Annotated in this window: 100 protein-coding genes, 5 tRNA genes and 1 other RNA gene (2 of these 106 running past the window's edge); 23 read left to right on the forward strand and 83 right to left on the reverse strand. The window is 51.1% G+C overall.

Annotated features, from left to right (window positions below; translation table 11 throughout):
• From ribBA to Q0X64_RS09145, 17 genes are all read right to left on the reverse strand, one after another.
• Positions 1-327, reverse strand: partial view of a bifunctional 3,4-dihydroxy-2-butanone-4-phosphate synthase/GTP cyclohydrolase II gene (gene ribBA / locus Q0X64_RS09065; RefSeq protein ID WP_297811653.1) — the beginning only. Its footprint begins 804 nt before the window's first position; the window shows 327 of its 1,131 coding nt (coding positions 1-327); its start codon is at positions 325-327; its stop codon lies off the left edge, out of view.
• A gap of 10 nt (positions 328-337) precedes the next feature.
• The gene (gene folE2, locus Q0X64_RS09070; protein ID WP_297811656.1) at positions 338-1,126 is read right to left on the reverse strand and encodes a GTP cyclohydrolase FolE2; all 789 of its coding nucleotides are present in this window, start codon (positions 1,124-1,126) and stop codon (positions 338-340) included.
• 528 nt (positions 1,127-1,654) lie between these two features.
• Entirely contained in the window at positions 1,655-2,353 is a 699-nt protein-coding gene (locus tag Q0X64_RS09075) for a TorF family putative porin (RefSeq protein ID WP_297811659.1), read from the reverse strand.
• Between the two features lie 72 nt (positions 2,354-2,425).
• Positions 2,426-3,889 (reverse strand): APC family permease, encoded by a 1,464-nt coding sequence (locus tag Q0X64_RS09080; RefSeq protein WP_297811662.1) that lies wholly within the window; start codon positions 3,887-3,889, stop codon positions 2,426-2,428.
• Positions 3,890-4,185: 296 nt separating this feature from the next.
• Positions 4,186-4,428 carry a hypothetical protein gene (locus Q0X64_RS09085; protein ID WP_297811665.1) on the reverse strand — a complete coding sequence of 81 codons (243 nt, stop codon included), beginning with the start codon at positions 4,426-4,428 and terminating at the stop codon, positions 4,186-4,188.
• A gap of 17 nt (positions 4,429-4,445) precedes the next feature.
• Complete coding sequence (locus Q0X64_RS09090) at positions 4,446-5,861, reverse strand: ammonium transporter (RefSeq protein ID WP_297811668.1); 1,416 nt, start codon at positions 5,859-5,861, stop codon at positions 4,446-4,448.
• A 224-nt stretch (positions 5,862-6,085) separates the two neighbouring features.
• Entirely contained in the window at positions 6,086-6,514 is a 429-nt protein-coding gene (locus Q0X64_RS09095) for a universal stress protein (protein ID WP_297811670.1), read from the reverse strand.
• Positions 6,511-6,738 carry a hypothetical protein gene (locus tag Q0X64_RS09100; protein ID WP_297811673.1) on the reverse strand — a complete coding sequence of 76 codons (228 nt, stop codon included), beginning with the start codon at positions 6,736-6,738 and terminating at the stop codon, positions 6,511-6,513. The genes Q0X64_RS09095 and Q0X64_RS09100 overlap by 4 nt, the downstream gene beginning before the upstream one ends.
• Before the next feature lie 165 nt (positions 6,739-6,903).
• Entirely contained in the window at positions 6,904-7,047 is a 144-nt protein-coding gene (locus tag Q0X64_RS09105; RefSeq protein WP_297811675.1) for a hypothetical protein, read from the reverse strand.
• A 176-nt stretch (positions 7,048-7,223) separates the two neighbouring features.
• Positions 7,224-8,555, reverse strand: a complete 1,332-nt coding sequence (locus Q0X64_RS09110) for an FMN-binding glutamate synthase family protein (RefSeq protein ID WP_297811678.1) — start codon at positions 8,553-8,555, stop codon at positions 7,224-7,226.
• A gap of 25 nt (positions 8,556-8,580) precedes the next feature.
• Positions 8,581-9,318, reverse strand: coding sequence for a protein glxC (locus tag Q0X64_RS09115; protein ID WP_297811681.1), 738 nt, complete (start codon positions 9,316-9,318; stop codon positions 8,581-8,583).
• A 22-nt stretch (positions 9,319-9,340) separates the two neighbouring features.
• Entirely contained in the window at positions 9,341-10,243 is a 903-nt protein-coding gene (locus tag Q0X64_RS09120) for a glutamine amidotransferase family protein (protein WP_297811684.1), read from the reverse strand.
• 36 nt (positions 10,244-10,279) lie between these two features.
• Positions 10,280-11,650 carry a type III glutamate--ammonia ligase gene (gene glnT, locus Q0X64_RS09125; RefSeq protein WP_297811687.1) on the reverse strand — a complete coding sequence of 457 codons (1,371 nt, stop codon included), beginning with the start codon at positions 11,648-11,650 and terminating at the stop codon, positions 10,280-10,282.
• 41 nt (positions 11,651-11,691) lie between these two features.
• Positions 11,692-12,360 carry a sarcosine oxidase subunit gamma gene (locus Q0X64_RS09130; RefSeq protein ID WP_297811690.1) on the reverse strand — a complete coding sequence of 223 codons (669 nt, stop codon included), beginning with the start codon at positions 12,358-12,360 and terminating at the stop codon, positions 11,692-11,694.
• 2 nt (positions 12,361-12,362) lie between these two features.
• Positions 12,363-15,275 (reverse strand): FAD-dependent oxidoreductase, encoded by a 2,913-nt coding sequence (locus Q0X64_RS09135; RefSeq protein ID WP_297811693.1) that lies wholly within the window; start codon positions 15,273-15,275, stop codon positions 12,363-12,365.
• A complete protein-coding gene (locus Q0X64_RS09140) occupies positions 15,272-15,535 on the reverse strand; it encodes a sarcosine oxidase subunit delta (RefSeq protein ID WP_297811696.1) in 264 nt (87 codons plus the stop codon). Before Q0X64_RS09140 ends, Q0X64_RS09135 begins: the two co-directional genes overlap by 4 nt.
• Positions 15,536-15,547: 12 nt before the next feature.
• A complete protein-coding gene (locus Q0X64_RS09145; RefSeq protein ID WP_297811700.1) occupies positions 15,548-16,789 on the reverse strand; it encodes an FAD-dependent oxidoreductase in 1,242 nt (413 codons plus the stop codon).
• A gap of 243 nt (positions 16,790-17,032) precedes the next feature.
• Here Q0X64_RS09145 and Q0X64_RS09150 point away from each other — a divergent pair, with 243 nt between their 5' ends.
• Positions 17,033-17,662, forward strand: a complete 630-nt coding sequence (locus Q0X64_RS09150; protein WP_297811703.1) for an XRE family transcriptional regulator — start codon at positions 17,033-17,035, stop codon at positions 17,660-17,662.
• Between the two features lie 5 nt (positions 17,663-17,667).
• On the opposite strand, the gene Q0X64_RS09155 is transcribed toward Q0X64_RS09150, so the two are convergent.
• The 10 genes from Q0X64_RS09155 to Q0X64_RS09200 all read right to left on the reverse strand — a co-directional run bounded on the left by Q0X64_RS09155 (position 17,668) and on the right by Q0X64_RS09200 (position 34,186).
• Positions 17,668-18,084, reverse strand: a complete 417-nt coding sequence (locus Q0X64_RS09155) for a group II truncated hemoglobin (RefSeq protein WP_297811705.1) — start codon at positions 18,082-18,084, stop codon at positions 17,668-17,670.
• Between the two features lie 163 nt (positions 18,085-18,247).
• Complete coding sequence (locus Q0X64_RS09160) at positions 18,248-19,804, reverse strand: alkaline phosphatase (RefSeq protein ID WP_297811708.1); 1,557 nt, start codon at positions 19,802-19,804, stop codon at positions 18,248-18,250.
• Between the two features lie 63 nt (positions 19,805-19,867).
• Positions 19,868-20,395, reverse strand: a complete 528-nt coding sequence (locus Q0X64_RS09165; RefSeq protein ID WP_297811711.1) for a hypothetical protein — start codon at positions 20,393-20,395, stop codon at positions 19,868-19,870.
• A 12-nt stretch (positions 20,396-20,407) separates the two neighbouring features.
• Positions 20,408-21,379 (reverse strand): calcium/sodium antiporter, encoded by a 972-nt coding sequence (locus Q0X64_RS09170; RefSeq protein ID WP_297811714.1) that lies wholly within the window; start codon positions 21,377-21,379, stop codon positions 20,408-20,410.
• Positions 21,380-21,488: 109 nt separating this feature from the next.
• A complete protein-coding gene (locus tag Q0X64_RS09175) occupies positions 21,489-25,193 on the reverse strand; it encodes an EAL domain-containing protein (protein WP_297812174.1) in 3,705 nt (1,234 codons plus the stop codon).
• A 629-nt stretch (positions 25,194-25,822) separates the two neighbouring features.
• Positions 25,823-28,996, reverse strand: a complete 3,174-nt coding sequence (locus Q0X64_RS09180) for a type I restriction endonuclease subunit R (RefSeq protein WP_297811717.1) — start codon at positions 28,994-28,996, stop codon at positions 25,823-25,825.
• Positions 28,989-30,278, reverse strand: a complete 1,290-nt coding sequence (locus tag Q0X64_RS09185; protein ID WP_297811721.1) for an FRG domain-containing protein — start codon at positions 30,276-30,278, stop codon at positions 28,989-28,991. Before Q0X64_RS09185 ends, Q0X64_RS09180 begins: the two co-directional genes overlap by 8 nt.
• Before the next feature lie 4 nt (positions 30,279-30,282).
• Entirely contained in the window at positions 30,283-31,602 is a 1,320-nt protein-coding gene (locus Q0X64_RS09190) for a restriction endonuclease subunit S (RefSeq protein ID WP_297811724.1), read from the reverse strand.
• A complete protein-coding gene (locus Q0X64_RS09195; protein WP_297811727.1) occupies positions 31,592-33,232 on the reverse strand; it encodes a class I SAM-dependent DNA methyltransferase in 1,641 nt (546 codons plus the stop codon). Before Q0X64_RS09195 ends, Q0X64_RS09190 begins: the two co-directional genes overlap by 11 nt.
• 18 nt (positions 33,233-33,250) lie before the next feature.
• Entirely contained in the window at positions 33,251-34,186 is a 936-nt protein-coding gene (locus Q0X64_RS09200) for an endonuclease NucS domain-containing protein (RefSeq protein ID WP_297811730.1), read from the reverse strand.
• Positions 34,187-34,421: 235 nt separating this feature from the next.
• Here Q0X64_RS09200 and Q0X64_RS09205 point away from each other — a divergent pair, with 235 nt between their 5' ends.
• The 3 genes from Q0X64_RS09205 (at position 34,422) to Q0X64_RS09215 (ending at position 36,327) form a co-directional block, all read left to right on the forward strand.
• On the forward strand, positions 34,422-35,213 hold the full coding sequence (locus Q0X64_RS09205) for an HNH endonuclease signature motif containing protein (protein WP_297811733.1): 792 nt from the start codon (positions 34,422-34,424) through the stop codon (positions 35,211-35,213).
• Between the two features lie 69 nt (positions 35,214-35,282).
• Positions 35,283-35,825 carry a hypothetical protein gene (locus Q0X64_RS09210; protein WP_297811736.1) on the forward strand — a complete coding sequence of 181 codons (543 nt, stop codon included), beginning with the start codon at positions 35,283-35,285 and terminating at the stop codon, positions 35,823-35,825.
• 40 nt (positions 35,826-35,865) lie between these two features.
• Entirely contained in the window at positions 35,866-36,327 is a 462-nt protein-coding gene (locus Q0X64_RS09215; protein WP_297811739.1) for a hypothetical protein, read from the forward strand.
• Positions 36,328-36,668: 341 nt separating this feature from the next.
• Here Q0X64_RS09215 and ssrA read toward each other — a convergent pair.
• Together ssrA and smpB are read right to left on the reverse strand one after the other, a co-directional pair.
• Positions 36,669-37,033: a transfer-messenger RNA gene (ssrA, locus tag Q0X64_RS09220) on the reverse strand.
• 371 nt (positions 37,034-37,404) lie between these two features.
• Positions 37,405-37,884: an SsrA-binding protein SmpB gene (gene smpB, locus Q0X64_RS09225; protein ID WP_297811741.1), complete on the reverse strand. Its 480-nt coding sequence runs from the start codon at positions 37,882-37,884 to the stop codon at positions 37,405-37,407.
• Between the two features lie 131 nt (positions 37,885-38,015).
• Here smpB and Q0X64_RS09230 point away from each other — a divergent pair, with 131 nt between their 5' ends.
• Genes Q0X64_RS09230 through Q0X64_RS09240 form a run of 3 tightly spaced genes read left to right on the forward strand, consistent with a single transcriptional unit; the run spans position 38,016 to position 40,161 of the window.
• Complete coding sequence (locus tag Q0X64_RS09230) at positions 38,016-39,395, forward strand: sodium-dependent transporter (RefSeq protein ID WP_297811744.1); 1,380 nt, start codon at positions 38,016-38,018, stop codon at positions 39,393-39,395.
• A 9-nt stretch (positions 39,396-39,404) separates the two neighbouring features.
• Complete coding sequence (locus Q0X64_RS09235) at positions 39,405-39,845, forward strand: type II toxin-antitoxin system RatA family toxin (protein ID WP_297811747.1); 441 nt, start codon at positions 39,405-39,407, stop codon at positions 39,843-39,845.
• A complete protein-coding gene (locus Q0X64_RS09240; RefSeq protein ID WP_297811749.1) occupies positions 39,832-40,161 on the forward strand; it encodes an RnfH family protein in 330 nt (109 codons plus the stop codon). Before Q0X64_RS09235 ends, Q0X64_RS09240 begins: the two co-directional genes overlap by 14 nt.
• An 88-nt stretch (positions 40,162-40,249) precedes the next feature.
• On the opposite strand, the gene Q0X64_RS09245 is transcribed toward Q0X64_RS09240, so the two are convergent.
• Both Q0X64_RS09245 and Q0X64_RS09250 read right to left on the reverse strand, forming a co-directional pair.
• The gene (locus Q0X64_RS09245; RefSeq protein ID WP_297811752.1) at positions 40,250-41,071 is read right to left on the reverse strand and encodes a ferritin-like domain-containing protein; all 822 of its coding nucleotides are present in this window, start codon (positions 41,069-41,071) and stop codon (positions 40,250-40,252) included.
• Positions 41,064-42,044 carry an ABC transporter permease gene (locus Q0X64_RS09250; protein WP_297811755.1) on the reverse strand — a complete coding sequence of 327 codons (981 nt, stop codon included), beginning with the start codon at positions 42,042-42,044 and terminating at the stop codon, positions 41,064-41,066. The genes Q0X64_RS09245 and Q0X64_RS09250 overlap by 8 nt, the downstream gene beginning before the upstream one ends.
• A gap of 192 nt (positions 42,045-42,236) precedes the next feature.
• On the opposite strand from Q0X64_RS09250, the gene Q0X64_RS09255 reads away from it, so the two are divergent.
• From Q0X64_RS09255 to Q0X64_RS09265, 3 genes are all read left to right on the forward strand, one after another.
• Positions 42,237-42,992: a hypothetical protein gene (locus Q0X64_RS09255; protein WP_297811757.1), complete on the forward strand. Its 756-nt coding sequence runs from the start codon at positions 42,237-42,239 to the stop codon at positions 42,990-42,992.
• Between the two features lie 70 nt (positions 42,993-43,062).
• Positions 43,063-43,911, forward strand: a complete 849-nt coding sequence (locus Q0X64_RS09260; RefSeq protein WP_297811760.1) for a DUF692 domain-containing protein — start codon at positions 43,063-43,065, stop codon at positions 43,909-43,911.
• Positions 43,904-44,650 carry a putative DNA-binding domain-containing protein gene (locus tag Q0X64_RS09265; RefSeq protein ID WP_297811764.1) on the forward strand — a complete coding sequence of 249 codons (747 nt, stop codon included), beginning with the start codon at positions 43,904-43,906 and terminating at the stop codon, positions 44,648-44,650. The genes Q0X64_RS09260 and Q0X64_RS09265 overlap by 8 nt, the downstream gene beginning before the upstream one ends.
• 404 nt (positions 44,651-45,054) lie before the next feature.
• Here the strand turns inward: Q0X64_RS09265 and Q0X64_RS09270 are convergent, their stop codons facing one another.
• Together Q0X64_RS09270 and edd are read right to left on the reverse strand one after the other, a co-directional pair.
• Positions 45,055-45,687, reverse strand: coding sequence for a bifunctional 4-hydroxy-2-oxoglutarate aldolase/2-dehydro-3-deoxy-phosphogluconate aldolase (locus Q0X64_RS09270; RefSeq protein ID WP_297811767.1), 633 nt, complete (start codon positions 45,685-45,687; stop codon positions 45,055-45,057).
• Positions 45,688-45,715: 28 nt separating this feature from the next.
• Positions 45,716-47,539: a phosphogluconate dehydratase gene (gene edd / locus Q0X64_RS09275; protein WP_297811769.1), complete on the reverse strand. Its 1,824-nt coding sequence runs from the start codon at positions 47,537-47,539 to the stop codon at positions 45,716-45,718.
• A 427-nt stretch (positions 47,540-47,966) separates the two neighbouring features.
• Here edd and trmB point away from each other — a divergent pair, with 427 nt between their 5' ends.
• The 3 genes from trmB (at position 47,967) to Q0X64_RS09290 (ending at position 51,824) form a co-directional block, all read left to right on the forward strand.
• Positions 47,967-48,641: a tRNA (guanosine(46)-N7)-methyltransferase TrmB gene (gene trmB / locus Q0X64_RS09280; RefSeq protein WP_297811771.1), complete on the forward strand. Its 675-nt coding sequence runs from the start codon at positions 47,967-47,969 to the stop codon at positions 48,639-48,641.
• A gap of 86 nt (positions 48,642-48,727) precedes the next feature.
• Positions 48,728-50,020, forward strand: a complete 1,293-nt coding sequence (locus Q0X64_RS09285; RefSeq protein ID WP_297811774.1) for an outer membrane protein transport protein — start codon at positions 48,728-48,730, stop codon at positions 50,018-50,020.
• A 4-nt stretch (positions 50,021-50,024) separates the two neighbouring features.
• The gene (locus Q0X64_RS09290; RefSeq protein WP_297811777.1) at positions 50,025-51,824 is read left to right on the forward strand and encodes an AMP-dependent synthetase/ligase; all 1,800 of its coding nucleotides are present in this window, start codon (positions 50,025-50,027) and stop codon (positions 51,822-51,824) included.
• Between the two features lie 7 nt (positions 51,825-51,831).
• Here Q0X64_RS09290 and folC read toward each other — a convergent pair whose 3' ends face one another.
• From folC to Q0X64_RS09360, 14 genes are all read right to left on the reverse strand, one after another.
• Positions 51,832-53,133: a bifunctional tetrahydrofolate synthase/dihydrofolate synthase gene (gene folC, locus Q0X64_RS09295; RefSeq protein WP_297811781.1), complete on the reverse strand. Its 1,302-nt coding sequence runs from the start codon at positions 53,131-53,133 to the stop codon at positions 51,832-51,834.
• 10 nt (positions 53,134-53,143) lie between these two features.
• Positions 53,144-54,001, reverse strand: a complete 858-nt coding sequence (accD, locus tag Q0X64_RS09300) for an acetyl-CoA carboxylase, carboxyltransferase subunit beta (protein ID WP_297811784.1) — start codon at positions 53,999-54,001, stop codon at positions 53,144-53,146.
• A gap of 20 nt (positions 54,002-54,021) precedes the next feature.
• Positions 54,022-54,843, reverse strand: coding sequence for a tryptophan synthase subunit alpha (gene trpA / locus Q0X64_RS09305; protein WP_297811787.1), 822 nt, complete (start codon positions 54,841-54,843; stop codon positions 54,022-54,024).
• A gap of 10 nt (positions 54,844-54,853) precedes the next feature.
• Entirely contained in the window at positions 54,854-56,074 is a 1,221-nt protein-coding gene (gene trpB, locus Q0X64_RS09310) for a tryptophan synthase subunit beta (protein WP_297811790.1), read from the reverse strand.
• Positions 56,067-56,681 carry a phosphoribosylanthranilate isomerase gene (locus tag Q0X64_RS09315; protein ID WP_297811794.1) on the reverse strand — a complete coding sequence of 205 codons (615 nt, stop codon included), beginning with the start codon at positions 56,679-56,681 and terminating at the stop codon, positions 56,067-56,069. The genes trpB and Q0X64_RS09315 overlap by 8 nt, the downstream gene beginning before the upstream one ends.
• A gap of 36 nt (positions 56,682-56,717) precedes the next feature.
• Positions 56,718-57,497 (reverse strand): tRNA pseudouridine(38-40) synthase TruA, encoded by a 780-nt coding sequence (truA, locus tag Q0X64_RS09320; RefSeq protein WP_297811797.1) that lies wholly within the window; start codon positions 57,495-57,497, stop codon positions 56,718-56,720.
• Positions 57,498-57,508: 11 nt separating this feature from the next.
• Entirely contained in the window at positions 57,509-60,247 is a 2,739-nt protein-coding gene (locus tag Q0X64_RS09325) for a FimV/HubP family polar landmark protein (protein ID WP_297811800.1), read from the reverse strand.
• 30 nt (positions 60,248-60,277) lie between these two features.
• Positions 60,278-61,300, reverse strand: a complete 1,023-nt coding sequence (locus tag Q0X64_RS09330) for an aspartate-semialdehyde dehydrogenase (RefSeq protein WP_297811803.1) — start codon at positions 61,298-61,300, stop codon at positions 60,278-60,280.
• Positions 61,301-61,320: 20 nt separating this feature from the next.
• Positions 61,321-62,391, reverse strand: coding sequence for a 3-isopropylmalate dehydrogenase (leuB, locus tag Q0X64_RS09335; protein WP_297811806.1), 1,071 nt, complete (start codon positions 62,389-62,391; stop codon positions 61,321-61,323).
• A gap of 34 nt (positions 62,392-62,425) precedes the next feature.
• The gene (gene leuD, locus Q0X64_RS09340; protein WP_297811808.1) at positions 62,426-63,064 is read right to left on the reverse strand and encodes a 3-isopropylmalate dehydratase small subunit; all 639 of its coding nucleotides are present in this window, start codon (positions 63,062-63,064) and stop codon (positions 62,426-62,428) included.
• A gap of 17 nt (positions 63,065-63,081) precedes the next feature.
• Positions 63,082-63,669: a YceI family protein gene (locus tag Q0X64_RS09345; RefSeq protein WP_297811810.1), complete on the reverse strand. Its 588-nt coding sequence runs from the start codon at positions 63,667-63,669 to the stop codon at positions 63,082-63,084.
• Positions 63,670-63,681: 12 nt separating this feature from the next.
• Complete coding sequence (locus tag Q0X64_RS09350) at positions 63,682-64,575, reverse strand: flagellar motor protein MotB (RefSeq protein ID WP_297811813.1); 894 nt, start codon at positions 64,573-64,575, stop codon at positions 63,682-63,684.
• Positions 64,576-64,598: 23 nt separating this feature from the next.
• A complete protein-coding gene (gene pomA, locus Q0X64_RS09355; protein WP_297811816.1) occupies positions 64,599-65,369 on the reverse strand; it encodes a flagellar motor protein PomA in 771 nt (256 codons plus the stop codon).
• Positions 65,370-65,459: 90 nt separating this feature from the next.
• Entirely contained in the window at positions 65,460-67,607 is a 2,148-nt protein-coding gene (locus Q0X64_RS09360) for an ABC transporter substrate-binding protein (RefSeq protein ID WP_297811819.1), read from the reverse strand.
• A gap of 130 nt (positions 67,608-67,737) precedes the next feature.
• Here Q0X64_RS09360 and Q0X64_RS09365 point away from each other — a divergent pair, with 130 nt between their 5' ends.
• Both Q0X64_RS09365 and Q0X64_RS09370 read left to right on the forward strand, forming a co-directional pair.
• Entirely contained in the window at positions 67,738-68,526 is a 789-nt protein-coding gene (locus Q0X64_RS09365; protein ID WP_297811822.1) for an enoyl-ACP reductase, read from the forward strand.
• Between the two features lie 112 nt (positions 68,527-68,638).
• A complete protein-coding gene (locus tag Q0X64_RS09370) occupies positions 68,639-69,841 on the forward strand; it encodes a dicarboxylate/amino acid:cation symporter (RefSeq protein ID WP_297811825.1) in 1,203 nt (400 codons plus the stop codon).
• 45 nt (positions 69,842-69,886) lie between these two features.
• On the opposite strand, the gene Q0X64_RS09375 is transcribed toward Q0X64_RS09370, so the two are convergent.
• The 8 genes from Q0X64_RS09375 to lptD form a co-directional block, all read right to left on the reverse strand.
• Complete coding sequence (locus Q0X64_RS09375) at positions 69,887-71,770, reverse strand: SurA N-terminal domain-containing protein (protein WP_297811828.1); 1,884 nt, start codon at positions 71,768-71,770, stop codon at positions 69,887-69,889.
• Between the two features lie 96 nt (positions 71,771-71,866).
• A tRNA-Asp gene (locus Q0X64_RS09380) sits at positions 71,867-71,943 on the reverse strand.
• A gap of 9 nt (positions 71,944-71,952) precedes the next feature.
• Positions 71,953-72,028: transfer RNA gene (locus Q0X64_RS09385), tRNA-Val, on the reverse strand.
• Between the two features lie 11 nt (positions 72,029-72,039).
• Complete coding sequence (locus Q0X64_RS09390; protein ID WP_297811831.1) at positions 72,040-72,312, reverse strand: HU family DNA-binding protein; 273 nt, start codon at positions 72,310-72,312, stop codon at positions 72,040-72,042.
• Positions 72,313-72,523: 211 nt separating this feature from the next.
• A complete protein-coding gene (gene rsmA / locus Q0X64_RS09395; protein ID WP_297811835.1) occupies positions 72,524-73,330 on the reverse strand; it encodes a 16S rRNA (adenine(1518)-N(6)/adenine(1519)-N(6))-dimethyltransferase RsmA in 807 nt (268 codons plus the stop codon).
• On the reverse strand, positions 73,330-74,322 hold the full coding sequence (gene pdxA / locus Q0X64_RS09400) for a 4-hydroxythreonine-4-phosphate dehydrogenase PdxA (protein WP_297811838.1): 993 nt from the start codon (positions 74,320-74,322) through the stop codon (positions 73,330-73,332). Before pdxA ends, rsmA begins: the two co-directional genes overlap by 1 nt.
• Positions 74,319-75,584, reverse strand: coding sequence for a peptidylprolyl isomerase (locus tag Q0X64_RS09405; protein WP_366517504.1), 1,266 nt, complete (start codon positions 75,582-75,584; stop codon positions 74,319-74,321). Before Q0X64_RS09405 ends, pdxA begins: the two co-directional genes overlap by 4 nt.
• Positions 75,585-75,674: 90 nt before the next feature.
• Positions 75,675-77,954: an LPS assembly protein LptD gene (lptD, locus tag Q0X64_RS09410; protein WP_297811841.1), complete on the reverse strand. Its 2,280-nt coding sequence runs from the start codon at positions 77,952-77,954 to the stop codon at positions 75,675-75,677.
• Between the two features lie 287 nt (positions 77,955-78,241).
• Here lptD and Q0X64_RS09415 point away from each other — a divergent pair.
• The 3 genes from Q0X64_RS09415 to Q0X64_RS09425 all read left to right on the forward strand — a co-directional run bounded on the left by Q0X64_RS09415 (position 78,242) and on the right by Q0X64_RS09425 (position 78,557).
• Positions 78,242-78,317 (forward strand) — tRNA-Ala (locus Q0X64_RS09415).
• A gap of 24 nt (positions 78,318-78,341) precedes the next feature.
• A tRNA-Glu gene (locus Q0X64_RS09420) sits at positions 78,342-78,417 on the forward strand.
• A 64-nt stretch (positions 78,418-78,481) separates the two neighbouring features.
• Positions 78,482-78,557, forward strand: a tRNA-Glu gene (locus Q0X64_RS09425).
• 46 nt (positions 78,558-78,603) lie between these two features.
• Here Q0X64_RS09425 and lptG read toward each other — a convergent pair.
• Both lptG and lptF read right to left on the reverse strand, forming a co-directional pair.
• Positions 78,604-79,668, reverse strand: coding sequence for an LPS export ABC transporter permease LptG (gene lptG / locus Q0X64_RS09430; protein ID WP_297811844.1), 1,065 nt, complete (start codon positions 79,666-79,668; stop codon positions 78,604-78,606).
• The gene (gene lptF / locus Q0X64_RS09435; protein WP_297811847.1) at positions 79,669-80,799 is read right to left on the reverse strand and encodes an LPS export ABC transporter permease LptF; all 1,131 of its coding nucleotides are present in this window, start codon (positions 80,797-80,799) and stop codon (positions 79,669-79,671) included. It abuts the gene before it with no gap.
• Between the two features lie 98 nt (positions 80,800-80,897).
• Here lptF and Q0X64_RS09440 point away from each other — a divergent pair, with 98 nt between their 5' ends.
• The 3 genes from Q0X64_RS09440 (at position 80,898) to Q0X64_RS09450 (ending at position 85,749) form a co-directional block, all read left to right on the forward strand.
• A complete protein-coding gene (locus tag Q0X64_RS09440) occupies positions 80,898-82,391 on the forward strand; it encodes a leucyl aminopeptidase (protein ID WP_297811850.1) in 1,494 nt (497 codons plus the stop codon).
• A gap of 2 nt (positions 82,392-82,393) precedes the next feature.
• On the forward strand, positions 82,394-82,822 hold the full coding sequence (locus tag Q0X64_RS09445) for a DNA polymerase III subunit chi (protein ID WP_297811853.1): 429 nt from the start codon (positions 82,394-82,396) through the stop codon (positions 82,820-82,822).
• 101 nt (positions 82,823-82,923) lie between these two features.
• Positions 82,924-85,749, forward strand: coding sequence for a valine--tRNA ligase (locus tag Q0X64_RS09450; protein ID WP_297811856.1), 2,826 nt, complete (start codon positions 82,924-82,926; stop codon positions 85,747-85,749).
• A gap of 342 nt (positions 85,750-86,091) precedes the next feature.
• Here Q0X64_RS09450 and Q0X64_RS09455 read toward each other — a convergent pair whose 3' ends face one another.
• The 23 genes from Q0X64_RS09455 to Q0X64_RS09565 all read right to left on the reverse strand — a co-directional run bounded on the left by Q0X64_RS09455 (position 86,092) and on the right by Q0X64_RS09565 (position 111,919).
• Positions 86,092-86,646: a PepSY domain-containing protein gene (locus Q0X64_RS09455; RefSeq protein WP_297811858.1), complete on the reverse strand. Its 555-nt coding sequence runs from the start codon at positions 86,644-86,646 to the stop codon at positions 86,092-86,094.
• Positions 86,647-86,807: 161 nt separating this feature from the next.
• Positions 86,808-88,499 carry an NAD-dependent malic enzyme gene (locus Q0X64_RS09460; RefSeq protein WP_297811860.1) on the reverse strand — a complete coding sequence of 564 codons (1,692 nt, stop codon included), beginning with the start codon at positions 88,497-88,499 and terminating at the stop codon, positions 86,808-86,810.
• A gap of 420 nt (positions 88,500-88,919) precedes the next feature.
• Positions 88,920-89,354, reverse strand: coding sequence for an Hsp20/alpha crystallin family protein (locus tag Q0X64_RS09465; RefSeq protein WP_297811863.1), 435 nt, complete (start codon positions 89,352-89,354; stop codon positions 88,920-88,922).
• 158 nt (positions 89,355-89,512) lie between these two features.
• On the reverse strand, positions 89,513-90,166 hold the full coding sequence (locus Q0X64_RS09470) for a response regulator transcription factor (RefSeq protein WP_297811866.1): 654 nt from the start codon (positions 90,164-90,166) through the stop codon (positions 89,513-89,515).
• Positions 90,156-91,490: a sensor histidine kinase gene (locus tag Q0X64_RS09475; RefSeq protein WP_297811869.1), complete on the reverse strand. Its 1,335-nt coding sequence runs from the start codon at positions 91,488-91,490 to the stop codon at positions 90,156-90,158. The genes Q0X64_RS09470 and Q0X64_RS09475 overlap by 11 nt, the downstream gene beginning before the upstream one ends.
• A gap of 6 nt (positions 91,491-91,496) precedes the next feature.
• Positions 91,497-93,611 (reverse strand): DUF3438 family protein, encoded by a 2,115-nt coding sequence (locus tag Q0X64_RS09480; protein WP_297811872.1) that lies wholly within the window; start codon positions 93,609-93,611, stop codon positions 91,497-91,499.
• A gap of 133 nt (positions 93,612-93,744) precedes the next feature.
• The gene (locus tag Q0X64_RS09485) at positions 93,745-94,182 is read right to left on the reverse strand and encodes a hypothetical protein (RefSeq protein ID WP_297812182.1); all 438 of its coding nucleotides are present in this window, start codon (positions 94,180-94,182) and stop codon (positions 93,745-93,747) included.
• A gap of 11 nt (positions 94,183-94,193) precedes the next feature.
• Positions 94,194-95,405: a type II secretion system F family protein gene (locus Q0X64_RS09490; RefSeq protein ID WP_297811875.1), complete on the reverse strand. Its 1,212-nt coding sequence runs from the start codon at positions 95,403-95,405 to the stop codon at positions 94,194-94,196.
• A 1-nt stretch (position 95,406) separates the two neighbouring features.
• Positions 95,407-97,053 (reverse strand): GspE/PulE family protein, encoded by a 1,647-nt coding sequence (locus tag Q0X64_RS09495; RefSeq protein WP_297811879.1) that lies wholly within the window; start codon positions 97,051-97,053, stop codon positions 95,407-95,409.
• A gap of 15 nt (positions 97,054-97,068) precedes the next feature.
• Positions 97,069-97,719 (reverse strand): hypothetical protein, encoded by a 651-nt coding sequence (locus Q0X64_RS09500; RefSeq protein ID WP_297811881.1) that lies wholly within the window; start codon positions 97,717-97,719, stop codon positions 97,069-97,071.
• Positions 97,716-99,473, reverse strand: coding sequence for a hypothetical protein (locus tag Q0X64_RS09505; RefSeq protein ID WP_297811883.1), 1,758 nt, complete (start codon positions 99,471-99,473; stop codon positions 97,716-97,718). Before Q0X64_RS09505 ends, Q0X64_RS09500 begins: the two co-directional genes overlap by 4 nt.
• Entirely contained in the window at positions 99,470-100,531 is a 1,062-nt protein-coding gene (locus Q0X64_RS09510) for a prepilin-type N-terminal cleavage/methylation domain-containing protein (protein ID WP_297811886.1), read from the reverse strand. The genes Q0X64_RS09505 and Q0X64_RS09510 overlap by 4 nt, the downstream gene beginning before the upstream one ends.
• Positions 100,532-100,548: 17 nt before the next feature.
• A complete protein-coding gene (locus tag Q0X64_RS09515) occupies positions 100,549-101,433 on the reverse strand; it encodes a type II secretion system protein GspG (protein ID WP_297811889.1) in 885 nt (294 codons plus the stop codon).
• Between the two features lie 180 nt (positions 101,434-101,613).
• A complete protein-coding gene (locus Q0X64_RS09520) occupies positions 101,614-102,639 on the reverse strand; it encodes a type II secretion system protein (protein WP_297811891.1) in 1,026 nt (341 codons plus the stop codon).
• Between the two features lie 99 nt (positions 102,640-102,738).
• The gene (locus Q0X64_RS09525; RefSeq protein WP_297811894.1) at positions 102,739-102,969 is read right to left on the reverse strand and encodes a hypothetical protein; all 231 of its coding nucleotides are present in this window, start codon (positions 102,967-102,969) and stop codon (positions 102,739-102,741) included.
• Between the two features lie 189 nt (positions 102,970-103,158).
• Complete coding sequence (locus Q0X64_RS09530) at positions 103,159-104,922, reverse strand: Wzy polymerase domain-containing protein (protein ID WP_297811897.1); 1,764 nt, start codon at positions 104,920-104,922, stop codon at positions 103,159-103,161.
• A 907-nt stretch (positions 104,923-105,829) separates the two neighbouring features.
• Positions 105,830-106,159, reverse strand: coding sequence for an SUF system Fe-S cluster assembly protein (locus Q0X64_RS09535; RefSeq protein ID WP_297811899.1), 330 nt, complete (start codon positions 106,157-106,159; stop codon positions 105,830-105,832).
• A 13-nt stretch (positions 106,160-106,172) separates the two neighbouring features.
• Positions 106,173-106,619 carry a Fe-S cluster assembly sulfur transfer protein SufU gene (sufU, locus tag Q0X64_RS09540; RefSeq protein ID WP_297811903.1) on the reverse strand — a complete coding sequence of 149 codons (447 nt, stop codon included), beginning with the start codon at positions 106,617-106,619 and terminating at the stop codon, positions 106,173-106,175.
• Complete coding sequence (locus tag Q0X64_RS09545) at positions 106,619-107,878, reverse strand: cysteine desulfurase (RefSeq protein ID WP_297811906.1); 1,260 nt, start codon at positions 107,876-107,878, stop codon at positions 106,619-106,621. Before Q0X64_RS09545 ends, sufU begins: the two co-directional genes overlap by 1 nt.
• Positions 107,879-107,882: 4 nt before the next feature.
• A complete protein-coding gene (sufD, locus tag Q0X64_RS09550) occupies positions 107,883-109,184 on the reverse strand; it encodes a Fe-S cluster assembly protein SufD (protein ID WP_297811909.1) in 1,302 nt (433 codons plus the stop codon).
• Positions 109,181-109,942 carry a Fe-S cluster assembly ATPase SufC gene (sufC, locus tag Q0X64_RS09555; protein ID WP_297811912.1) on the reverse strand — a complete coding sequence of 254 codons (762 nt, stop codon included), beginning with the start codon at positions 109,940-109,942 and terminating at the stop codon, positions 109,181-109,183. Before sufC ends, sufD begins: the two co-directional genes overlap by 4 nt.
• A gap of 44 nt (positions 109,943-109,986) precedes the next feature.
• Positions 109,987-111,435: a Fe-S cluster assembly protein SufB gene (gene sufB / locus Q0X64_RS09560; RefSeq protein ID WP_297811915.1), complete on the reverse strand. Its 1,449-nt coding sequence runs from the start codon at positions 111,433-111,435 to the stop codon at positions 109,987-109,989.
• A complete protein-coding gene (locus tag Q0X64_RS09565; RefSeq protein WP_297811918.1) occupies positions 111,428-111,919 on the reverse strand; it encodes an SUF system Fe-S cluster assembly regulator in 492 nt (163 codons plus the stop codon). The genes sufB and Q0X64_RS09565 overlap by 8 nt, the downstream gene beginning before the upstream one ends.
• 254 nt (positions 111,920-112,173) lie before the next feature.
• Between Q0X64_RS09565 and Q0X64_RS09570 the strand changes: the two genes are divergently transcribed.
• On the forward strand, positions 112,174-112,803 hold the full coding sequence (locus Q0X64_RS09570; protein WP_297811920.1) for an FKBP-type peptidyl-prolyl cis-trans isomerase: 630 nt from the start codon (positions 112,174-112,176) through the stop codon (positions 112,801-112,803).
• 51 nt (positions 112,804-112,854) lie between these two features.
• Here the strand turns inward: Q0X64_RS09570 and ampD are convergent, their stop codons facing one another.
• Positions 112,855-113,403: a 1,6-anhydro-N-acetylmuramyl-L-alanine amidase AmpD gene (gene ampD, locus Q0X64_RS09575; protein ID WP_297811923.1), complete on the reverse strand. Its 549-nt coding sequence runs from the start codon at positions 113,401-113,403 to the stop codon at positions 112,855-112,857.
• A 72-nt stretch (positions 113,404-113,475) separates the two neighbouring features.
• On the opposite strand from ampD, the gene nadC reads away from it, so the two are divergent.
• On the forward strand, positions 113,476-114,318 hold the full coding sequence (nadC, locus tag Q0X64_RS09580; protein WP_297811926.1) for a carboxylating nicotinate-nucleotide diphosphorylase: 843 nt from the start codon (positions 113,476-113,478) through the stop codon (positions 114,316-114,318).
• A 16-nt stretch (positions 114,319-114,334) separates the two neighbouring features.
• Here nadC and Q0X64_RS09585 read toward each other — a convergent pair whose 3' ends face one another.
• Positions 114,335-114,832, reverse strand: coding sequence for a PepSY domain-containing protein (locus tag Q0X64_RS09585; protein ID WP_297811928.1), 498 nt, complete (start codon positions 114,830-114,832; stop codon positions 114,335-114,337).
• A gap of 63 nt (positions 114,833-114,895) precedes the next feature.
• On the reverse strand, positions 114,896-115,343 hold the final stretch of the coding sequence (locus Q0X64_RS09590) for a TonB-dependent receptor (RefSeq protein ID WP_297811931.1). It continues 1,889 nt past the right edge of the window; only the last 448 of its 2,337 coding nucleotides appear in the window; its start codon lies beyond the right edge, outside the window; its stop codon occupies positions 114,896-114,898.

Consider the following 115,343-nt stretch of genomic DNA (forward strand, 5'->3'; position numbering starts at 1 on the left):
GACACCATCCGCCGCCTCGATCGACACGGTAAAGTTGGTACCCAGGCTGGTACCGTTATGACCCACCATTAATGGCAGTTCGAGCTGGCGGCAGCGCGCTTCGGTCAGGGTCAGACAAATCAGGCCGCGACCATGCATGGCCATAAAGTTAATGGCATCGGCATCCACCGCATCGGCGGCCATGATTAAGTCGCCCTCATTTTCCCGGTCTTCATCATCCATCAATACCACCATCTTGCCCTGGCGGATAGCGTCAATAATGTCTTCGATCGGTGAAATCGAAGTTTTTGTGGACCTGGATGCCAATGGAATCGCTGAATGACTCATCACAGCCTCCTTACAAGCGGTCGATCAGGGCGTAGGCAGAGTGATTGTGGATCGACTCAAAGTTCTCACACTCCACTCTGAAGCCGCCGATTGCTTCGGCCTTGTCCAGAGCACCAGCAATATCGCGCACCAGGTCTTCGACAAACTTGGGGTTGTCATAGGCATATTCGGTGACGAACTTTTCATCAGGCCGTTTAAGCAAACCGTAAAGCTCGCTTGAAGCCTGCTTTTCCACCAGTTGAATTAACTGATCCAGGGTCAGGCTGTCATCGACTTCGACTTCCACCGTGACCAGGGAGCGCTGATTGTGGGCGCCATAATCAGAGATCTTTTTGGAACAGGGACACAGGCTGGTGACCGGGATCTCGACTTTAACGGTGAGGGCAAACTGCTCGCCCAGTTCTGCCCTGAGGCTGACGTCATAGTCCATCATGCTGCTGACGCCGGACACCGGCGCGGCTTTTTCCAGGAAAAACGGAAAGCGCATGGTGACATGGCCGCTTTCGGCCTCCAGCCGTTCCAGCATGGCCTGCATAAAATCTTTCATATCGGCAACGGAAAACACCTGTTCGGGGCGTTCCAGCAGCTCCACAAAGCGTGACATATGGGTGCCTTTAACATGATGCGGCAGGTGCACGTACATATTAAAATCAGCCACTACGCGGATGGGGCTACTGTCATTGCTTTGGAAAAATATCGGGTAACGTAAGGATTTGATGCCCACCTGATCGATCGCCAGACGGCGCTGGTCAGGGGTGTTCTGAACATCTTCGAGACTGGCGGTAAGCGGCAGGTTCATAGCGCTAATCCTTATCTTATGGACTTTGCAGTCAAAATTCGCCGGTTATCAAAAAAGGAAGGTGAACTGCACACTGCCTGTGCCACATGCCATGCAAAACAAAGGCTACTGTGGCAGTTCACCCTCAACGTTCCAACAAGAGAACGGTTACAGGATAACCATGAAGAAGCTGAACATCTGTTCATCAAAATCAGCTTCGGATTCATTATCTAAGGGGGCCGGCACGGCAACAATTCCAAAGAAGGCTTACTACCTAGGGGTTAGTTGCCAATAAAATAAAAGGGTGAGCCTGCCACGATTCATGGTGATGCCAAAAAAGAAGGGGGTGCTGTCGCAGACAGTCACCCCCTTAAAGTCCCAACGAGAGAACAGGTTAGAGGATAACCATGAAGAAGCTGAATCTGTTAACAATAACCAGCAGCTTCAGTGTCATTATCCGAGACGCTAACCCTGGCAACAATTCCGAAGAAGTATTACTACCTAGGTTATAGTCTGGCTGCTTATCCTCATGCGTCTCAGTGCGGCGCTTTACAGAGACTTAGAGATACTGAAAATAAAGCGGCCGTCTGACAGATCATCGCCGAAGATATCTTCAGCATCACCGTCGGTATCTGTGTAGGTAATATCAAAACCGAAGCCGGCAAATTCTTTGGAGACGCCAACATAATAATTGTTGTAGCCGTCTTCAGCGAAGGCATCATCATCCAGGTCGTAATAACCCACACCACCAGCCAACGAGAAGCCCATAGGCAAGTCGTAACCGGCATCGAGTGAATAATAGGTACCGTCTTCACCGCTACCTAATGCATCGCTGGAATGGGCTACGCCGACAGAGAAGATGCTGTAGCTTAAGGAGCCATAGACTTCATTGAAGTTGTAGTCTTCGCCGGGGAACATATAACGCAGTACGCCGACGTCATAGCCAATGCCTGAATCACCAAACTCACTGGCAAAACCGGCATAGATATCAATTTCGCTGCTGGCATCGTCACCGTAATCGACATTAGACGCCCAGGCGCCGGCATAAAAGCCGCTGCTGTGGCCGTAGTCGAAGCTGCCCGAGATAGCCGGATCTTCATCAGATTGTGAAATACCCCGCCATACATATTCAGAGGACAAAGCCACACTGGCACTGGTGCTATGCTGGCCGTCCTGGCTTTCCCAGGCCATTGCCGAGGCTGACATCATCAGACCGCCGGCCATCATTAAAGTTAAGCTTGTTTTCATGATTTTTCCTTCTTCGTGGTGATAAATATAAACTGGGGGCGGAGAATACCGCCCCCTGGGGTTATGTCGTTATCATTTACTGGCAACAGCGCTTACAGAAGTCGCTTTCTGCCGGGTTTCAAACTGGGTATAGAGCCAGATTGGCAGGTACATACCCAGCACGATGAAGCCCACCCAGGTTGAGAACCAACCCACTTCCAGGCTGTTCAGATAAATCACACCGATCAGGCACAGTGGGATATTGAACAGGCCGAACAGCATGGCCACATTCTTCCAGCCCACAGGCGCTTTAAACGGTCTGTCGAGGTTGGCAAAGCGGGCATCTTTCTTGGCTTTTACGTAGGCGAACAGGCTGATGCCGTTAGCACAGGTGTAGCCAATCGCTGACGCCGCCAGAATCGCCGCCGGGGTGCCCATGGAGATCAGTACCAGGTTGAACAGACCGATCACGACCATGGCCAGTACCGGTGTGCCCTGGTTGTTCACTTTGCTCAAAACGTGAGGCAGGTTGCCTTCAGTCGCCATCGAGTGCATGGCACGGGCAGAACCCAGATAAGCCGTCTGGATAATCAGGATCATCGCAGCGATCAGCATGATGATAGTCATCACCGAACCGGCTTCACCAAAGGCGGCCTGCGCCACTGGAATCATTGGAGACAGGGGTTCAGCGAGAACGCCTTCCACGCCCAGCACACCGATAACTGCAGCCTGAACCAGTACAAAAGTCAGCAGACAGATAGCACCGCAGACAAACAGTGCCTTAGGCACGTCTTTACCTGGTTTTTTGTACTCGGGACCATAGATCGCTGCGGTTTCCCAGGCACAGGCACTCCACTGCGCTATCGCAAACAGCCCGAACAGGATCAATATATGATGTAAATCCCATGACCAGTCGCTTGGCAGCCAGTTGGAGGTGATATTGCTCAGATCCACTGAGCCGCTGGCGAATGGGGCTGCGGTCATCACCACCAGTGGAACTATTGATACCGCCGCCAGGATGTAACCCAGCACCGCACCGTCTTTGAGACCGAAGTAGTTGATCACAATCAGGCCGGTGAAAATCACCACACCTGACAGCAATGACAATTGATACTCGGTAAAGATCTCACCCAAGCCGGGGAACAGGCCCTGCAGGTAGCTGCCCACCAGTATGGCAAAGATAGCTAAGACCGGATTCCAGGCAAACCAGTAACTCCAGGCACTGAAACCACCAATCAACTTACCTTTGTCATACTTTCCCTGGTAGTTGTCACTTGTAAATACATGCTGGGCAAACCCGGGCAAACCCGATGCCTTGGGAAAAGTTGTCGCCATTTCCGCATAGGCCAGGTTTTGCATAAAGCCCTGCAGAACGGATAAACCCCAGATGATAATGGCTGCCGCCGCGACCCACATCGGGAAGTAACCCAGCGAGGGCAGAATCAATAATGGCACCCCGGACGCGATCGCCAACCCCTGCTTCCAGTCAATGGAACGCTCAAGGGATTCATGATCATGCGCTGAGCTGCCCGAACTATTCAGGTTGTTATCACTCATTGTCACTCTCCACCTTTAAATCCAGCAGCAACTGCCGGAACTGATTGCTTGATTTCAAGGTCTGAAAATCATGTACGATCTCCAGCTCAACGACTTCAGATAAAGTCTGAATTCGAACTTAGTCCTTTGTGACAGCGTTGGTAATTCTCTTGAGTGAGTACTCCAAAGGGGGTAAATGCGCTGTTCTGTGTGAGTGGCAAGTATTTCCCTGCCCGAGACAGAAAAATGCAACAGACATAAAAAAAGCCCGGCCAGTGGCCGGGCTTTTTAGTGCGATCATACCGCGTTGATTGAAATCAGGTCTTATCTGTCACTAACACCGGCGTTACCCGCTGGCTTTCCATGACTTTCTTGACCCCTGCCGTCTGATGGGCAGCCGCAGCCTCGGCCAGTTCGCGGTTTTCATCCTGGATCTGTTTTATATGCCACCAGATCCAGAAAGCGACACCCGCAACGGTCAGTAATACCTCACTGCCGACAAAGGGATAGATCGCGGTAATCGCGTCCGGGTTGGACCATGAACTAATACCTGTAGACATAGCATTCTCTCCTCAGATTATTTATCGACATACTGTCTTTCAACAGCTTCAAACTCGGACTCGGCACGCGCGAAATAGGGATACATATCGACACCGCGATAAGTGTCCGCGCCCACCAGTTCGACTTCACGTGGCTCACGCAGGATACCGAAAGCCTGGAACAGTTTTGCCAGCAGGTAGGTCGGCAAAAAGCCCAGCAAACCAAACATGATGAAAGCACCGATCAGGTTGCCCAGCGGGTTAATCGCCGGATAGCCATCTTCGGTCACACCAAACCAGCCCAGGCTGTCGACCCACCAGCCACTCAGATCGATAGGTGCGGCTGCCGGGTAGCCCCACAACATGAAGCCTGCCACGATCACGCCGAAAGTACCGGCATAACCATGTACGGCGACGGCACCGACAGGATCGTCGAGTTTGAAACGGCGTTCGACCCAGAAATGCATTTTGTAGGCAATAACAGCTGCGACGGCACCAATAAACAGTGCCTGCATCGGGTGATAGAGATCATTACCGGCTGAGGCGGCAATAATACCGGCCAGACCCAGTGAAATAGTCCAGTACGGATCGCCCTTGCTCACCATGTAACCGGCCATCAGACCACCAGTGAGGGACATGATGAAGTTAAAGGTAATCGCCGACAGCGTGGTTGGCATCAGGTAAATATTGGTGGTCCCCATGCGCACGGCACCCTCAGTGCCGATATCGATAATCGGGATATTGCAGGCCGCGTAGAAGCCCCAGAAACCGGCGTAAATGATCAGCAGGCCAAAACAGGACAACCAGGGACTGTGACCGACGATATCCCGTACTTCGCCATTAGGACCGAATTTACCGATGCGCGGGCCCAGTACCATCGCCAGTGCCAGACAGGCACCACCGGCCACACCGTGAATCACGCCCGAGGCATAAGCATCGTGGTAGCCCATTAACTGCACCATCCAGCCCTCGGCATGCCAGCCCCAGGAAGCATCGATCACCCAGGTCACCGACCCTACCAGCACCGCAATCACCAAAAAGGCACCTGTACGCACCCTTTCAATCGCCACACCGGAGACAATGGCTGCTGCCGTCCAGGAAAACAGCAAAAACGCCGCCCAGAACACGCCACTGATATTGTCAGCCAGATTCGGCCCCATGGCATCTGCCCAGGGCAGCGCCGCAGCAGCGAAATCGTTACTGATGATAGGCCCGAAGATACCGGGACCGGCATTAAAGGCCCAGTACATCCACCATGAGAACAAGTACCAGGTTATGGTGACTACAGCGAGTGTCATCACGTGCCTCGATATCGTCTGGTTTATATTCTTACGACGGGTCGCACCGACCTCATAAGCGCATAAACCAACATGTATCAGGAACATCATCACCACCGTTACCCAGTAGTAAAACTCGGTAAAAATCGTGGTCAAACCACCTAATTCTGTACCCATAAAATTTCTCCTCTTGTCCCATCGCCAGTTGTTTTTTTGCACATCGACGATGGTTATCTTGTTGTTGAATTTAAATCCGCCTTAACCCGCTCAAAGCGAATCAGTGACGGACCGGACACGGCCACGTGTCCGTGTTAAAAAAGTATTGATAGATTCACTGCTCCTCCTCTTTTCAAGGCGATCTGTTCGGTGGATCAAATCAGGGTTAACTCATTGCTGAGCGCTTAACGCACCACTGTCACCGGACAATGGGCACTTTGGATAATCTGGCTGGCGATCGACCCCAGCATGGTTCTGCTGTCATCGTTGCCAGCCGCCGCCCCTGTCACCAGCAGATCGTGGGCATTACGCCTTGCATAGCCGAGAATCGCCTGGGAAATGTTGTCTCCGGGTACGGTGGTACAGAACACCGGGTGCAGTTCACGCTGGTGGGCACGCATCATTGCCTCCTGCAGCTCAAGCTGGAGGGTCTGTTCAGCCTTTTTCAGCACACTGGAATCCCAGAAGTAGGTATGGCAGATCTCATCCGGGCCCGGCCTGACAACGTGAATAAATGTCAGCTCGGATTGGAGCTGACGAGCCAGGTCAATGGCGTAATCCACTGCTTTTTTTGCCAGGGGTGAGTCATCGATGGCACATAAGATTCGTTTCATCTGCGCCACCTCCGGATTAATAAATCCTGGTATGGCCAGCTCAGGGGCGCAGAAATGACATCAAAAGAATCAGACAGGGCGGCTATCCACAGCACGGATAGCCTGTTCAGCCGATGACGCATTGAAGCGATAATGGCAAGCCGGTGCTGAACAGCCTTTACCGGGCATAGCTGGTGACCACTCCAGGCCTTATCACCAGGGATCTCGGGTGTCGACAGGATCATGGCACTTCCTCATTAGTTGACTCGTTAACCGCTGTCAGGCGCCAGTTTGTTGTTGGGGATGGATTATTCGGGGCCGGACAGTAAGACAGGGATCGCTATCGCGTCCTCAGGGAGAGGGCGTTTTCGATAGCAAGCTCCGCCAGCAGGGGGCGGTGGTCAGGCCACTTAGGGAAACGGCTCGTCGGCCAGGTTTGAGATACCAGTGAGGACAACACCACGGTTTTGCCAGATCTGAAACAGCTTCGGGCAAACCGTCGATAAGTCCTTCAGTTTGGGGGTGTGGGTGATATTTTTATAATTAGATGACATGGTTATTCCTCTCTCTCGGGCTTAATGGGGCTACACGGGTTTCTCCTGAGAAAATAAAATGAAAAAGATAAGGGCTGATACCACGCTGAATAAGGCACTTGATGACGGGGTAAGAATCTTCAAGTTGCTTAATCGTTGCAGTACCAGCCCTTATTTCGATCGCTCGTTAAAGCTGTTTAAAAATTATGCTGACCCGGAACCCAGCTGGTACCGGCCAGCGGTACGCGGGCCATGGCAGCAGATTCCACTGTCAGGGCCACCAGATCTTCCGGTTCCAGGTTGCGCAGGTCGTTCTTGCCACAGGCACGGGCCAGGGTTTGCGCTTCCAGCGTCAGCACCCGCAGATAGTTGGCCAGACGACGGCCCCCTTCCACCGGATCAAAACGTTTCATCAGCTCCGGATCCTGGGTTGAAATACCGGCAGGGTCACGACCCTCATGCCAGTCATCATAGGAACCGGCGGTAGAGCCCAGCTTCTGATACTCTTCTTCCCATTTCGGGTCGTTATCACCGAGGGCAATCATCGCCGCGGTACCGATAGCCACAGCATCTGCGCCCAGCGCCATGCACTTGGCGACATCGGCACCGTTACGGATACCACCGGAAACAATCAGCTGAACCTTGCGGTGCATGCCCATTTCCTGCAGCGCCTGAACCGCTTGTGGGATCGCTGCCATGGTGGGAATACCCACGTGTTCGATAAACACATCCTGGGTGGCCGCGGTACCGCCCTGCATGCCGTCAACAACAATCACGTCGGCACCGGCTTTGACCGCCAGTTTCACATCGTAGTAAGTGCGGGTCGCGCCGACTTTGATGTAGATAGGCACCTGCCAGTCAGTGATTTCACGCAGTTCACGCAGTTTCACTTCCAGATCGTCAGGACCGGTCCAGTCCGGATGACGACAGGCAGAGCGTTGGTCAACGCCTTTAGGCAGTGTCCGCATTTTGGCAACACGGTCAGTGATTTTCTGACCCAGCAGCATACCGCCGCCGCCCGGTTTGGCGCCCTGCCCCAGTACCACTTCGATGGCATCGGCTTTACGCAAATCATCAGGGTTCATGCCGTAGCGTGAAGGCAGGTATTGATAGACCAGCTTGGTCGACTGTCCGCGTTCTTCCTCGGTCATACCGCCGTCACCCGTGGTGGTGGAGGTTCCGACTGCCGAGGCGCCACGGCCCAGGGCTTCTTTGGCATAGGCAGACAAAGCGCCGAAACTCATACCAGCGATAGTGATCGGGATATCCAGCTCGATCGGTTTTTTGGCAAAACGATCACCCAGGGTGACCGAGGTATTGCATTTTTCACGGTAGCCTTCCAGCGGGTAACGAGACACACTCGCGCCCAGAAACAGCAGGTCGTCAAAATGCGGCAGTTTGCGTTTGGCACCGGCGCCGCGGATATCGTAAATACCGGTGTCAGCGGCACGACGGATTTCCGACATGGTCGAGCGGTCAAATGTCGCTGACTCGCGCGGTACAGTCATGTATTTTCTCTTTTCACTCATTTCTATTTCCTCGGAAAATCAGCGTTTAATAAGCACCAGCGTTATCAACTTTGAAGTTGTAAAGCTGTCTGGCAGAGCCGTAACGTTTGAAGTCTCTCGGATCCTGGTCGTCCATACCGGCGCGTTCAAACAGTTCGGTCAGCTCTTCGATGTGTTCCGGACGCATTTCTTTTTCGATGCAGTCCGCACCCAGTGATTTCACCGAGCCTTTAACGTAGATATGCACTTCATACAGCGAGTCGCCCAAAGCTTCACCGGCATCGCCACACACCACCAGGGTGCCGGCCTGTGCCATAAAACAGCTCATATGGCCGACATTGCCTCTGACGACGATGTCAGCGCCCTTCATTGAAATACCGCAACGTGAGCCAGCATCGCCTTCGATGACCAGCAGGCCACCATGTGCCGTGGCACCGGCCGCTGAAGAGGCACTGCCCTTGATGCGAACGACACCGGACATCATGTTTTCCGCCACGCCCTGACCGGTGTTACCGTGAACGGTGACTTCCGCTTCTTTGTTCATACCGGCACAGTAGTAACCGGCATGACCACGGATATCGACCTTGAGCTTGGCATCAAGGCCCACTGCCAGGTTGTGCTGGCCTTTCGGGTTCAGCACTTCCCACTGGGTAATAGCCATCTGGTCGTGTTGATCGTGCAGGGCCTGGTTGAGGCTGCGCACCGAGCTTTTAGCCAGATCCACTGTTCCCACGCCGGCAACAGTCTCAACGGCTGTGTTTTCTGCTAAGTTGTTCGTAGTCATTGTGTTCTCCTAATACACCGTTTTAGTTACTGTTACGTTCCCAGACGTAGATCTTGGAAGGTTCAGGTTCCCAAACTTTGGCGTCTTCAATACCCGGCAGGGTGGTCAGAGCCTGATATTCCGAAGCCATGGCGACATAGTCGTCAGTTTCGGCAATCACGGCCGGTTTACAGGCGATCGGATCACGCACTACCGCGAAGCCGTCTTTGGTACCGATAGTGAAGGTGTAAAAACCGTCCAGCTTCTCCAGCGCATGTTCCAGGGCTTCATTGAGTGAATCGCCCTGCTGCAGGCGGTAGGTCAGAAAACCGGCTGCCACTTCCGAATCGTTCTGGGTATCGAACTCAATACCTTCATGTTGCAATTCCTGACGCAGACGGTTGTGGTTGGACAGTGAACCGTTATGGACCAGACACAAATCCAGACCGGTTGAGAACGGATGGCTGCCTGCCATGGTGACAGCAGACTCTGTCGCCATACGGGTATGGCCGATGATGTGACTGCCTTTCATTTCACCCAGCTTGAACATCTCGACGATGCGTTCCGGCAGACCGACTTCCTTGAGGATTTCGATCGACTTGCCTGAGCTCATGATCAGCACGTCTTCATGGTTCTGTTCCAGAAAGTCTTCAACGGTTTCGGCATCGGTTGCGACTTTGAATACCGCGACTTTGCTGTTCTGGAACCAGTCCACTTGCGTACCAAGATTAGACTCGATGTCTTTAGCCAGCGCAGCCCAGTCATAGTTTTCATCTTCATGACGCAGGGTCAGCTTGTTGCCGTCCTCAACCGCGTCACCGTAAACGGCAAAACCGGCACTGTCGGGACCCCGTTCGGTCATTGCGATCAGCATGGGCGAAAACAGTTTGCCCAACTGGTTCTCGTACTTGTCGTTCTTTAAATAAAGGCCAACGATTCCACACATAAGATTTCTCCTAAAAAACGCCTAACAGGCGGAGTATTAATAAAACTCAACGTAACGGTTGATTTCCCAATCGGAGACATGACGCATGTACTCCACCCATTCCATGTGTTTCAATTCCAGAAACTCTTTGGCAAGTCCTTCACCCAGTGCCCCTTTGATCACTTCATCTTTTTCCAGCTCCAACAGGGCTTCATGCAGGTTCTGCGGCAGAATGCCGATGCCATTTTGTTTCAGCTCTTCATCAGTCATGTCATAGAGGTTTTCATCATGACCTTTGCCCGGTTCCAGCTCACGCTCGACACCGTCGAGACCGGCAGCAATCGCAGCAGCGGCAGTCAGATAAGGGTTACACGTGCCATCCGGCAGGCGCAGTTCAATACGGCCGTAAGGAATTCGCACCATGGTTGAACGGTTGTTATCACCGTAGGAAATATAAGCCGGTGCCCAGGTCGCGCCGGACAGAGAGCGACCTACCACCAGACGTTTGTATGAGTTGACGGTCGGTGCCGCGATTGCCGTTAATGCAGGAGCGTGCTCCAGGTTGCCGGCCATGAAGTGTCGTGCCAGCTTGGACAGACCCAGGCCTGACGGATCACTGTCATCTTGGAACAGGCTCTTTTCACCATCGCCAATCGACATATGCATGTGCATGCCGTTACCCGGACGATTACTGAACGGTTTCGACATGAACGAGCAGATCATGCCCATTTCATTGGCGATCTCGCTGGCGCCCATCTTGAACATGATGTAGTCATCGGCGCTCTTGAGGCAGTCAGCGTAGGTGTAATTGATTTCGAACTGACCGTTGGCGTCTTCGTGGTCGATTTGGTAAATATCGAGACCGACTTCAATCAAGGCCTCGGTCATTTTTTCCAGGTACTCGCCCTGACGCTTGATACCTTTGTAGTCGTAACAGGGTTTTTGCAGCGTATCGGTCACGTCGCAGGGCGACAGCTGACCGGTGACTTCGTCTTTTTTCAGCAGCGAGAACTCAGGTTCCAGACCGGTGTAGAGGATCCAGCCTTTTTCTTCCAGGCGCTTGATTTGCTTTTTCAGCACCACGCGGCTGTCGTGGCCGTAGGGTTCACCATTTACATGGCCATCGCAGATAATGCGGGCGTAACCGGGCTGCCAGGGCAGCAGGCTGAGAGTGCTCAAATCACCCACCGCCATGTAATCAGGACCGTTAGGCGCAATACCCATACCCCAGATAGCGCCACCGGCAAAACCGGCACCGTTGGAGGTAATGTCTTCCAGGTGAGAAGCCGGTACCGACTTCACCTTGGCCACGCCGTGAATATCCACGAACTGGGCCAGGACATATTTTACGTCGTTGTCTTTGAGAAACTTCTTGGCCTGTTCCAGCTGAGCCGATTCAACGAGCGAGTCATTGTGTTCGTATTTCATGAGCTTTTCCTTCTGTTTTAAGTGAACAGCACTTGGTAGGGTTAATTAATCTCGTAATAGAAGTTGAAACCCACTGGGCCGCCGCCCTGCTCTTCGATAATGCCGAGCAGGGTTTTCCACAAATACGGTCCGAAGGTCCCGTCACACCAGATGCGGTAAACAGGTTGATTATTCAGAGATTGTTTCAGCATCGTTGCCGACACACCGGCGATAACGGTCATTACAAGGCGATTATCTTCAAGTGCACCACCCTCAAGGTCGATTTCACACACTTCAGAAAATAATGCGGAAGTCAGCTTGCCGCTGACGATAAAAGCCGCGTCATTGCGTATAACTTTATGCACACCAGCCGTTTCCACGGCGGTGTCATTCAGGGTCTGGCACAGGCTGTTTTCGGGCTGGTCTTCAACCAGAAACTCGCTGTTACCCAGACGCATGACCAGACTGCCGTTATCCTGCGGCGTCCAGCTATTGGTGCCTTCAGGCAATGTGACACCCGCGGCCTGCAGCCAGGCGGCGGATTGCGGCCCTTTCACACCAAAACGGTTGAGATTGCTGACATCGCAAATACTCAAAGTCTCATTACGTGTCGCTTCCACATCGGCGGCAGCGAAACTCAACGCGGTTTCCATGCCATTGACTTCACCACTGACCGGTTTGCGTAATGCATGAGCAAAGGCGACCGGACTCATTAATACAGCGTCTTGCATGTTCATTCTCCTTTACTCTCAAGCAGATGGAAGAACGGAGCTTCACAGGCGGTGGCGGCAACCATGGCACCGGAATCGGTACGGATCTGGAAACCACTGCCGGCACTGCTCTGCTCCGGCGGCACAAAGGCAAAGCCAATGTGGCGGTTGAGGTGACGACTGAAGGAAATACTGGTCACCCGACCGGTGATGTTGTTACCGGCATCAATCACCAGGTTGCATTCCTGCGGCAGTTCACCGTTGAAACCAGGCTCAAGCACAAAGGTAGTGAGCTTTTTGCCCAGTGGTTTTTTCGCCAGGATCTGCAGACTGCGTTTACCGATAAAGAAGGGTTTATCCATTTTCACCAGCGAGTCGGAATGCGCTTCAAACGGGTTGGTCAGACCGTCAGTGTCATGACTGACCAGGTGATGGCCCATTTCCAGCCGCAGCAGACGCTGAGCGTCAGTACCAAACGGACGGATACCCGCAGACTGGCCGGCTTCGATTAAGGATTTCCAGACATGCAGACCCGCTTTGTAAGGCACATGGATTTCAAAGGCCAAATCAGCCACAAAGCTGACGCGCATCACGCGGGCATCGACACCGGCGACTTGGCCTGAACGGAAAGCGCCATCGGGCATTGCCTCGGCAGAGACATCAATATCGGTCAGTGTTGCGACTACCGAACGGGATTCCGGACCGGCCACCGTCATCGCCGCCATAGCACCGGTGAGGTTGACCAGGGTCACCTGCATACCCCACAACTGCACATTGCGTTGCATTTCGCGGTAAACGGTCGCAGCATTGGAGGAGTTGGTCGAAACATAGAACTGCTCGTCGGCCATTCTCACTGCGACGCCGTCATCGACCATGACACCGGCTTCATCCAGCAACATCGCAATACGGCTGCCACCGACTTTCTGATCGACAAACTTGCCGGTGTAGAAACGTTCCAGGAAAGCAGCGGCATCAGGACCGAATACTTCGATCTTGCCCAGCGTACTACCGTCAATCATGCCCACGGCATTGCGTACAGCCAGCGTTTCCTGCTGTACCGCTTCGCTGGCTGTGAGACCACTACCCTGCGGCGCATAGAAAGCAGGACGCAGCCAGATACCAGCATCCATCATTTCACCGCCGTTATCGACATGCCACTGGTGCATGGCGGTATAACGATGCGGATGGAAGCCACGTCCACCCAGATGACCGATCGGGGTCGGGTGGAAGAAGGGCCGTGCCGTGGTGGTGCCGATTTTTTCAACCGGCAGCTGACGAATCCGCGCCAGAATACGAATCGCATTCATATTGGAATGCTTGCCCTGGCTGGGACCCATGCCCACCGTGGTGAAGCGTTTCATCAACTCGATATTGTCGAAACCTTCTTTGGCAGCATTGATAAAGTCCTTGACCTGGATATCCTCGTCAAAATCAACAAAGTTCTTGCCTTTGGGATGATTAACGATGGGATAAGGGTGGCTGGGCCGTGCCATCGATACTGGCTTGACGGTGTCAACGCTGACCGCCTTACCCAGGTAATTCATCGCTTCGCCAGCGGCTCGGCGACCGTCCTGCAGACGGGCTTTCAAATCAAAGACGCCGTTAACTTTACCGGCAGCAAACACGCCTTCAGGCAGTTCACCGGGGACAAACTGTTCCAGATCATTGTCGTAACGCATTTTGGTGCCGGCCTGATACAACAAGGCACCAGCCGGTGCCCAGCCTGCGCTCATGGCCACACCATCACAGACAAGTCGCACGCTACGGCTGGTGTCGGCTTCTGCGGTGGTCTCGTTATAGGGGCAGACCACGACTTCTTTCACACCCAGCTTGCCTTTGGTCGGTACTGCCTCGTATATGCAGCTACCTTTATGAACAGCAATGCCTTTATCTTTGACTTTCTGGGTCAGCTCCTGACTGGCCCCGTCGGCACGCATATCAATCACGGCGACCACCTCAGTGCCGACCGAGGCCAGATCCAGGGCTGTGCGATAGCCGTGATCATTGGCAGTCACAACGACGCCTTTATCAAACGGTTTAACTGCGTAACGGTGAACCAGACGCTGGGTCGCACTACCAAGCATGACGCCGGGCAGATCGTTATAACGGAAAACCGGGGGTTGTTCGAAGACACCGGCCGCTACGATGACAGTCTGCGCCCGCACCTTGGTGATACCGCTTTTTTCCACGATAGGCACCAGGTGATCGCCGTAGTAGCCACCGGCATAGGCGTCTGTGATCAGGCGAATATTTTTCTCCGCTTCCACCGCCTCAAGCAGTGTATTCAGGGTATCGGCAGCGGCCTGTTCGCCGGCATGATCATAACTGAGGCTGCCACCGGCCTGACGGTTTTCATCAACCAGAATAACGTTGAAGCCTTCGGCGGCCGCATTAATCGCCGCTGACAACCCCGCAGCACCGGCACCGATAATCAGCACATCGCAGTGGGCATAGCGCTTGGGCTTGATAATGCGTGGGTAATTGAAATTAACCTTACCCAGACCCGCGGCTTTACGGATTTTGTCCTCCCAGAACGGAAATAGCCGTTTGGGTTTATAAAAGGTTTTGTAATAGAAGCCGACCGGCAGGAACGGCGACAAGTGATCGATATACTTGTTCTTGTCCTTGAGCACACCGCCTTCGGTGTTGACCGCAGCCAGCTGCATGCCATTGCTGACCGGCCAGACGTCAGCGCGGATATTGGTATCCTCGCCATCGGTCATCAGCGCATTCACGTCGTGGTTGGCAAAACTGAGCAGACCCCGGGCACGGTGATATTTAAAGCTGCGGCCCAGGACTCTGATACCGTTCGCCCACAGGGCACTGCTGATAGTATCGCCTTCGTAGCCTTGAACCTGCTGACCTTCGTATTCAAACGTCAGGGGCTTGTCGCGGTTGATCCACTCGCCTCTTTTCTTTGCAATTCGACTGGTCATTTTGATTCCTCCTGACCGGCAATGTAGGTCCGGCTGACTTTATCAGTGAGCGTGTTGCGTTCGGCAATAAACCAGGTGCCGCTAGGGCCGTGGTACCACCATTCTTTTTTCAGTCCGGGCGCGCCGGCACGGTAGTGCACATAAGCCGCCCACTCTTTGTCACTGCAGGTATCGGGATCCGGCATGTCGCGGTATTCACCGCCATAGGTGAATTCGCTCAGGGGCCGGACGCCGTTAACGGGACATTCAAGTAATTTCATAGCCTTACTCTCTTAGTGACCGACCGAGGCTGCGCCTTTTTCGCCGGTCAGCTCATAGTCTTCAAAACGGGATAAACGGAATGGCTGGATCATGTCCGGGGCAACATCTCTGGCAATGGTTTCCGCCATGGTCTTGCCACTGATAGGCGTCGCCTTGAAGCCCCAGGTGCCCCAACCGGCGTCCAGATAGAAACCGTCGACCGGGGTTTTACCCATAACCGGCGCAAAATCAGGCGTCAGATCGGCCATACCGGCCCACTGCCGCACGACTTTGACGTTGGACAGGAACGGGAACATATCGACAATGTGCGAGGTGAGGCCTTCGACAAAGTCCAGCGAACTGCGGGTCGAGTGCATTTCATACGGATCCAGCGAGGAGCCCATCACCAGCTCGCCGCGCGAGGACTGGCTGACATAGACGTGCAGGCTGCCAGACACCAGGATGGTATCGAGCCAGGGTTTCATCGGTTCACTGACACAGGCCTGTAACGGGTGGATGACGATCGGTGTTTCGACGTCGACCATCTCGGTAATCCGTGGGGTGAAACCGGCCACGGCTGACAACACGCGGTTGGTCTCGATATAACCTTTACTGGTGTTAACACCGACCACCTTGCCGCTTTTCACATCGATACCGGTGACTTCGGTCATCTGGAAGATCTCGACGCCCATGCGGTCGGCTTCCTTGGCATAGCCCCAGGCCACAGCATCGTGACGGGCTACTGAACCCGGTGCGTGATACAGGGCGCCCATGATCGGGGCCTGACCACTGCATTGAATATCGAGTTGCGGACAGGCCTGGGAAATTTCATCGGGTGCCACCACACGGCTTTCCACGCCAACATGCTTGTTGACCTCGGCACGCCAGCGCATGGTGCGCATTGCTGACTCGGTGTGGGCCAGTGTGTAGTGACCGCGGGTGGAATAGAACAGGTTGAGATCCAGCTCTTCCGAGAGGTCTTCGTACATTTTGACGCTGGCGTCGTAGAAGTTGACCCCTTCCGGCGTCAGGTAGTTGGAGCGAACGATGGTCGTATTACGGCCGGTGTTACCGCCGCCGATATAGCCTTTTTCCAATACCGCGACATTGGTGATGCCGTAATCTTTAGCCAGGTAATAAGCTGCAGCGAGGCCATGACCACCACCGCCGATAATGACGGCATCGTAGCTTTTCTTGGGCTGCGTACAGTCCCTGAAAAACCGGGGTGCCGGATGTTCTTTGCTCAGACCGTATTTCAAAAGTCCTAATGGCATTCTAAACCTCCACTGCCGTGGCGCTGGCCTGTACTACTTAAGTCGTAGCAGGCGTCTACCACCTTTTTAGTAAACATTGTTTCACCTAATGAAACTTGGTTTTCATTTACGCATGACTGCTTTTCAGTGTCAATACTTTGAAGAAACTTTTTTTCATTAAATGAATCATGGTGCCGAACGGCTGGGGAAAACTGATGTATAATCAAAGCCCTGAACAATGCAGATGACGGAGTAATTGCAGGCGTGAATACAAACGAACCACTGACAGCCACTGGCAAATCTGGCCACTCGCTTGATAAGCACCTGGGCAATACGCTGCGCCACCTACGGATGGAAAATGGCCTGACCATCGCCGAAGTCAGCAAACGGGCCAACGTCAGTCGTGGTATGTTGAGTAAAATAGAAAACGGCCTCACGTCACCCAGCCTCGAAAAACTGGAACAGCTGGCCAATGCGCTGGGGGTCACCCTGTCCCGCCTGTTTCATGACTACGACACGCCTAAAGCCGGTGCCCAGTACGTCCCTCATGGTGAAGGCATGGAAGTGGTCCGTCGTGGCACTAAAAGCGGCCACACCTATCATTTGCTGGCCTACGACACGGGCCCGAAAAAACTGTTTGAGCCGTTCCTGATATCGCTGGATGAAGACAGCGAGGTGTTTGATCCCTTTGAACATGCCGGAACGGAATTTATCTACATGCTGGAAGGCCGTCTGGAATACACGGTGGGCGATGAGTTTTATATTCTCGAACCCGGTGATTCGCTGACCTTTGATGCCGAGCAACCTCACCGGCCGCTGGCTAAACTGACAATGCCGATCCGTTATCTGGCCATCATCTATTACGACAGTCTGGACGATATTCAAGCCGAGTAACATCCTCAACAGGCCTGCGACTGACGCACGAGCACTGACGCCATGTCAGTAAAGCTCTGCATCAGAATTTGCTTGAGCTGAGCCGGATAAGAGAGTTTCTCCAGCGTCATATCCATGCAACTCAGCCAGGCCTGACTCTCGACCTCACCAATTTGCACATGCTCGTGAATCTGGCGCACATTGGAATGCCCCCATTTTTCTGCATAAAGCTTGGGGCCGCCAAACATGCCGGAGAAAAAGTTGAACTGCTCCATCCGGGCATGGGCCATGCCATGACCGCGAAGATGTAATAGATAAACCGGTTTGCCGGTTTCGGTGGTTTCCAGAATATCGCAGAAGGTATTGACCAGTTGCTCAACGCCGTCGGCGCCACCGACCTGATCATAAATAGTCTGTCTGTTGGCTGTTGCTGCTTGCTGCATGTCTACCCCCAAACCATTCAGCGAAATGTAATGGTTTGATTTTAGGCAGGGTCAATACAGCAAATAAATACTGATCAGAAAGTACTTCTTAGGGAGTAGAAGAAAGCTTTAAAACACGATAAATTATTGTTTTATATTTAGTTTTGTTTGGGGTCAGGCTTTATCAATCCAGTCCGGCGGCACGGGTAATGACGTGAAATAACAAGTTCTGCTCATTCACACCTGACACCGCTGCCGATCCCGGGCCGATCGCATACACCGCGACATCTTCACCACCGTGGGTTTCCGCAGACAGCGGCACCAGGGCTTCCTGATGATAGCCGGGCTTCTCGGTATCAATATGGCTCAGGTCTTTGCGGCCACTGTGAATGTCAGAGTGATAACGCTCATCAGCATCCATCTCATTGCCGCGCTGCTGATAACCACGGCCATTGGCATAGCCCAGCGTGGTGTAGGGCTGCCCATCCTCGGCATGGGCCGGATGATCCTCACCGACATTGACCACTTTACCGAGAATGGGGTTACCGCGTTTGGGATAGCCGGCCATGGTAAAAACATGACTGTGATCGGCAGTAACCATAATCAGTGTTTCATCGGTATTCACCTTATTCAGCGCCGTTTCCACAGCGCGTGACAATTCAATGGTATCGTTCAAAGCATTAAAGGCATTGCCAGCATGGTGGGCATGGTCAATGCGCCCGCCTTCCACCAGCAGAAAATAGCCTTCAGCGTTGTTGTCCAGCATTTCAATCGCCTTCGCCGTCATCTCGCTAAGCGAGGGCTCGCCCTGCTTGCCATTGACGCGGTCAGCTTCATACTGCATATGGGATGGGTTAAACAAAGCCAGTACCTGTGAGGTTCTGGCGGGATCAAGCGCATCAAATCCCGTCTGATCTTCAATATAGCGACCCTCAGGATATTGCTGCTGCCAGGCTTGGATCAGGTTGCGCTTGTCTGTGCGGTCACCGCCTTCAGACTCCGGCAGAAAATGACGCCGGCCGCCGCCCATCATCACCTCCATGCCATTGATACGATCTGATTCGGGGAAGCGCTGTTGCAGGCGTTTTTCAAAACTCAGCAGTTGTGACGCGATATCCTCACAGCCCGCCGCTACCGCCGCTTCAGGCATATCTGAAATATCTTCCCAGTTACGCTCCGGTGACTTGGCATAGGTCGCTGCCGGGGTGGCGTGGGTGACGCGGGTTGTGGTGACAAAGCCGGTTGAGCGTCCGGCAAGTTCGGCCAGTTCCAGCGCGCTCATCAATTCATTGCCAGCTACCGTCTTGCAATCTCCACGCTTAACCTTTTCATCAACAGCAATAATGCCGGCGTCGGTCTTTACGCCAGTGATGATCGCAGTCATGGTCCCGGCCGAGTCGGGTGTTTGGGCATCGACGTTGTAGGTTTTGGCCAGGCCGGTAAAAGGGAAATGCTCAAAACTCAGCAGATTCTCCTCCCCTGCCAGGCCCTTGTTCTGACCGTCCAGAATCCGCGCCGCAGTGATGGTTGATACGCCCATCCCATCCCCCACAAACAGGATGACATTTTTGGCCTTTTGTTGCGGCTGAAAAACAGGCTTTGCCTGCAATGCTGTCTGCGCCTGAGAGTACCAGGGATTGTCAAGCTGATGGTCAGGCAGCAAAGCGGAATCAGCCCAGACAAAGGCTGTGATCATGGTCAGCATCATCCCGGTCAGGACTTGTATCGTCAGTATAGGCAAAACCCGTTCCCCGCGAAGTAAAAATCCAGAGTGTAACAAGCGATGATGACGCTTTGCTTTCAGTCAGGCCAGCGGCACATCGACTTCGGCATAAACATCGCCATACACAATTTCGATACGCAGACGTTCGGCGCCCTCGGCTGTCTGCTCCGGTCTGCTCACCTCATCAATCCATTTGTGCGCCTTTTCGGGTTTGATCAGGTTACACACATCCCCCAATGGCCAGTGAAAATAGGCTTCATGCTGTTTTTTCTGTGCCAGTACATTCGCATCGGTGGTTTCGGGGATGGGAATATATGAACTGAACAACTCCAATCCACCCTGCTGCTCCGGGTCATCGGCAAAGTATTCCAGTGACACGTCCCAGCCCCGAACCAGCCCGGCTGATTCACTTCCCTTTTCGATACTGAACCCATACATGGCCAGCGTGCCGTCATTGATCTTGGGTAGTTTTTGCAGCGCTTTCTGCACCGCGCGCACTGCCTGGCGGTCGCTGTCTGAGAGTTGTTCCAGCGATAACAGCCAGTCGCCGAGGCCAGTAGCCGCTTTGATCAGGGCTTTGTGTGATTTATCAATCTGAATATGTGCCACAAATGTCTCTCTTTAAGCAATAAAAACCGTGCTGATCAGATAGGTGGTGTAGGCTAGGTAAGCCATCAGCAGCAAAGCCCCTTCCAGACGGTTGATACGACCAGGCTTTTTGAAGCCGTAGCCAATGACAAACAGCGATACCGTCAGAGCCAGCATTACCAGCACATCACGCGACAGCACTTCCGGGCCCACTGCCATGGGATGAATCACACCGGCAATACCCACCACAGCCAGGGTGTTGAACAGATTAGACCCGATGATATTACCCAGCGCGATATCATGCTCGCCCTTGCGAGCGGCAATCACCGATGAAGCCAGCTCCGGAAGGGAAGTGCCCACCGCCACAATAGTGAGGCCAATGATCAGATCACTGACGCCCAGTGACTGTGCAATAGTCACAGCTCCCCATACCAGCATGCGTGAGCTGATAATCAACAGGATTAGTCCGGCCACCAGCCACAGCACGGCCGGCTTTAATGGCATAGGCTGCTGTGCCAGCTCAGCATCCATCTCCACAGCAAACTGATCGCTGTTTTTCTGCATGCCCTGCCAGACAGTCCAGCTCATCAATAAGACAAACACCACCAGCAAGGCCACGGCATCGAGTCGTGATAATTGTCCATCCCACAGTTGCCAGGCGGCCACAAAACTGACAATCGTCAGCAAAGGCAACTCGCGCCTGAGCACCTGAGACTGCACCAGAATTGGACTGATTAGGGCAGTCACCCCAAGAATCAGTGCAATATTGGTGATATTGGAACCATAGGCATTACCCAGCGCAATGCCGGGATTACCCTGCGTGGCCGCCAACGCCGACACCACCATTTCCGGCGCCGAGGTACCAAAACCGACAATCACCATTCCAATCAACAGCGCAGGCATACCAAAATGCCGGGCAGTCGCGGCAGCGCCTTCAACAAAACGGTCGGCACTCCAGACCAGTAGTAAAAGACCCGAAACAACGGCGGCTATAGCTAAGCTCATTTCAACTCATTTCCCTAAAGCATGGTCAGATCATCAGGGCTTGCCCCGATGGGTAGCGGCAAATCATAGCAGTCATCGCCAGCGATGAGTGAGAGGATCAGGCAATGATTCAGCGTTTATTGTGGTGGCGAAAACCGCTCAGTTCGTCAACATCGAAACGCGCTATCCAGGCAGGTACCTCGGCAGCAGGCATTGGCCGGGCTACAAAGTAACCCTGAACGGTGTCACAGCCAAGGCTCATCAGACGCTCACAGTCCTGCCAGGTCTCCACGCCCTCTGCGATGATATCTCGCTTGAAGACTTCTGCCAGTTCAATAATGCCCCTGACAATCGCCATGTCCGCGTCACTTTCCAGCATGGTGCTGATGAAGGAGCGATCAATCTTGAGCGTCTTCACCGGGAGCTGTCTCAGATAAGACAGAGAAGAATAGCCCGTCCCGAAATCATCGAGTGCGAATGAGACGCCGAGTCTGCTGGCGATCGTTTCCACAATTTGTGCGGTCTGATGGGTTTCAAGTGCCGAGGTTTCCAGTATTTCAAGCTCAAGCAGGCGGGCGGGCACAGTTGGGTAGCGTGCCATAACGGCTTCCAGTTTTTGTATGAAATCGACATGCTGGATTTGTCTCGCAGAGACATTGACACTAACCTGAGTCTCCAGCCCTTGTTGCATCCAGGCCTGAATCTGCTGCATAGCCTGCTCCAGCACCCAGTCGCCAAGACTGATGATCAACTGGTGTGATTCAATCAGCGGTAAAAACTCGCCGGCACCGAGTAAGCCCTGCTCCGGATGTTGCCAGCGGATGAGTGCTTCCATGCCAACGACTTCATGACTCTGCATATTGACCTTGGGTTGGTAAAACAGGCAAAACTCTTCATTTTGCAGTGCCGTGGCTATTCGTTCCGTGCGCGCATGATGCTCATGTACCTGCCGATCCAGGTTGACGTCAAAGATGTGATAGCCATTCCTGCCTGCCTGTTTGGCCTCATACATTGACAAGTCAGCATGACGAAGCAGCGTATCGGCATCGACATTATCCAGAGGATAAAGCGCCACGCCGATACTGGCTGTCACACTGATAACACGCTCACCCAAATGTATTTTTTCTGCAATTTTCTGGTTCACCCGACTCAGAATCGGATCTAACTCCTCCACCTCATGAATATTCGCGATCAACAGAACGAACTCATCCCCGCCCATTCTGGCGACGGTATCCCCACTGCGAACGGTGTGATCAAGACGCCGGGCGACTTCAATCAACAGCTTGTCACCGATTTCGTGACCATACATATCATTGACCGGCTTGAATCCATCCAGATCAAGAAAACACACAGCCAGCATGGAGCGATTGCGTCGAGCATGAGCCAGAGATTGCTCTAGCCGGTCCGACAGTAAGGTTCGGTTCGCCAGGTGCGTCAGCGCGTCATAATGTGCAAGGTCTTCTAGTTTCCTCTCGGTGTTCTTGATCTCGGTGATATCGGCAAATAACCCCAGATAGTGGGTGACCCTGCCCTGCTCGTCCTTGATCGCGCTGACAGTCAGGATTTCAGCATAAAACTCACCATTTTTCTTACGGTTCCAGACTTCACCTCGCCAGCGGCCACTTTGCTGAATGGTTTGCCACATATCGTCATAAAAGTGCACGTCCTGGCGCCCGGAAGACAAAAAGTTGGGGTTTTGGCCGATAACTTCGCTCTGATCATAACCGGTGATTTCGGTAAAGGCATGATTCACAGAGATTATTAGATTATCTTGGTCAGTAATCATGATGCCTTCCCAGGCATTATCAAAAACGCTTGCATGCAAGCGCAGCGCTCGCTGTGCTTCGTACCATTGTGTGACATCATAAAACCACCCCAAGACACAGCGTTCATCATCGTACTCAAGTGGCATAAAGGTGGCCAGAACCGACTTTTGCCCGCCCCCCGGGATATCAAGTCCAATCAGTTGATCAGAGACGCTATCACCATGGGCAACGGTATCAATATGGTTCTGATAGAGGGCAGTGTCGGAGAAGAACGCAGTGGGATCGACCCCCATTACTTTGTCAGACTCGCAATTAATCAAGTCGGCATAACGGTGATTAGCGAAAATCACCTGTCGACCATCCATGGAGGCAATGACAATGGCCACCGGACTGTATTGCAATAATGACTTCAGTTGAGCTGAACTGTTTTGCAGTTTGCTCTGAATGGATTTCAGATAGGAAATATCAGTGTGCGTACCAATCATTCGACGCGATGCGGACTGGCCCTGATGAACGACAATCGCCCGTGATAATATCCATTTCCAGCTGCCATCCTTGCAACGCATTCGAAACTCTACAGAGAACACGTCCGTCTGCCCGCCCAAATAGGCATTTAACTGTTGTCTGACCTCAGGCATATCCTCAGTGTTGACCAGCTCCTCCCAGGCTGAAAGAAGATTGGGAATTTCATCATCACGGTAACCCAGCATTTTTTTCCATTGAGGTGAATACAGCACTTCATTGGTCTCGAGATCCCAGTCCCAGACACCATCGCCCGCTCCCTCGAGTGCAAAGCTCCAGCGTTCTTCACTCTCAGCCAGTGCCTGACGGGCATCTGCTATCCGCCCCGCCATCACATCAAACTCGCTGGCAGCCAGCATAATCTCGTCGTTGCCCTGTACCACCCCTGCAACTGATTTCAGCTCACCTACCTCATAGTCACTGATAGCGTGTGTCAGGCGTCGAATTCGAGAGACCACAATTCTGTCTATGGCAACGATAATCAGGCCACCACCAACAGAGATGATCAAAAATGCTGTGATGAAGAGTATCAACAGGAAACGCTGCACTTGGCTAATCACCGTGTCGACCGGCACCAGCTTGAAGTATCGCCAGGCGAGCGGATCGAGCTGCATACCCAGAGCAATATAATCCTCGCCGCCAAGCTGTAGTCTTTTTGAAAGCAAGGCAGGCTGTTGTGTGAGGGAAGCCTGCTGTAACAATTCGCTCAACGGCTGTTCAGAATCAAGGCTGAAATTATCCTGCTCTGGAGCAGATTCCAGTTCTTCCTGCCACTGACCGGCCAGTATGAAACGGCCGCTCTCATCCAAGAGAAAGTGCTGCGTGCCCGAATAAAGTTGCTTCTCCTCAAACATAAAGCCCAATACGTTGGTGAGTTGCATATCCTCGCCCAGGCTACCTACCCATTCACCGTTCACATACAGTGGATAGAGGGCACTCACCATCCAGACTCTGGGCACCGGATCAAAAAGTGGCGGAGTGAAAGTGTATTGTTGTTCTGGGTTCGACTCGGGACTTGTCGACCTCACCCAGGGCGTCTGTGTGTAGTCATTACTGGCATCCTGATCAAAGACAAAATCAGGAAAAGTCTTGTCATAAATGACCTCACTGCCATAGGTTGACAGGTACCAGACATTTTCATGTCGGCGGTTAGCGGCGGCACCAAACGTATCCATCACTTGCTTGATCCGCCAGTGAATGACTTTCTTTTTATCGCTTAGTCCGGGCGAGTCTGGCAGGAAAATGCCGGATTCTTCCGTGCCATTGTAGTTTTCTCGCTGGTTACGCCAAATCCCGTCCGCATCAAGTGTCATTGCCTGATGAAAGGCGTCTATTTCTGTTTGCTGAATGGGGGCTGACAGGCGTTCCTGTATTAACCTGGCTATGGACTTGAGTTTGGATTCACCCGCCCAGAGTCGCTCAGTAGCGATATCGACCTGATTCTCAGTCACAACCTGCAGGTTTTGCACCACCCTGCTGACAATTTTTTCTCTGGCATAGTCTGTGATCCATAGCGCCGCAGGTAAGGCAGTTAACAAACTACTCACCATGAAAATCAGACTAAGTTTCTCTCGAATCCGCATGCTATCCCGCTTTGCGTGACTGAATAGGCACCATCATTCTTCATTTCCCACACATACGTCAAACAGCACTAATAGGAAAATAAGAAGGCACTTGATAGTGAGGTTAACGTCCGCATGCGCTGAAATGTGAATATAACAGACACAAAAAAACCACCCGAAGGTGGTTTTCTATTCGATTGGTGGATGCGGCGTCAACCGAATAACTCCTCAAGCAAATGTTTTAGAACAAAAAAAACCAAATTTGAAATGATTGTTGGCACAAATGTTGGCCCCATCTGTTAAAGTCAACTTCATTAGTAAACAATTCAACTGATAAAGAAAAAATCAGGTCTTAATTTTTCCTAGCTTCCACAGTTTTATAATCTCAGGTCTCAGTAGTTCCATTACCTTGTCCACTTCATCGTCACAGTCAGCGTGCAATCAGTCTTCGATAGTATCCCTGTTTAGGTATAGTAGTCTAAATTTACTATCATCTATCAATGCCCATTCTGCATCCCGTGACAACTGTGTACCTTCCAAGTTTAGCTCGGATTCAGCATAGAATGACTCGTGCTCGTAGAGTGAACAACCATCTTCTCTTTCTGCAATTTTTTTCATGTTCGCTCACCCTCATAGGCAGCAGTTGACCAAGTATCAGACAAAACCTCTGCTTGCTCTAATATCAGGTCAATCGCCTCTGCTGATTTATCAGGCGGATATTTATAACGTCTCAGCAAGATTCGCACTATATTCCTGAGTTTGGCTCTGACACTATCTCTAACTTGCCAGTCCACAGTAGTACTTTTACGGAGTTTCTCTGCTAACTCATGAGCAATCGCCTTGAGTACCTCATCACCTAAGTCACGCACAGCACTCTCGTTATTGGCTAAAGCATCATAAAAGGCTACTTCATCCTCGTTCAGACCGAGCTGTTCGTGACGTTTCATTGCATTTTGAAACTCTTTGGCCATCTGGATAAGTTCTTCGATGACTTGAGCCGTCTCAATAGCTCGATTGCGATATTTTCTCAAAGTCTCCAACAACCGGTCGCTGTAATTCTTTTCCTGCACCACGTTGTTGCGTGCGTTGCTACGTATTTCATCACGTAGCAGTTTTTCTAAGAGTTCAACAGCAAAGTTGCGATCTTTCATGTTGCGCACATCATCCATGAATTGATCATCTAACAAGCCGATATTTGGTTTATCTAATCCAGCAAGCTTAAAAATATCATCAACACCTTCCGATATAATTGCCTGGTCAAGAATTTGCCGTAGAGCTGAATTACGTTGTTCCTCTGTTCGTTTACTATCTACCGTAGTTGCTTTAGTGATGATCGCTTTGACCGCTGAAAAAAAAGCGATTTCTTTTTTGTACTGTTGGGCCTCATCCAGAGTCCCACAAAGGGCAAAAGCCTTGGTAATTGCCAATACGCTATCAAGGAAGCGCTTTTTACCCTCTTCCAGGCTAAGAAGATGATTAGCTGCGGGGATTAATAGAGAAGTCGCATCGGTTTCATAGTCACCATAATCAAAGCCCTGAAACATGCCTCGAACAACATCAACCTTCTCGACTAATACAGAAAATGCTTCTGCAGCAAGATGCGTTGGATTACCTTTGCCCTGAGAATCAGTGTAAGTCTTCAGTGCGCTTTTCAACTCATTAGCAATACCAATGTAATCCACCACAAGGCCACCAGGTTTGTCTTTAAATACCCGATTGACGCGTGCAATGGCTTGCATGAGATTGTGGCTACGCATGGGTTTGTCGATATACATGGTATGGGCACAGGGGGCATCAAAGCCGGTGAGCCACATATCACGAACAATCACCAACTTAAGTGGGTCGTTAGGATCTTTAAAGCGTTTTTCCAGGCGTTTCTTTTGCACTTTGCTGTAGGTGTGCGCCTGTAGCAAAGGTTTGTCTGAAGCTGAGGCGGTCATAATGACCTTAATGGCGCCCTTATCAATCTTCTGACTATGCCAATCCGGGCGTATTGCGATAATGTCATTGTATAAATGGGCACATATCTCACGGCTCATGGCCACGATCATGCCCTTGCCTTCTATGGTGGCATTACGTTCTTCGAAGTGTTGAACTAAGTCTGTAGCGATTTCTTTCAGGCGTGGCTCAGCCCCAACCAGTTTCTCCAGAGTGGCCCATTTGCTCTTGGCCTTTTCTCGTGCATTGACATCTTCTTCGTCCTCCATGACCTCGTCGACTTCATCATTGAGTTTTTGAATTTCGGCCTGATTGATGTCGAGTTTGGCCAGACGGCTTTCGTAGTAAATGGGTACAGTGGCGCCATCATCCACTGCATCCTGAATATCATAGATACTGACATAATCACCAAACACCGCACGGGTATCCTTGTCTTCTGTGGCGATAGGCGTGCCAGTAAAACCAATAAACGAGGCCATAGGCAAGGCATCACGCAGATGCTTGGCGTAACCGAATTTGTATTTACCGGTCTTTTGATCCAACACAGCTTTGAGTCCGTATTGGCTTCGATGTGCTTCATCAGATATGACGACGATATTACTGCGTTGGCTAAGCGGCGGGTGATATTCTTCACCATTGAGCAACGAAAACTTTTGTATGGTGGTAAAAATAATCCCACCCGACTGACGCGACTCCAACAACTCACGTAAATCATCACGACTGTCGGCCTGAACTGGTGTTTGCCTCAATAACATCTTTGCGGCAACAAAGTTATCGAAAAGCTGATTGTCCAAATCATTACGATCCGTAACCACCACCAGAGTAGGATTATGCATTTCGGGTTGTTGTAACAACATACCGGCGTAGCACACCATAGAAATACTCTTACCTGAACCTTGCGTGTGCCAGACTACGCCTGCCTTACGCGATCCGGGTACTACTTCCTTACCATAAGTGGCACGTTCTGTTTCCTGTAAATTCTTATCTGAATTATGAGAAGCAATCATTGTGACTCGAACCGCTTCACGCACGGCATGGAACTGATGATAACCGGCGATTTTCTTAATCAACGTATCACCATCTTGCTCAAACAGAACAAAGTAGCGTATGTATTCGAGTAATAATTCCCGGTCAAAAAAGCCCCGCACGACTTTTTCCAGTTCATATTCCAACAGAGGCTTGTCGTTTTCATTCTTAATGGTGCGCCAAGGAAGAAAGCGTTCCTTGTTCGCTGTTAGTGAACCAATACGGGCATTGATGCCATCGGAAATCACCAACGCTTCGTTAAACACAAACAGATCAGAGATTTCATCTTTATAGGTCTGTAATTGATTGTAGGCTTCCCAAATACCGGCATTTTCGTCACTAAGGTTTTTCAGCTCAATCACCGCAATGGGCAAACCATTAATAAACACCACCAGGTCCGGGCGACGGTTCATCTTGGTGCCTTTCACGGTGAATTGATTCACCACAAGAAACTTGTTGTTATCCGGATTATGAAAGTCAATAATCTGGACGTGGTCACTCTGCTTTTTACCATCCTTATCGGTGTAACCTACTGGCATCCCTTCTAACAGGTATTGTTGGAAGATACGGTTGTTTTGGATCAGTGCTGGATGTTCGGGTTTGCTGAGAACGTGGACGACTTGTTCTTCTAATGTGGAAACAGGGATTCGCGGATTGATGCGTTGCAATGTATCCAGTAAACGACCCGTGAGCAGTATCTGCTTGTAATCTTCTCGCTCTGGTGCTTCGCCATCATGGGCAATATCATAGCCATTGGCATATTCATAGCCACCTTCACGGAACCAGCTGAGGCAGAGTTGTTCGAGTTGGTCTTCGTTAACCACTCGAACTTCCTTTCTTTTCTTGCTCTTCGCTCATAGCCGCTGCTTTTTCAACAAGAGCCATAGCTGCTTCAGTAATATAGTTTTCATCAAATCCTATATTTCGAAGATTTCGCCGTGTGATATTTACTAATCGTGCTTTCTGTGAATCTCGGCTATACCAATCAACACCTGCTTTGTTATTAACAAAATCAACTGCTGATTGCGCGACTTTCTTCAATTTATCGATATTTGCCTTTTGTTTTAACTCATCATTGATCAACATGGCTTCAATGAGCGGTTTTAAGTGCAATTCAGAGGTACCCAACTCGTGGTGTTTCCATATCTCTGATGTAGCTTCTTCTTTTGCAGGCTTTTCTTCCTCCACTTCTGTCTTTGATGGTGCTTTATTTTTCGAATTTATATATTCTCTGATCAAATCGTTACAGTAACCTGAAGCCCCGATAAGATCGGGAAACAAACTTCCATGATGGATATTCATTTTACGAAGCTGTCGCAGACAATCTAGACGAATTTCTTTTGTATTCGGAATATGAATTTTGCAAATATACTTAGATACTTCTGAATGATCATTTATATTAATCTCTGATTCTTCTAATGCACGCAATAAAGCTGATTCCAATGTTTCGCCATATGGAGCAATCGTAAATAAACCCGCCTGATTAACCAATCTACCGTGATCGTCTTTTGAAGGCTCGACAAGTTTCGGATACCTTCTTTCCAGCGGACTAACTTCTGGATCATTATCGAGATCTTCAAGAAATGATTTATTTAGGATAAATATTGCACGACTGAAGTTAGTAGGTTTATCATCTTCATCCTTCCATGCATCAGGGTCTTCTTGTACAAACGCAAAAAAGAGGGCTACATAAGGCGCAAGTGTCCAATCAAGGAGAGGAGTAGCGAGACCATGATGCTGACCTATGGCCCACAACTCTTCTTCTTCCTCATTTAACACACTATTGTCCGGCAACCTACCCCGAATAGACAATTTAAAATTCCGAAGCTGTTTTCTTGCTATTTCTTCTTTAATAGCTCCTTTGTCCATCCTGTCGAGAGTCGGTTGTAGAGGCCATCTATAATGGTGCTGTCCACGAAACACATATTCATCACTATCATCATCTGATCGATACTGCTTAACGACTTTATTAAAGTCTTCCCACGATTCAATCCTAGCTGAAGGTATTAAGAAATCTATGGTTTTATCGTAAATATCAAATTCAGGCCAAACAGGAAGGTTTTCAAAATGTTTTTCCTCTCTTTTGATATTAAATTCTTCTTCCATTTGACTAAGCAACATCTTTAACTTCTAACTCACCAGAAATTAGTTTTGGAAGCACCGTATCCCTCAAGCTTTCTAAATTATTGTTTTCTTCGACACGCTCATTTATCAAATCAAACATTGATTTCACAATGCAACTATACGTTTCTAATAAATCCTCAGAGGGTTTTGCGAACTTATATTCAGGAACAGCGGACTTCCCTAGATGCAAAACTGTCGTGCCTGTCGTGTATGATCTCGTATGTTGTTGAAATACCGCTGTTTTAGCCACTCCATATAAAAAATATTTGTGGGCATCCACTTCCGGTCTGACTACAGCGACATCAAGTGAAATAACTAGGTGCTCATAGTGCGAATCACTTATGACCATTGCCGGTTTTCCTATAACATCCGCAGCTTGTGTAACATCTGTATATGCGATTATTAGATCACCCGCGAAAACTTCCTGTTCAGGCTTGTATTTACCTGTATATTCCTTAAGTCCATCTAACCGGTACCCTCCCCCTCTATTAAATGATTTCAAAGTCACAAGTGCGGTATTCGATTCAACAAGTTCTGAACTCTTATACGATTTTCCTTTTATTGTTTTTGCAAGATCTTGTACCTCTTTAATATTCCACCCCTTCGGTATTTCACCAAGTTCTGATCCTTCGAGTTCATCAGTAAAGAGTGCAGCAGTGGCGGTGAGTTGTTGGCGTTGAACCAGGCTTAGTGCGTCGAGTTGTTCGTCAGTTTTACCGCTGATAGCGCGCATAGCGGCACGCTCTGGATCTTGGCCGTTTTGTTTGGCTTCTATTTTGGCTTTGACGGGTTCGAAGTCGACGAACCAGGATTTGAAGACGGCCTGGGCGATTTGTTCCAAGGTTTGGTTGATTTGGCGGTTGAGTTCGATTTTGTTATCGAACATCATTAATCGCTTACCAATTGAAGCCCTATCCTCAGATAATTCTGGTATCCGGATAGAAATTGAATTTAATGTTGCTTGATTCAATAGTGGCTGACCAGAGCCTGAGCGATAGTTGTTTAAATCCAATTTCAGTAATAAGAAATACCAAAACTCTGACTCCCCTTCATGCTTAGGCAGACCTAATATCGCATTATCAGTTACCCAACATTGACTGTAAGAGTGATAAACACTGCCGCAATAAGACCCGACACGTCCAATAATCAAGCAATTATCAGGAGCATTTGATTCTTCAGAGTAACCAATAATCCCATTTGAACCATAAACAGGTATAGAGGCATCATCGCTTCTTTCGGGTGAAGACCTACCATTCTTGAAATCGATGAACTTTCCCAAAGAAGTTTCGATCCAATCAGAACTCATAACCCAACCCCAACAAGTTCTTTTTAATCTCGGCTTCCAGTTTGTCGCTTTGTTCAAACTGTTCTTTTAGCTGTGCGGTGAGACGCGTCATTTTTTCTGCGAAGGGTTCGCCATCGCCTTCCTCTTCGGCGGCACCGACGTAGCGGCCGGGGGTGAGGACGTAGTCATGTTTTTTAATCTCTTCTAGTGTTGCTGAACTGCAATAGCCTGGTACGTCTTCGTAACTCTCACCTGTTTTCCAGTTATGGAAAGTGTCTGAGATCGTTTTTATATCATCTGGCGTGAAGTCGCGCAGGACGCGGTCTTTCATGTAACCCAAGTTGCGGGCGTCGATGAAGAGGACTTTGTTGGTTCTATCTGCCAATCCGTTGTGTGCCTTTTTGTTTTTAGTAAGGAACCAGATGCAGGCGGGGATTTGGGTGTTGGTAAACAATTGGCCAGGAAGCGCAACCATACATTCGACGCGGTCTTCTTCTAACAGGCGTTTGCGTATTTCGCCTTCGTTGTTGGTGTTGGAACTCATGGAGCCGTTAGCGAGTAGCAGGCCCATGCTGCCATTGGGCGCTAGATGGTAGAGCATGTGTTGCATCCAGGCGAAGTTGGCATTGCCTGTGGGTGGGGTGCCGTATTGCCAGCGGGGGTCGTCGTCTTTGACGCCGGTGTTCCACTCTTTCATGTTGAAGGGTGGATTGGCCATGACGAAATCGGCACGCAAGTCGGGGTGTTTGTCATTGCTGAAGGTGTTGGCCGGTTCGCCGCCAAAGTTGAAGTCGATACCGCGGATGGCCATGTTCATAGCTGCCAGACGCCAAGTGGTGGGGTTGGATTCCTGGCCGTAAACAGAGATGTTGCCCAGTTTGCCTTCGTGTTCCTCTATGAATTTTTCACTGGAGACGAAGAATCCGCCGGAACCCATGGCGGGGTCGTAGACGCGCCCTTTGTAGGGTTGCAGCATTTCGACGATGAGGGTGACGATGGCCTTGGGGGTGTAATACTGGCCACCCTTTTTACCTTCACTCAGTGCGAACTGGCCGAGGAAGTATTCGTACACATGTCCGAGTATGTCTTTGGCGTGCAGTGTTTTGTGGTGGAACGGGATCTCGGCGATTTTATCAATGAGCTGGCCGAGTATGCTGGGGTCAATCTGACGACGTGCGTAGTTTTTATCGAGCACATTTTTGAGTTTAGGGTTTTCCTTTTCGATTTCTTCTAGAGCATCATCAATGAGTTTGCCAATGCTGCTGAATTTGTAGGTAACCTTTTTCCCATTCTTAACTTCAATTTCAGTGCCTGGCGCAACCTTGGCATTGTTTTGCAGATTTTCCCATCGAGCTAATGCAGGCACCCAGAAGACGTTTTTCTCAGTGTAGTAATCACGAATTTCCAGTTCTGCTTCGGCCATGTCCTGAACATCATCACCCAGGTAGTAATCATTATCTGGGTCTTTGAAATCTGCTCGCAGCTGTTCGCGGCGCTCTTTGAAAGCATCAGAAACGTATTTAAGGAAAATAAGACCAAGTACTACGTGCTTATATTCAGCGGCGTCGATGTTTGATCGAAGCCGGTCAGCAGCATTCCAGAGTTTTTTATCGAGTTCGTTTAGGAATTGTTGTTCTTCTGAATTAACCATATCTTTTTCTGTAATTGTTTATGTTTGGTGCAAGCAAAAACTAACTTGGTATCGATAAAAATCAATATTCGGTGCAACGCTCAATGCTCGCTTGAGTCTGAGATCGTCTTCGAGGGCAATAATAACCCCTTTTACTGTTTGATGAGTTTCGGCTAGCTCATCTTGCACGTATCCCATATACCGTTGTACCTGGCCAACGACAACATCACTCGCCCTGCCCTTTTTCAGTTCAACCACCAGCAGGGTATTTTGGTCTTTGCTAATAGCCAGAATATCTATAGGCCCGGTATCAGAGGGATATTGCTGACCCACTATTTCACCATCTTCTGTGAAAATATCGTAGTACTTACCCAGCTCTGTGTATTTCCAATTGACGACGAGGAAGTCTTCTAGATGCTTTTCTAATGCAAAGACAGATGGGTCTTCGACATCTTCGTTCGTATGAATTAAAGCTGGAGGTTGTTTACCCTCGATAAGTAGATCGATCTCTTCAGCATATTTAGTAATGTTGCTGACGGTGCCAATGGAACCTGCAGAGTTTTTGAGATGCTGGCTCATGTCGTCCTTCAATAAGCGACCTTCGTACCAGTTTATTTTTCGCCGATGTTGGAGAGGACCATCGGCATGATAGTAGTAATCAGAAGCCACTTCACCGACATAGTAGCCACCAGCACCATCAGGACATAATATTATGTCGCCTTTAAGCATACCCTTACATACCGTGTGCAACATGCCGCAAGCTAAACCTGCTGCTACCCTGCTCTTACCGGGGTTGGCTTCTAAGTAAATAGGTATGAATTGATGATTAAATGTCTTCCACTCGTCTGGAAGATGGTTGGTCAGGTCTTGATGGATGCCCCAATCGGCCCCGATGAAACCCTGCTCTCGACATTCCTGAGTGTGTACTGATTTCGCACCAGCAAAGATTCGATAATAGTTCCTTATTGTTTTCATTTGCGTCCTGCGTTTATTCCTATCTTTTCTGATGCAGTTTAGAACAATACAACTTGGATTCTGACTATGTAATTTTGCATTGTCTAAGTTGTGCCTAATATGATTTTTTATCTCTCAAGAATATTCTAACAATACCCATGATGGTGAAAAAATGGTTTTATTCATACAATTCGTACAGTGCTGAATTGATCGTTAAAGCCACTCAAAGCTGTTCATAATTACAAGGGAATTGTTGATGTCCAAGAACTGGGAATACGCAGCTAGTCTATTATGGCCTATCTTAACTACAGCAGCTAAAGACAGAAGAAAGCCAATTTATAAAGAGCTCGCGCCATTAATAAATACAAATCCACTCAGTGTAGGTAATGCCCTAGAACCCATCCAAGCTTATTGTATGGAGTACAAATTACCTCCTCTATCAGCCATAGTTGTTGGTAAAAACACTGGTTTACCTGGTGGAGGATTTATAGCCTGGGATATTGAGGACATCGATTCAGCTTTCGAGAAGGTTTTTAATCACCCTTGGGAAACGGTTCAAAATCCATTTTTTGGTTTTACAGAACATGACTCTATAGAAACATTGTCCAACGAGATTATAAACAATCCAAATAAAGCTAAAGAAATCTATACAAAAGTAAAAGTTAGAGGAACAGCGCAACATATTTTTCGCGAAACACTGCTAAAAGCGTACGAGAGTAGATGTGCAATTTGTGGCTTTAGCTTCAAGCAGGCACTAGAAGCAGCGCATATTGTTCCTTGGTCAAAGGCGAAGCCTGAAGAACGAATCTCACCAAGTAATGGTGTTTTACTCTGTTCAAATCATCACAAGCTTTTTGATGAAGGAATAATCCAAATAACGAATCAGCTGCAGGTGCATCATCCTAAGAAACAGAGCCACTACAGCAAAGCTGATATAGCTGCTACTGTTGTTCTTGATACTAAGTCCTTGCAACTTCCAAAGAACATAAATTTATGGCCTTCTCTTCATTTAATAAATAGAAGAAATCAGACATATCAGAAACAATAGATGGGTTAATTTAATCCAGACTCAATTAGGCCAATCACTAAAATTTAAGCGTACTTGTAAGAGAAAAACATGGAAGAATTTAAAAGCTTAGACAAGCTAACAGAGATGGATGAGAAACACAGATTAGTAGGTGCTATATCTGGGTCAATCCCCATGTTAGAAGAAATGCATAATTATCTAGGAAATGAGCTCCTCAATTGTCAGGTTCCAGATGACATAAAAGGCCAATTCAATGTGGCAAAGAATATGGCGATCTACTCATATTTTTTCTATGCACTAGCTCCTGAGGTTCACCTCAAAACATATACGATTATCGAACAGGCCCTAAGGATTAAGGTAAACCCTAAAAGACCAATGATGCTGAGAGTTCTCATAAATCATGCTCTCTCACAGCGTTGGATAACTGACGCTGGATTTCGCCACTTGAGTAACCCAAGCTCCAGTAATACCTGGTGCAAGTCCATGTCTGATGTCATAGCAGACCTCAGAAACTCAATGGCTCATGGTTCTTCACTGTTGGTTGGCGACTGTTTGCATCATGTTTCGGTTTGCGCTGATTTTATAAATCAGTTATTTCCACCCATTAAAACGCGCAACAATGCGAGTAATTAAACGAAAAGCTAACTACCACCTCTTCGACAACAGGTAACGAATGAAAAACATCGACGTGCTTAGAGAAGATTTTGCTCAAACCCTCGAGTTTATTGATAAGTGTGATGAACACATTTTCAAAATTAAGAACTGGGCCCTCCTGACTTCATCAGCGGTGATTGCTTTCTCAATAACTCAAGACCATGATGCTATTGCCTTGGCTAACTTGGCGCTGCTTTTAGCGTTTGTATATTTAGAACTTATCTATAAATCATTTCAGGACAGCGCTATCAGTCATAGTACCGATATTTCGGTTCGGATCGACAAGTATTTATTAGAGCCCCACGCAGAAGATTTGCTTGTTGGTTATGAGCATAGCTTCGGTAGAAAACTGGTATATCCTTCAGTCCACAGAGTATTCGGGATCATCAAAAATCGTAACCGATGGCACATACTTAATTTTTATAGTTTGCTAGCTATATTCTCTGTAGGTGCATTTTTTATCGGGATTCTTGTCTCTTAACAGCAAATTAAATTTATGCATACAGCTAAAGGTGGCACATAAGGTCCTGAAAGAGTAAGTAGCTCAGAATTCGTTACTGGAAAACGCCGAACTCATGTCGCTCTAGTCTTTCCACAAGAAGATACAGGCGAAATAAAAACCTCCTGAAGGTGGTTTGCTGTTCAATTTGGTGGAGTCGGCGAGAGATATTGTGGCTTTGCCACACACCCTTCGGGCCAACGGCATAAATGCCGATATTCAATACAATCCTCGATTGTGTTGTCGAAACCCGCTACACGGCTTCGTTATTCCCACAATCTTCAAACATAAAAAAACCACCCGAAGGTGGTTTTCTGTTCGATTGGTGGAGGCGGCGGGAATCGAACCCGCGTCCGCAGATCCTCCGCCCTTGGATCTACATGCTTATTCCATCTTTTGATTTAACTGGCTGCAACCCGATGGACAGGGCAAACAGACAGCGAGCTAGTCAAAGTTTTAGTCTCTTCGCACCTAGCTTACGTCGAGACGATCTTGTGTGAGTCGACGCCCGATACCAGTCGCACAAGCACGGGTCTGGTCGGACGGCATTTGCTGGTTATTAAGCAGCTAGTGCGTAGTTGTTATCGTTAGCAACTATTTTAATTTTCCAGTCTGTTTTACGAGAAGAACTGAAATACTCGGCATGCACCTCAGGTTTCGCGACCCCCGTCGAAGCCAAGTCGCCCCCAAAGCTGTTTAACGATAGACATTATAAAGAAAGACGAGTTTCTCAGCTAGGGGATGTTGGTGTTGAATTTATTGATTTTGACTCTAGGTTCTGTGGAGTAGCTTGGTGTGGGTAACTTAGTGTGTCATTTTTTGAGCTGGGGTCTGGATTGCCGCGGCCTTCGGCCTCGCAATGACATGATTGGGTTAACAAGCTAGGGCCTGGATTGCTTCGGCCTGTGGCCTCGCAATGACGTGTTTCCCTGTTGAGTTGCTGCGGAAATCAAAATCGTCCCAGATGATTATGTGCTTTGGCCTGCTGTCTTATTGCCACGGATGGATTTTTTATCGCCAATGCACAGGCAATTGGCGGTCACAATTTCGTGTTGCCAGCTATTTCATTTTCATGATGCGGGCTTTGTCGCGGTTCCAGTCACGTTCTTTTTCAGTGGCGCGTTTGTCGTGCAGTTGTTTACCCTTGGCCAGTGCGATCTGGATTTTGGCCATGCCTTTTTTCCAGTACATATTGAGTGGCACCAGGGTGTAGCCTTTGCGCTCGACTGCGCCGATCAGTTTGTCGAGTTCGCGGCGGTGCAGCAACAGCTTACGATCGCGCTGCGGTTCGGGCACGATATGGGTCGAGGCAGTTTTAAGCGGTGAAATCAGGGCATTGGCCAGAAAGGCTTCGCCATTGCGCACGTGCACATAACTCTCGTTGAGCTGCACCTTGCCATCACGCAGGCTTTTCACTTCCCAGCCTTCCAGCGCCAGACCAGCCTCAAACTTGTCTTCGATAAAAAAGTCGTGACGGACTTTGCGGTTGACCGCAATGGTGTTGTCACTGAAAGTTTTCTTTTTGCTCTTTTTAGCCATCCGGCCATTATAGAGTTTTTGTCACTGATATTCATTAGTTGTGGATGTTTAACGACAAACAGCCAGATTGTTGAATTCGTTCAATTCTGGTTACAATCGGGTCAATTTGTGCGCTAAATCAGGACAAGATTATGGCAAGACCCGTCAAGTCGATACACGGTGAGTGGACTTCACGCTGGGCCTTTATTCTGGCAGCGACCGGGTCTGCTGTGGGGCTCGGTAATATCTGGAAGTTTCCCTATGTAACCGGTGAGAACGGCGGCGGGGCTTTTGTTCTGGTTTATTTGCTGTGTATTGCGGCCATCGGCATTCCAGTGATGATGGCGGAGGTCTTGATAGGCCGACGCGGCCGTCAGAACCCGATTAACAGCCTGAAATCTCTGGCCGAGGAAGAAGGCCGTTCCCGACTCTGGCGCTGGCTGGGCGGCATGGGCGTGCTGGCCGGTTTTTTCATCCTCTCCTATTACAGCGTGATTGCCGGTCAATCCATGGCGTATATACCGCGGACATTGTTCGGCGTCTTTGAGGGCGTCACGCCGGATGGTGCCAGCAGTATTCATACGGCTTTGGTCAGTGACCCCGAACGCTTACTGGCGTGGCATACCTTATTTATGTTGATCACCGCGGCCGTCGTCACACGTGGCGTGCAGCGTGGTCTGGAGAAGTCGGTGCGTGTTCTGATGCCAGCACTGTTTATCCTGCTGGTAATGCTGGTTGGCTACGCGGCCAATACCGGTGAAGCCTTTACCCGTGGCGTGCATTTTCTGTTTGATGCTGACTTTTCCAAGCTCACTGCCAATTCCGTATTGATTGCCATGGGCCATGCTTTCTTTACCCTCAGTCTGGGCATGGGCGCGATTATGGTCTACGGCTCTTATCTGCCCAGAAAGACCTCTATTTTTAAAGTCTCGGTCACTATTTCGATCATGGATACCGGTGTTGCCCTGCTTGCCGGTCTGGCGATATTTCCGCTGGTGTTTGCCAATGGCATGGAGCCCGGCGCCGGGCCCAGCCTGATTTTCGAAACCCTGCCTATCGCCTTCGGCCATATGCCTGGCGGTGAATTCTTTGGTGCCCTGTTCTTCCTGTTGCTGGTGTTTGCTGCCTGGAGCTCGGGCATCTCGCTGGTTGAGCCTATCGTTGCCTGGATGGTGGAAAACCACAACCTCAGCCGCCGTAATGCCACCATGCTGGCGACCAGTGTTATCTGGCTGCTGGGGCTACTGACTGTGTTCTCATTTAATATCGGTCAGGACTGGACACTGTTCGGCAAGACGGCGTTTGGCTTGCTTGACTACCTGACAGCGAATATCATGTTGCCTTTGGGCGGATTACTGATAGCTCTGTTTGCAGGCTGGATGATGAAGAAATCCAGCACTGCTGAGGAGTTGGCCATCGGCAATGGAGTGCTGTATTACTTCTGGCTCATTCTGATTCGATTTGTATCGCCGGTAGCAATCCTGATTGTGTTTGCCAATCTGACCGGCCTGCTTGACATACTGAATAAATAAACCGATTCAATGACAACCATTACACGCAGTGCTCTGGTGATGTACACCCCTGATCAGATGTTTGATCTGGTCAATGATGTCGAGGCTTATCCGCGCTTTCTGCCGTGGTGTCGCGACAGCCACATCATCAGCAAAAATGAAGATGTCATCTGTGCCACCCTGGACATTGCCAAGGGCGGCATACATCATGAGTTTTCCACCCGAAACCTGCTCGATCACGGCAATGCTATCCGCATTGAGCTGATTGACGGCCCGTTCCGTCACCTGGAAGGTCACTGGCAATTCAAACCGATTGGCGATAGCAAAGGCTGCCGCGTTCAGCTGGATATGGACTTTGAGTTCTCCACCCGCCTGCTGGATTTGGCGCTGGGACCGGTGTTCACCCAGATATCCGGCTCTCTGGTTGATGCTTTCTGTCAACGTGCTCAGGAAATTTATGGAAAACGCTGATCTGATTCTGGTCGAAGTGGCCTACGCCCTGCCCGACGAACAAGTCATTCTGGAAATTGAGGTGCCGGCTGACACCCAGGTTGAAGAAGTCATCAAGCGCTCCGGTATCCTGGAACGCTACCCGCAGATCGATCTCGACAAAGACAAGGTCGGCATTTTTGGCAAAATGTGCAAGCTCAACGCGACGCTCAGGGATAAAGACCGGATTGAAATCTATCGGCCTCTGATTGCTGATCCCAAAGAGTCGCGTCGTCAGAAAGCCGAGATGGCGAAAAAGAAAAAAGCGCGTGAGGAGCAGGCTGAGAAAGAGGGTTAAGACTCCACTCACTGGGACTGGACTGCCGCGTCGCTATCGCTCCTCGCAGTGACTTCGTGTATTGCTCTCAACCTTGAAGTTCAAACCCTCAGGCACGCTTTTTATAGACTGCCTGTGATTCCAGTAACTGCATTTCCGCTTCACTGAAACCGGCTTCCAGCCGCGCCTCGGTATGAAAGGGTCCGCGGATTTCACCGTTAAAATAGGTTTCCAGCAGTTCCTTAAAAGTCAGATATGGGTCTAAACCCCGCTGCTCGCAGAGGTAGTTAAACCAGCGAGTGCCGACTTTTACATGGCCCACTTCTTCACGCAGGATGGTCTCCAGAATCTCCACCGCCCGGTGGTCGCCCGATGAAGTCAGTTTATTCATCATTGATGGCGTGACATCCAGCCCCCGCGCTTCCAGCACTCTGGGCACCAACGCCATCCGATGCAAAGGATCGTGATGGGTTTTCTGTGCCATTTCCCACATGCCGTCATGAGCCGGGAAATCACCGTAACGGAAACCCATTGTGGTCAAATGCGCATCCAGCATCTCAAAGTGGGTGGATTCCTCGTAGGCGACCTGCAGCCAATCCGTGTAATAAGCCTCCGGCATGCCAGCAAAACGGGCAATCGCATCCAGCGCCAGGTTGATCGCATTGAACTCGATATGACAAATCGCATGGATTAGCGTGGCATGGCCGGTTTCGCGGTTATTGCGTCTTCTGGGCAAATCGCGAGGGGCCACCAGTTCGGGCTTTTCAGGCCGGCCCGGGTAAGCGGGCGGATTGAAAGCCGCAGCAGATAAGTAATAGCCCTGCTGCTCAACTGACTGATGCAAAGCCTGGGTTGCTGCGGCTTTCTCCCAGGGATCGGCCATCAGTAAAATATCTAACGCATGCTGACGTATATCGAGCTGCTCAGGCATCGAGTCGCACCCGCGGGTCGACCAGGGTGTAGGAAATATCGGTCAGCATCAGCCCCACGATATACAGCACTGAGCCCAGGAACACCATGGCGCGGACGATGGCAAAGTCCTGGGCGTGAATGGCATCAATGGTGTAACTGCCCAGCCCCGGAATGCCGAAGAAGGACTCCAGGATCAAACTGCCCATAAACAAGGTCGGCAACACTACCACCACGCCGGTCAGAATCGGGATCATGGCGTTTTTCAAAACATGCGAGAACAATACCCGGACTTCGGACAAGCCTTTGGCGCGGGCTGTGCGCACATAATCCTTGGAGACTTCTTCCAGAAACAGGGTGCGGTACCAGCGTGAGCCGCTGCCAATACCGGAGATAATGCCAATCGCTACCGGCAAAATCAGGAATTTAGCAGCATCAAAGCCCTCAGCATAGCCTGAGACCGGCACCAACTGCATGGTTTTACCCACCAGGAACTGGCCACCGATAATATAAAACAGACCTGATATCGACATCAGCATTACGCACAAGACCACGCCGCTCAAATCCACATAAGTGGCTCGGAAAAACACCATCAGCATGGCAAAGGTAATATTGACCATCAGCCCGATGATCAGAATAGGTATGGCTATCGCCAGGCTGGGCCAGGCACGTTTTTGAATATCCTGGCCGATATCGCGGCCGTCGTCAGCCTGACCAAATTCAAACACAAACAGGCTCAAAGATTTGGCAAAGAAAATAGTATCGGTTGCTTTGGCCGTGCCCGCCGCCTCGCTATTCCAGATCAGCGGTTTGTTGTAACCCCGCTCTTCTTTCCAGGTTTCGATAGCCTGTTCTGTCACATGTTTGTTACCCAGATGCATGCGCGCCATATCGTCCGGCGTATTGACCATGAAGAACAAAACGAAGGTGAGTGCATTCACCCCCAGCAGAATGGGAAAGGCATAAAGGATTCGACGGACGATGTAAGCGAGCATGAACAGCGATACCAGTTTAAAAGGGTCTGATTAATGACCGAATGCCGGTGCATCAAGTTTCAATAGGCTGACATTGTAGCAGTTGCTGTCTTTCACAGCCGAACAGGGGTGACTATGGATGCATCGAGAACATAGCTCAGCCATAATGGTCTCAGTGTTTGTGTTGATAATCCCAATTTCACGAGGCCTGATATGAAAAAAAGCATAATTGCACTGTTCCTGCCGCTAATGCTGGCATTAAGCCTGCCCGCCCATGCCGAAACCACGCAAATCATGATTCGTGCGAAGGCGGTCGATGCTAAATTTATCGGCACCAGCGTTGGTGGCGTTCGTGTGGTGGTGGAAGATGCCGAGACCGGAGAAATGCTGGATGAAGGCTGGATTAACGGTGATACCGGCAACACCGACACGCTGATTAAAAACCCGATCAAACGCGGACAGACTTTGACCGATGACAACACCGCCGGCTTTGTGGCCGAGGTGGATATTGAGGCGCCGCGTTTACTGCGCTTCAAACTGATTGGCCCTTATGGCTACCGCCAGTCCCTGCAGGAAGCCACCGTGACTTCCTGGGTCGTGCCCGGTAAAGACTTACTGGGCGATGGGATTACCCTGTCCATGCCCGGCTTTATCGTTGATGCCTGGACTCAGGTGCTGGAAGGCGGCAAGGTCGAGTTTTACACCAAAGCTTCATTGCTCTGCGGCTGCCCTATCACCAAGGACGGTCTCTGGAAACCGGATAACTACGAGGCCAAAGCCATCCTGATGCAGGACGAGGAAAAAGTTGGCGAAATTCCACTGGCTTTTACCGGGCCGATGGGCATGTTCTCCGGTAAAACCAAGATTGATAAGTCTGGCCATTACAAAGCCATCATTTACTTAGTTGATCAGACCACCGGCAATGTCGGCGTCGATCGCACCATGTTTGAAGTCAATCTGGAGCCTTGACTGGCCTGTGGCTGTAACAAACACGCCACTTCTGAGTCATAAAGGTAATGACACAATTCAGGAGCGATTTATGAGCAGCACAACATGTCCGGTCACGGGTGCAGGGCTGGGTCTGCGTCGCAGTTTTCTCGACGAGCTGGCTCAAACCGACAACACCGACGTTGATTTTCTGGAAGTTGCCCCGGAAAACTGGATGGAAATGGGCGGCGCTTTCGGTCGTAAATTCACCGCCATGGCAGAACGCTACCCGATGCTTTGTCATGGTCTGTCTTTATCGATCGGCAGCCCGGCCCCGCTGGATGAGCATTTCCTGCAAAGGCTGAAAAAGTTCTTTGATAAACATAATATTCGCTGCTACAGCGAGCATCTGAGTTATTGCAGTGACGACGGCCACCTTTATGACCTGATGCCAATTCCGTTTACCGAAGAAGCGGTGCATTACGTCGCTGATCGCATCAAACGCATTCAGTCCATTCTTGAGCGCCGGCTGGTGATTGAGAACGTCTCCTATTATGCGGCGCCAGGCCAAGAGATGGACGAAGTCGAGTTTGTGAAAGCGATTCTGGAAGAGGCCGACTGTGATCTGCTGCTTGACGTCAATAATGTCTACGTCAACAGCGTTAATCACCGTTATCAGCCGTTGGAGTATATCAAGGCGATGCCTACCGAGCGCATTGCCTATATGCACATCGCCGGCCATTACAATGAGGCTGAAGACCTGATCGTGGATACTCACGGCGCGGATGTGATTGATCCGGTGTGGGAGCTACTGGATCAGACCTATGCCCACCATGGCCTGATCCCGACCCTGCTGGAACGCGATTTCAATATTCCTTCTCTGTCTCACCTGCTGGATGAGGTCAGTGTCATTCACCGTCACCAGCAGCAATACCAGGTCGAACATGTCTCGCATGGCTGATTCATTTCAGGACACGCAATACCAGTTTGCTGCGCATATTCGTGATCCGGCCCATCAGGCTGCGCCTGATCATATCGAAGACCGGCGCATGGCGATTTACCGGGATTTATTTTTCAACAATATCAACGGCACGCTGGAAAACGCTTTCCCGGTGATCCGCAGCCTGTTCACCGAGGATAACTGGCTGGCGATGGTGCGTGACTTTATGATCCGACACCAAAGCAAAAGTCCGCTGTTTATCGAGATTGCCCGTGAGTTTATGTCTTACCTGGACAATGAACGTGACAGTGTCGATGACCCGCCCTTTTTATCCGAGCTCGCCCATTATGAATGGGTGGAGCTGGCCTTGAGCATTGCCGAGCCCGAGTTCACGCTGACCCAACTGGAGGCAGAACAGGACTGTCTGGCCTTGAAATACACGCAGTCGCCGCTGGCCTGGCTTTTGGTCTATCAATACCCGGTTCATAAAATCAGCCCGGATAACCGTCCTCAGCAGCCCTCTGAGACGCCGAACTGCCTGCTTGTACAGCGTAATGAGGATGAACAGATCAAGTTTATTGAGCTTAATCCAGTCAGTGCCCGCCTTCTCGAGCTGCTGTCACAGGGCCAGACCGGCTATGAGGCAGTGGAAGAGATTGCGACTGCCATGCAGCATCCGGATCCGCGGGTCGTAGAGAACGGCGCCCGGCAGATGATAGTTGACTGGCTGGCAAGGGGCATTCTGCTTAAAGCCGATTAATTCGGGCTGCGTTTAGGATGACAGCAGCCTGACTAGGGTTATTTAGCAAACCGGTTGAAGCAGCAAGCACTGGGCCAGAGATGCCTCGACTACGCTCGGCATGACAGCTCTCTAACGTGGCTTGCTGATCATCGCGCGGCAGGACTCCGCCCTGTCATCCTGAGCCTCCCGCCTGTCATCCTGAGCCTGCCGAAGGATCTTTCGGAACACAAAGATGCCTCGACTCCGCTCGGCATGACAGATCAGACTGATGCTGTACTGACCAATACTCTTAACTCCCCCACACCGTCATCCTGAGCCTGTCGAAGGATCTTTCGGAACACAAAGATGCCTCGACTCTGCTCGGCATGACAACAAAAAAAGGCGCCAAAAGGCGCCTTTTTCTCAGACAGTGGCTGAAACAATCAGGCCGTCGCCAGTTCAATCGCTTCCGCTGCCAGACGGGTAATTTCATCCCAGTTCTCGGCATCGACCAGGCTGGCGGCGCACATCCAGCTACCACCGACACAGCCGACATTCGGCAGTTTGTAGTAGTCATTGACGTTTTTCTGACTGACACCACCGGTTGGGCAGAAGGTAATCTGCGGAATCGGCGCGCCAATGGATTTCAGCATCGGTACACCACCGGCGGCTTCGGCCGGGAAGAACTTCATCGCGGTAATGCCTTTTTCCAGCAGACGCATGGCTTCACTGGGGTTGGCAATACCCGGCAGCAATGGCACGCCGGTTTCCAGTGCGGCATCAATGAGGCTGTCAGTGGTACCGGGGCTGACGATAAACTCAGCACCGGCATCAATGGCTTTGTTGAGGGTATCAATATTGATGATAGTACCGGCACCGACGATAGCGTCAGGCACTTCAGCCTTAATACGACGGATGGATTCCAGCGCCGCATCAGTACGCAGCGTGATTTCCAGCACTTTCAGGCCACCTTTGACCAGCGCTTTGGCCAAGGGTACCGCATGATCGGCATCGTTAATCACCATCACCGGTACAATCGGTGACACCTTCATAATTTCATGAATTGTTTTAGCCATGGAGATTGCTATTCCAGATTGTTAAAAGTTATTCGACGTTGAACATGTTGATGGCACCGGTCTCAGAAGTCGAGACGCCCTGACGGAAGCTGTCAAACAGCTCACGGCCCATACCATAATGGTGTTCCGTATTGGCCATCACACAGGCCATGCGCGAGTTCAGCTCTGCTTCGTCTACCATTACGTTCAGTTCACCCTTCTGGGTATCCAGGCGAATCATGTCACCGTCACGTATTTTGGTCATCAGGCTGCCATCAGCACATTCAGGCCACAAGTGAATCGCTGACGGTACCTTACCTGATGCACCGGACATACGGCCATCAGTGACCAGCGCCACTTTATAACCTTTGTCCTGCAATACGCCCAGTGGCGGTGTCAGTTTATGCAACTCCGGCATACCGTTGGATTTTGGTCCCTGGAAGCGCAACACAACGATGACGTCTTTATTCATTTCACCGCGTTTGAAGGCTTCAACCACATGATCCTGGTTATCAAACACCATCGCTGGTGCTTCCACCACCTGATGCTCGGGGTCAACAGCCGAGATTTTCGACATGCCGCGGCCCAGATTGCCCTTGATAAGATGCAGGCCGCCACCGGTTGCGAAAGGTTTCTCTACAGTACCCACTACGTCGGTATCCAGTGAGGCTTCCGGTCCTTCTTCCCAGCTCAGGTCACCACCTTTCAGGGTTGGCTCTTTGGTGTACTGCTCCATCCCTTTGTCATCACCAACAGTCAGAATATCGGTGTGCATCAGACCGTGTTTGGACAGCTCTCGGATCAGTACGCCCATGCCACCAGCGGCCTGGAAGTGGTTGATATCAGCAGTGCCGTTGGGATAGATGCGGGTAATCAGCGGAATAATCGCAGACAGACGGTCAAAGTCATCCCAGTTGATAATGATGCCGGCTGCACGGGCTATGGCGACTAGGTGCATGGTGTGGTTGGTAGAGCCACCAGTGGCCAGCAAACCGACCAGCGCATTGAGGATGGCTTTTTCATTAACCATATGGCCGATCGGACGGAAATCGTCACCCAGTGAGGTGAATTTCAGTGCCTGCTCGGTGGCTTTCTTGGTCAGCGCATCACGCAGTGGCGTGTTAGGGTTGATGAAAGAACTGCCCGGCAGGTGCAGCCCCATCATTTCCACCATCATCTGGTTACTGTTGGCGGTACCGTAGAAAGTACAGGTACCCGGGCTGTGGTAAGACTCGGACTCAGCACGCAGCAGTTCATCACGACCCACTTTGCCTTCCGCGTAAAGCTGACGGATACGCACTTTTTCTTTATTGGGCATACCACTCGGCATCGGACCGGCTGGTACAAACACGGCTGGCAAATGACCGAAACTCAGGGCGCCAATCAGCAGGCCCGGAACGATTTTGTCGCATACGCCCAGATACATGGCAGCATCGAACATGTTGTGGCTGAGGCCAACAGCGGTCGCCATGGCAATCACGTCACGGCTGAACAGTGACAGTTCCATACCCGGCTGACCCTGGGTAATACCGTCACACATGGCGGGCACACCACCGGCAAACTGGGCAACACCTCCGGCTTCGTGGGCCGCTTCTTTAATGATGGCCGGGAAGTCCTTGAATGGCTCGTGCGCCGACAACATATCGTTGTAAGAGGAAATGATGGCGATATTCGCAACCTGATCACCAGCCAGATTATCTTTATCGGTCATGGAGCAGGCGGCGAAACCATGTGCCAGGTTGCCGCATCCCAATACAGCACGATGAGGACCTTTACCCACCGCTTCATCGATCCGCGCCAGGTAAGTGGACCGCGTTTTTTTGCTTCTTTCGATTACGTCATTAGTGACGGCTTCTAATACTGGATGAACCATAGTTTCCTTCTCTCTTTAATGCTTTGCCTGAAAATGCAAAGGATTGTCGGGCTCGGAATTGCCCTGAAGATTTTCGTTTAAAGACCCACCATTATACCCCGAAAGCGAGGCTTTGGGATACGGAGAATTCAGTCAGGATTACGCTAACTGGCCTGCAAAGTCAGTAAAAACGGGCTGTTGCGGCTAATTAGGCCATATCAGGCCAAGCCTCAGACAGGCATAATAAGGCGTCTCATTGTGCCGGTTTGCCTCGTCTCCGACCAACTCCGAATGCTTGCATGGTTTTGATCTTTTTATAATTGCATCCTAACCGCGCCAGAAAAGTCTGACAAGCAGTCGGTAAATATGCCTCTGCACCAGCATTCCGGTATGATCGGGCGCTTTCATCAGCTTTAAGTTCAGGATATTGCATATCATGACTGACTCCATGGCTAAACGCCCAATCCGCAGTTTTGTGCGCCGCGAAGGCAGGCTTACCCCCGGCCAGCAGAAAGCCCTTGATCAACTCTGGCCGCAATTTGGTATTGATGACAATCACGATCCGCTTCAACTCGAGCAATTATTCGGACGCGATGCGCCCAGGGTGTTGGAAATCGGCTTTGGTAACGGCGCCTCATTGGCAGAAATGGCGAAAAATCAGCCCCAGCAGGATTTTATCGGTATTGAAGTGCACCGCCCCGGTGTCGGCCAGTTGCTCAAGGCCATTCAAACCGAAGAACTGAGCAATGTCCGCGTGGCCTGTACTGATGCCGTAGAACTGCTCAAACATCGCATTGCCGATCAGAGCCTGGATCGTATTCAGATTTATTTCCCTGATCCCTGGCATAAAAAGCGCCATCACAAACGCCGCATTATTCAACCGCATTTCGTTAATGTGCTGGCTGACAAACTCAAGCATGGTGGTCACCTTCACCTTGCGACCGACTGGCAGGATTATGCCGAGCAAATGCTCAGTGATGTCAGTGGTAACCCGCGTTTCCAGAACTGCAGCAAGGATTCCGGCTATATCGACCGCCCGGATTACCGGCCGGTCACTAAATTCGAACAACGTGGTCACCGGCTGGGTCACGGGGTTTGGGATCTGTTGTTCAAACGACTGTAATAAATTTGTAGTCACAAAACTTGCGTCTTCAGATCGCTTAGGATACTTTAGACCCTGACTTAAGAATACGGCGCAAGTGATTGACTATGAACTCTAAACTCAAAAACATTTCTGTTCTCACCCTGCTCGCTTCGGCCAGCTCAACCGCCTCAGCGGCAGGCTTTGCGATTCAGGAACAAAGCGTGACCAACCTGGGCCGAGCCTTCGCCGGCAGTGCCGCCGTAGCAGAGGATGCCAGTACCATCTTCTTTAACCCCGCGGGACTCACCTATCTGGATCGCACAGAAATTGATATGGGTTTGAATTACATCAAACCGCAATCTGAGTTCAATAATGATGGTTCAAGTGTCGCCAACCTGGGAGGCGGCGGGTTTGTCGGCCAACCACTGACAGGTGGGGATGGCGGTGATGCGGGTACCGAAGCCTTTGTGCCCAACTTCTTTATCAGTCATCCGGTCAATGACAAAGTCAGCCTGGGATTTGGCATCACCGCCCCCTTCGGCCTGAAAACCGAATATAAAGATGACTGGGTTGGCCGCTACTTTGCCGTGAAATCGGAAATGCTGACCGTCAACTTCAACCCGACGATTGCCATTCAGGCTACCGACAAGCTGTCGCTGGGCTTTGGCGTCAGCGCCCAGTACATTGATGTCAAACTCACTCAAATGGCCGATCTGGGTGCCAGACAAATGGCTCCACAAGCGGCCGATGGCAAAGTCAAACTCGGCGCCGATGACTGGGGCTATGGTTATAACCTGGGCCTGATCTACCAGGCCACTGAAGACACCCGCATCGGTCTGGCATTCCGCTCCAAAATATCCCACACCCTGGAGGGTGATGGCACGCTCAAGGACGCTGATGGCAATACGGTGGTAGATGACAATGTCGAAGCCGATGTCGATTTGCCGGAAACCCTGTCACTGGCATTTCATCACCAACTCAACAGTCAATGGGCTGTGTCTGCCGATGCCACGCTGACACGCTGGAACCGCTTTCAGGAATTAAATATCAAGTCCGATGGCGGCCAGTTATCGTCAATCAAGCCAGAAGAGTGGGAAAACAGCATGCGCTACGGTCTGGGGCTGAGCTATAAACACAATAATCAGTGGTCATTCCGCACCGGTGTGGCTTATGACGAGAGCCCGGTTCCCAGCAGCCAGCGCCGTACTGCACGCATTCCGGGGACGGACCGCAAATGGGTATCTTTCGGTGCCAGTTACCATTACTCAGACAACATCGTCATTGATGCCGCCTACGCACATTTGTTTATGGACGATCCCAATATCGACGAAACCGATGAAGCCGGGCGTTATAATCTGAAAGGTGATTATGAGGCCAGCGTTGATATTATCGGGCTTCAGCTTCGCTGGCTGATGTAGGCTTATGAATAAAGACACGGATTACATATCTGCAGAGCAGGCAGGCACGCTATACGGCCTGTTTCGCGAGCGCTTGTCACGCTCACCCGACCAGATTGCCTACCAAAGCTACTCCCCAGAAACAAAGGACTGGGTTGGCACCACCTGGCATGAGGTAGGCCAGCATGTGGCCCGCTGGCAAGCCGCACTGGCCAACGAGGATCTGCAACCCGGTGACCGGGTGGCACTGAACCTGAGAAACTGCCGGGACTGGGTGTTTTTCGATCAGGCGGCAATGGGTCTGGGTCTTGTGGTTGTGCCCCTTTACCCCGACGACCGACCAGATAATGTCGCCTACATCCTGCAGGATGCTGACGTGAAATGTCTGTTGCTGCACAACACCAATCAATGGAAACGCCTGCAACCCTCATTGAATGATAATCACCGCCTGAGCCGCGTCATCATCCAGAACAGGGATGACGACACGCTTGATGGCACAGCAGTTTATTTGCAGGACTGGCTGTCGACGGAACCTGGCACACTGCGTGACTGGGATGCCGATCCGCACCAACTGGCATCAATAATCTATACCTCGGGCACCACCGGCAGACCAAAAGGCGTCATGCTCAGCCATCACAATATGTTGTCGGTGGCAGCCGGTTCTCTGCAGTACTTTGATATTCTGCCTGACGATCTGTTTCTGTCTTTTCTGCCTTTATCACATACCCTGGAACGCACTGCCGGTTATTACCTGCCCATCATGGCAGGCGCCAGCGTGGCTTACTCCCGGGGTATTCCGCAACTGGCTGATGATATTCGCCTGGTCCGGCCTACCATCTTGATTGCCGTACCTCGAATCTTCGAGCGTATTTATACCCGTTTGCAGGCACAACTGGCCGATAAAGGCATGCTGAGCCGCTTATTATTCAAAGCCAACGTGAATATTGGCTGGGCGCATTTTCATTACCGTCAGGGTCGCCAGCGCTGGCGGCCGGGTTTCCTGTTGTTGCCGCTGTTAAACAAACTGGTAGCTGCCAAAGTATTACAGCGCATGGGGGGCCGCCTCAGGCTGGCCGTGAGTGGCGGCGCGCCGTTGCCGGAACAGGCTTCCAGACTGTTTATCGGACTGGGGCTCAACCTGTTACAGGGCTATGGCCTGACTGAGACCAGCCCGGTGATCAGCGTCAACGAACCCGATAACAATGTCCCTGCCAGTGTCGGCCGTGCGATTCCCGGCGTGGCGGTCAAGGTGGGTGATAACGATGAGCTACTGGCTCGCGGCCCGGGGAATATGCTAGGCTATTGGAACAATCACAAAGCCACAGCACAAAGCATTGATGCCGAAGGCTGGCTTCATACCGGTGATCAGGCCCGCATTGATGACAGTGGTCATATCTTCATCACAGGGCGTATTAAGGACATCCTGGTGCTGAGTAACGGCGAGAAAGTCCCACCGGCCGATATCGAGAACACCATTCAGTCTGATGAGACGTTCGAACAGGCGATGGTGATCGGCGAAGGGGAATCCTATTTGTCTGCCCTGCTGGTTCTAAACAGCGACAAGTGGTTCAGTCTGGCCCGTGAGCTGGAGCTGGATGCGATGGATAATGCCAGTCTTAATAATAAAAAGCTGCAGCAATATGTGATTCAGAAGCTGCGTGGCCTGTTACATGACTTCCCTGCTTACGCCAAAATCCGTCGGGTCAGCCTGACACTGGAACCCTGGACCATAGATAACGGGCTGTTAACACCGACGATGAAAGTCAAACGACCTAAGGTGCTGGAACACCACAAGGACGATATCAGAAAGATGTATCAGAGCTAGGGGCTGTTTAGCTTGCTTGAGAAACCGGTGCCTGTTGCGATTCGGGCATCAGCCGCATTGCAGCTTCAATGGTGTGGAAAGAGCCGAAAATCAGAATCCGGTCACCTGTTGAGGCAGCCGCCATGGCAGCATGATAGGCATCATCAACCTGCTCATAACTAGCCAGTTTATCCTTGCCCACCACGGGCGTCAGGTTTTCCGCCAGGGTTTCACCGCTCATGCCCCGATTACCATCAAGCCCCGCCAGAAACCAGTAGTCAATCACGGCGTCGAGCTTGCTGGCCACCGACTGGCAATCCTTATCACGCAGCATGGCCAGCACAGCATAGGTTTTACCTGTCGTCTGTGAGGCTTTTAACAAGGCGCTGAGATTATCCGCGCCCTGCTGATTATGAGTGACATCCAGGATCCGCGTAACCGGGCCCGGAATAACCTGGAAGCGGCCATAAAGCCGGATCTGCGTCAATCCCTGACCAATAGCCTGATCGCTGATAATGAGTCCTTGCTGATTAAGCAATTGGCAGACGGCTATCACCGCCGCACTGTTTTGCAACTGATACTTGCCTGCCAGCACCGGTAACGGTAATTGTTTAAGCTCGGCACCTAGGCCCTGCCAGGACCAATGGTCCGCCTGTGACTGGTAGTTAAAGTGTTCACCATTGAGATAGACCGGTGTGCCCATCTCACGGGCATACGCCAGAACGGTATCCGGTGGCTGGGTTTCCGAGCACACCAGTGGTTTGTCAGCGCGGATGATACCGGCTTTTTCAAAGCCGATTTGCTCCCGGTTATCACCCAGCCAGGCCATATGATCGAGGCCAATCGGAGTGATCAACGCAACATCGGTGTCAAACAGGTTGACGGCATCCAGACGACCACCCATGCCGACTTCCAGTACCGCGACATCCACGTCGGCGCGACAGAAAATATCGACCGCAGCCAGAGTCGCAAACTCAAAATAAGTCAGCGAAATATCACCGCGGGCATCGTCAATACGCTGGAAAGCCTCGCAGATTGCTTCATCAGTTGCCGGCTGATTATCAATGCAGATCCGCTCGTTATAGCGCAGCAAATGCGGAGAGGTATAAGTTGCCGTCTTGTAGCCTGCGGCCTGTAAAATCGCGGCACTGATCGCTACCGAAGATCCTTTACCGTTGGTACCCGCCACGGTGATCAGCTTGAAAGGTAGCTGTGTCGCGCCTCCCATCCGTTGCCAGACTGCGCCGACCCGCTCCAGGCCCGGATCAATGTCACGAAAATGCAGCTGTTCCTGCCACGTCAGCCATTGCGACAAAGATGTGAAGCGCATTGATGTCTAATCAGACTGCTGCACGTTTTTGCAGCATAGACAACACATTGGTCAGGCGATCACGCATATCACGGCGATCGACAATCATGTCCACCGCGCCATGCTCCAGCAGAAATTCTGCCCGCTGGAAACCTTCGGGTAGCGTTTCCCGTACGGTTTGCTCGATGACACGGGGACCGGCGAAGCCGATCAATGCATTGGGCTCGGCAACGTTAATATCACCCAGCATGGCCAGACTGGCCGATACGCCGCCCATGGTGGGGTCGGTCATTACCGAAATAAACGGGATACCGGCATCGCCCAATTGGGTCAGGATGGCGCTGGTTTTAGCCATTTGCATCAGCGAAAACAGGCCTTCCTGCATACGCGCGCCGCCACTGGCAGAAAAACAAATCAGCGGGATATCATGCTTAAGCGCGACCTGAGCTGCACGGACGAACTTTTCGCCCACCACAGAGCCCATGGAGCCGCCCATGTAGCTGAAATCAAAAGCGACAGCGACTACTGGCAGGCCATTCAGCTTGCCCTGCATGGCAATCAAGGCATCGTTTTCACCGGTTTTTTTCTGTGCCTGACTGATACGGTCACGGTAGCGTTTGCTGTCTTTGAACTTCAGGGTATCAACCGGTTTGACCTCGGCTGCAATCTCCTGACGTTCTTCTTCATCCAGAAAATGTTGCAGACGGATACGCGCATTGAGACGCTGATGATGTTCACATTTAGGGCAAACCATCAGGTTGCGCTCAAGCTCAGCGCGGTAGAGCACGCTGTCACAGTTCGGGCACTTGCACCAGACGCCTTCAGGCACCGACCGGCTACGCGCAGTGGTGCGGATCTTGGAGGGGATTAATCTTTCAAACCAACTCATTTTTTCACCTTCAATTCTATTCAGGCACTGGCCAGGTCACGGGCGTTAATCGCGTGACGCATTTCAGCCAGTAAACCCGCGACAGCAGCGGGTAATTCATCCAGCCGGTCAGCATGTTCTTCGATGCAGCGAACCAGTGTACTGCCGACAACAACAGCATCAGCGACTTCTGATACTTCGGCTGCCGACTTGCCATCACGGATACCGAAACCTACGCCCACCGGCAGCTTGGTTTTTTCGCGCAACTGGCTAAGTTTACCGGAGACTTCACTGACATCTAAAGCCGCTGCACCGGTCACCCCTTTGATGGACACATAATAAATAAATCCGCGGGCAAAACTGGCAATCGTCTGCATGCGCTCAGCTGACGTGGTCGGCGCTACCAGGTAGATAGTATCGATCTCGTTCTGATCCATGATCTCACGGAACTCATCAGACTCTTCCGGCGGCACATCCACAGTCAACACGCCATCAACGCCGGCCTCTTTGGCCTGCTCGGCGAAGTTGCCGTAACCCATGGCTTCAATCGGATTAGCATAGCCCATCAACACAATCGGCGTGTGGCTGTTCTTTTCGCGGAACTGCTTCACCATTTTCAGCACATGACGGATGCTGACATCGTTTTTTAAAGCTCTTTCACAGGCCTTTTGAATCACCGGGCCGTCACACATAGGATCTGAAAACGGAATACCCAGTTCGATGATATCGGCCCCGGCATCAACCAGCGCGTGCAGCAAAGGCACGGTCACCCAGGGCTCGGGATCACCGGCGGTTACGTAAGGGATCAGCGCAGTCTGACCATCAGCTTTCAGATTTTCAAAACACTGGCTTATTCGACTCATTGTTGCTCCCTTAGAATTTCAGGCCAGCCATTGCGGCGACGGTGTGCATGTCCTTGTCTCCACGACCGGACAGGTTGATAACGATCGACTGCTCGGCTGACATCGTAGGTGCCAGCTTGCTGACATAGGCCAGTGCGTGGCTGGACTCCAGTGCAGGAATAATGCCTTCAGTGCGGGTCAATTCATGAAAAGCCGCCAGAGCTTCATCATCAGTGACCGACACATAGGTGGCCCGACCGATATCTTTCAACCAGGCATGCTCGGGGCCAACGCCCGGATAGTCAAGGCCGGCTGAAATCGAGTGAGTTTCAATGATCTCACCGTTATCATCCTGCATCAGATAAGTACGGTTACCATGCAAAACACCTGGCCTGCCCGCTGACAGCGGTGCCGAGTGTTCGCCGGTATCGATACCATGACCGGCACCTTCAACGCCGTACATGGCCACTGACTCGTCCTCAATGAAGGGATGGAACATGCCAATAGCATTGGAGCCGCCACCGATACAGGCCACCAGGGCATCCGGCAATCTGCCGGTCACTTCAGTGATCTGACGTTTGGTTTCACGACCAATCACTGTCTGGAAGTCCCTCACCATGGCCGGATAAGGATGCGGGCCGGCGACAGTACCAATAATGTAGAAGGTATCATCGACGTTGGTGACCCAGTCACGCAGCGCTTCGTTGAGCGCGTCTTTCAGTGTGCGTGAACCTGACTCTACCGGAACAACCTGAGCGCCCAGCAGTTTCATCCGGTAAACGTTCTGGGCCTGACGTTCAACGTCTTCAGCGCCCATGTAGACCACGCATTCCATGCCCAGACGAGCGGCAACGGTGGCCGTCGCCACACCGTGCTGTCCGGCACCGGTTTCGGCGATGATGCGGTTTTTGCCCATGCGTTTGGCCAGCAAAGCCTGACCGATAGTGTTGTTCACTTTGTGCGCGCCGGTGTGGTTGAGGTCTTCGCGCTTGAGATAAATCTGTGCCCCACCCAGTTTCTGCGACCAGTTTTCGGCAAGATAGAGAGGTGAAGGTCTGCCGACAAAGGTGCTGAGATCTTTATCCATCTCAGCCAGAAATTCAGGGTCATTACGATACTGCTCGTAGGCTTGTTCCAGCTCGTAGATAGCACCCATCAGGGTTTCGCCTACAAAACGGCCACCATATGGGCCGAAATGTCCCCGCTTATCGGGGAAATTTTTAAAGTAATCATGAATATGCTGTTCAAGCATTGCTTACCTCTCTCATAAAAGCGCTGATCTTGTCATGACTTTTTATACCCTTTTCACTCTCAACGCCGCCGCTGACATCAACAGCAAAAGGATGCACTTGTCGGATCGCTTGTTGTACATTGTCGGCGTGGAGTCCACCTGCCAGGATGACCGGCTTGTCGATCTTGGCGATCAAAGACCAGTCAAAAGTCTTGCCGGTCCCGCCCGGCACGCCGGGCTGATAACTGTCTAACAACAGACCACGGGCCGAGGCATATTGCTGCGCCAGCGACTGCAGTTCGGTATCTGTCTGCATCCGGATAGCCTTGATGTAAGGCTTGCCGAATTGCTCGCAAAAAGCCGGACTCTCATTGCCGTGAAACTGAATTATATCAACCGCTAAAGCGTCAAGACACTGTGAAACCTGTTGCGGCTCCGGATCAACAAACAGTGCCACAACAGAGACAAAAGGTGGCAAGGCAGCCACGATTTGCTGTGCCTGCGCAATGGTCACCGCACGCGGACTGGACGGATAGAAGACCAGACCTATCGCATCAGCCCCGGATTCAGCCGCAAAATCAGCATCTTGGCGGCGCGTTATACCGCAAATTTTGGCACGGGTTCTCATTCAGCGTTGAAATAAAAAAGTTACAATCGTGATACTTTACCAGAGCACCGGGAAACCGGACACTATTGGTAAAGAATATTGTGACGGGTACTCAACATCGACCAGGTATAGCCCGTCCGGCGGCGCCGTCACCCCACCCTGGCTACGATCAACACTGCGAAGCACCTGCCCGGCCCATTCCACCGGTTTGCTGCCATCTCCGATAGCGGTCATCACCCCCACCAGATTCCTGACCATATGATGCAGAAATGACCTGGCCTCGACATCAACGGCGATGCAGTCATGCTGTTGGCTGACTTTAATCAGATCCAGGGTTTTGACCGGGCTTTTCGCCTGACATTCGCTGGCGCGGAAGGCTGAGAAGTCATGGCGGCCATGCAGTTGATCGGCGGCAGCCTGCATGCGGCTGATATCCAGAGGATGGTGATGCCACCACATACGCTGATGATGCACTGCCGAGCGACTGAGACGGTTGAGAATCAAGTAGCGATAGCGACGTTTGATAGCACTGAAACGGGCATTGAAGTCGTCATCAACGGATCTCACCCAGCTGACATTGACGTCTTTGGGCAGATTGGCATTAATCCCCAGCAGCCAACCACGCTGGTCCCGCTCTGACGGGGTATCAAAATGCACCACCTGATTCAGTGCATGAACACCGGTATCAGTCCGCCCTGCGGCAAACACCTCAACCGGATGGTTGGCGACCCTGGAGACCGCTTTTTGCAACTCATCCTGCACGGTGCGGGCATGAGGCTGATACTGCCAGCCGCAAAAAGCGGTTCCGGCATATTCTACGCCGAGCGCAATCCTCACCTCAACACCGCTTAAGACAGCGTGTTGAGCAAGTCGTTGGCGCGGTCTTTCTGGGCGTCATTACCCTCAACCAGCACTTCATTGAGGATACTGCGGGCACCATCTGGGTCGCCCATATCAACGTAGGCCGCGGCCAGATCCAGTTTGGTCTCAGCTTCGTCGATATCATCAAGTTCACCGATATCAAATTCAAGATCCGGGGTATCGTCGTCTGTAGACAGATCGAACTGTTCAGGTTCATCAAACTCACTGTCATCAGCTTCGCTCGCTTGCAGCTCTTCATCAAATGACAGCATCTGATCCGACTGTGCCTGTTCATTGATGTCGAGTTCCGGAGTTGAATCGTCCTCAACCGGGGGCGTTTCTTCACGTTGACCGAAATCGGTATCAAATGCCAGCAGATCGTCATCCAGTTCGTTGTCGCTGCTGACTTTTTCTGCTTTTTCTTCGGCAACGGCTTCAGTGTCTTCTGACGCTACCTGTCTCTCTGCGTCGGCAAAATCATCGAATTCAAATTCAATGTGGTTGTCTTGCGTGGTGACCGCTTCTTCACTGATGGCCACATCATCAACTTCAGCTTCAGTCGTGGCCTCTTCAGTCACGTTATCGGTCATCGCCGGTGTTTCCGCGAACGTTTCTGATGCTTCGGGCTCAGTGGGCTTTTCGAATAAGGCATGACCGGGAAGCAGTTCCCTGCCCCACTGGCTGACTTCATCCCATTCATAGGACCCCCGGTCGAAATCCGTTTGCTCGGCCAGTTCTACAAAGGCTTCTGCCTGCTCCTGCTTGTAAAGCACAAACAGCAGCTTGTAAGCGACCAGCGTGTTGGCGGGCTCCAGCCCCCGGGCTTTATCCAACGCTGAACGGGCCTGAACATAGTCAGCGTAACCGACAAACATATCTGCCTGTTCCACCAGCTCTGCCACTGTCTTCTGATCATCTTGCTCTTCATCTGCCAGTGGCGCATCTTCGTTATCAGCTTCATCGGGCGCGACCACTTCAGGCGACTCAGTGTCGGTGCTGCGATCATTTTTATCCAGTTTCCTGACCGCTTCATCCCAAGTCACTTCACGGCTATTGCGGCGTACCAGTAACCAGATAAGCAGCAGAAGCAGTAACAGTCCCAGCGCCAGCGGTAGTTTATTATCAGCAATAAACTGCTTGCCCTGATCGATGGTAGATTGTGTTTTGGCCTGATCCAGGTTCAGCGCGCCAGCGACTTTATTGACCATTCCGTCCTGCTGGCTCTGAGTTTTCTCAGCGCCTGATGATGCTGCTTCTGTTGGCCCATTGTTGCTGTCAGTGTCTGCCACCTCTTCGGCTTCGTCTGCTACGGCTGATTCCGCACTGGCTTCGTCAGCCACGGTACCAGTGTCATCGTTTGAGCCAGTGCCAGCATCATTATCGGCGGCAACCTCGCTCTGAGGGGTGGATTCAGTATCAAGCTGTGCGAGTGTGTCTTCGCCTTGTGCGGTCGGCTCAGACTCGTTTTCAGCCATCATTGACGCCGTTTCACCGCTGTCATCCTGCAGTGCAGCCATGGCAGCTGCAGCCAGCTCCGGGTTGTCCTCCTCCAGCATAGATTGCAGCCGCGCCAGATCGGCGTCTTTGAGTGAAATCAGCCTGCGCATGGTTTCAAGCTGATCTTCCATCGCGTTCATACGGGCTTCGAAGTCGATATTTTCCTGAGCCTGCGCTTCGATAGTTTCCTGAGCCAGGGTTAGTTGTTCGGTCAGTTGGCTGATTTGATCGTTACCGGTCACATTAGGAGCCGCATCATCTTCCGAACTGACTTCCTCTTCCGGAGCGACCAGCTGCAGACGGGCATCGCCCTGCTCAACGGCTGGCGCTGATTCAGCCGCCGCATTCTCTGCCATTTGCTGCGGCTCTGTGGCTGTTTCAGCCGACGTATTTGGGATTGTTTCCGTGCCGTCAGGCTCGGTTTGCTGCGTCACCGTGGTAGCCGGACGGTTACGGTTTTTCCAGGCTTCATTCTGCTCGGCAAAAGCCTGCCGTGCAGCCGCTTTCGACATGGCAGTGATATCGCTGCGTGCCGGCACCTGCAACGTCACCCCGGCCCTGAGTCCATTGACGTTATTATTGGCAAAGCTGTCGGGGTTTTCCTCCAGCAAAGCCATCATCATCTGATGCACGCTGACACCACTGTCAGGACGGGTTTGCAAAGCAACATGCCACAGCGTATCGCTGCGCGTGACTTTGTAGCTGTTGCCACTAAAGCCACTGCTTGTTGAGGTTCGAGCACGCTGACTGGCTGTTGAGGGTGATGTCGCAGCTTGAGTATTGGCTGGCGCCGGGCTGGATACAAAGCCACGGCTTTCCGCCATTACATACTCTGGTGGATCCAGTAACACCGTGTATTCCCGCAACATCAGACCAGAGCCTGCAGTGGCGCTGATCAGAAAATCCAGAAAGGGTTCTTTGATCGCCTCCTTGGAGCTGATCAAGATGAGGTCCTGTCCTCCTCGCTCAACAATGTCGAACTCCATCTGGCTGAGCAGGATACTGCGGTTAAGGCCGGCTTTGTTGAACTCTTCTTCCGAGGCAATCCGCACTTCAAGATTGCCTTTTTCCTCAGGCCGTAGCGCAGCAATAGGAATTTCCGCCTGGAACGGTTGGTTCAGTGCCGATTTGACATCGATCTTGCCGAGCCCGAAGGCATGGCTGGTGAGAGGAGAAAGAAAACCTATCGTGGTTGCCGCTACCATACTGGCCAGGACAGTCTTTTTCATTATCATCCCCTCATTTTCCCTATGCTGTGATCAAAGATATTTATCGACCAGAACTTCAGCAATCTGAACGCTGTTCAAGGCAGCGCCTTTTCGTACATTATCCGCAACCACCCACAAATTCAAACCTTTGTCATGCGAGATATCTTCACGGATACGGCCGACATAGACCGGATCGGTTCCAGAAGCTTCTGTCACCGCTGTCGGGTAGCCACCATCATTACGGTCATCGAGCACCTCAATGCCAGGTGACTTTCTCAACAGTTCGGTCGCCTGCTCGGCGGTGATTTTGTCGCGGGTTTCGATGTGAATGGCTTCGGAGTGGCCAAAGAAAACCGGTACCCGGGCTGCAGTAGGATTCACCAGAATCTTTTCATCACCCATGATTTTGCGGGTTTCCCAGACCATTTTCATTTCTTCTTTGGTATAGCCGTTATCCATAAATTTATCGATATGCGGCAGCACATTGAAGGCAATCTGCTTGGGATAGGCATGGCTCTCTACTGAGCGGCCATTGAGCAAGTCAGCGGTTTGCTTGGCCAGTTCATCCATGGCCGGTTTGCCCGAGCCCGACACTGCCTGGTAAGTGCAGACATTGAGACGGGTAATGCCCACGGCATCATAAATCGGCTTCAGCGCGACCATCATCTGGATAGTGGAACAGTTGGGGTTGGCGATAATACCGCGCTGGGTGTAACCCGCTACCGCATCGGGATTGACTTCAGGCACCACCAGCGGCACATCGTCATCGTAACGGAACTGCGAGGTGTTATCGATCACCACACAACCGGCTGCGGCTGCTTTGGGGGCGTATTCAGCGGAGACACTGGCACCCGGCGAGAACAGACCGACCTGCACCTTGGAAAAATCAAATTCGGCCAGGTTTTCCACGATCAGTGATTTGTTACCAAACTGAACTGTGCTGCCGGCACTGCGCTCACTGGCCAGGGCATACACCTTACCCACCGGGAAATTGCGCTGGTGCAGAATCTCCAGCATGGTTTCACCGACAGCACCGGTAGCGCCTACGACTGCAACATCTACTTGTTTACTCACATTTCACCTTTCATATTTGTTTACAAAGCGGCGACAACCGCGTCACCCATTGCTGATGTTGACACCTTGGTGGTGCCCTCAGAATGGATATCCGCCGTTCTCAGACCGTCATCAAGCACCTGGCTAACCGCTTTTTCAATGCGATCTGCCATCTCAGCCTGATCCAGCGTATAGCGTAGCATCATTGCCGCTGACAGAATGGTTGCCAGTGGATTGGCGATATTCTCACCGGCGATATCCGGTGCACTGCCATGAATGGGCTCGTACATGCCTTTACTGTTCTCATCCAGCGATGCCGAAGGCAGCATGCCGATAGAACCGGTCAGCATGGAGGCACAGTCAGACAAAATGTCACCGAACATATTGGTCGTCACCATGACATCGAACTGCTTAGGCGCACGCACCAGTTGCATGGCGGCGTTATCAACGTACATATGACTCAAATCGACGTGTGGGTAATCCTGGGCTAATTCTGTCATAGTTTCACGCCACAGTTCCGTGCACTCCAGCACATTTGCCTTATCCACAGAACACACACGGCCCTGACGTTTACCGGCGATATCAAAGGCAACCTTGCCGATGCGTTTGATTTCACTCTCACGATAAACCAGGGTGTTGTAACCCTGCTTTTCCCCGTTGTCGAGGGTGCGGATACCGCGCGGTTGACCAAAATAAATACCCCCGGTCAGTTCACGCACAATCATCAGATCCAGCCCGGCTACCACTTCCGGTTTGAGCGTAGAGGCACCGGCCAGTTGCGGATACAACAAGGCGGGACGCAGGTTGGCGAACAGGTTAAGCTCACTGCGCAGGCCCAGCAGGCCTTTCTCAGGACGCACACTGATATCCAGCGACTCCCATTTATAGCCCCCGACAGCGCCCAGCAATATGGCATCGGCAGATTTAGCCAGATCCAGTGTAGCTCCGGGCAGCGGCGTGCCAGTCTCATCATAAGCGGCGCCACCAACCAGGCCATAGTCGAGACTGATATCCAGTCCTTCTTTACGGAGTTGTTCCAGGACTTTCACTGCCTCGGCAACAATTTCGGGACCGATACCGTCGCCGGGCAAAACTGCAATTTTCTTTGTCATCTAATTATCTTTAATCTGTTTGCTATAGCTTGAATCAGGAAAACAGCCAGGGCGCTTCCTGCTTACGTTTTTCTTCGTAGGCTTCTATGTCATCAGTGTGCTGCAGGGTAAGGCCGATGTCATCCAGCCCTTCCAGCAGACAGTGTTTTTTGAAGCTGCCTATCTCGAATGGGATATTTTCACCATCGGGCAGTGTAATCGTCTGCGCCGGTAAATCAACCTTGAGTTGATAGCCCGGTGTCGCCTCTACCTGGGCAAACAGCTTGTTGATCACACTTTCTTCCAGGGTGATCGCCAGAATGCCGTTCTTACTGGTATTACTGAAAAAGATATCGGCAAAGCTGGGCGCGATAATCACCCGGATGCCAAAATCATCCAGTGCCCACACCGCATGCTCGCGGCTGGAGCCGCAGCCGAAATTTTCCCGTGCCAGCAAAATCGTACCGTCTTTATAGCGTGGCTGATTGAGCTCAAAATCGGGATTGATCGGACGTTTAGTGCAATCCTGACCCGGCTCGCCATGATCAAGATAGCGCCATTCATCAAACAGGTTGGGGCCAAAGCCAGTGCGTTTGATTGACTTAAGAAACTGCTTGGGAATAATGGCATCGGTGTCCACATTGGGTCTGTCCATCGGAATCACGACGCCGGTTTCAACTGAAAACTTTTGCATTACGCGGTATGACCTCTTTACTTCGCGTTTAATGTTAAATAAAAACTGACGGGGACTGCCTGGCTGATGCTGGGCAGGCCAGCAAGTTCACGCAGCTCTTCTACACCTTCTGTCAGTTCATAATCGGCCACATTGAGCACTATCGGCTGGGCTGAGATGACGAGTAATGATGAATCACTGACCTTGGTGACCCGAACGTCCAGCTTGAGGGGCTGTGACTGGTCATGCAGGTTAAGCTGAGCATTCACCATGGTCAGTTCTGACTGGCCAACGGTGAGGTTGCTGATAAACTCCGGTGACAAACTGGCCGTCAGTGTCGCTTGTGGAAACTGTGCTGTTTTGAACAAAAAAGAGCGCATTCTGCTGTCTCGGATCTGGATACCGGTATTAACACTCTCCAGGGCAATGCTGAGTTCAAACTGACCATCCTGTTGCAGCCCGCCGGCAATCTCGCCAAAGCGATGCACTTCAGCCACGTCCCCTTTTTTGATGGAGATAAAGCTCAGCTGTGACTGGGCATTGTCAATTTGCCAGTCTGCCGCGGCTGAGACGGCACTCACCAGCAACAAAGATAAGGGCACAATGGCTTTCAAAAGCTGTTTCATAGTTAACTCCTGTTATTCATAAAGCGGGGTAATAACACTGTCGACAGCGTCATGCTCGCGTTTTAACTCATCTATCGAGCGTACCAGTTCATCTTCTACCGGCGATTTAAGCACGATAATCTCGACCCGGCGGTTTTTAGCACGGTTGGCCGGACTGTCATTGGGTACCAACGGCCGGGTGTCAGCATAACCTTCCAGCACAAAACGCTCGGCATCCATTTGTTCGGGTGCCAAGAGTTCATGCACCACCGAAGTGGCACGAGAGGTCGATAACTCCCAGTTGGAGCGGTAGCGAGCGGTATTAATAGGCACATTATCCGTATGGCCGGCGACGGCGATGCGGCCATCGGTCTCGAGCAGTACGTCATGTATCTTGCCCAGAATCGGAATAAAGTCCCGGTTCAATCTGGCATCCCCAGAGGGAAACGAGCCCTTTTCGCGGATGCGAATAACAATTCTGCTGAACTGGCTTTCCACCACGATCAGGCCTTCTTCGATCTCGTTTTGCAGCGCCTGTCGAAACTGCTGCGTTTCTTCTGCAACCTGCTGAACCTGCTGCTGTGCCAGTTGTTCTGCATCTGCCGTGACTTTCAGTTCCTGGCGGCTATTATCCATTGTATCCTGTCTCACCACTTTGAGTGGCGTAGGCTTCGGCTCGCCGGGGCTGAACTCCTGGGCAATGATACTGGTGCCTTCCGGTATTTCACTGGACGGCACTTCGCGCTGCACACCGAAGGCATTCTCCAGTGACTTGATCACCATTTTGTATTTGAGTGCATCAATCTCGGCAAAAGACAGCAACAAGACAAAGAAACACATCAACAGCGACATCAAATCGGCGAAGGTCGCCATATAAGCCGGCAATCCCTCGGCGTCGCGCTTGGTTCTCCGTGCAGTTTCAGACATAGCAGTATCGATAACGGCGCTGTTCAGGCAGCGGCTTGCTCGGCTTCCTCATCACGCTTGGAAGCCGGCAGAAAGTTTTTCAGGATCTCACCCAGGATTTTAGGGTTCTGCCCTTCCTGGATGCCAATCACACTCTCGATAATGATGTTTTTGTTCATCTGCTCTTCATTACTGCGCAGCGATAGTTTATCCGCAATCGGCAAGGCGAACATATTGGCCAGCATCGCACCGTACAGGGTGGTCAGCAAGGCCACCGCCATGGCCGGGCCGATGGATTTTGGATCGGACATATTGCTGAGCATTTGCACCAGGCCCACCAGAGTACCAATCATGCCCATAGCCGGCGCCGCATCACCGATGGCCTTGAATATCTGCTGCCCCAGGCTGTGGCGGTTGAGGGTTTCGTTCATTTCCGTCAGCAGGGCTTTTTTGACCACCGCGGGCTCATGGCCATCGACCAGAAGATTGATGCCTTTTTGTAAGACCGGATTGCTGATTTCCTGCCGCTCCAGCGCCAGCAATCCCTCTTTACGGGCGATACTGGCCAGCTCCACCACCCGCTCGATGATCTCTTCTGGTGACTCCGATTTGTGCAAAAACGCTTTGGTCGCCGTTTTCAGAGAGCCAATAAACTGGCCCAGCGTGAACCGCATCAGCACGACGGCAAAAGTGCCACCGATAACAATCGCTACCGAGGGCAGGTTAATGAAAGTACTGGCTGCAGCGCCCAACAAGATTGTGGCGATAATGAGGCCCCAGGCAATCACCAGCCCCAGTAATGTAGCAAGATCCACGCGTTAACTCCCTCTATAGACTTTCCGTACAGCCAATATAATTTAAGGCGCTATTTTACCCAAACAAACAGAAAAAATCTGCCCTCACTGTTAAGCAGGAATTTGATGGCGTCTGTGTTTCTTATGCCGGTATACCACCACGGCCGGCAATACCATGATGATGAGCAAGGCCACGACCAGCAATAACGGCCAGGCAAGCGGCTTGTTCCACTGCTGTTGTTTGTCCTGGCGCAGCTCGGTATCGATACGCCGATACTTGAGCGTATTGTTGGCCATCAGGTTGGCTTTCACATTGTGGTTCCAGGCGTGATAGAGCGTAAACATCTTCGGGTGAAAGCCCCACACCCAGGGGGCATCCTCGCGGGCAATATCCGCCATTTGCTGAATAATGCGCTGACGTTCATCGGTGTTCGGCATCACCCGCATCTCCTCAAATAGCCGGTCGAACGCTTTATTCTGATAGTTAGCGGCATTTTCACCGCCGGTATTGACCTTGCCGTTGGGTCCGTAGAGCAAAAACAGGAAATTTTCCGGGTCCGGGTAATCAGCATTCCAGCCCCACTGGAAAATCTGCGCCGTACCCCGCCGCATCTTGTCCTGGAAACGGTTGTAATCAGTGCTGCGAATTACCAGCTGCAGATTCAGCTTGCGGAATTGTTTGCGTAGCCAGTCAAGTTGAGCTTTGCTGTCGGGGCCGCTGGCCGGCACATCGAAATACAGCACCAAAGGTTCACCGGTTTCGGCATGACGGCCGCGAGGATAACCGGCTTCGGCCAGCAACTCACGGGCAGTATCAATGGAACGCCGCTGTGGCTGCTTGTTTTCCCATTTGTAGGTGTAGGGATTGATGCCGTCCTCACCTTCAACATACCCAAAGATACCCGGTGGTACCGGCCCCTGTGCAGGAATACCGCGGCCATTGGCGAAGATGGAAATATATTCCTCATGATCAATGGCAATGGAGATCGCGCGGCGCAGCTTTTTCGCCTGTTCGCTATAACCACCAACCACCGGATCCAGCATGTTGAATCCGATGTAGAAAGTGGAGGTACCCACCGCGGTTTCCAACTGAATCCCCTTATCCTTCATCGCATCGCTAAGGCCGAACTCGCCCGAGGACGAGACCTGCACCGCCTGATCGAAACTATCTGAGCTAATACCACTAACATCATAATATCCCTGGATAAACTTACCCCAGTAAGAGGTATTTTCCTTCTCCAGCGTAAAGACAATTTCATCAATCAGCGGCAACGGCTTGCCGGCATCTTTAAGCAAACCGGCTTCGGCATCACCCGGCTCCCCCTCGCCGGGATAAAACTCCCCGTGAAAGTTGGGGTTCTTGCTCAACACCATACGCCGGTTGGGATCGTTTTCAGTCATGTAAAACGGACCGGTGCCGACCGGATACCAGTCGATAGTGATATTTTTATCAATCAGGCCTGGCTGCTGATAAAAATGGTCGGCTTCCCAGGGAATCGGCGCAAAAAACGGCATCGCCAGCCAGAAACGCAATTGCGGGTATTTACCATGGACTTTGATCTGGTACTGATAGTCATCCAGTACCTCAACCCCCGCTATCTCATGCTGTCTGAGGTCAATATTCTCACCTGATTGGCGCAGCTCCCTGAGCTTGCCGGCATAGTCACTGAGGCCGACGATATGCTCGCCCATCAAGCCCAGAATCGGAGAGTGAATTTCGGGATGCGCCAGACGTTTTATTTGATAAGCATAATCATGGGCGTTCAATTCGCGCGTGGCGGTCTTGTCAAAATCACTGAGTTGTTCAATTTTTTCCAGCGCTTTGTCATCCAGCTTATGATAGAGAAACTGTCCGCTGTCATCCCTGACAAAAGCTGGATGCGGCTGGTAATGGATGCCGTGTTTTATGGGAATGGTATAAACGCTGTAGGCCACCGCATCGCTGTTTTCCGGGACAGTCTGACCATCCGCATCCTGGTAACTGACTTCAGGCATGGCTGCCGCTGACAGCGGCTCCAGTTCATAGGGCCGTTTGAAATAATGATACTGGTAAGGCGGTTCGTAGATCTGACCGGTAATGGCAATTTCGTTGGCACTGTATGAGCGGGCCGGGTCCAGGTGTTTGGGCCGCAAAGAGAATGAAGTATAGAGCGTCGATTGTTCAGCATCTTTGTCGGGATACGGGGAGTTCACGGCCTGAAACTCACAGCCGGACAGGGAGAGCATTAACAGGGTTACCAGCAAATAATTCAGTCTCATTGTCTCAACATAACAAATTGGAAGCTTAGGTGTGACCAAGATTATCATGAGATTACTGCGTGGTCGCCCTTCCCGTGATCAGCAAAATCAGGTAAGTTATCCCGCTTTATCCGCCGTTTAGGAGAGACTTATGGGCTTTATGCAAGGCAAACGTGTGTTAATTGTGGGCGTTGCCAGCCCCCGTTCCATCGCCTCAGGCATTGCTCATGCCATGGCCAGAGAGGGTGCCGAACTGGCTTTTACCTACCAGAACGACAAACTCAAATCCCGGGTTGAGAAAATTGCCAGCGAATGCGGCGCCGATCCTGCCCTGGTCTTTCCCTGCGATGTCAGCAGTGATGAGCAGATTAATGCGGTGTTCAGCGAGCTTAATAAACACTGGGATGGACTCGACAGCATCGTTCACTCGGTAGCCTTTGCACCGCGAGAACAACTGCAGGGCAGTTTTGTTGACAGTGTGACCCGTGAAGGCTTTGCCCAGTCACACGATATCAGCGCCTACAGCTTTGCTGCGCTGGCCAAGGCGGGCAAAGTGATGATGGCCGGTCGTAACGGATCTTTGCTGACTTTGAGCTATCTTGGTGCCGAGCGAGCTATTGATAACTATAACGTGATGGGCGTCGCCAAGGCTTCACTGGAAGCGACTGTTCGCTACATGGCTTACTCACTGGGTGAAGAAGGCATTCGCGTTAATGCGGTCTCTGCAGGACCTATCAAAACACTGGCGGCCGCCGGTATCGGCGACTTTGGCAAGATGCTGGCCTATGGTGAGCGCAACTCGCCTTTACGCCGCAACGTGACTATTGAAGAAGTCGGCAATGTCGGCGCTTTCCTTTGCTCCGACCTGGCATCGGGCGTGACCGGCGAGATCACCTATGTCGACGCTGGTTACAACATCGTCGGTATTGGCGACAAGTAAACCAGCCTATATCTGCTACCATCCACTTACAGGGCATTTTTTAATGCCCTGTTTTGTATCCGGGGCATGCTGAGAAAACAGGCTGCCGCCTCCCGTACCAAGGAAGACAATCATGTCACATTCACATGCCATGGCCCTGCTGGGCTTTATCATCGCCGGGGCTGTCGCAGGGGTTTTCTATGGCTGGTATGCCGGCGAGGCAGCTACCGGCATCGGCTGGCTGGGGACACTGTTTCTTAATGCGCTGAAAATGACCATCATTCCGCTGATCATTGCCTCGATCATCAGTGGTATCGGTTCGATCGGTGATATTCGGCAGATGGGCAGACTCGGCGGTACCACAGTGGCCTATTATTTTGCGACTACCGGTATCGCTGTTTTCATTGGCCTTTTGGTGGTGAATTGGATCCAGCCCGGTGCCGGTATTGCCCTGACCCAGACTGAGGTGCCGGAACGTATTCTGGCCAAGCAGGATACCGGTATCAGCGATATCTTTTTATCCCTGATTTCTCCTAATCTGATTGATGCCGCTGCTGAAACCCAGCTACTGCCGCTGATTGTGTTTGCTATTTTGTTTGCAATGGCGTTAACCACTGCCGGTGACAAAGCCAAACCGGTATTTGCAGTGTTTGACGGCATCAATGAAGCAATGATGAAACTGGTGATCTGGATCATGCACCTGGCACCTGTCGGTATCTTCGCCCTGATAGCCGCGAGGTTGGGCAGTGTCGGTGGCGGCGAACAGTTTATGGCAGAAATTAAAGCCGTAGGCCTGCATGTGGTGACCGTATTAACGGGTCTGTTGATCCACGGCGTAGTACTGGTGTTGATCATGCTGTTTGTCGCTCGCCGTGGCTTTGATTATCTGCTGGGCATGGCACGGGCGCTGGTCACCGCTTTCGGTACCGCCAGTTCTTCTGCCACCCTGCCACTGACCATGGAATGTGCCCGTGAAAACAAAGTCGATCCCAAAGCAGTGAAATTTGTCTTGCCCCTGGGCGCCACCATCAATATGGACGGCACGGCGCTGTATGAAGCCGCGGCCGTGATGTTTATTGCCCAAGCTTACGGTATCGAATTGAGCCTGATGCAGCAGGCACTGGTCTTCATCACTGCCACCCTGGCAGCGATCGGCGCCGCCGGCATTCCCGAAGCCGGTCTGGTCACTATGGTCATAGTACTGACTGCAGTGGGCCTGCCACTGGAAGGGATTGCCTTACTGTTAGCGGTGGACTGGTTCCTAGATCGTTTTCGCACCACCATCAATGTCTGGGGTGACAGTGTCGGTGCGGCAGTGATTGACAGGCTGACATAAAAAAAGCGCCCGCAGGCGCTTTTTTATTGCTGAGAGCGTTACCAATTAACGCAGGCTTTTATCGATAATATCGATATTCGCCTCAGCCCGCAGACTGGCAATAAAGGCCTGTAGCTGAGCACGGGCCTGCATTTGCGCCAGCGACTGTCTGGCAGTCTCACGGTCTTCTTCTGAAACTGACGCGGGGTCACCGTTTTCAACGGCGCTAAGTTTGATCAGCACGTAGTTACCATTGTCTGCACTAAAGCCGGCATACTCAGCAGCATTACCCGGCTGAGCCATCGCAAAGGCGCGGCGCAGGATTTGAGCACTGACCTCTTCACTGTCACGGCCGTAAGAAGCCGCTGCCTGCCAGTTGTCCAGCTGTGCTTCGGCGTCAGCGCCGGATTTGATTTCGGCCAGAATCGCTTCACCTTTTTCACGGGCGAATTCACGTGCTCTTTCAAACAGCAACTGTTGTTGAATCGCCGGCTGAACGGATTCGAAAGGCAGCACGGTTTCCGGAATGTGCTTGTTCTTATGAATAACGACCAGACGGGTGTCGGACAACTCTATCACTGCGCTGTTGAGATCATTATTGAGCACATCCTCACCAAAAGCAGCTGACAGCACTTTGGCTTCACTGCTGATACCCGCTTCAGTACCGCCCCGGGTAAACAGTTCGGTGGTTTTAATATCGAGTTCCAGCGCTTCAGCCGCGACATCGAGACTGTCAGGATTTTCAAAGCTCAGGTTAGCCAGTTGCTCGGCCTGGTCGAAAAAGCGACTCTCCGCTTCCTGACGGCGATAGCGTTTTTTGACTTCATCCTCAACTTCAGCAAAATCCTTCACTTCAGGCTGCTTAATGCCAGTGAGCTTAATCAAGTGATAACCAAACTCGGTCTCAACCGGTTCACTGACTTCGCCGGTTTCAGTCAGCGCGAATACGGCTTCTTCAAAGGCCGGATCCATGACATCACGACCGAAATAGCCCAAATCACCGCCCTGAGAGGCTGAGCCCACATCTTCAGAGCTGCTGCGAGCGAGTTCTTCAAATGCTTCGCCCTGGTCGATACGTTCAGCAATGGCCTGGATTTTCTCCAATGCCGCCTCATCATTGCCCTCAATCAGGATATGGCTGGCACGGCGTTGTTCATTACCCACAAACTGCGATTCATTATCAGCGTAAAACTGCTTGAGTTCGTCTTCAGTCACGGCAATGTTGTCAGCCACTGTCTCCATGTCCAGCTCAATATAATTAAGCCTGATTTGTTCTGGTGCGGTATAGCTGCTTTTATTAGCTTCGTAATAGTCGCGCATCGCCTGATCTTCAATCTCAATCTGATCGACGTAGTCCTGCAATGGAATCACGCCATAGGCAATTTCACGCTGCTGATTTTCCAGCGCCAGCTTGCGATCGACCTGTTCCTCAGTGACAAAGGCACTACGCTCAATATTTGAGGTCAGCTCCCGTGCCAGCAGATCAGTGCGAAGCTGTGCCTCGTAGCTGGTCGGCGTATAGCCGGCCCGTGCCAGCACCATTGAATAGTATTCAGAATCAAACTGACCATCACGCTGGAAAGCCGGAGTCGAGCGAACCATTTCAGATACGCTGGCATCATTCACCGTCTGATTCAGTGAGTTATTGGCTTCACGCAGCAGTTGCTGCTCAATCAGGCCATCGAGAATCCGGCGCTTGGCAGCAGCGCCTTCGAACATCGCCGGATCAAACTGCTCACCCAGAGCGTTACGCATCTGGTCACGGTATTGTTGCAAAGATTGCTGCAACTGGGTCTGTTTGATTTCCGCGCCATTCACCTCGGCTACCACGACATCGGAAGCTCCGGTCATGTAGGAGTTCACACCCCAAAGCGCAAACGGAATACTAATCAGACCGACGATGAACCAGGCAATCCATCCCTGGGCGCGATCTCGTATGAAATGCAACATGGAAGAGAACCTTACTTATTTTGTTTGTTGAAAAAAGGGATAGTCTAAACCATTAGGCAAAAAAAAAGGCGCATCAAATGCGCCCTTTTTCCGTCTTGGCGGAGCGGACGGGACTCGAACCCGCGACCCCCGGCGTGACAGGCCGGTATTCTAACCAGCTGAACTACCGCTCCAAGAATTCCTGGTGGGTGCTGAGGGGATCGAACCCCCGACCCTCGCCTTGTAAGGGCGATGCTCTCCCAGCTGAGCTAAGCACCCCAGAAAAACGACTAGTTTACAGCATCCTTGAGCGCTTTACCAGCTTTGAATGCAGGAATTTTAGCAGCAGCAATTTTGATTTCTTCGCCGGTACGTGGGTTACGACCAGTGCGTGCAGCACGTTCGCGAACAGAGAAGGTGCCGAAGCCAACCAAAGTGACTTGATCGCCTTTACCCAGAGATTTGGTAACCGCGGCAGTCATACCATCAACAGCTTGAGCGGCTTTCGCTTTAGAGATATCTGCAGCAGCGGCAACTGCATCGATAAGTTCAGATTTATTCACAGCTTAATTCCTCATATCGTTATTAATCGTTATGTCGTCCAAAAGTCGGTAGGCCCATCGTCTGGCTCAGCGCTACCGGACTGTTGAGTATCTAACTACAGCAAAATCAGCGTGTCAAGAAGGGTAATGGGTGTTTGGGACAAGATTTTTTCAGACTTGACGACTGTTAAAGCTCACACGGTTGACAATCAGCCTGCAGCCATGAATATTGTCAGGTTCGCTGCTGTTGCAAAAAGCCCTGTGTTAATTGCACATACTGTTCAACAGACACAGTTTCAGGGCGCTGTGACGGGTCGATACCAGCCTGCTCGAAAGTTTCCGAAGTTACCAGTTTTTTCAAGGTGTTAGCGATCGTTTTACGACGTTGACTGAAAGCCTGAGTGACGATCCGGTTGAGTGCTGCCAGTTCAACCTCTCCCCCCCGGTTTTGTGACAAAGGCTGCAAGTAGATAATCGCAGATTCCACTTTGGGCGGCGGATCAAATGCTTCGGGGGGTACGACGAATAATTGCGTTGCAGCGCACTGGTGCTGAATCATAATGCTGAGGCGACCATACTGCTTGTTGCCTGGCGCAGCGCAGATGCGCTCCACCACCTCCCGCTGCAGCATAAAGCACATATCATCAATAATGTCGCCCTGCGCCAAAAGATGAAATAACAAAGGCGTGGTAATGTTATAGGGCAGGTTGCCAATGACCCGCAGTTTTTCATTGCTGCGCTGCAGGCTGTGATAATCAAACCGCAAAGCGTCGGCCTGATGAATCTCCAGCACCTGTTCATGAGCGCTGAGTTTTTGGCTCAGTAGCGGCACCAGATCACGATCCAGTTCAATCACATCCAGTCGATCACAATGTGCCAGCAGCGGCTGGGTTAGTGCCCCGCGGCCCGGACCGATCTCAACCAGGTGTTGCCCCGGCTCGGGGCTGATTGCCTCGATAATCGCCTCAATAATGGCTTCATCATGCAAAAAGTTCTGACCGAAGCGTTTACGTGCTCTTGGATATTGCTGTGTGGCCATTATTTATCCCTGCTGTCTGCCATATCGACAGCCATATCAACCGCCGCCTGCAGACTCCCGGCAGAAGCGCGGCCGCTACCCGCCATATCTAAAGCTGTGCCGTGGTCAACCGAGGTACGGATAAACGGCAAGCCGAGCGTCACGTTGACGGCTTTACCAAAGCCGTGGTGCTTCAGCACTGGCAGGCCTTGATCATGGAACATAGCGAGCACCACATCGTAATCTTTCAGTTTGTCCTGATTGAATATCGTGTCGGCCGGCCAGGGTCCGGTGACAGCCAACCCTTGCGACTTGCAAGCCTCAATCACTGGTTCAATGACCTCAATTTCTTCACGTCCCAGATGCCCGCCCTCACCAGCGTGCGGATTAAGCCCACAAACCGCTATACGAGGGGAAGGGATGCCAAACTGCCGCTGCAGGCTGTTATCGATGATGTGAATGATCTGGTCAAGACTGGACCGGGTAATAGCGGCGCTGACAGCTTGCAAAGGCAGGTGTGTGGTGGCGAGCGCGACCCGCAGATCATGCGTCGCCAGCATCATCACTACATGTGCCACACCGGCGCCATCCGCAAAAAATTCGGTGTGGCCACTGAAACTGACCCCGGCATCGTTGATCACGCCTTTATGCACCGGCGCGGTGACAATGGCATCAAATGTGTTTTGCAAACTGCCATCCAACGCGACTTGCAGGGTCTGCAACACATAACGGCTGTTGACGGGATTGAGCTCACCCGCGGCCACATCATCGTTCAAAGCGACCGGCAGATAATACAGGCTGCCAGGCTCGCTGATCACGGCTGCTGAGTTTAAATCCACTTCAATAAGCTGCAGCGGTAAATCCAGCATTGCCGCACGTTGGCGTAAAAGCTCAGGATCAGCAATGGCTATCAGTTGCGCGTGCTGTTGTTGCTGGGCTAGTTGAACACACAGATCGGGGCCGATACCGGCCGGTTCACCGGCGGTCAGGGCAATACGACGGACCGGGCTCAAATTTCGCGATACTCCACATAAGCTTCGTCGCGCATTGCCCGCAGCCAGCTTTCCATTTCCTCATCAATTTTACGCTGACGGATTTGTTCACGCGCTTTGTTGCGCTTGAATTCTTCCGCCATATTTTCTTCACGGCGGTCGTCGACCATGATCAGATGCCAGCCAAAACGGCTTTTGAAGACTTCGCTGAGTTCGCCGACGGCCAGTTCATCCATTTTTTCCTGGAACTCGGGCACCATAACACCGGGGCTCACCCAACCCAGGCTGCCGCCTTCAATGGCTGAGCCGGTATCTTCCGAGTGCGCACGTGCCAATTCGGCAAAATTCTCACCGTTTTCAATCCGCTGGCGTAATTGATTGAGGCGTTTCTGAGCCTCTTCATCGCTGACTACTTCGTTGGGTTTGATCAGGATATGGCTGGCCTTGGTTTGCTTGACCAGGTGACGCTCAGCACTCTTCTTGTCTTTCAGCCTGACCAGGTGAAAACCACTGCCGCTACGCAGCGGTTCACTGACTTCACCCACTGTCAATCTGGGCACCACATCGGCAAACAGGGACGGCAGTTCACCCTGCTTACGCCAGCCCAGTTCACCGCCATCCAGCGCATTCTGACCATCGGAATAACCGGCTGCGACTTCTCCGAACTCACCACCTTCGTTCAGCAAAGACTGAATGGTGTCCAGTTTGTCCTGCGCTTCCTGCACCTCTTCTGGTGCAGCGGCTTCAGGCATGCTGATTAGGATGTGCTGCAAGTGATATTCAACTTCATTACCGGCCTGCACTGTTTGTGTCGCCAGGAAATTATCGACTTCCCGATCCGAAACCACGACCCGGTCTTCCACCTGGCTTTTGCGCAGGCGGGTAATGATCATTTCTTCGCGAATGGTTTCGCGAAAACGACTGAACTCATAACCATCATCTTCCAGCACATCCCGGAACTGGCGTAGGTTCATGTCATTGTTATTAGCAATCTGGCGCAGCGCAGCGTTGAGCGCATCATCGCCAACCCGCACGCCCACTTCTTCAGCGCGCTGTAATTGCAATCGCTGCACAACCAGGCGTTCAAGCACCTGTTTACGCATCACATCTGAGGGCGGTATGGCTGACTGGCGCTGACGCAACTGCTGACGAACCGTCTGCTGCATTTCTACCAGTTCACTTTCCAGGATGACCTCGTCGTTGACAACCGCGATGATGCGATCCAGCGGTGCAGCCCAAGCGACATTGCAGACCAACAAAAAGGCGGCGAAAAGATACTTCATCAAAACAATTACTCCAAAATTCGAGCTGGCATTATAAAGGATTACAAAGCTTGCTGTTTATAGTCGCAGACAGTGCCGGCGTTGCTGAGTTCAGTCAGCGCTATAGCCGCGAATACTCTGCTCCAGCAAACGATCTGTTTTATTACCGAAGGCACCCAGTCCCTTGAGCTCAATCTGGAAATAAATGGCCAGATTGCGATCATCATCGATAGGCTGGTTGTTATTCACATTATTGTTAAAGGCGCGGCTCTCATTCACGTAGTTACGAATAGCCAGCCGGGTCGCCCAGCAGCAACTGTCGTACTGCACACCAAGCAGCCCCTCAAGCGTCCGCCCCTCGGTGAGGGAGCGGTACCAGCGACCGAACACCTGCCAACGTTCATTAATCGGCACACTGGCTGAAATATCGATTTGTTCGAGACCATCCAGGCGGTTGGTTGAGGCATTCTGACGGCGATAACGGTGTGAGACATTAAAGACGCTGCCATTATCACCACGGTAACGCACACCGACTGATGACAAATTAGATTCATTAACGTCCGGATCCCACTGTATTTCGCCATTCACTGACCACTCATCATTGATATAGGCCACTGCCTCAGCCACCATGTCCGACTCTCGATCTTCTTCAACCATACCCTGAGGCAAGGTCACATCACGATCACTGAAATACTGGATTTGTCCCAAAGTCAGACGCAGTTTTTCCTTACCCGTCTGCTCTTCAATGATGCGGGTAGTCACTGCCAGTGACAGTTGGTTAGCATCACCCACCCGGTCATTACCGATAAAGCGATCATAGGAAAACAGACGGATCATATTGAATGATGACAGGGCGGTATCAAAGTCAGGAATATCAGACTGTTCACGCTCGGGGATGTACAGATAAAAAGCACGCGGCTCGAGGGTCTGAATAAAACCATTCCCACTGATATTCAATGGCCGCTCGAAAAACAGGCCGGTATCAAAGCTGGCAATCGGCAAGGAACGTGAAGCATCATCATCAAACTGATTAAACTGATCATTCGTCAGGTTGTAGCGGGTGTGGTTAAAAGCGAGTCTGGGTGTTGCAAAGAAAGCAGCCGAGCCCATCGGCAGGCTCACTGCCGGTTCAAAATTCACACGCTGCCCTTCGACCCTGTCATCGTGATCAAACTCGACATATTCAGCCTCAAACTCATACGTGAGACCCAGCGCCCGATCCGGCATATACCCACGCAACAGGAACTGAGGCAGCCGCTTGTATTGCTCGGGGACATCACGCAGCGTCTGGTAGCCCTGCATTCTCGCTGTGAAGTCCCAGATTTGGCCACGATACCCCGCTTCCACCCTCCGGTTCAGATGAGTGCGACTGGACAGATTGAGACTGGAGCCAAAGTCTTCAAAATAGTTTTCATCCGATACGTAATTGTAGTCAACAAGAGCACGCCAGTTGTTTTCAAATAGGCTTCGGTGCTGCCATGAAAACAGTTTGCGGTCTTCCTGATAGTGTGGATTGATATCTTCTCCATCTTTACGCAGATTATCAGAGCCCAAGTAACTGGCTTCCACTACGCCCTCTGCCTTTTCGAAAAGGTAACGGAATTCCCCGCCCAGCATCATTCCTCTGTCACTCATGTAGCGTGGCGTTAAAGTGGCATCCAGGTTCGGCGCAATATTCCAGTAGTATGGGGTGAAAACATCAAAACCGGTTTCGTCACTGTTACCGATAGACGGTACCAAAAAACCGGATTTACGCTCGTCGTTAAGGGGGAAGTTGATATACGGGGTATAAAAAACCGGCATACCGGCCACTCTGACAACCACGTTTTCAGCCTCGCCAACCCCAGCTTCATGGTCAAGGTGCACTTCGCTGGCTTTAAGCTTCCAGAAGTTATCGCCCTCGGGACACGTAGTGTAGGTGGCATTATCAAGATCGGTAGAACTGATGCCCTGACGTAACAGGTGCGATGCTTCACCGCGGGCATGCATTTGCCTGACCCGATACTCAGCGTTGAGCATGAGTCCTCTGTCACGTGTCATAGACCATTCAGCCTGTTCAGCATCAATGACCATTTCACTGTCTCGCAGTCGCACGTTACCTCGTGCCGTCACATCACCACTGTTGCGGTTGTATGTAGCACGGTCTGCGCTGAGTTGCTGACCGCTCCGGGTAATATCAACATTGCCGGAAAAAACCGAAGTGCCCTGTTGCAGTAGTTGCACATCGTCAGCTTTGACATCGATTTCGCTCTGCTGTGGTCCCTGAGTCGTGGCGGGAAGAAACAAATCCTCATAGCCAAAGTGACACATCAATCCCTGTTCTTGTTCGGCCAGAACAGTCCCGGCAAAGCAGGACATTAAAAGCGTTGATATAAGCTTTAATTTGCGCATGTTCATCCTCAAGCTGCTGCCCCAGCCATGACATCGTTTCTGACCGAATGCAAAATAACGCTCAATTTATCGCATATATAGGAGTAATCGGCAAATCAGCTGTCAGGGCCGCATCGTCCACGCTGATGATAATCATGTACAGTCAAAGACTTAGCAGGAACAGCCTCTGAAACGGGGAAAACTCGCTACTGATAAGCCTCGCAGATACCGGCGTGGCAATGAAATTAATTTACCATCTTGTGTTGACAGTATTAGCTCCAGTCCCTATGATATGCGCTTCCTTTCGGGGGGCTATAGCTCAGCTGGGAGAGCGCTTGCATGGCATGCAAGAGGTCGGCGGTTCGATCCCGCCTAGCTCCACCATAAAAACGAAAGAAAAAGTTTTAGGTCCCCTTCGTCTAGAGGCCTAGGACACCGCCCTTTCACGGCGGTAACAGGGGTTCGAACCCCCTAGGGGACGCCATACGATAAACGGGTCTGACAGCAGGCCCGTTTGTTTTTAAAACTTTACAATCTGCAAGATCCGGGTCCCCTTCGTCTAGAGGCCTAGGACACCGCCCTTTCACGGCGGTAACAGGGGTTCGAACCCCCTAGGGGACGCCATCTTTTCAACTCTTTCCTTGATATCTTTCCAGCAAACAAAGCACTGCTAACGGACCCGGCTGTTCATCCACCAGGCCAGACCGGCGAACACCAGCGTCGGAAATGCCGATGCCAGCCAGGGCAGTAAACCAAACACCAGCCCCATATGCTGAAAACTCTGATTAAACAGGTGAAAACCAATCCCGGTCAGCGCCCCGGCCAGAATGCGGCCACCAATCGGTGCCGTTCGCAAAGGACCGAATACAAACGGCACGGCCAGTAATACCATCACTGCGGTGCTGAGCGGCATCATCAGCTTGCTCCAGAATGCCAGCTCATACTGTGCCACCGACTGATGATTGTCTTTCAGATACTGCACATATTCGAGCAGACTCCACACCGGTAAAAACTCCGGTGGCACCACCACGATGTTCACCATGCCGGGGTTGAGTTGTGACTGCCAGCGGGCGTGATTAACCGAACGCACCTTGACCCCGGCTTTATCAATATTGCTCTGCACCACATCGGTTAAAATCCAGCTGTCCTGCTGGTACTCAGCCGTTGCAGCCCGGGTCACAACCCGCAGACGATGCTTATCATCAAACTCATAGATCTGCACATTGGAAAAACTACCATCACCGTTGATCCGCTCAATGTGATTGAAGTGATTGCCGTCCCGGGTCCAGAAACCATGTTCGGAGCGTGAGCCCACCGTGCCGGTCTGTGCCACCGACTGGAGCTGGCGTGCTGATTGTTCAGTCAGTGGTCGCAGCCCTTCGCCCACAACCAGCGCCAGCAGCATCAGTAAAACAGCAACAACAATCACCGCCTTATTGATATCGGCCAGGCTGTAACCGGCCGCCCGCATCGCCACCAATTCACTTTGACTGGCCAGATTCCCCAGGCCAATCACGCTGCCCAGTAAAGCCGCAATCGGCAGCAGTTCATAAATCCGCTTAGGCATGGTGAGGCCGATATAGCGGAGAATTTCCAGTAAACCGTAGCTGCCTTCACCCAGGTCATCAAGCTCGGTGATAAAGTCCATGAACGTATATAAAGCCAGCAACACCAGCAATACCAGCACCGTGCTGGCCAGGATATTCTGAGCGAGGTATTTCGATAAAATGCGCATCTAGGATTCCACGCTGGCTTTGCGACGGTTCAGATAACGTTTCAGCGGCTGACGGTTTAACAGTAGCAGTAGGACCACCAGCATTAACAGGTGCACCCAAATTCCGCCCAGCCAGGCAGGCATTTCTGCCTTGGCCACCCAGGCCCTGTTTACTGCCAGCAGATTACTGTAGATGATGTAGACCAACACCGCCGGCACAAAACCGGCATACCGGCCCTGCCGCGGTCCGGCATTGGCCAGTGGCACCGCCAGCAAACACAACAACAAGGTCATTAAAGCTGCTGCCGTTCGCCACTGCACTTCAGCAATATCACGCGGCTCACCCCGCTCCAGCAGTTCGGCAGTGGGCAGCGCTTTATGCCGCTCACGAACTTCGCCCTGCTGACCTTTTTCGATCAGCAGGCTGTGAGTGCCGAACTCGGCAATGGTAAAGTCCTGGTCACCGGCTTTACCTTCATAACGATAGCCATCCTCCAATACCAGAAACTTATCCCCGCTTTGCTGATCAATTTCGAAATGCCCGGTTTCCGAACGGAATATCAGTGGCTTGTCGTCACGCTGGATCTCGATAAACACGTTTTCCATAAACTGCTTGTTGGCGCTCAAACCCTGCGAGTAAAAAGTCCAGTCGCCCTCTTCACTCTCCTTGAAGCTACCGGCAATCAGCCCGGTGGTGTTGGCGGAGATCTTGGCTTTTTCCTGAAGTTGGTAGCGATCCGATAAAGCGCCGGGAACGACAAAAAGCGCCAGCACCGCCACAATCACCGCGACTGTACCGGCAAACAGCATGACATTGCGCATGATGCGTAGCCTGGAAATGCCACAGGCCGCCATCACCGTGAGTTCATTATCAGAACTCATCCGCCCCAGCGACAGCATCACCGCCAGGAAAGCCCCGATGGGCAGCAAAATCGATAAAGCCCCCAGCGAACTCAGCCCCAGCAGGCTGAAAATCACATCTGCCGGCATATTACCCACGGCCGCATCGGCCAGGTAACGGGCAAAGCGGGTGGACACATAAATCAGCCACAACACACCGGTGACGGCCACCAGGTTAATAACACACTCCTTCAGCAGGTAGCGATCCAGTGTCGTCAGCCAGGCAGTCAGTGGTCGGGGAACGATGAGCATTAAAGGCGAGTCTTGGTTAGAATAAAACGTTTGTTTTTGGCACAATCAGATTCGAATTCAAAGAAGTCTAAACTAATTCATGCCTACAGGAGAAATCCATGCAGTATTTTGTAACTACCGATGCGCTGGCATCGCAGGCGACTGACTGTCTCGTCGTTGCCGTTTATCAGGATGGCGAAATGAGCCCGGCTGCTGCGCAACTTGACGAAGACACCCGCGGCGCTGTCCAGCGCGTAATTGATGGCGGCGATATCACCGGTAAACCCGGCCAGACACTGTTCCTGCACCATCTCGATGGCATTGAAAGCCCGCGGATTCTGCTACTGGGTATAGGCAAAAAAGGTAAAACCACAGAAAACGACTTCAACACCGCGACCACCGCCATGGCTCAGGCCCTGAACGAAAGTGGTGCTCAGTCTGCAGTCTGCTGTCTGGCGGAAATCGAACTGGGCAGTCGCAGCGGTGCCTGGAAAGTGCGCCAGACCGCGCTCAACACCGAAACTGCGCTATATCGCTACACCCACACCAAAAGCGAAAACAAGCCGATTGAAAAACCGCTCAATACACTTAGCTTCGTCGGCGAAGAAACCGATACGGCGGCATTTGGTCAGGCGGTTGATCAAGGCGCAGCGATTGGCCGCGGTATGAACCTCGCCCGAGAGCTGGGTAACCTGCCGGGCAATATCTGCACTCCGACCTACCTGGCAGAACAGGCTGTCAGCCTGGGCGAGCGATTTGATTCCGTGACCACCACGGTTCTGGATGAAGCGCAAATGGAAGAATTGGGCATGGGCTCGCTGCTGTCCGTATCACGCGGCAGTCGTGAACCGGCCAAGCTGATGACCATGGAATACAAGGGCGGCGGCGATGCTAAACCGGTCGTGCTCGTCGGTAAAGGCCTGACTTTTGATGCCGGCGGTATTTCACTTAAACCGGCGCCGGGCATGGATGAAATGAAATACGATATGTGTGGATCTGCCAGTGTCTTTGGCACCATTCAAACCGTGGCGGAACTGGGCCTGCCAATTAATGTGGTGGGTGTTGTGCCCAGCTCGGAAAACCTCCCTGATGGTGATGCCAATAAACCCGGCGATATTGTCACCAGCATGGCCGGTAAAACCATCGAGATCCTTAATACCGATGCTGAAGGCCGCCTGATCCTCTGTGATGCACTGACCTACAGTGAGCGCTTTGACCCAGATACCGTGATCGATATCGCCACCCTGACCGGCGCGGTGATTGTTGCGCTGGGCAGTGTCACCACCGGTCTGATGGCCAATAATCAAACGCTGGCTGACTCTCTGATCAAGGCCGGTAACGACAGTTATGACCGCACCTGGCAGTTACCCATCTGGGATGACTACCAGCAGCAACTGGACAGTAACTTTGCTGATATGGCGAATGTTGGCGGTAAAGAAGCAGGCAGTGTCACCGCCGGCTGTTTCCTGTCGCGCTTCACTGAAAAGTTCAACTGGGCGCATCTGGATATTGCCGGTACCGCCTGGAATAGCGGCAAAGCCAAGGGGGCCACCGGTCGTCCGGTGCCCCTGCTGGTACAGTTCCTGCTGAACAAAATTGAAGCGCAAGGCTGAACGTGACCCGCGTCAGCTTTTACCTGCTCAAATCAACCGAAGCCGAACAGCGGCAGGCTTTTGCCTGCCGCCTGGTTGAAAAGGCCTATCATCAGGGCCAGCAGGTTTATATTCATACTGATAATGCTGACCACAGTGCCGACATTGATTCGGCTTTGTGGGCTATTCGTCCCGACAGCTTTGTCCCCCATCAGATTATTGAAAACGACAGCGACTGCGACAGCCCGGTATTGATTGGACATGGCGATAACACCCCGCCGCGGCTGATGGATGTGTTGGTCAATCTGACCCAGCAGCAGCCACTGTTTTTCAGCCAGTTTGAACGGGTTGCCGAAATCATTGATGACAACGACCACATCAAACAGGCAGGCCGCGAGCGCTACAAATTCTATAAACAGCGTGGCTACGAGCTCGACACCCACTCAATCTGAATTCTCCTCCCCCGAACAAAACCACAACATCGGCGGTAAACAGGACTGTTCACAACAGGTATAATGCACCGCTTATCTCTCGACTGATCTGAACTGCAAAGATGGAAAAAACATACAGCCCTGACGCGATCGAACAACGCTGGTATCAAAAATGGGAACAGGCCGGTGAATTCAAGCCCAGCGGTGAGGGTAGCCCCTACTGCATCATGCTGCCGCCCCCCAATGTCACCGGCAGCCTGCATATGGGCCATGGTTTTAACAACACCATCATGGATACCCTGACCCGCTACCACCGGATGAAAGGTGATAACACCCTTTGGCAGCCGGGTACCGACCATGCCGGTATCGCCACCCAGATGGTAGTGGAGCGTCAGGTCAATGGTGAAGGCAAGACCCGCCATGAACTGGGCCGCGAGGATTTCACTAAGCGCATCTGGGAGTGGAAGGAAGAATCCGGTGGCAATATCACCCGTCAGTTGCGTCGCCTCGGCTCCTCGCTGGACTGGTCGCGTAACCGCTTCACCATGGATGATGAGTTGTCCGAAGCGGTCAAACACGTTTTCGTCAAACTCTACCAGGAAGGCCTGATTTATCGCGGCAAGCGCCTGGTGAACTGGGATCCCAAGCTGCATACCGCCATCTCCGATCTGGAAGTGGAAAACCGCGAACAGAAAGGTCATATGTGGCATCTGCGCTACCCGCTGGCGGATGGTCTCAAAACCAGCGAAGGCAAAGATTATATTGTCGTGGCCACTACGCGTCCTGAAACCATGCTGGGTGACACCGGCGTCGCTGTTAACCCGGAAGATCCGCGCTACAAAGACCTGATTGGCAAAGATATTCTGCTGCCCCTGGTCAACCGTCGCATCCCTGTGGTGGCTGATGAACATGCCGATATGGAAAAAGGCACCGGTGCGGTCAAAGTCACCCCGGCGCATGATTTTAATGACTATGAAGTCGGCAAGCGCTGCGGCCTGCCCATGATCAATATCTTTACCCTCAATGCTGATGTGCGCGATGTGCCGCAGGTATTTAATACTGATGGTAGCCCCAACAATGAGGTTGAAGCCCGCATTCCTGAGTCTTATCAGGGCATGGAGCGCTTCGCAGCGCGTAAAGCCATCGTCGCTGATTTTGAAGCAGCCGGGCTACTGGATGAAATCAAGGACCATGAACTGACCGTGCCTTATGGTGACCGCGGCGGTGTGGTTATCGAACCGATGCTCACCGATCAGTGGTATGTCGATGCCAAGACTTTGGCTAAACCCGCCATCGAAGCGGTAGAAACCGGCAAAGTCCAGTTTGTACCCAAGTCCTACGAGAACATGTACTACAGCTGGATGCGTGATATCCAGGACTGGTGTATTTCCCGTCAGCTCTGGTGGGGGCACCGCATTCCGGCCTGGTATGACGATAACGGCAATGTCTATGTCGGTAACGATGAAGCCGCAGTGCGTGCAGAAAATAAGCTGGCTGACGATATCGCTTTAACCCAGGACGAAGACGTACTGGATACCTGGTTCTCCTCCGCCCTGTGGCCATTCTCAACTTTGGGCTGGCCCAAAGAGGATGAAGCGGTCAAAACCTGGTACCCCGGCAATGTACTGGTCACCGGTTTTGACATTATCTTCTTCTGGGTGGCCCGGATGATGATGATGGGTATTCACTTCCTTGGCGATGTGCCGTTCAAGGAAGTGTATATTCACGGTCTGGTGCGTGACTCCCACGGCCACAAAATGTCCAAATCCAAAGGCAATGTGCTGGACCCGATTGATATCATCGACGGTATCGATTTGGAAACCCTGGTTCAGAAACGCACCGCCGGCATGATGCAACCCAAACTGGCTGAGAAGATTGAAAAAGCCACACGTAAGGAATTTCCGGAGGGGATTGAAGGCCACGGTACTGATGCGCTGCGCTTTACCTTTGCCTCGCTGGCTTCTACCGGCCGCGATATCAACTTTGATATGAACCGCATCGCCGGTTACCGTAATTTCTGTAACAAGCTGTGGAATGCCGCCCGCTACGTGCTGATGAACACCGAAGGTCAGGATACCGGTGTTGATAATGACGAGGTCGAGCTGAGCCTGGCAGATCGCTGGATCATCTCCCAGTTGCAGAGCACAGAACAGGACGTCACTCGCGCCCTGGATGCTTACCGTTTTGACCATGCCGCGCAAAGCATTTATGAGTTTATCTGGAACAACTACTGTGACTGGTACCTGGAACTGTCCAAGCCGGTACTGACCAGCGATACGGCCTCAGCCGCAGCCAAACGCGGTACCCGCCGCACTTTGGTCCGGGTGCTGGAAGCGACGTTGCGCATGACCCACCCGTTTATGCCGTTTATTACCGAAGAAATCTGGCAGACCATTGCCCCGCTGGCAGGCAAATCCGGCGACACCATCATGTCCCAGCCCTACCCGGTTGCCGATGACAGCAAGATTGATAACACCGCGGTCACTGAAATGGAATGGGTGATGAACTTCATTACCGGTATCCGTTCTATTCGCTCGCAAATGAATATTGCACCGAAAAAAGCGCTGCCGGTGCTGCTGAAAGATGCACAGGCTGATGATCAGCAAAAACTTAACAATAACCGTAATTTCATCAGCCGCCTGGCTAACCTGGAGTCTATCGAACTGCTTGAAGGCGAGGCACCGGCAGCCGCCACCGCGCTGGTCGGGAAAATGGAGATCCTGATCCCGCTGGAAGGCCTGATCGATAAAGACGCTGAAATCGCTCGTCTGAACAAGGAAATGGGCAAGCTGGATAAGGTCATCAAACAATCTTCCGGCAAATTGTCCAATGACAACTATGTCAACAAAGCGCCAGCAGAAGTGGTGGCCAAAGAGCGTGAAAAGCTCGCTGAAATGCAGCAGGCCTATCAGCAGCTGGAACAGCAGTTAGCCGCGCTGGGGGCTTAAAGCTGGGCTGTAGACGAACCGCATGGCATGAGATGCCTCCGCTATCGGTCGGCATGACAGCTTCATGTGTTATCGGAACGGTTCTGAGCACACTACCCCGATGTCATGTTGAGCGCAGCCGAAACATCTATACGGCTTGGAATAAAGATGCCTCCACTCCGGTCGACATGACAGCTTCATGTGTTATCGGCATGCTGAGCACATTACCCCACCGTCGTGTTGAGCGGAGCCGAAACATCTTTCCGGCTTGAGATAAAAATGCCTCGACTACGGCTCGCAATAACAGGCAAAAAAAAAGCCGCTGAAAATTCAGCGGCTTTTTTATAGTAGTCAGAAAAAGGCTTATTCTTTTTCCATACCGATTTCATAAAGTTCGATATTGGCTTCTTCAATTTCGCCGGTTGTGGCATCTACATCGACTTTCACTTCATAGCCATGAACGCTTTGAATATCGAACTCGTAAGTGGCGTCGCCATCAAAACCCACTTCCATTTCTGAGGCAACCACTTCACCCGGATGAATGCTCAAAGCAAAATCCTGAGCTTCAGCCTGGGAAATTTTAGCGAGTTTCTTGAAGGTGGGGTCATCAGCAGCAACTTCACGTTCGATTTCAGTGATGAAACCTTCTTCAGCATTACACTCGACATTGTAAGTGTTGCCATCGGCTTCAGCTTCAATATCAAACTCGTATACCGGGTCGTCGCCTTCCATTTTCAGTTCGACTTTGCGGGCATTACCGGGAATGGTGTCCAGCGCCGCATCCAGGCAGGTTTCAATCTTCACAATGTTCCAGTCACGGACATCATCCAGATCATAGTTGTCATGATCGGCAAAAGCTGCTGGTGCCATGGTCATGGCAATAGCAGCAGGGATGGCTTTCAGCATTGTGTTTTTCATAGTTAAGCTCCTTTTAGAGATGAATGATCTGAAAAAAGATCACCCTCTACCCACAAGAGCAATGATCGAACTCGTACATGCAGTATAACAGTCCTGGTTAATTTTAGGAATTTTTCCTATAACACATCTCAACTGACAAGGAGTATATGGAAAAGGTTTTTTTAAGTACTGACCCGCCGGTATGAGCGGTAACGTGGCAACCAGAAATTCTCCTCAATCGCCGTTTCAAGCTCGGCTTCTGTACAGGCCGCTGCCAGCCCTCGCTGCTGAGCCAGCCTCCCTACTTCCAAGGCAATATTTTTGCTCAGTGTTGCCACATCACCCAGTGACGGCAACAAGGCTTCCCCACTCTCTTGCAGCAGCGGCGATGCATCCGCCAACACCTGACTGGCCACCATCATCATTTCATCAGTGATGCGGCTGATACCGGCAGCGACCACCGCCAGACCGATCCCCGGGAAAATATAACTATTATTGCACTGTGCAATCGGGTATTGGCGTGCCTGATATTCAACCGACTCAAAGGGACTGCCTGTGGCTATCAGGGCCTGCCCCTGTGTCCATGCCACCAAATCGGCGGGATGGGCCTCAACTTTTTTAGACGGATTACTTAACGGGAATATCACCGGCTGTGGACAGTGACTATGCATGGTTTTAATTAATGTTTCGGTAAACAGCCCGGCCTGACCGGATACACCTATCAGCACCGTGGGCTTAGCTTTATCCACTACCTGCTGGAGGCTGATATTTTCCTCCTGGATATCCCAGTCATGACGCAAAGCGGCATTCTGGGCCAGTTGTAACTGGAAGTCATATAAACCGGCTTGCTCACGGAGCAGCAGCCCCTGACGGTCCACCATAAAAATGCGGGCGCGGGCATCATCCTCTGCCAGTCCTTCCGCGCACATATGCTTAATCAGTTGTTCGGCAATACCGCAGCCCGCGGAGCCGGCACCGACAAACACAATAGTCTGATCACTAATCTGCTCCTGTTTGGCCTGGCAGGCTGCCAGCAATGAGCCTGCCGTGACCGAAGCCGTGCCCTGAATATCATCATTAAAGCAGCAGACTTTATCCTGATATTTGCGTAACAATGGCAGCGCCTTGCTTTGTTTGAAGTCTTCAAACTGCAGCAACGCATCAGGCCAGCGCTTTTGTAACGCTGTGATAAACAAATCAACAAACTCCAGATATTGCTCATCATTAATACGCCTGTGCTGCCAGCCGATATACATGGGGTTTTCCAGTAGTTCCTCATTATCGGTGCCCACATCCAGCGTGATCGGCAATGTATAAGCCGGGCTGATGCCAGCACAAGCGGTATATAGGGAGAGCTTTCCAATCGGGATCCCCATACCACCAGCGCCCTGATCGCCAAGACCCAGGATACGGCTGCCGTCCGTGACCACGATAATTTTGACATGACGCTTGGTGGCGTTATGCAGAATTTCATCGATGCGAAACCTGTCCGGGTAGGCAATAAACAGTCCGCGCGCCCGGCGGTAAATCTGCGAGAACCGTTCACAGGCCTCCCCTACCGTTGGGGTATAGATAATGGGCATCATTTCCTGCAGATGCTGCTCGACCAGGTAATAAAACAGGGTTTCATTGGTATCCTGGATGGTGCGCAGGTAGATATGCTTGTTTATCGGTTCATCAAAGCTGGAATACTGCAGATAAGCTCGCTCGGCCTGCTCTTCGATGGTTTCAAAATGATGCGGTACCAGACCTCTCAGGTTGAAATCATGACGCTCTTCTTCAGTAAAGGCTGTGCCTTTATTGAGCAGCGAGGTGCCCATCAGCGCCGGACCGGCATAGGAAATATAAACGGGATCCTGGTTATTATGACTCATCAAACGCGCTTCCTTGTGATTACTGCAACACGTGGTGAGTCCAGTATAAACCGTTGACTGTCAGAAAAAGCAAGGCTGGATTGGGGCTGCTGTTTTAAGCGTCAGGGGGAGATGTTTCGGCTTTGCTCAACATGACAAATTGTATCTGTCATCCTGAAGCACGCTGACAGGCCAGAAAATTGTCATGTCGACCGGACTACATCCCAAGCCGCAGAGATGCTTCGGCACCGCTCAGCATGACAACCAAGGCTATATACGCACCTAGAGGCTGAAAGGCCGGAAACTGTCATGCCGACCGCAGCGGAGGCATCTCTGCCCCAGGTCTTGAAGATGACTCGGCTTCGCTCAACATGACAGGGCTGGGGCGTAGCTGAAGTGAAGCAAGAGCCTGGCAGCGCATGGCTGCCAGGCATGGTTCTGTTAATCGACTTTCACTTCAATCCGTCTGGGTTTGCCTTCTGCTGATTTGGGAATCGTCAGCTCCAGCACGCCATCACGGCTGTGTGCGGTGATATTTTGTAAGTCAGCGCGTTCCGGTAAAGTGAATCGGCGCATAAATTGCCCGCTGAAGCGTTCAATACGGCGGAAATTGTCCTTGTCTTCTTCTTTGTGACTTTCACGCTGACCTTTGATGGTCAGCACACCGTTTTCAGCAGTGACTTCAATATCGTTGGATTTAACGCCGGGCAGATCGGCATGAATGGTAAAGCCGTTTTCATCTTCACTGATATCCACGGCCGGGCTCCATTCTTCGCTGTTGAAGCTGCTTTCTACCGCTGGAGTATGGAAAATGGTGTTCATTTCCCGCTGCAATTCGTCCAGCAGGCTGAGTGGTCTGTAACGTTGTATTGCCATAGTATACCCTCCAAAAAAACCGAATTAATCAGAGAGACATGTCTTTCTGATTTTTAAAATAGGGTCGGCTTGAGGGCTTTTCAAGAGAAAAGTTAAAAAATTTTATTCCCTAAAAAAACAGCAATTACAGTGAGTTGAATAAAATATAACGATAGTCGCTAAGGTTTGATGATGCCTAACACTACGGCAATGTTGGCTAGCTCAGCTGCAGTGTTCACTCTCAGCTTGCTTTTGATTTGGGTGTTGTAGTTCGCTACGGTTTTATAACCCAGGTGAAGTTCATTGGCGACTGCATGCGCGGTCATCCCGCGGGCAAGTCGGCAGAACACATCAAACTCACGGGGTGACAAAGAGGCGACGGTCTGTCGGTAGTGCTCGATATCAACATAGCGCACATCGTCGGCCTCAGGCATCAGTTGCTGTTCAATATACTGCTTACCGCTGGCCACAGTTTTTACGGCTTCAGCCAGTACTTCGGCGGCGCTGTTTTTACTCACATAACCCATAGCACCGGCCTGCAAAGCGCGCTCGACGTAGATCGCTTCATCATGGATGCTGTAAACCAGTACGGCTGCCCCTGCGTCTTGTTTATGTAGGCGACGGATCGTTTCCAGGCCGCCAATACCGGGCATTGAAAGATCCATCACCACCACATCAGGGTGCAGACGTTCGTATTCCTGTGAGACCAGTTCACCACGGTTCACATCTTTTATTTCACCGATAAATGGCTGGGAAGACAGCAGAATACGGAAACCGGCGCGAACGACTTCATGATCATCGACCAATAGCACGCTGATATCATTATTTTTCATCTTGTTTCTCTATAAACGGCATTGAGGCCCTGACTCTGACACCCTTGCCCGGCAAAGAGTCGAATTTGAAATGACCGCCCATGCTTTCCACACGTTCTCGCATACCCAGAATACCGAAGCCCTCGCCCTCGGCGCTACCGCCGCTGCCGTTATCTTCAACACGGATCACAATCCAGGGCTTCATATTATGCAGCTGACGGCGAATAACGACATCAACACGGGTTGCTTCAGCATGTCGCACTACATTGGTCAGACATTCCTGCACAATCCGATAGACATGTATCGCTACCTCATGATCCAACCAGTCTATGGTTTCATCGTAGTCAAGTTCGACTTTGAGCGAAGGATTACGCCGCAGCCACTCGTTGACCAGATCTGTCAGGGTAGCGGAAAGGCCTAAATCGCTGAGGCTGAGTGGATGCAGAGTTCGCATCATTGATCTGACCACACCGGACAGGTGGTTACAAATCTCGATAATCGAATCGGCAATATCCGGAATTCTGGCCTGAGGCTGCTTAGTAGCAACCGCCATCGCCTTCACTGCGGTTAGTGACTGGCCCATTTCGTCGTGCAGCTCACGCGACATGGTTTGACGCTCATTCTCCTGAATATGCATGGTATGTCTTGCCAGTGCCTGATTACTGCGCCGTGCACTGTCCAGCGCGTCAGAGAGGTTATTCACTTCGGTAGCGATGGCATCAAACTCGCTGATTCTGAAATTAGGCAGTTTTTTACCGTATTCGCCGCTCTCTACCCGCCGTAAGCCCGCCAGGATGGCATGGACGGTTCTCAGCATAGACTGGAAAACGATATTAATGGCCACAAAGATAAAGGTCATCATCAGCACAATTGACCAGAAAAAGGCCTTGGACTCGGCCCAGGCCTCAGCCACTTCGTCGATGGGATCAGCGCGAATAATGATTGTCCGGCTGCTGCCATCCATCAAGTTAATGTTGTAGCTAGCAGAAGGATATTCAGAAGTCACCGCCTTTTTAAACCAGTATGGCGGCATATTTTCCAGCTCCGGCTCAGATTGTTCGGTCAGCCACTCACTTTCCGAGCCGTCGTCCTTCACTACCGTAATGTGAATATGGCGGGTTTTCTGAATGGTGCTGAGCTGACGCATCCAGTGCTGTTCACTGACCACGCGGCTGGCCGGGTAATTAAAACCCAGATCGATCATCTGCAAAGCCAGGTTAAAGGAAGAGTTGACCTCTTCCTCAACTGACTGGCGGGCCTGCCAGATGGCCAACAAGCCGCCCAGCGTCAGAATCAGGATAACAGCAATAATAATCCTGACATTTATCAGTCCGCGGAGGCTCATCCCAGACTACCTCGGTGAGCTGAGCGCAGTAATCACATCATCAAATGGTTGATCAGACACCAGGTAAATCATTGATGAAGCATCATCGGTACCGGTCGGCGCCAGTTGCCCGGCTTCCATCGCTACCGACAACCAGTCACCGCGCAGCATCTCTTTGGAAAGTTGAATCACTTTATCAGAGCGATTGAACAAAGATACGGCTGTCACGTACAGACTGCCTTTCTGCCAGCTTTCCTGTGGCACAGTCTTGATGGCAGGCTCAGAGAACATACCGGCAGCAATCGGAATCACCCGGACTGACTGGTAAATCTGGCTATCCGGACGCTGCACATCGGGTGTTCTGCTCATCTGCGCCGCATAGTTGGTCATCGCTTTGAATGCATCTGCCTGCTCAGCAGTCGGTATAAACTCGCTTTCTTCAGCGGCCTTCTCAATATCGATAAACTTATTCTCAAAATCCTGCATCGGTGGCTGATGCTGGTTGTAATCCTGATAAAAACGATTATCGGACTGACGAAGCTGCTCACTTTCCTCTGGTGTATTCATCAGCCGCGGCGTGATCAGCAGAACCGTTTCTGTCTCTTCTTCACTCTCACGAGTGGAACGAAATGCACGGCCAATAATCGGGATTTCACTCAGGATAGGCACTTTCCGTTCATTTTTGTTGGTGCTGGTGCGGATCAAACCACCCACCGCTACCGTCAGTCCATCTCTGGCCATCACAGTACCCGTGAGGCGCGCAGTATCGACCGTATCTACCGGCAGGTTCTGTACCGTGCCTTCACCATCGGTTACGGGCACCACACCCCCACCAGGGTTCACAGTGGAGTTCTCCTGTTCAATAAACAGTTCAACCGTATCATCGCCATTAATTCTGGGGGTAATGCGTAAGGTAATACCGATATCTTCACGGTTCACAATCGCCTGTACATAGGCGGGCTGCACCACTACTCCGTTATCTACAATGGCCGGGAAAAATTCAAACCCTTCTGTCAGCAGTGTTTCTTCACCCACAAACAGCTCGGCCTGGCGATGATTGGACGCCACCACCATCGGGTTGGAAAGCACCCTGACCCGATTATTTTCTTCCAGGAACTGAAGGTTCATTCTGAGCCGATCATTTAAAAACTGATAAACGAAGGTACCCGAATTCAATAAGGCGTTGTTACCTATCCTGAGCGGCGTATCAGCATCATTGCCGCCGGGCAGCGATTCGCGAATTTCAAAGTTGAATATCGAATCAAAATCTTCACCCAGCAACACGCTCAGAATCCGCATCTCCAACATCACCTGCGGCACCGGGATATCCATTTTATCAATAAGCTGCTCAATGCCAGCCAACACTGATTTATCATCAGAGCGCACAATCAGCATATTGTGCTCATTGTTGACCGTGACATAGATAGGTTGAGACTGGATAGTGGCCTGCTGCAGGGCTTCCTGGGAAACATTACGCTGGCCGCTTTGCTCAATGGCCTGGGCCAGCTGTTCAACTTGGTCAACGGTCAGTTCATCACTGTCGAGCTGAGCGCCGGATTGTGCGAGGTTGCCCTGACCGAACCTGCCTGAGATGCCCCCACGGCTACCCCCAAAGCGATTGCCCCTGCTGGAGTTACGCACGCTCCGATTACCACCTCGTACACTACCAAAGCTCCCGCCTCTGTTGGTACCACCCGCACGGTTTCCTGTTGTACCATTGCCGGAATTGCCAAAACTGTTGGACGCGGGCGGCAGACCATAGGAAAGGATAACTCGCTGGCCGAACAAATCCTCAATGGCCTGCGCGATGATGAGCACGTTGGCATTAAGCAAACGGAAGATTTCAATGTTCTCGCTCTCTCTGACAATCAGATCTTTACTGTATTGCTCACGGGTCATCAGGCGATAGGTATCAGTGTCCTCATCATAGCGATACCAGAGGTCACTGATACGGCTAATGGATTTAACCGCATCCAAGATGCTCACATTTTTGAGATGAATGGTCACCGTTTTGTTGGCGGCTTCCGGAGTCGCAATGATGTTCTGCTTGCTGAGCTCGGAAAGTGTCCTGACAACATCACTGATTTGACTGCCACTGAACTCTACCTCGGTGATCTTTGTGGTGTTGTCTTCAGCAGTCACAACTCTTGGCTGAACAGGTGACTCAACGACACCAGTCTGAGCAGGCTGAGTATTAGAAATTCCTCCTGCCTGAACCGCTCCGGCAACAAATAATGCGGTTGTAAGTATGATTGTTTTTTGTAGTTTCATAGAATTATCTTAAAACGCGAATGCGCCCCAGCGTGCCTGTTTCAATGGTGATACTTAAACGGGAAATTTCAGAGATACGAATGGCGTTGGCTGGCTGTCTGGGGTCAATATTGATTTCATCGCCCTCACGAACCATATAAACGCCACTGCCTTTAATTTCCAACAACGCCAACTGCTCCTGAGAGCCCTCGGGTGTGATGAATCCTCTCAGACGCATTGTCGGAATTTCAATATCACCACCTTCATTTGGTCGAAAGCCATACACATCATAGTTAACGGCACCTTCAGCGCCTGCCTGTTCGAACATCAGACGGCTGGGCGTGAATGGATCACGAATAAAGGTGCCGTCAACATTCTCATCTTGGGATTGACCGTTGGCATAAATCAGCGCCATGGGCATCAACAGTATTAAACATATCAATATTTTCAATTGATTAATCATTTCTTTCACCTTCATGCCGCGAGGGCAAATAATGCCTGGAAAAAGGCATAATAAACAAAGCCCACCATGCCACCAATGACCAGAATCATGGCTGGCTCAATCATGGCTGAAAGCCGTTTGATAGCAATCTCCAGGAGGCTCTGATAGTAGACACCAAGCTCTTGTTGTATGCGATCCAGTGACCCTGTTCTCTCACCAATTGCGATCATATGAGTGACCAGAGTCGGCATCTTGGGGTGGGTAATACTGCTAGCCAGGTCACGGCCTGCCATAACACTGTCAGAAGCCTGTTTCAGCTTATCTGAATAAATCTTGTTGGCAATCAAATCAGCAGTAATTTTAAGAGAGTCAAAAATCGTGATACCACTGCGCATTAATATAGAGGATGCCCAGTTCAGCTGTGCCATTGAACCGTAAGTAATCATCTTGCCGAAGATCGGTGTGCTGAGCAGTAATCTGTCAATTAAGCGCCTGCCTTTATAGGTTTTGTAAATAATAAATGTCAGGATCATAGCAACAATCACAGAGCCAATGATGATGAGTCCGTTCTCCCTCAAAAAAGCAGCCCCATCAATCAGCGCCTGGGTAGAGTCTGGCAGCCGCCGACCTCGCCCCTGAATAAATTCAGCGAACTTGGGGATGATCATCGTCACCATAAATACCGCCACGCCGATGGCCGCCAACACGACCACCACCGGATAAATCATCGCATTGATCATCTGCTTACGCAGCTGGGATTTTTTCTCCAGATGCACAGCCAGACGCTCCATGATGACATCCAACTCACCAGTGCTTTCACCGGCCACGACCAGGTTGATAGCAATGTCACTGAAAACATCATCGTGTTTGCGCAGTGAGGTCGATAAAGACTTACCAGCCTCTATATCACCATGCATTTTTCTCAAGGCCAGATTGAGCCTTGGACTGCTGATTTGTGTTGCGGCGAGTTCAAGACATTCCGCCAGAGGCAGGCCCGCCCTCAACATAAATGCCATTTGGCGATAAAAGAAAATCAATGCATCGGTAGAAACAGAACGCTGCGTCGCTAGCCAGTCTTTGAAGTTATCCTGTCCGAGAAAGCCCGACCGACGTTCTTTAATCTGTAACACTCGCAGACCTTCCGTACGCAAGGCCTGAGCCACCGCACCAGTGCTGTCAGCCCGCATCTTACCGGAGAGTTCATCACCGGTTCGGCTCAGCGCCTGGTAGGCGAACATCGGCATATCAGTTCACCTCCGCCGTCTCACGCTGTTTGAACACCGCGACATTCTTCACTTCACTGAGCGTCGTCAGGCCACGCAACACCTTGTCACAGCCATCTTCCCACATATACTTGAGGGCATTGCCGGCACTGGCTTCCAGTGTTTCTTCATCAGCGCCTTTTGAAACCATTCGGGCCAACTTTTCATCGAACCATAACGTTTCAAACAAACCTAGACGGCCGCGATAACCCTGCCCTTGGCAGACTGCACAACCCTCCGGCTCATAGATATCTACATCATCTTCCCTGCCCAGCAAAACCAACTCCTCTTTGGTCGCTGGTCTCGATTTGGCACAGTGTCGGCACAGACGCCTGACCAGACGTTGGGCAATGACCGCTGTCATGGTTGAACCAATCAAAAACGGTTCACAGCCGATATCAACCAATCGGGTTACGGCACTGACCGCATTATTGGTATGCAAGGTAGAAAATACCAAGTGGCCGGTCATCGCGGCTTTAACTGCTACATCAGCTGTTTCTGAGTCACGAATCTCACCGACCATCAAGACATCAGGGTCATGCCTGAGCAAGGATCGGAGTGCGTCGGCAAAATTGATTTTCGGCCCCGTTTGAATCTGGGAGATGCCATCAATCACATATTCGATGGGGTTTTCCACCGTCATGATGTTGAGATCAGGCTGGTTAATCTCCTGCAGTGCCGCACAGAGCGTAGTCGATTTACCACTCCCCGTGGGACCAGTCAGCAAGATCATGCCATAGGGTTTTCTGATGGCTTGTTTGAACTCATTCAGGTCATGCTCCAGAAAACCCAGATCCGTCAGTGTTAATGTGCTGCTCTCACTGCCAAGCAGTCGCATCGTTATCCGCTCACCGAGACGCGTTGGCGCGGTGGCAACCCGGATATTGAACTCCATATCGACAGGTGGAGGCATATAATAGGAGAAACCACCGTCCTGAGGCATACGCTGTTCCGAAATATCGAGGCTAGCCAGGACTTTTACCCTTGAGATCAAACCAGCAGCAATATCGGGCGCATTTTCCAACGGATAATCATTCAACTTGCCATCCACCCGAAAGCGGACTCGCAGTCCCTCTTCTTCTGTCATGAGGTGAATATCAGAAGCACGATTAAGATAGGCATCCCGCATGATTCTATCGAGCAATGCAACCAAATCAGTGGCTGCCGGCACACTCTGCTGGTTCGCCTGTGCCACGGCTGTGTTGGCTAAGACCTTTTTGACAGCCAGTCTCAAATGCTCTGGGTCTGTCATTGCAACAGGCAGTGTCTCACCAATCAGGCGCTGTGCTGAATCAACCGACATGGTATCGGCCGGATCACTAATAACCAGCACCCGCTCTTCCCCGAGATTCACGACCAGCATTTGCTTACGGCTGATCAGGCTGGACGGCATTTTTTTAGTTAAGACAGGATTGACCTTAGCCTCAGCCATATTGATGAAGCGCAAGCCATGGTCTTGAGCCAATGCCCGATGCAGAGCCGATAAAGGGAGACGAAAGTCTGCCAACACCTTGGATAGCAACGGGACCCGCTCGCGCCGTGCTTTCAGACGCAGCTGGTCGACGACTGACTGCTCCAGCAGCCCTGTCTCTACACTTGCCTTTAGAAGTTGTTCGTCTCTGACAGCCATTTTTCTTGGTTCTTTTTATAGCGCCAATATCAGTTCAGTTTTAAGAATTTGAGAGCCGCCCCTCAGTGGTGCAATCGCTAACTTATCAATGTTGAGTCTGACAACAGTCACCAGATAAGGCAGTTCATCCAGCCCATGAATGAAACGACGCAATGCCAGGTAACTGCCATCCAGTTCTAATCGCTGCAATGGGCGTTGAAACATCGATCCGGGTGACATACGGGGTATCCAGCCGGCAGTAACAGGCGGCATGATCTCTCCATACTCCCGATTTTTGCTGGCTTTTAAAGGGGGCGGACTCAGTGCTTCGTTAACACGAATACGAACACCACTATCGCGTGCCAGTTCAGAAATTCGTACTTTCAGCTCCTGAGAATCCAATGGGGCCAGTGTGGTTTCTACTTGTTCAGCGCTATCTTTTATTGCTTGGAGAGCATTTTCCTGATCATCAAGTTCTTTGTTAATATCCTCAACTTCCTCTTGCGGCTCTGTCGGAATATCCATAGTTGCAAGCCGTTTTATGGTTGCCTGCTTTTGTTGTTCAAGCCGCTGAATATCACTGTACTTTGGGTCTAGTCGCATAAGGCCATACCCACCCAGAACGATAACGACGATGATGCAGCCTGCAAGAATACGTTCACGTTTGTTTAATTGCTTTAGGTTCATAACGTATTCACCTCACCAGCGCCGGCTTGTACTACTCGTACTAAACTCAGGGAGACAGAGTAACCGGTCAGATTCATCGGCCCTGTTTTTTCTACAACCTGAATATCTCTGACTTCCATATCCCAGGCGGTCACCGCTAATTTCATATTCTGAACAAACTCCTGCGCCGCGCTCTCGGTTAGAGCCCAGGCATCGATATTGAAATTATCGGTTTCTATTACACCGGGTTTATTAAGCGGATTAGTGGGTGGCTGAATGCCAACTCTACGGCCCATTTCATCAATACGATTCACGATAATCTGTTCAGTCGTGTTGTTCTGTAAAATCCCAAGCATCGCTTGAACCAGCAAAGCTCTGTCAGGCAATTCATTACCGAAGAATTCCAACCGGGCCTGCATTCTTCTCTGGTTTTCTTTTTGCTGTTCGAGTTCAGCTTTTCGTTTTTCAATTTCTGCGCGCTGTTTTTCGATCCTTGCAACAGCTTGGTCCAATACCTCTGCCCGTTCATCAATTTCCTTTTTTTCGGCTCTGATGCCGCTGTATTGGACGGCCATGATCACTTCGGTGACGATGATAAGACAGAGCAGACCCGCCACCAGTAGGCCGCCCTGCACTTCTGGCCTCTGGATGGGTGCTGGCAACGGCCCGCCTGGACGCACCATGCTGATCTTGCGAGCACCGCGAAGTCCGAAAAATAACCTGCCTGCGGCAAATAAACCTGGTGACACACCCTCTTTCTGATCAAACATCACCAGTGCCGGCTCATTGGCCAGCGCCGAAGAAAGACTGCGTTTTAAATCAGGCAAACTGTCTGGTGGCGCCGCCAGCACCAGGCCCGGATGTTGTGCGTTTTCTGCATGAAAGACTTCCAGACAGGAATCGAGCATAGAAGCACTGCGGTTGGCATAGTGCTGGACCGACGTAATCTGCTGTCGTCTCAGATGGGTGGAAGTAGTCATGAACTCAGTCGTTTCCAGCACCACCACGTGTTTTTCCGCCTGCTCAATCAGTGCCACACTGTTACCGGTAAGCGGCATCAAGCCAGCCAGCGTCAGGTTATAGTCCTGACAAAGCTCCTGCCACTTATCCAGTAATGACTGATAGGTGGCCGTAGTCAGCCAGTTCCAGACACCGGGCGCATCCTCTACCTCGCCTTGAGCCGACCAGCCACACATGATTTCATCATCTTCACCCCGCAGCCAGTCCTGAACAACAAACAAAGACTGCGCCTGTTCACGAGTGACATGCCCCAACTCCAGCGCGACTTCACCAAAACGCTTAGAACCATGCTCTGACTTGATACCTTCCTGTTTGTATCGTTTCTGAGTCTGGTTGATTTCCAGTACCTGGCTGGCCGAGAGCATGCCGTGGGACTCCATCAACTGCCCCAGTGTCCACTGCTGCTGATGTTGCATTAGCAAAGGCTCAACTTCCCAGCGAACCAGTTCATGCATCTGTGGCACGGGTTTGGGCTTTTTGGGTGAAACCGGTAGCTCCACCATGGCACTCATCACTGAGGGCGTGAGAACGATAACGTGATTGCCTTTCCAGCCCTGGGTTTTAAGTGAGCTCAATACCTGGCTGAATGCCACTGTCGGGTCAATGTTATCTGAATTGGCTGTGCCCTGAACCTGCAACTTTTTGCCTGTCCGGGTGATGATTGCAGCCTGCATGGATATACCTGTCCATTCGCAGACCATCACCGAGGCGGCTTTAAATGAAGTGAGTTTGTCTGTTATTTGCTTCAGGTTCATCTTGGTTTCACATTCCAACGAATTGGGGCCAGTTGTTGGCGAGGAAAGACAATAACACGGTATGGGGTACTCACATTCTCGGTGACGCAATCGCCCGGTGAGTTTTCACAAGTCAGAGAAACACGGTAATGACCAGCTGGAATACGACTGGAAAAAGTCGCTGTTTCATCAACCGCATTGTTGCCACTTCCAGCTGCCGGTATTGAAGAGGCGGCTATGGTAATAGCATCTGTTGAGAAGTTTGAGGCACTATTAGCCAGTGTCAATGTCCACTTATACGCTGGGTCTGATAGAGGAATGCCCGACACCGCGGTAGTCTGATCAACATTGAAGAACCTTACCGTGTATGTATCCTGTGCTAACCATGCATCGCTGGTGATCAAGGTCTCACTTCCAGTTGGCGGGTAGTCATCCATGCTTGAGTTCAGGTCAAATCCCACACTTGATACAGACAATGTGTAAGCCATTGGATCAATAGCTTGCACAGGGCTGGAGAGCGGAGTCATATCTGAGGCTTTAAGTGTCCATAGCCAGCCTGAGTTCTCTTCTATAGCCGCTGGTGCGACAACACTCACATTCACAAACGCATTTTCATAGCCGTCACGGAATCGACGGCCGCCATCCTGATCTGGCTGAACCTGAATGTAGGGCCCCCACCATCCATAACGAATTCCGTCAGAAGTCACACCAGGTTGTTTGATAGTCAGTTCGCCTGTGTCATTACAAGGTGATTCGACCTCATTAGTGCCACTTACTGCCACCGTTGTATCAACAAACAACAGTTCTTCAAGACAATAAGGCAGTCTGCCATTATCAACCACAAACCCACTCAACTCCGGTTGATTATTCACCGTACGCTCGCCGCTCTGGATAATGGCTTTGCGGATCATCTCAAGCCGACGCTGGGTTTCATCAAACTGCGCATCATCGCGGAGGTTATCGGTAAACAGTAAACCTGCCGACGCCAGCAGACCGATAAGAAAAAGCACCAGCACCAGTTCAAGTAACGTGAAGCCCTTTTGCTTCCAAAGCGCAGGGCATTTAGCAGCGATGTTCATCCTGTGCCCCTTTCTCATCAATTCAGCAGACACCGGACAATATCATCGCCCAAGGCAACGCAGGGGTCATCAGGAATATCAGGGTCAGTACCAAGCAGATCATATTCACTGGTCTGGCTTTCAAAGATGCCATCCGGGCCACTGCTGGCAATCCGCGCAATATTACCGGCCAACGGGTAATCCGCCGACATAGGGATAGTGATGTCCTGTGCGGGTAAACAGTCATAAAAGCCTGCCGACCGTTCGTAGCCCGAACCATCATCAGCACAACGATAACGCTGGTCATAAGCCAGCTCAGGGTCTAACAGCTTGTAGGGGTTTCCCCAGCCATCTTTTAAAGCTTCCTTGCTGATATAGGGGCCATTCCAGCCACTTTGGGTATCCTGACTCCACAACAAATCACTGTTTGAGGACTGAAGTGGAAAAGGAAATTGATTCAACATGGACAGCGCATTATCAGACTGAATCACATCTTCATTGGATGCATTTTCCAGGCTGTCACTACACCACTGGGCGTAAGTGGCCACTGAATCAGGTTGAGCAGGATCGGTCGGGTTATTAAGCGTATTAAACTGAAGTCGATCCATATCACTGGCAAAATCACTCAGTGAAATGAACGGCGTGTATTTCTGGTTGGCTGGGAATTCAACATAGACCAGGCAAGGTAATTCACGATTATCGCGGCGAAATTGCAGCAAAGCTTTCTGAAGCTCTGATAACTCCAGGCGGGTAATATTTTCACGGGCCTGATCTTCATTACCATCAAAGGCATTAATGGCAGCGATGCTGACAATACCCAACAGCACAATCACCATCAAGATTTCTATCAGCGTAAAGCCGCTTTGTCCAGGCTGGCGCCTGTTCGTGTTGTTATGTTGTCGGTCAAACAATAAAAACCACATTTACTTGTTCCCGATTTTGTTAATTATTCAGCGCTGCATTAAAAGCACCCACCTCGACGTAGTACCACTTCCTGTTAATACAAAACGTTCTGGCAATACAAAGGTATTGGCACAACATTCTGAGATAAAGAAAGGGCGGGCAGAGCCCGCCCCTCCGTCAACATTAACCTCTGTGTGAGATTATTGTTGTGCTTCCGAAGTCAGCTGGTCGATGTTTTTACCATCTGGTGTAACAATGGTGACCAGTTGAGGCTTGTCATACCAAGTCCAGACTTCAGTACCACCGTCACCGATTTCGCCATTTTCGTCAGCATACTGACCCAACGCGAACAAACCAATGTAACGGGCATAATGAATTTCCGGATTCACTTCGGTATCTTCATTACCAGTGTTACGAACATAGGTCGGTGACTGTGAAATAGCCACATTACTGAAGGTTGTAGAAGCGGCAGCGTCACCACCGAAACCTAAAGCAACCAGTGCGTGACATTCGTCAGCTTCCAGCGCATCACCATAACGGTTTTGGAAAATGTTACTGGTGGCTGGAGTGCCGTCAAATGCGGCGGCAGGGTAGTTTGTAGGTTCACTAGCGGCCACATCAGCACAGTTTGCATTTGGCACTACAGAAAGGTGAGATGGATATTCATCTGACTCTTCAAATTCAGCCTCAAATGAAGTGCCCGCAGGGCCTGTACTTTCGTTATGGAAACGGTTAGGGGCAATATTTGGAGGTAGTGCAGTACCTGCCGAAATCATTTGCAGTTCTTCAATACCAGAGTCCAGGAAAGCCGTCGCGATTGTGTCACCACCGTTAGCTGAAGTCGGGAACTCCCACGCAGCCAGGAAACCATTCATGATTGGCGCAGAGAACTGCATGCCACTACCTTGGTCTTCAACCAACAAGTCCCATTGGTTCGGATAGACATTTTCAACAGCGCGGTAGGTGCGAATCGCGCGGTCCAGTGTGGCTGCAGCATTACCTGCTGAAGCGGCTTCAGCATTCTCGCCCACATCTTCATAGGCAATCAGCGCACCGGTTGCCAGAATCGCGATCAGAGTAATAACAACCAGCAGTTCCAGCAGGGTAAAACCTTTTTCTTTACCTTGCAGCTTCTGGCCCTGAGCACGCAGTTTTTCATCTTTAATCACAGACAAGTCCGCTTTGCGGAACTTGGCAATTGACGCTTTCATTTGTTGGATGTTCATTATATCTCTCTCAGGTTTGCGCCTCAGCCACCCCTTGTGGCCTATTGGTCATCGGTTAAAAAATCAATTTGAGATGTGACCCGCTCACACTCTTTGCCATCATGCCGGGTTAACGTCTTCTCTTGAGGAAGCTGCTCCCTGCTCACCCGGGAAGTCAATCACATAGCGGTATTGTTTACCGCAGTGCAAAATCACTTCTTTCTGACGGCGTTTTAAGATACGAACCTCAACGCGAATATCGCCATAGCCATCATGCGCCAGTACGTCATCCACCAGCTCCAGTAGTTTGGCTTTAACAGGCTGTTGGTCTGAATCGACTTTAGCATTCATGCTTATGACACTCTCCGGTTGATTTCGTCATTGTTGATACTAGGTGAATCAGGAAAGCTTCCCTATAGGAATAATTCCTGAAATTTAAAACTCTGTTTTTGAATAATTGATGTGTCTATTTTTTGTACCTGATTAATGGGTTCTGCTAACCATCATTACGCGCCATTACCTAGCCCTGGTACCACTGCATCACTCTTTTTCCTTGTAGGGGTCCTGCAGAATCAGCAAAAGAGGTAGTAGTTGGTTTTGTTGCTTTTTAAAAACCTGGGCCAACACAAAGTTATGGTAAGCCTCTCTGTATTCAGGAAATTGTTTGATCGCCATCCTAATCATGTTTTGCGCCTCAAGCGGCTTGTTGTTCATCGCCAGCAAATAGGCATGGGTATAGGTTTCTACTCTACCCGGCCAGTTCTCAATGACTTGTTGGCTGATCGAGAGCTTGTCTTTTAATAGTTCTGGACGATTTGGTAACACGCGCACCAAAAAATTATCAGCAATGGGAGTAAAGACAGAACTCGCCCGCAATTCATATAGTTTATCTAGGTTCTGCTCTACCTCAGCCTGGGGCAGACCTTCCTCACGCAGTGAAGTCAATGTCGATTCCAATTCGTGATAACTGGTCTGCAGACTTCCCAGAGACCATGCAGAAAAGATGAAAATCACCAGGAAAAATACCGGGGCCAGATTAAAACGCAGTTGCAATGGTTTTTCAGAACCCAGTCCCAGCAGCAGGCTGGCAATACAGAGAAAAGTGGCATACCAGAGTGGGTACTCAAGCATGCTGTGAATACCAATAACAGACAAGAGCGCCAGTAACCACCAGCGTTCGGGGCTAAGGCTGTTGAAGAACTGCTCTCGGAACCAGTAGATGATACCGATAGTTAAAACCAGCGCCCCCAATATCCCTGTTTCAGCGAGAAGTTGCATAATCAGATTGTGGGCGTGGTGCCATAAGCCATCGAGGCCGGGATAGGCTTCGGTCACACTGAAGTTGTACCAGGGCAACTCTGCCCAGCCAGCTCCTAGCCATGGGTTTTGCTTGAACATCTGCCAGGCCTGTTCAATCAGAATCAGACGACTGGATTCTGTACCCATGGTTTTAACCAGGCGTTCGGCTGGCATTGATGCGGGTTCCAGAAATGTCAGAAAGGGCACAAAAAGCTGAGCTGCAATAAATCCGGGTATTAACCAAAGCAGGTTAATTGGCTTGAGTGCAAGCTCATCTGATGACACTGTTATTCTTGCCAGCAGCCATCCTCCGACTGACAGTAGAGCAATATAGAGAATTGCCATACGTTGTCCGCCCTGAGCGAGCCCGATAAGTATAAGCGTACTAATTACTAAAAGTCCTGCTCGGCCTATTCGACCTGTCAAACCCAGGTACAGTAAAGATGCCAAGCCAAGCGCCAGATAATTGGAAAAGTGATTGACCTGCCCAATGTTGCCGGACTTACCATCCAGAACCCACTCTGCTAAGACACTCTCGTCAGGAATAAACTTTCCAGTAAAGAGTAAAACCATGATCACAGCGGCACCTGTCGCAAATGACCAGGCAATGACCGGCACGATCTTCTCAAGACTCAATGAGTGCCGCATATTGGCACCCAACACAATAAGCAGTGCTGACAATCCCAGGTAGAGCATCGCAATAAACTGATTTTGCCAATAATCAGGCATGCCCACTGCGATCTGTACGCCCAACAGCACCATCAGCAGCAACGGAACAAAAGTCATAACAGGTAATTGAAACTGAGCCTGTCTGTTTTTGATTAGGAAAATGCTGGCAAACACTGCGAAAAACGCCGCCATCCACTCATTATAAAAGCTGGCAATTGGTGGCATATGGTAGGGAGACAGAAACGGTATTAGGCACATCAATGCCAGAGCAGCAATACTGAAGTTACCGAGCAAGGAACGAGGTGATTGATTTGAATCTAGTTCTGTCGCTGACATTGACCGAATCCCATTAATGAACTTGAAAATCAGTCAATCTTAGTGGGGCGCTTTCAATCACACACTAGGAAAAAGTCCTGTTTTTGAATTATCCAAATACAGGGGTTCTTGTGAATTGTGTGACCCAATTTGCTTTCTTGTTGAGAGGTGACGAGAAATAATTCGGGAATTTTTCCTATATCCACCGGGGACATGTGAGTTAAGAATGGACAGCGAGATTACTTAATAATCTCGCTTATTACTCGACTGTCATTATGACAGCCCCTTCGAGACCAAAATTAGGTTCTCAACTGTGGGTGGTTTTCACCCACAGTATTTTTCTTCTGGCTTTGACATTTCCTATAGCCTGTTTTCACTCAATTGAGCTTGTCTTGGGTGACTTACACGACTTGTGATGTAAGACTCCTGCCCGGTTTCTTAAATAAGATCTGGGACTGGATTGCCACGGCCTGCGGCCTCGCAATGACAGGGGATATGAAAATCAGCGTGGTTTGTCACTGCGAGGAACGGTAGTGACGCGGCAGTCCAGTCCGGTGTTTGGTTAAAACTCTGGGCTTGGGATAGACAACACTTACCTGTGACTGATTTAAGCTCTGGGCCTAGATTATTCGCCACATCCATGTGGCTCTCCCGCAGACGGGTTGCTTCGCAATTCAAAATCATTCCCGATGATTTTGTGCCACGGCCTTCGGCCTCGCAATGACGGGAGATATGAAAATCAGCGTGGTTTGTCACTGCGAGGAACGGGAGTGACGCGGCAGTCTAGTCCGGTGTTTGATTAACACTCTAGGCTTGGGATAGACAACACCTACCCGTGACTGATTTAAGCTCTGGGCCTGGATTGCCGCGGCCTTCGGCCTCGCAATGACTAGGGGGACGAGTACCTGCAGTGAAGACTGATTTAAGTCTAGAACATCCCCAACTGCAACTGCGCTGCTTCAGTCATCATGTCCTTGGTCCATTGTGGTTCCCAGACCAATTCGACATGGGCTTTTTTGACGCCGGGCACACCCATAACTCGGGACTCGACATCACCGGGAAAGGTCTGGGCGACCGGACAGCCGGGTGCCGTCAATGTCATATCAATGTGCACATTACCGGAGTTGCTGATTTCAATATTGTAGATAAGCCCCAGCTCGTAAATATTGATGGGGATCTCCGGATCGTAAATGGTTTTCAGCACATCGATGATGTTTTCTTTAAGTGCATCTGGGCTGGTTTGATATTGATCGTTCATAGTCCTGCCCTGCTTATTCTGTAGTAACCGAAATATCGTGTTCGTTGTCCATCGCCGCATGCACGGTGTGCCAGGACAAAGTGGCGCATTTGACGCGGGCCGGGAATTCCTTGACGCCGCCCAGTACTTCCAGCTTGCCGGCGAGTTCCGCGCCACCGTCTTCGCCAGTCAGTGCTTTATGCACGTTGTCGTAGAGGGTTTCGGCCTCTTCCATGGTTTTGCCTTTGAGCATTTCGGTCATCAGTGAGGCCGAAGCCACTGAGATCGCACAGCCACTGCCCTGAAAGCTGACATCTTCAATGACGTCATCGTTGAGTTTGACGTAGACCACCAGTGCATCGCCGCATAACGGGTTATTGCCATGCGCCATATGATTGCAGTCTTCAATCTCGCGGAAGTTACGCGGATTTTTCTTGTGATCCAGAATCACTTGTTGATACAGATCGCGTAAATCACTCATCAGGCAAACATCTCCTGTGTATTTTTAATGGCATCAACCAAAGCGGCCACTTCCTGCTCGGTGTTATAAAAAGCAAAGGAAGCACGCGCTGTGGCAGCGATGCCATAGAATTCCATCACCGGCTGCGCGCAGTGATGGCCGGCGCGGATAGCAACGCCCTGCTGATCGAAAATAGTACCAATATCATGCGGATGCACATCTTCAATCATAAATGACAAAACACTGGCCTTGTCTTTGGCTGTGCCGATAATGCTAACGCCGTCCAGTGCTTCCAGTTCGGCGGTAGCGATTTCCAGCAGGTGATGCTCATAAGCTGCCAGCTTATCGATGCCCAAAGACTGCATATAATCCACTGCCGCGCCCAGACCGACAGCACCAGCGATATGTGGTGTACCGGCTTCGAACTTGTACGGCAACGTGTTGTATTCAGTGTGGCTGAAGCTGACTGCCAGAATCATATCTCCGCCGCCCTGATAGGGAGGCATTGCTTCCAACAGTTCCTGCCTGCCATATAGTGCGCCAATGCCGGTAGGCGCGAACATTTTGTGGCCGGAAAACACATAAAAGTCACAGTCCAGATCCTGCACGTCGACTTGCAGGTGCGGGACAGCCTGAGCACCATCTATCAGAACCGGAATCGATTTAGCCTTGGCTTTGGTAATCATGTCCTTGATAGGGTTAACCGTGCCCAGAGCATTGGACACATGGCCAAGCGCCAAGATTTTGGTACGCTCATTGAGCAAATCATCCAGCCCGCTCAGATCGAGCTCACCGCTTTGAGTCATCGGGATGACTTTGAGCTTGGCACCGGTCTGTTCACACACCATCTGCCAGGGCACGATATTGGCGTGATGCTCGGTGTGGCTAATCAGAATTTCATCGCCCGGCTTGATTTGTGGCCTTACAAAACTTTGCGCCACCAGGTTAATAGCCTCAGTTGCACCTCGGACAAAGACGATTTCCTTGTCCGATTTGGCGCCCATAAAGTCACGTACTTTGCTACGCGCGCCTTCGTAGGCATCAGTCGCACGCTGACTCAGCTTGTGCACACCACGGTGAATATTGGCGTTGTCATGACGATAAAAGGCATCGACCGCTTCAATCACCTGAACCGGTTTCTGGCTACTGGCAGCATTATCCAGATACGCCAGCGGATGACCATTGACCTCCTGGTTAAGCACCGGAAAGTCACGTCTGATGGCAGCAATATCAAAATCGCTGAACGACTCGGCCATGGTTTGTAATTCGGTTTGTGTCATGCAATCACGCCCCTTTCGGTAATCGTTTCTCTATCACATTGGACAGGCCCTGACGGATAGGTTCTGACTTGATCCGCTGCAAAACATCCACCGCAAAGGCATAAGTCAGCAAACTGCGGGCTGCCGTCTCATCCAGACCACGGGCACGCAGGAAGAACAGCTGTTGCTGATCGATCTGTCCGACTGTGCTGCCGTGAGCACATTTGACATCATCGGCGTAGATTTCCAGTTCCGGCTTGGTGTCGATTTCACTGCTGCGTGACAGCAGCAGGTTTTTATTGCTCTGACTGGAGTCGGTCTTCTGCGCATCCTGATGCACAAACACCTTGCCGTTAAATACTGCATGGCTTTTGCCGTCAAGCACGCCTTTATAAACTTCATCACTGGTGGTGTTGGGCACCGCATGATCGATACGGGTATGGTTATCGACATGCTGATCGCCGGTCACCAGATACAGGCCGTCCAGCGTTACATGGGACTGCTCGCCCAGCAACTGGCTGTGAATATCATTGCGTGCCAGCTTACTGCCCAGTGAAATGTTATTGGTGTGCCACTGACTACCTTCAGCCTGTTTAGAGGCCAGCGTAGCAATGTGATAGTGACCCAGTGATTCATGCTGCAACTTGAAGTGATTCAGGCTGGCATTGTCAGCCAGGTTCACTTCAGTCACCACATTGGTAAAGCCCTGAGTTTCGCCAACACTGACATAGTTTTCAACCAGCGTGGCTTTAGCACCCGTTTCCAGGTGAACCAGGTGACGCAGATGACTGGCCAATCTGTCATTATCAGCCGTGCTGATCACCAGCAATTCAATCGTCTTGGTGATGCTGTTATCGGCCGCGACATGAATATAAGCGCCATCCTGCATCAACATAGTATTGAGGGCATTAAGCCCCGGCTTATCCAGATCGATTTGCTGACCCAGCAGCTTTTCGGCCTGATCCCAGGCTTCAGCCATTGGTTTGATGGTGAGTCCGCTTTCAAGGCCTTCAATATTCGACAACTCGGCATTAAAGCGGCCATCCACAATCACGACGCGATAGGCATCTTCCAGCACTGCCGCATCAGCGACTTCGCTGGCTTGCAGTGTTGAAGCTTTAGCATCATGGGTGAAGCCTTCACGACTCAGTTGCCACAGCGAGGTGTATTTCCAGTCCTCTACCTTTTTAGCAGGCAGGCCCTGACGTTCAAACAGGCCCAGTGCCTGCTGGCGTAACTGCGTTAACCAGTCGAGTCCGGCACCCGGCAAGCTGACGGTTTTCGCCACCTCGCTGAAAGGGGTTGTGATCTCGGTTAACTGTTTCATGCTGTCTGACCTTCCGGTGCGTCATGGACCCAGCTGTAACCGGATTTCTCCAGTTCCTTGGCCAGTTCCTTGTCACCGGATTTAACGATTTTGCCTTCCGACAGAACGTGAACGAAGTCGGGCACGATATGATCCAGCAGACGCTGGTAGTGCGTGATCATCACAATCGAACGATCTTCCGCACGCAACGCGTTGACGCCTTCTGCCACGGTTCTCAGAGCGTCGATGTCCAGACCAGAGTCAGTTTCGTCCAGAATGGCCAAAGCCGGTTCCAGCACCGCCATTTGCAGGATCTCGTTGCGTTTTTTCTCACCGCCGGAGAAGCCTTCGTTGACGTTACGGTGCAGGAACTGCTCGTCCATTTTCACCAGTTTCATCCGCTCACGCACCAAGTTAAGGAAGTCAATAGCATCAACTTCATCCTGACCGTTGTATTTGCGAACCGCATTCAAGGCAGCTTTGAGCAGGTAAATATTGCTGACACCGGGAATTTCCACCGGATACTGGAATGCCAGGAACACGCCGCGCTGGGCACGTTCTTCCGGCTCCAGCTCCATCAGGTTTTCACCTTTATAAATGATTTCACCCTGCGTCACTTCATAGCCATCACGGCCAGCCAAAACGTTGGACAGGGTGCTTTTACCCGCACCGTTGGGGCCCATAATCGCGTGGACTTCACCGGGATTCACTGTCATGTTGATGCCGCGGAGGATCTCTTTGCCCCCTACGCTGGCATGCAGGTTTTTAATCTCTAACATATCTATTCTCTAATCTCTGAAATCCTAATCGGGTCTCGGTGGGTTTAACCGACCGAGCCTTCCAATGACAAACCAAGCAGGTTCTGGGCTTCTACCGCAAACTCCATCGGCAGCTCGCGAATCACCTCTTTACAAAAACCATTAACAATCATTGATACCGCATCCTCGGTATCCAGACCCCGTTGTTTACAGTAGAACAACTGGTCTTCACTGATTTTGGAGGTGGAAGCCTCATGCTCAACCTGTGCTGTCGGGTTTTTCACTTCAATGTACGGGAAGGTGTGAGCACCACATTTGTCGCCCATCAGCAGCGAGTCACATTCAGTATAGTTACGGGCGTTTTCCGCTTTCGGCGTGACCCTGACCAGACCGCGATAAGCGTTCTGTGAACGACCGGCTGAAATACCCTTGGAAATGATGGTCGAGCTGGTGTTTTTACCCAGGTGGATCATCTTGGTACCGGTATCGGCCTGTTGCATGTTGTTGGTGACCGCAACCGAGTAGAACTCACCGACCGAGTTATCACCCTGCAGGACCACACTCGGATATTTCCAGGTGATGGCTGAACCGGTTTCTACCTGAGTCCAGGACACTTTGGATGACTCACCGCGGCAGGCTGCGCGTTTGGTCACAAAGTTGTAAATGCCACCTTTGCCGTTTTCATCACCGGGGTACCAGTTCTGAACGGTTGAATATTTAATTTCAGCGCGATCATTAGCAACCAGCTCCACCACCGCGGCGTGCAGTTGGTTTTCATCACGCATCGGCGCGGTACAGCCTTCGAGGTAACTGACATACGCGTCATCATCGGCAATAATCAGGGTACGTTCGAACTGACCGGTATTGGCGGCGTTGATACGGAAATAAGTCGACAACTCCATCGGGCAACGTACGCCCTTAGGAATGTAGACAAACGAACCGTCACTGAATACCGCTGAGTTCAATGCCGCGTAGTAGTTATCTTTGTAAGGCACGACGCTGCCAATGTACTGTTCAACCAGCTCCGGGTGCTCATGAACAGCCTGAGAGATAGGCATAAAGATAATGCCCTCTTCTGCCAGTTTGTCCTGGAAGGTGCTGGCAACAGAAACACTATCGAATACCGCATCCACGGCAACACCGGCCAGGCGGGCACGTTCGTCGAGTGGCACGCCCAGTTTTTCGTAGGTTTTCAGCAGTTCCGGATCGACTTCGTCCAGGCTTTTTGGTGCATCGTCTTTTTTCTTGGGCGCTGAATAGTAGCTGATATCCTGGTAGTTAATCGCCGGATAGTGCACGTGGGCCCATTCCGGGGTTTCCATGGTCAGCCAGTGGCGATAGGCCTTAAGGCGCCATTCCAGCATAAACTCAGGCTCGCCCTTGATACGGGAGATTTCACGAACGACATCTTCACTGAGACCGGGTGGCAGGCTGTCTGCCTCAATATCGGTAACAAAACCGGCCTTGTATTCTTTCTGTGTAATCGATTCAAGTTGTTGACTTTCATCAGTCATGGAACTCACCATCCTGTATTGTTGCATCACTCATCTTGGCTGCCGATGAGTAAAATCTGATTGGGCTCAGGCCCGACACATTCTGCGGTGCCAGCATGTCCGACAATTTCACTTCGTCCAAAGCATGGAAAACCGCGTTGTTAATGCGTGTCCAGTTAGTCTGGACAGCACAGTGTGTTTCCTGTTCACAATGGCTTTCATCGCTGACGCACTCGGTCAAAGCAATGGGCCCTTCCATGGCGGTGATGATTTCAGCCACCGACACCTTTTCAGGGGCACGGCTCAGGCTGTAGCCGCCCATTACGCCACGCTCGGAATTGAGCAAACCACCGTGTGATAAAGACTTAAGCACTTTTCTGACAGTCGGCAGCGGCACCATTACCGCATCGGCAATGGCATGGGCGCTGTGCTGCTGCTGACGATTCGCCGCCAGGTAAGTCATCAGCACAATGCCGTAATCCGTCAGTTTTCCCATACGCAGCATAGCTGACCTCCTAATTGGTACTATTATAGTATCAATTAAGCCAATAACCAAGTGTTTTGCTCAGATATTATGAGCGCGTCAGTGAAAATTCCGTTTATTTAGCGTATGGTGATGAACTTTAAAAACTCTCTATTGTACTAAATTCAGCAGAGCGCATTGATACCAATTCCAATTTATTCATTCCAAAACTGAGAGATGATTTAATGAAATTAAAAGCACTGATTTTTTTACCCTTGTTATTTGGAGCAAATGTAATGGCTGATGATCACGCCGCCACTTTAGATACTGATAAGCAGAAGCTGAGTTATATCTTCGGCATTCAGGTTGGACAAAACATGCTGCAGGAAGGCGTTGAGCTGGAACTGGACGCTTTCAAAGCCGGTGTTGCCGATATGATGGCTGGTAACCAACCGCAACTGGATCAAGCCTCTGCAGAAAAAATCATTCAGGAATTTCAGGCTCAAAAGGCTCAGGAAATGGCTGAAGTGATGAACGAGAAACAGTCTGAAGCCAAAGCTTACATGGCTGAAAATGCCAAAAAAGACGGCGTGGTGACTACTGATAGCGGTCTGCAATATCAAATTCTGGAAGAAGGTGATGGCGCTACCCCGGGTGCAGAAGACAAAGTCATTGCTCACTATAAAGGCACCCTGCTCGACGGCACTGTATTCGATAGCTCCTACGAGCGTGGTGAGCCAGCGACATTCCCGGTTAACGGCGTGATTCAGGGCTGGCAGGAAACCCTGCAAATGATGAAGGAAGGCGGTAAATGGCGCATTGTGGTGCCCGCTAACCTAGCTTACGGCCCACGTGGTGCCGGTCAGCTTATCGGTCCTAACGAAACGCTGATCTTCGACATCGAACTAATTGCCATTACCCAGTAAGCAACCATATCGATGCTTTGAAAAAGCCGCCTGCGGGCGGCTTTTTTTATGTCAGTCCAATAGCTGTCTTAAATAATCCCACTCGAAAAACGGGCCCGGATCGGTTTTCCGCCCCGGTGCAATATGCTCATGACCAGTGATACGCTCGTAATTGAGTTTAGGATAATGATGACAGAGGCACTGAATGGCTTCCGCCAGCCGGTGGTACTGCGCGTCTTCAAAAGGCATGTCATCACAGCCTTCCAGCTCAATACCGATAGTGAAGTCATTACATTTTTCCCTGCCCTGCCAGTTGGATTGACCGGCATGCCAGGCGCGTCTTGAAAACGGCACAAACTGGATCATTTCACCGTCACGCTTGATCAACAGATGGGATGACACTCTCAAATCACGCAGTTGATCAAAGTATGGGTGGGCGTCACAGTCCAGTTGGTTGAGAAAGAGAGCTTCAATGTCGTCTCCACCAAACTCGCCTGGTGGCAGACTGATATTGTGAATGATAATGCCGCTGATATCGGCAGGGTCAGGCCGCTCATCATGGTTGGGGGACAACTTCAGCGCTGCATCAATACAAAGCCCCAGACTATGGTCAATTTTCAAAACCGGTCTCCCGTAGATTATTCAGTCGACACGCGTTAACCTATGGGGCTTTAAATCAACGTTATTCCCGTCATGGCAATTGAAAATCCACTCCCGGCCGCGTTTATCGACTCTCAGGTCAAGCTTGCCCTGCTTGAAGATATCGGTCAACAGGACCTGACTGCTAATCTGATTCCTGCTGATGCTGTCGCCAGCGCCAGTTTAATCACCCGTCAGCCGGCCGTGCTGTGCGGCAAGGACTGGTTTGAAGCTGTATTTAACCAGCTGTCACCTGAGATTGGCATTGAGTGGCTGGCTGAAGATGGCGATACGCTGCAAGCTGACAGTGTTATCTGTCACTTACAGGGGCCTGCCCGCGCTATATTGACCGGCGAGCGCACGGCAATGAATTTTCTGCAGACTTTATCCGGCACAGCGACGCGGGCTAAACGTTACGCAGAGGCTGTGGCCGGCCTGCCAGTAAAAGTCCTTGATACCCGTAAAACCCTGCCGGGCTGGCGTGTTGCCCAGAAATATGCGGTGACTTGCGGTGGCTGCTTTAACCATCGGTTCGGGCTTTATGACGGCATTCTGATTAAAGAAAACCATATCCGCGCGGCTGGCTCAATCAAAGCTGCAGTCAGCCAGGCTCAGGCACTGAAAGCTGAAGTCGCTATTGAAGTTGAAGTGGAAAACCTGGATGAGTTGCAACAGGCGCTGGACGCCGGTGCAGATATTGTCCTGCTGGATAATTTTGAACTGGATCAGCTTCGTCAGGCAGTGGCAGTGAGTGAGCAGCGCACCTTGCTGGAAGCATCCGGTGGGGTCAGCCTGGAGACAATCAGAGACATTGCCGAAACCGGCGTGGATCGGATATCCGTCGGTAATCTGACTAAGGATATAGAGGCGGTGGATTTGTCTTTACAGTTTCAGTAACGAGAGGCATCTCAATCTACTCAAGACCGACTTGCCAGAGCTCCTTGTTGGTCTCGATCACTTCACCAGTGGCAGCATCGATTTCGATTTTCATCTCAAACCCTTGACTGGTCTCGATATCAAACTCGTAACTTGAATTGCCGTTGGCTTCAATTTCGTATTCAACTTCGACAATCTTGCCAGGGTGCAGCGCGAGGGCAATATCCCGCGCTTCCTGTTCGTTATATTTCACATTGGTCTTGAACAGCGGATGGTTGGGATTGCTGACTTCTCTCTCGATTTCCACAATCTCGGCGCTGGCTTTCTGACACTCTAAATCCCAGTCATGACCATCCAGACCACGAATATTGAATTCGTAGACCTCTTGCTCATCTTCCAGCTTGAATTCCACTTTCATGACCTGTCCCGGCTTTTCCGCCAGCACCGCCGACATACAGTTTCCAAAATAGTCTGATGGCTCGGCAGCCACTGCCAATGGTAGTGCGATAAGAGCAGTAAACAGTGTGTTTTTCATTATTTTTCCTGAAAAAAATTGGGCTGCCAACGGCAGCCCAATCTTGTGAAGTTTAAATCGAACTTACAGGGTCAGCTTAAAGCCAATCCAGCCAGCTCGCGGAGCACCGGCACCGACAAAGCGAGGATCTTCACCGACACCAGCAGGTAAGAATGGTGCCTCATCAGGCTCACCATAGAGACCAAAGGTGTTGTATTCACTGTCAAACACATTGTTGACCTTAGCAAAGATCTCAAAGTTATCAGTCAGATTGTAGCGGCCATGTAAATTTACAACCTTGTAATGGGCAATCTTCTTGTCAACATTGGCTTCATCACCACGGTAATATTGGCTTGAATGATAAGAAGCAGTCACACCGAGTGAGAATTTCTGTGTGAACGCATAATTGGCACCGACTTTCAGGTTGTGAGCTGGAATACCGGGTAAACGATCACCTTTTGAGACAAAGTATGCGTCGCCATCACGACTGTATTCGAAGGAGTCTTCAAAAGAAGCCCTGACATAACCATAG

The organism is uncultured Methylophaga sp. (genome assembly GCF_947259025.1).
GTDB lineage: Bacteria > Pseudomonadota > Gammaproteobacteria > Nitrosococcales > Methylophagaceae > Methylophaga.

Coding starts and splice junctions, on each gene's coding strand:
- Q0X64_RS09545 (WP_297811906.1), bottom strand. CDS start 107,878: ATGACACAAACCGAATTACAAACCATGGCCGAGTCGTTCAGCGATTTT.
- lptF (WP_297811847.1), bottom strand. CDS start 80,799: ATGCTCATCGTTCCCCGACCACTGACTGCCTGGCTGACGACACTGGAT.
- Q0X64_RS09075 (WP_297811659.1), bottom strand. CDS start 2,353: ATGAAAACAAGCTTAACTTTAATGATGGCCGGCGGTCTGATGATGTCA.
- Q0X64_RS09100 (WP_297811673.1), bottom strand. CDS start 6,738: ATGATCCTGTCGACACCCGAGATCCCTGGTGATAAGGCCTGGAGTGGT.
- sufC (WP_297811912.1), bottom strand. CDS start 109,942: ATGTTAGAGATTAAAAACCTGCATGCCAGCGTAGGGGGCAAAGAGATC.
- Q0X64_RS09505 (WP_297811883.1), bottom strand. CDS start 99,473: ATGAACCTGAAGCAAATAACAGACAAACTCACTTCATTTAAAGCCGCC.
- Q0X64_RS09250 (WP_297811755.1), bottom strand. CDS start 42,044: ATGCTCGCTTACATCGTCCGTCGAATCCTTTATGCCTTTCCCATTCTG.
- Q0X64_RS09235 (WP_297811747.1), top strand. CDS start 39,405: ATGACAACCATTACACGCAGTGCTCTGGTGATGTACACCCCTGATCAG.
- Q0X64_RS09245 (WP_297811752.1), bottom strand. CDS start 41,071: ATGCCTGAGCAGCTCGATATACGTCAGCATGCGTTAGATATTTTACTG.
- nadC (WP_297811926.1), top strand. CDS start 113,476: ATGGCAATTGAAAATCCACTCCCGGCCGCGTTTATCGACTCTCAGGTC.
- Q0X64_RS09325 (WP_297811800.1), bottom strand. CDS start 60,247: ATGAAAAAGACTGTCCTGGCCAGTATGGTAGCGGCAACCACGATAGGT.
- Q0X64_RS09405 (WP_366517504.1), bottom strand. CDS start 75,584: ATGAAGTATCTTTTCGCCGCCTTTTTGTTGGTCTGCAATGTCGCTTGG.
- Q0X64_RS09085 (WP_297811665.1), bottom strand. CDS start 4,428: ATGTCTACAGGTATTAGTTCATGGTCCAACCCGGACGCGATTACCGCG.
- Q0X64_RS09460 (WP_297811860.1), bottom strand. CDS start 88,499: ATGAGTCATAATAACCAGGATCCCGTTTATATTTCCTATGCCGGTCCG.
- leuD (WP_297811808.1), bottom strand. CDS start 63,064: ATGCAAAAGTTTTCAGTTGAAACCGGCGTCGTGATTCCGATGGACAGA.
- Q0X64_RS09570 (WP_297811920.1), top strand. CDS start 112,174: ATGGCTGATGATCACGCCGCCACTTTAGATACTGATAAGCAGAAGCTG.
- Q0X64_RS09530 (WP_297811897.1), bottom strand. CDS start 104,922: ATGTCAGCGACAGAACTAGATTCAAATCAATCACCTCGTTCCTTGCTC.
- Q0X64_RS09345 (WP_297811810.1), bottom strand. CDS start 63,669: ATGAAACAGCTTTTGAAAGCCATTGTGCCCTTATCTTTGTTGCTGGTG.
- glnT (WP_297811687.1), bottom strand. CDS start 11,650: ATGAAATACGAACACAATGACTCGCTCGTTGAATCGGCTCAGCTGGAA.
- trmB (WP_297811771.1), top strand. CDS start 47,967: ATGGCTAAACGCCCAATCCGCAGTTTTGTGCGCCGCGAAGGCAGGCTT.
- Q0X64_RS09440 (WP_297811850.1), top strand. CDS start 80,898: ATGCAGTATTTTGTAACTACCGATGCGCTGGCATCGCAGGCGACTGAC.
- Q0X64_RS09205 (WP_297811733.1), top strand. CDS start 34,422: ATGTCCAAGAACTGGGAATACGCAGCTAGTCTATTATGGCCTATCTTA.
- Q0X64_RS09095 (WP_297811670.1), bottom strand. CDS start 6,514: ATGAAACGAATCTTATGTGCCATCGATGACTCACCCCTGGCAAAAAAA.
- Q0X64_RS09135 (WP_297811693.1), bottom strand. CDS start 15,275: ATGACCAGTCGAATTGCAAAGAAAAGAGGCGAGTGGATCAACCGCGAC.
- Q0X64_RS09500 (WP_297811881.1), bottom strand. CDS start 97,719: ATGAACCTAAAGCAATTAAACAAACGTGAACGTATTCTTGCAGGCTGC.
- Q0X64_RS09155 (WP_297811705.1), bottom strand. CDS start 18,084: ATGCAGCAAGCAGCAACAGCCAACAGACAGACTATTTATGATCAGGTC.
- Q0X64_RS09350 (WP_297811813.1), bottom strand. CDS start 64,575: ATGTCTGAAACTGCACGGAGAACCAAGCGCGACGCCGAGGGATTGCCG.
- Q0X64_RS09190 (WP_297811724.1), bottom strand. CDS start 31,602: ATGAGTTCTGATTGGATCGAAACTTCTTTGGGAAAGTTCATCGATTTC.
- Q0X64_RS09375 (WP_297811828.1), bottom strand. CDS start 71,770: ATGTTGCATTTCATACGAGATCGCGCCCAGGGATGGATTGCCTGGTTC.
- Q0X64_RS09475 (WP_297811869.1), bottom strand. CDS start 91,490: ATGAGCCTCCGCGGACTGATAAATGTCAGGATTATTATTGCTGTTATC.
- folE2 (WP_297811656.1), bottom strand. CDS start 1,126: ATGAACCTGCCGCTTACCGCCAGTCTCGAAGATGTTCAGAACACCCCT.
- Q0X64_RS09240 (WP_297811749.1), top strand. CDS start 39,832: ATGGAAAACGCTGATCTGATTCTGGTCGAAGTGGCCTACGCCCTGCCC.
- sufD (WP_297811909.1), bottom strand. CDS start 109,184: ATGAAACAGTTAACCGAGATCACAACCCCTTTCAGCGAGGTGGCGAAA.
- lptD (WP_297811841.1), bottom strand. CDS start 77,954: ATGCGCAAATTAAAGCTTATATCAACGCTTTTAATGTCCTGCTTTGCC.
- Q0X64_RS09565 (WP_297811918.1), bottom strand. CDS start 111,919: ATGCTGCGTATGGGAAAACTGACGGATTACGGCATTGTGCTGATGACT.
- Q0X64_RS09145 (WP_297811700.1), bottom strand. CDS start 16,789: ATGCCATTAGGACTTTTGAAATACGGTCTGAGCAAAGAACATCCGGCA.
- Q0X64_RS09120 (WP_297811684.1), bottom strand. CDS start 10,243: ATGTGTGGAATCGTTGGCCTTTATTTAAAGAACGACAAGTACGAGAAC.
- Q0X64_RS09485 (WP_297812182.1), bottom strand. CDS start 94,182: ATGATTAATCAATTGAAAATATTGATATGTTTAATACTGTTGATGCCC.
- Q0X64_RS09215 (WP_297811739.1), top strand. CDS start 35,866: ATGAAAAACATCGACGTGCTTAGAGAAGATTTTGCTCAAACCCTCGAG.
- Q0X64_RS09130 (WP_297811690.1), bottom strand. CDS start 12,360: ATGCAAGACGCTGTATTAATGAGTCCGGTCGCCTTTGCTCATGCATTA.
- Q0X64_RS09465 (WP_297811863.1), bottom strand. CDS start 89,354: ATGGCAATACAACGTTACAGACCACTCAGCCTGCTGGACGAATTGCAG.
- Q0X64_RS09455 (WP_297811858.1), bottom strand. CDS start 86,646: ATGAAAAACACAATGCTGAAAGCCATCCCTGCTGCTATTGCCATGACC.
- Q0X64_RS09270 (WP_297811767.1), bottom strand. CDS start 45,687: ATGGCTAAAACAATTCATGAAATTATGAAGGTGTCACCGATTGTACCG.
- Q0X64_RS09315 (WP_297811794.1), bottom strand. CDS start 56,681: ATGAGAACCCGTGCCAAAATTTGCGGTATAACGCGCCGCCAAGATGCT.
- accD (WP_297811784.1), bottom strand. CDS start 54,001: ATGAGTTGGTTTGAAAGATTAATCCCCTCCAAGATCCGCACCACTGCG.
- Q0X64_RS09510 (WP_297811886.1), bottom strand. CDS start 100,531: ATGAACATCGCTGCTAAATGCCCTGCGCTTTGGAAGCAAAAGGGCTTC.
- sufB (WP_297811915.1), bottom strand. CDS start 111,435: ATGACTGATGAAAGTCAACAACTTGAATCGATTACACAGAAAGAATAC.
- Q0X64_RS09255 (WP_297811757.1), top strand. CDS start 42,237: ATGAAAAAAAGCATAATTGCACTGTTCCTGCCGCTAATGCTGGCATTA.
- Q0X64_RS09520 (WP_297811891.1), bottom strand. CDS start 102,639: ATGAACATCCAACAAATGAAAGCGTCAATTGCCAAGTTCCGCAAAGCG.
- Q0X64_RS09230 (WP_297811744.1), top strand. CDS start 38,016: ATGGCAAGACCCGTCAAGTCGATACACGGTGAGTGGACTTCACGCTGG.
- Q0X64_RS09210 (WP_297811736.1), top strand. CDS start 35,283: ATGGAAGAATTTAAAAGCTTAGACAAGCTAACAGAGATGGATGAGAAA.
- Q0X64_RS09365 (WP_297811822.1), top strand. CDS start 67,738: ATGGGCTTTATGCAAGGCAAACGTGTGTTAATTGTGGGCGTTGCCAGC.
- Q0X64_RS09115 (WP_297811681.1), bottom strand. CDS start 9,318: ATGACTACGAACAACTTAGCAGAAAACACAGCCGTTGAGACTGTTGCC.
- Q0X64_RS09185 (WP_297811721.1), bottom strand. CDS start 30,278: ATGGAAGAAGAATTTAATATCAAAAGAGAGGAAAAACATTTTGAAAAC.
- Q0X64_RS09080 (WP_297811662.1), bottom strand. CDS start 3,889: ATGAGTGATAACAACCTGAATAGTTCGGGCAGCTCAGCGCATGATCAT.
- Q0X64_RS09140 (WP_297811696.1), bottom strand. CDS start 15,535: ATGAAATTACTTGAATGTCCCGTTAACGGCGTCCGGCCCCTGAGCGAA.
- smpB (WP_297811741.1), bottom strand. CDS start 37,884: ATGGCTAAAAAGAGCAAAAAGAAAACTTTCAGTGACAACACCATTGCG.
- lptG (WP_297811844.1), bottom strand. CDS start 79,668: ATGCGCATTTTATCGAAATACCTCGCTCAGAATATCCTGGCCAGCACG.
- leuB (WP_297811806.1), bottom strand. CDS start 62,391: ATGACAAAGAAAATTGCAGTTTTGCCCGGCGACGGTATCGGTCCCGAA.
- Q0X64_RS09260 (WP_297811760.1), top strand. CDS start 43,063: ATGAGCAGCACAACATGTCCGGTCACGGGTGCAGGGCTGGGTCTGCGT.
- Q0X64_RS09200 (WP_297811730.1), bottom strand. CDS start 34,186: ATGAAAACAATAAGGAACTATTATCGAATCTTTGCTGGTGCGAAATCA.
- Q0X64_RS09105 (WP_297811675.1), bottom strand. CDS start 7,047: ATGTCATCTAATTATAAAAATATCACCCACACCCCCAAACTGAAGGAC.
- Q0X64_RS09170 (WP_297811714.1), bottom strand. CDS start 21,379: ATGAGCTTAGCTATAGCCGCCGTTGTTTCGGGTCTTTTACTACTGGTC.
- Q0X64_RS09290 (WP_297811777.1), top strand. CDS start 50,025: ATGAATAAAGACACGGATTACATATCTGCAGAGCAGGCAGGCACGCTA.
- Q0X64_RS09535 (WP_297811899.1), bottom strand. CDS start 106,159: ATGAACGATCAATATCAAACCAGCCCAGATGCACTTAAAGAAAACATC.
- Q0X64_RS09490 (WP_297811875.1), bottom strand. CDS start 95,405: ATGCCGATGTTCGCCTACCAGGCGCTGAGCCGAACCGGTGATGAACTC.
- Q0X64_RS09450 (WP_297811856.1), top strand. CDS start 82,924: ATGGAAAAAACATACAGCCCTGACGCGATCGAACAACGCTGGTATCAA.
- Q0X64_RS09195 (WP_297811727.1), bottom strand. CDS start 33,232: ATGGTTAATTCAGAAGAACAACAATTCCTAAACGAACTCGATAAAAAA.
- edd (WP_297811769.1), bottom strand. CDS start 47,539: ATGGTTCATCCAGTATTAGAAGCCGTCACTAATGACGTAATCGAAAGA.
- Q0X64_RS09285 (WP_297811774.1), top strand. CDS start 48,728: ATGAACTCTAAACTCAAAAACATTTCTGTTCTCACCCTGCTCGCTTCG.
- Q0X64_RS09515 (WP_297811889.1), bottom strand. CDS start 101,433: ATGTGGTTTTTATTGTTTGACCGACAACATAACAACACGAACAGGCGC.
- rsmA (WP_297811835.1), bottom strand. CDS start 73,330: ATGGCCACACAGCAATATCCAAGAGCACGTAAACGCTTCGGTCAGAAC.
- Q0X64_RS09265 (WP_297811764.1), top strand. CDS start 43,904: ATGGCTGATTCATTTCAGGACACGCAATACCAGTTTGCTGCGCATATT.
- Q0X64_RS09495 (WP_297811879.1), bottom strand. CDS start 97,053: ATGGCTGTCAGAGACGAACAACTTCTAAAGGCAAGTGTAGAGACAGGG.
- folC (WP_297811781.1), bottom strand. CDS start 53,133: ATGCGCTTCACATCTTTGTCGCAATGGCTGACGTGGCAGGAACAGCTG.
- Q0X64_RS09525 (WP_297811894.1), bottom strand. CDS start 102,969: ATGAATGCTAAAGTCGATTCAGACCAACAGCCTGTTAAAGCCAAACTA.
- Q0X64_RS09110 (WP_297811678.1), bottom strand. CDS start 8,555: ATGAGTGAAAAGAGAAAATACATGACTGTACCGCGCGAGTCAGCGACA.
- sufU (WP_297811903.1), bottom strand. CDS start 106,619: ATGAGTGATTTACGCGATCTGTATCAACAAGTGATTCTGGATCACAAG.
- Q0X64_RS09585 (WP_297811928.1), bottom strand. CDS start 114,832: ATGAAAAACACACTGTTTACTGCTCTTATCGCACTACCATTGGCAGTG.
- trpB (WP_297811790.1), bottom strand. CDS start 56,074: ATGCTTGAACAGCATATTCATGATTACTTTAAAAATTTCCCCGATAAG.
- Q0X64_RS09360 (WP_297811819.1), bottom strand. CDS start 67,607: ATGAGACTGAATTATTTGCTGGTAACCCTGTTAATGCTCTCCCTGTCC.
- trpA (WP_297811787.1), bottom strand. CDS start 54,843: ATGAGTCGAATAAGCCAGTGTTTTGAAAATCTGAAAGCTGATGGTCAG.
- Q0X64_RS09470 (WP_297811866.1), bottom strand. CDS start 90,166: ATGAAAAATAATGATATCAGCGTGCTATTGGTCGATGATCATGAAGTC.
- Q0X64_RS09370 (WP_297811825.1), top strand. CDS start 68,639: ATGTCACATTCACATGCCATGGCCCTGCTGGGCTTTATCATCGCCGGG.
- Q0X64_RS09090 (WP_297811668.1), bottom strand. CDS start 5,861: ATGGGTACAGAATTAGGTGGTTTGACCACGATTTTTACCGAGTTTTAC.